This window comes from Nocardiopsis sp. LDBS1602 (genome assembly GCF_035818715.1).
Taxonomy (GTDB): Bacteria; Actinomycetota; Actinomycetes; order Streptosporangiales; family Streptosporangiaceae; genus Nocardiopsis; species Nocardiopsis alba.
Genome location: NZ_JAYLVW010000002.1, coordinates 235,281 through 349,631, shown reverse-complemented (window position 1 = coordinate 349,631; position 114,351 = coordinate 235,281). Strand labels below are relative to the sequence as shown.

At 69.7% G+C, this 114,351-nt stretch carries 106 protein-coding genes, 2 CRISPR repeat arrays and 1 riboswitch (2 of these 109 running past the window's edge); of the genes, 53 read left to right on the top strand and 53 right to left on the bottom strand.

The features are described from left to right. Both U9J66_RS09655 and coaA read right to left on the bottom strand, forming a co-directional pair. On the bottom strand, nt 1–1,566 hold the 5' portion of the coding sequence (locus U9J66_RS09655) for a HelD family protein (RefSeq protein WP_326337539.1). 573 nt of this gene lie to the left of the window's left edge; only the first 1,566 of its 2,139 coding nucleotides appear in the window; the start codon lies at nt 1,564–1,566; the stop codon falls past the left edge of the window. A gap of 192 nt (nt 1,567–1,758) precedes the next feature. Beyond that, on the bottom strand, nt 1,759–2,664 hold the full coding sequence (coaA, locus tag U9J66_RS09650; RefSeq protein ID WP_026124759.1) for a type I pantothenate kinase: 906 nt from the start codon (nt 2,662–2,664) through the stop codon (nt 1,759–1,761). A gap of 332 nt (nt 2,665–2,996) precedes the next feature. Between coaA and glmS the strand changes: the two genes are divergently transcribed. Beyond that, on the top strand, nt 2,997–4,850 hold the full coding sequence (glmS, locus tag U9J66_RS09645; RefSeq protein WP_081536471.1) for a glutamine--fructose-6-phosphate transaminase (isomerizing): 1,854 nt from the start codon (nt 2,997–2,999) through the stop codon (nt 4,848–4,850). 86 nt (nt 4,851–4,936) lie between these two features. Here the strand turns inward: glmS and U9J66_RS09640 are convergent, their stop codons facing one another. Both U9J66_RS09640 and U9J66_RS09635 read right to left on the bottom strand, forming a co-directional pair. Beyond that, a complete protein-coding gene (locus U9J66_RS09640; protein ID WP_014908948.1) occupies nt 4,937–5,296 on the bottom strand; it encodes an STAS domain-containing protein in 360 nt (119 codons plus the stop codon). Between the two features lie 150 nt (nt 5,297–5,446). Further along, a complete protein-coding gene (locus tag U9J66_RS09635; RefSeq protein WP_017533271.1) occupies nt 5,447–5,998 on the bottom strand; it encodes an ATP-binding protein in 552 nt (183 codons plus the stop codon). Nucleotides 5,999–6,283: 285 nt separating this feature from the next. Between U9J66_RS09635 and U9J66_RS09630 the strand changes: the two genes are divergently transcribed. Then, nucleotides 6,284–7,210 carry a helix-turn-helix domain-containing protein gene (locus U9J66_RS09630; protein WP_014908428.1) on the top strand — a complete coding sequence of 309 codons (927 nt, stop codon included), beginning with the start codon at nt 6,284–6,286 and terminating at the stop codon, nt 7,208–7,210. Nucleotides 7,211–7,644: 434 nt separating this feature from the next. Next, the gene (locus tag U9J66_RS09625) at nt 7,645–7,878 is read left to right on the top strand and encodes a DUF397 domain-containing protein (protein ID WP_014912955.1); all 234 of its coding nucleotides are present in this window, start codon (nt 7,645–7,647) and stop codon (nt 7,876–7,878) included. Between the two features lie 229 nt (nt 7,879–8,107). Here U9J66_RS09625 and U9J66_RS09620 read toward each other — a convergent pair whose 3' ends face one another. Further along, complete coding sequence (locus tag U9J66_RS09620) at nt 8,108–9,451, bottom strand: KamA family radical SAM protein (protein WP_017533270.1); 1,344 nt, start codon at nt 9,449–9,451, stop codon at nt 8,108–8,110. 434 nt (nt 9,452–9,885) lie between these two features. Between U9J66_RS09620 and plsX the strand changes: the two genes are divergently transcribed. Then, entirely contained in the window at nt 9,886–10,968 is a 1,083-nt protein-coding gene (gene plsX / locus U9J66_RS09615) for a phosphate acyltransferase PlsX (RefSeq protein WP_017533269.1), read from the top strand. Between the two features lie 22 nt (nt 10,969–10,990). On the opposite strand, the gene U9J66_RS09610 is transcribed toward plsX, so the two are convergent. Beyond that, complete coding sequence (locus U9J66_RS09610) at nt 10,991–11,422, bottom strand: protein-tyrosine phosphatase family protein (protein WP_326337538.1); 432 nt, start codon at nt 11,420–11,422, stop codon at nt 10,991–10,993. A 130-nt stretch (nt 11,423–11,552) separates the two neighbouring features. Between U9J66_RS09610 and argS the strand changes: the two genes are divergently transcribed. After that, nucleotides 11,553–13,298, top strand: coding sequence for an arginine--tRNA ligase (argS, locus tag U9J66_RS09605; protein WP_014910098.1), 1,746 nt, complete (start codon nt 11,553–11,555; stop codon nt 13,296–13,298). A gap of 191 nt (nt 13,299–13,489) precedes the next feature. Beyond that, entirely contained in the window at nt 13,490–14,095 is a 606-nt protein-coding gene (locus tag U9J66_RS09600; protein ID WP_017533267.1) for a YceI family protein, read from the top strand. Between the two features lie 78 nt (nt 14,096–14,173). Here the strand turns inward: U9J66_RS09600 and U9J66_RS09595 are convergent, their stop codons facing one another. Both U9J66_RS09595 and U9J66_RS09590 read right to left on the bottom strand, forming a co-directional pair. Then, nucleotides 14,174–15,091 carry a ribokinase gene (locus U9J66_RS09595; protein WP_326337537.1) on the bottom strand — a complete coding sequence of 306 codons (918 nt, stop codon included), beginning with the start codon at nt 15,089–15,091 and terminating at the stop codon, nt 14,174–14,176. An 11-nt stretch (nt 15,092–15,102) separates the two neighbouring features. Continuing rightward, nucleotides 15,103–15,927 (bottom strand): exodeoxyribonuclease III, encoded by an 825-nt coding sequence (locus tag U9J66_RS09590; protein WP_193789585.1) that lies wholly within the window; start codon nt 15,925–15,927, stop codon nt 15,103–15,105. 383 nt (nt 15,928–16,310) lie between these two features. Here U9J66_RS09590 and U9J66_RS09585 point away from each other — a divergent pair, with 383 nt between their 5' ends. Then, on the top strand, nt 16,311–17,549 hold the full coding sequence (locus tag U9J66_RS09585; protein WP_161110689.1) for a winged helix-turn-helix domain-containing protein: 1,239 nt from the start codon (nt 16,311–16,313) through the stop codon (nt 17,547–17,549). Continuing rightward, on the top strand, nt 17,546–17,683 hold the full coding sequence (locus tag U9J66_RS09580; protein ID WP_202423591.1) for a hypothetical protein: 138 nt from the start codon (nt 17,546–17,548) through the stop codon (nt 17,681–17,683). Before U9J66_RS09585 ends, U9J66_RS09580 begins: the two co-directional genes overlap by 4 nt. A gap of 55 nt (nt 17,684–17,738) precedes the next feature. Here the strand turns inward: U9J66_RS09580 and U9J66_RS09575 are convergent, their stop codons facing one another. After that, nucleotides 17,739–18,881 (bottom strand): acetyl-CoA C-acetyltransferase, encoded by a 1,143-nt coding sequence (locus tag U9J66_RS09575; protein ID WP_014909548.1) that lies wholly within the window; start codon nt 18,879–18,881, stop codon nt 17,739–17,741. Nucleotides 18,882–19,002: 121 nt separating this feature from the next. After that, nucleotides 19,003–21,036 (bottom strand): MDR family MFS transporter, encoded by a 2,034-nt coding sequence (locus tag U9J66_RS09570; RefSeq protein WP_326337536.1) that lies wholly within the window; start codon nt 21,034–21,036, stop codon nt 19,003–19,005. Between the two features lie 203 nt (nt 21,037–21,239). Here U9J66_RS09570 and U9J66_RS09565 point away from each other — a divergent pair, with 203 nt between their 5' ends. Beyond that, complete coding sequence (locus U9J66_RS09565; RefSeq protein ID WP_014911201.1) at nt 21,240–22,382, top strand: acyl-CoA dehydrogenase family protein; 1,143 nt, start codon at nt 21,240–21,242, stop codon at nt 22,380–22,382. A 26-nt stretch (nt 22,383–22,408) separates the two neighbouring features. Beyond that, nucleotides 22,409–22,576: a hypothetical protein gene (locus tag U9J66_RS09560; RefSeq protein ID WP_014910921.1), complete on the top strand. Its 168-nt coding sequence runs from the start codon at nt 22,409–22,411 to the stop codon at nt 22,574–22,576. Between the two features lie 822 nt (nt 22,577–23,398). Here U9J66_RS09560 and U9J66_RS09555 read toward each other — a convergent pair. The 5 genes from U9J66_RS09555 to U9J66_RS09535 all read right to left on the bottom strand — a co-directional run bounded on the left by U9J66_RS09555 (nt 23,399) and on the right by U9J66_RS09535 (nt 31,402). Then, nucleotides 23,399–25,702, bottom strand: a complete 2,304-nt coding sequence (locus U9J66_RS09555) for a SpoIIE family protein phosphatase (RefSeq protein WP_017533261.1) — start codon at nt 25,700–25,702, stop codon at nt 23,399–23,401. Between the two features lie 152 nt (nt 25,703–25,854). Then, on the bottom strand, nt 25,855–26,553 hold the full coding sequence (locus tag U9J66_RS09550; RefSeq protein WP_014909056.1) for a metal-dependent transcriptional regulator: 699 nt from the start codon (nt 26,551–26,553) through the stop codon (nt 25,855–25,857). A gap of 351 nt (nt 26,554–26,904) precedes the next feature. Beyond that, nucleotides 26,905–27,558 carry a pyridoxamine 5'-phosphate oxidase gene (gene pdxH, locus U9J66_RS09545; RefSeq protein WP_014908713.1) on the bottom strand — a complete coding sequence of 218 codons (654 nt, stop codon included), beginning with the start codon at nt 27,556–27,558 and terminating at the stop codon, nt 26,905–26,907. Nucleotides 27,559–27,639: 81 nt separating this feature from the next. After that, nucleotides 27,640–28,692, bottom strand: coding sequence for a hypothetical protein (locus U9J66_RS09540; protein ID WP_326337535.1), 1,053 nt, complete (start codon nt 28,690–28,692; stop codon nt 27,640–27,642). Then, the gene (locus U9J66_RS09535) at nt 28,592–31,402 is read right to left on the bottom strand and encodes a hypothetical protein (RefSeq protein ID WP_326337534.1); all 2,811 of its coding nucleotides are present in this window, start codon (nt 31,400–31,402) and stop codon (nt 28,592–28,594) included. Before U9J66_RS09535 ends, U9J66_RS09540 begins: the two co-directional genes overlap by 101 nt. Before the next feature lie 223 nt (nt 31,403–31,625). On the opposite strand from U9J66_RS09535, the gene serC reads away from it, so the two are divergent. Beyond that, nucleotides 31,626–32,747 (top strand): phosphoserine transaminase, encoded by a 1,122-nt coding sequence (serC, locus tag U9J66_RS09530; RefSeq protein WP_014913366.1) that lies wholly within the window; start codon nt 31,626–31,628, stop codon nt 32,745–32,747. Between the two features lie 98 nt (nt 32,748–32,845). Then, nucleotides 32,846–33,850 (top strand): glycerophosphodiester phosphodiesterase family protein, encoded by a 1,005-nt coding sequence (locus U9J66_RS09525; protein ID WP_014910194.1) that lies wholly within the window; start codon nt 32,846–32,848, stop codon nt 33,848–33,850. Nucleotides 33,851–33,905: 55 nt separating this feature from the next. Here the strand turns inward: U9J66_RS09525 and U9J66_RS09520 are convergent, their stop codons facing one another. Both U9J66_RS09520 and U9J66_RS09515 read right to left on the bottom strand, forming a co-directional pair. Then, nucleotides 33,906–34,355, bottom strand: coding sequence for a VOC family protein (locus U9J66_RS09520; protein WP_014911579.1), 450 nt, complete (start codon nt 34,353–34,355; stop codon nt 33,906–33,908). A gap of 79 nt (nt 34,356–34,434) precedes the next feature. After that, nucleotides 34,435–35,496: a hypothetical protein gene (locus U9J66_RS09515; protein ID WP_161110693.1), complete on the bottom strand. Its 1,062-nt coding sequence runs from the start codon at nt 35,494–35,496 to the stop codon at nt 34,435–34,437. A gap of 91 nt (nt 35,497–35,587) precedes the next feature. On the opposite strand from U9J66_RS09515, the gene U9J66_RS09510 reads away from it, so the two are divergent. After that, nucleotides 35,588–36,313, top strand: coding sequence for a 3-keto-5-aminohexanoate cleavage protein (locus tag U9J66_RS09510; RefSeq protein ID WP_014908185.1), 726 nt, complete (start codon nt 35,588–35,590; stop codon nt 36,311–36,313). Here U9J66_RS09510 and U9J66_RS09505 read toward each other — a convergent pair. Both U9J66_RS09505 and U9J66_RS09500 read right to left on the bottom strand, forming a co-directional pair. Next, on the bottom strand, nt 36,310–36,654 hold the full coding sequence (locus tag U9J66_RS09505; RefSeq protein ID WP_017533257.1) for a MerR family transcriptional regulator: 345 nt from the start codon (nt 36,652–36,654) through the stop codon (nt 36,310–36,312). The genes U9J66_RS09510 and U9J66_RS09505 overlap by 4 nt on opposite strands. Before the next feature lie 34 nt (nt 36,655–36,688). Then, nucleotides 36,689–37,906 (bottom strand): MFS transporter, encoded by a 1,218-nt coding sequence (locus tag U9J66_RS09500; RefSeq protein WP_326337532.1) that lies wholly within the window; start codon nt 37,904–37,906, stop codon nt 36,689–36,691. A gap of 685 nt (nt 37,907–38,591) precedes the next feature. Between U9J66_RS09500 and U9J66_RS09495 the strand changes: the two genes are divergently transcribed. Beyond that, complete coding sequence (locus U9J66_RS09495; protein WP_326337531.1) at nt 38,592–39,671, top strand: hypothetical protein; 1,080 nt, start codon at nt 38,592–38,594, stop codon at nt 39,669–39,671. Nucleotides 39,672–39,802: 131 nt separating this feature from the next. After that, complete coding sequence (locus tag U9J66_RS09490) at nt 39,803–40,588, top strand: SAM-dependent methyltransferase (RefSeq protein WP_326337530.1); 786 nt, start codon at nt 39,803–39,805, stop codon at nt 40,586–40,588. Between the two features lie 22 nt (nt 40,589–40,610). On the opposite strand, the gene thpR is transcribed toward U9J66_RS09490, so the two are convergent. Further along, nucleotides 40,611–41,159: an RNA 2',3'-cyclic phosphodiesterase gene (thpR, locus tag U9J66_RS09485; RefSeq protein WP_326337529.1), complete on the bottom strand. Its 549-nt coding sequence runs from the start codon at nt 41,157–41,159 to the stop codon at nt 40,611–40,613. A gap of 75 nt (nt 41,160–41,234) precedes the next feature. Between thpR and U9J66_RS09480 the strand changes: the two genes are divergently transcribed. Then, complete coding sequence (locus U9J66_RS09480; RefSeq protein WP_161110698.1) at nt 41,235–41,966, top strand: sulfite exporter TauE/SafE family protein; 732 nt, start codon at nt 41,235–41,237, stop codon at nt 41,964–41,966. Here the strand turns inward: U9J66_RS09480 and U9J66_RS09475 are convergent. Beyond that, nucleotides 41,956–43,374, bottom strand: a complete 1,419-nt coding sequence (locus tag U9J66_RS09475; protein WP_036567672.1) for an MFS transporter — start codon at nt 43,372–43,374, stop codon at nt 41,956–41,958. The two genes, U9J66_RS09480 and U9J66_RS09475, sit on opposite strands and share 11 nt — an antisense overlap. A gap of 195 nt (nt 43,375–43,569) precedes the next feature. Beyond that, entirely contained in the window at nt 43,570–45,027 is a 1,458-nt protein-coding gene (locus U9J66_RS09470) for an NCS2 family permease (RefSeq protein ID WP_326337528.1), read from the bottom strand. Between the two features lie 220 nt (nt 45,028–45,247). Here U9J66_RS09470 and U9J66_RS09465 point away from each other — a divergent pair, with 220 nt between their 5' ends. The 3 genes from U9J66_RS09465 to U9J66_RS09455 are packed head-to-tail and all read left to right on the top strand — an operon-like array spanning nt 45,248 to nt 48,034. Then, a complete protein-coding gene (locus U9J66_RS09465) occupies nt 45,248–45,523 on the top strand; it encodes a DUF2530 domain-containing protein (RefSeq protein ID WP_026124756.1) in 276 nt (91 codons plus the stop codon). Nucleotides 45,524–45,575: 52 nt separating this feature from the next. Next, complete coding sequence (locus U9J66_RS09460) at nt 45,576–47,072, top strand: DUF7059 domain-containing protein (RefSeq protein WP_014910585.1); 1,497 nt, start codon at nt 45,576–45,578, stop codon at nt 47,070–47,072. 53 nt (nt 47,073–47,125) lie between these two features. Next, nucleotides 47,126–48,034, top strand: a complete 909-nt coding sequence (locus tag U9J66_RS09455) for an MOSC domain-containing protein (protein ID WP_326337527.1) — start codon at nt 47,126–47,128, stop codon at nt 48,032–48,034. On the opposite strand, the gene U9J66_RS09450 is transcribed toward U9J66_RS09455, so the two are convergent. The 4 genes from U9J66_RS09450 to U9J66_RS09435 form a co-directional block, all read right to left on the bottom strand. After that, nucleotides 48,012–51,152: a sacsin N-terminal ATP-binding-like domain-containing protein gene (locus U9J66_RS09450; protein WP_326337526.1), complete on the bottom strand. Its 3,141-nt coding sequence runs from the start codon at nt 51,150–51,152 to the stop codon at nt 48,012–48,014. The genes U9J66_RS09455 and U9J66_RS09450 overlap by 23 nt on opposite strands. A gap of 213 nt (nt 51,153–51,365) precedes the next feature. Next, on the bottom strand, nt 51,366–52,121 hold the full coding sequence (locus U9J66_RS09445; protein ID WP_026124753.1) for a DUF3027 domain-containing protein: 756 nt from the start codon (nt 52,119–52,121) through the stop codon (nt 51,366–51,368). 383 nt (nt 52,122–52,504) lie between these two features. Then, entirely contained in the window at nt 52,505–52,888 is a 384-nt protein-coding gene (locus tag U9J66_RS09440) for a cold-shock protein (protein WP_026124752.1), read from the bottom strand. Nucleotides 52,889–53,365: 477 nt separating this feature from the next. Beyond that, entirely contained in the window at nt 53,366–54,124 is a 759-nt protein-coding gene (locus U9J66_RS09435; RefSeq protein WP_014912661.1) for a hypothetical protein, read from the bottom strand. A 167-nt stretch (nt 54,125–54,291) separates the two neighbouring features. Between U9J66_RS09435 and U9J66_RS09430 the strand changes: the two genes are divergently transcribed. From U9J66_RS09430 to U9J66_RS09410, 5 genes are all read left to right on the top strand, one after another. Then, a complete protein-coding gene (locus U9J66_RS09430; RefSeq protein ID WP_326337525.1) occupies nt 54,292–56,742 on the top strand; it encodes a helicase-associated domain-containing protein in 2,451 nt (816 codons plus the stop codon). 97 nt (nt 56,743–56,839) lie between these two features. Then, nucleotides 56,840–57,262, top strand: coding sequence for a hypothetical protein (locus U9J66_RS09425; protein ID WP_014913049.1), 423 nt, complete (start codon nt 56,840–56,842; stop codon nt 57,260–57,262). A 269-nt stretch (nt 57,263–57,531) separates the two neighbouring features. After that, nucleotides 57,532–57,855 carry a hypothetical protein gene (locus U9J66_RS09420; RefSeq protein WP_014911761.1) on the top strand — a complete coding sequence of 108 codons (324 nt, stop codon included), beginning with the start codon at nt 57,532–57,534 and terminating at the stop codon, nt 57,853–57,855. 68 nt (nt 57,856–57,923) lie between these two features. Further along, on the top strand, nt 57,924–58,253 hold the full coding sequence (locus U9J66_RS09415; RefSeq protein WP_017533247.1) for a hypothetical protein: 330 nt from the start codon (nt 57,924–57,926) through the stop codon (nt 58,251–58,253). An 81-nt stretch (nt 58,254–58,334) separates the two neighbouring features. Then, the gene (locus tag U9J66_RS09410; RefSeq protein ID WP_326337524.1) at nt 58,335–59,981 is read left to right on the top strand and encodes a DNA repair helicase XPB; all 1,647 of its coding nucleotides are present in this window, start codon (nt 58,335–58,337) and stop codon (nt 59,979–59,981) included. Between the two features lie 452 nt (nt 59,982–60,433). Here U9J66_RS09410 and U9J66_RS09405 read toward each other — a convergent pair whose 3' ends face one another. Beyond that, nucleotides 60,434–60,670 (bottom strand): hypothetical protein, encoded by a 237-nt coding sequence (locus U9J66_RS09405; RefSeq protein ID WP_042283871.1) that lies wholly within the window; start codon nt 60,668–60,670, stop codon nt 60,434–60,436. 237 nt (nt 60,671–60,907) lie between these two features. Here U9J66_RS09405 and U9J66_RS09400 point away from each other — a divergent pair, with 237 nt between their 5' ends. Together U9J66_RS09400 and U9J66_RS09395 are read left to right on the top strand one after the other, a co-directional pair. Continuing rightward, complete coding sequence (locus tag U9J66_RS09400; RefSeq protein ID WP_161110705.1) at nt 60,908–61,885, top strand: R2-like ligand-binding oxidase; 978 nt, start codon at nt 60,908–60,910, stop codon at nt 61,883–61,885. A 146-nt stretch (nt 61,886–62,031) separates the two neighbouring features. After that, complete coding sequence (locus U9J66_RS09395; protein ID WP_326337523.1) at nt 62,032–62,856, top strand: cupin domain-containing protein; 825 nt, start codon at nt 62,032–62,034, stop codon at nt 62,854–62,856. Between the two features lie 31 nt (nt 62,857–62,887). Here U9J66_RS09395 and U9J66_RS09390 read toward each other — a convergent pair whose 3' ends face one another. Further along, nucleotides 62,888–63,475: an LURP-one-related/scramblase family protein gene (locus U9J66_RS09390; RefSeq protein WP_014909456.1), complete on the bottom strand. Its 588-nt coding sequence runs from the start codon at nt 63,473–63,475 to the stop codon at nt 62,888–62,890. Nucleotides 63,476–63,486: 11 nt separating this feature from the next. Continuing rightward, on the bottom strand, nt 63,487–64,587 hold the full coding sequence (locus U9J66_RS09385; RefSeq protein WP_326337522.1) for a zeta toxin family protein: 1,101 nt from the start codon (nt 64,585–64,587) through the stop codon (nt 63,487–63,489). Nucleotides 64,588–64,726: 139 nt separating this feature from the next. Here U9J66_RS09385 and U9J66_RS09380 point away from each other — a divergent pair, with 139 nt between their 5' ends. The 3 genes from U9J66_RS09380 to U9J66_RS09370 all read left to right on the top strand — a co-directional run bounded on the left by U9J66_RS09380 (nt 64,727) and on the right by U9J66_RS09370 (nt 65,810). Continuing rightward, nucleotides 64,727–65,167: an NUDIX hydrolase gene (locus U9J66_RS09380; protein ID WP_014911689.1), complete on the top strand. Its 441-nt coding sequence runs from the start codon at nt 64,727–64,729 to the stop codon at nt 65,165–65,167. Nucleotides 65,168–65,277: 110 nt separating this feature from the next. Then, complete coding sequence (locus U9J66_RS09375; RefSeq protein ID WP_017533241.1) at nt 65,278–65,544, top strand: type II toxin-antitoxin system Phd/YefM family antitoxin; 267 nt, start codon at nt 65,278–65,280, stop codon at nt 65,542–65,544. Beyond that, the gene (locus tag U9J66_RS09370) at nt 65,541–65,810 is read left to right on the top strand and encodes a type II toxin-antitoxin system RelE family toxin (RefSeq protein WP_017533240.1); all 270 of its coding nucleotides are present in this window, start codon (nt 65,541–65,543) and stop codon (nt 65,808–65,810) included. The genes U9J66_RS09375 and U9J66_RS09370 overlap by 4 nt, the downstream gene beginning before the upstream one ends. 7 nt (nt 65,811–65,817) lie before the next feature. On the opposite strand, the gene U9J66_RS09365 is transcribed toward U9J66_RS09370, so the two are convergent. Continuing rightward, a complete protein-coding gene (locus U9J66_RS09365) occupies nt 65,818–66,702 on the bottom strand; it encodes a CPBP family intramembrane glutamic endopeptidase (protein WP_161110709.1) in 885 nt (294 codons plus the stop codon). A 140-nt stretch (nt 66,703–66,842) separates the two neighbouring features. On the opposite strand from U9J66_RS09365, the gene U9J66_RS09360 reads away from it, so the two are divergent. The 4 genes from U9J66_RS09360 (at nt 66,843) to U9J66_RS09345 (ending at nt 72,587) form a co-directional block, all read left to right on the top strand. Then, a complete protein-coding gene (locus U9J66_RS09360) occupies nt 66,843–68,579 on the top strand; it encodes an ABC transporter ATP-binding protein (protein ID WP_042283860.1) in 1,737 nt (578 codons plus the stop codon). Further along, nucleotides 68,576–70,414 carry an ABC transporter ATP-binding protein gene (locus U9J66_RS09355; protein ID WP_326337520.1) on the top strand — a complete coding sequence of 613 codons (1,839 nt, stop codon included), beginning with the start codon at nt 68,576–68,578 and terminating at the stop codon, nt 70,412–70,414. Before U9J66_RS09360 ends, U9J66_RS09355 begins: the two co-directional genes overlap by 4 nt. Before the next feature lie 59 nt (nt 70,415–70,473). Further along, nucleotides 70,474–71,235, top strand: coding sequence for an SAM-dependent methyltransferase (locus U9J66_RS09350; protein WP_326337519.1), 762 nt, complete (start codon nt 70,474–70,476; stop codon nt 71,233–71,235). Between the two features lie 971 nt (nt 71,236–72,206). Beyond that, nucleotides 72,207–72,587, top strand: a complete 381-nt coding sequence (locus U9J66_RS09345) for a hypothetical protein (protein ID WP_017533234.1) — start codon at nt 72,207–72,209, stop codon at nt 72,585–72,587. A gap of 106 nt (nt 72,588–72,693) precedes the next feature. Here U9J66_RS09345 and U9J66_RS09340 read toward each other — a convergent pair whose 3' ends face one another. Next, nucleotides 72,694–73,254, bottom strand: a complete 561-nt coding sequence (locus tag U9J66_RS09340) for a GlcG/HbpS family heme-binding protein (RefSeq protein WP_017533233.1) — start codon at nt 73,252–73,254, stop codon at nt 72,694–72,696. Between the two features lie 172 nt (nt 73,255–73,426). Here U9J66_RS09340 and U9J66_RS09335 point away from each other — a divergent pair, with 172 nt between their 5' ends. From U9J66_RS09335 to zwf, 4 genes are all read left to right on the top strand, one after another. Continuing rightward, complete coding sequence (locus U9J66_RS09335) at nt 73,427–74,611, top strand: sensor histidine kinase (protein WP_326337518.1); 1,185 nt, start codon at nt 73,427–73,429, stop codon at nt 74,609–74,611. After that, nucleotides 74,608–75,231, top strand: a complete 624-nt coding sequence (locus tag U9J66_RS09330) for a response regulator transcription factor (protein ID WP_326337517.1) — start codon at nt 74,608–74,610, stop codon at nt 75,229–75,231. The genes U9J66_RS09335 and U9J66_RS09330 overlap by 4 nt, the downstream gene beginning before the upstream one ends. A gap of 57 nt (nt 75,232–75,288) precedes the next feature. Continuing rightward, complete coding sequence (locus U9J66_RS09325; RefSeq protein ID WP_326337516.1) at nt 75,289–75,759, top strand: NUDIX hydrolase; 471 nt, start codon at nt 75,289–75,291, stop codon at nt 75,757–75,759. A gap of 117 nt (nt 75,760–75,876) precedes the next feature. Further along, nucleotides 75,877–77,286, top strand: a complete 1,410-nt coding sequence (zwf, locus tag U9J66_RS09320; RefSeq protein WP_326337515.1) for a glucose-6-phosphate dehydrogenase — start codon at nt 75,877–75,879, stop codon at nt 77,284–77,286. Between the two features lie 109 nt (nt 77,287–77,395). Here zwf and groL read toward each other — a convergent pair whose 3' ends face one another. From groL to thrC, 6 genes are all read right to left on the bottom strand, one after another. Then, nucleotides 77,396–79,027 (bottom strand): chaperonin GroEL, encoded by a 1,632-nt coding sequence (groL, locus tag U9J66_RS09315; RefSeq protein WP_014908880.1) that lies wholly within the window; start codon nt 79,025–79,027, stop codon nt 77,396–77,398. Nucleotides 79,028–79,439: 412 nt separating this feature from the next. After that, nucleotides 79,440–80,246 carry an ABC transporter permease gene (locus U9J66_RS09310; RefSeq protein ID WP_326337514.1) on the bottom strand — a complete coding sequence of 269 codons (807 nt, stop codon included), beginning with the start codon at nt 80,244–80,246 and terminating at the stop codon, nt 79,440–79,442. Next, nucleotides 80,243–81,214 carry an ATP-binding cassette domain-containing protein gene (locus U9J66_RS09305; RefSeq protein ID WP_326337513.1) on the bottom strand — a complete coding sequence of 324 codons (972 nt, stop codon included), beginning with the start codon at nt 81,212–81,214 and terminating at the stop codon, nt 80,243–80,245. Before U9J66_RS09305 ends, U9J66_RS09310 begins: the two co-directional genes overlap by 4 nt. Before the next feature lie 224 nt (nt 81,215–81,438). Then, entirely contained in the window at nt 81,439–82,020 is a 582-nt protein-coding gene (locus tag U9J66_RS09300) for a PadR family transcriptional regulator (protein WP_326337512.1), read from the bottom strand. Nucleotides 82,021–82,200: 180 nt separating this feature from the next. Then, on the bottom strand, nt 82,201–82,479 hold the full coding sequence (locus tag U9J66_RS09295; RefSeq protein WP_014908476.1) for a ubiquitin-like small modifier protein 1: 279 nt from the start codon (nt 82,477–82,479) through the stop codon (nt 82,201–82,203). Between the two features lie 57 nt (nt 82,480–82,536). Next, nucleotides 82,537–83,796: a threonine synthase gene (thrC, locus tag U9J66_RS09290; protein ID WP_326337511.1), complete on the bottom strand. Its 1,260-nt coding sequence runs from the start codon at nt 83,794–83,796 to the stop codon at nt 82,537–82,539. 13 nt (nt 83,797–83,809) lie between these two features. Further along, nucleotides 83,810–83,948, bottom strand: a riboswitch (SAM riboswitch). Nucleotides 83,949–84,248: 300 nt separating this feature from the next. Here thrC and U9J66_RS09285 point away from each other — a divergent pair. Further along, the gene (locus U9J66_RS09285; protein WP_014913438.1) at nt 84,249–85,685 is read left to right on the top strand and encodes an alpha,alpha-trehalose-phosphate synthase (UDP-forming); all 1,437 of its coding nucleotides are present in this window, start codon (nt 84,249–84,251) and stop codon (nt 85,683–85,685) included. A 75-nt stretch (nt 85,686–85,760) separates the two neighbouring features. Here the strand turns inward: U9J66_RS09285 and U9J66_RS09280 are convergent, their stop codons facing one another. Then, the gene (locus U9J66_RS09280; RefSeq protein ID WP_014910340.1) at nt 85,761–86,339 is read right to left on the bottom strand and encodes a GrpB family protein; all 579 of its coding nucleotides are present in this window, start codon (nt 86,337–86,339) and stop codon (nt 85,761–85,763) included. Between the two features lie 269 nt (nt 86,340–86,608). Continuing rightward, entirely contained in the window at nt 86,609–87,775 is a 1,167-nt protein-coding gene (locus tag U9J66_RS09275; protein WP_161110717.1) for a S8 family serine peptidase, read from the bottom strand. Nucleotides 87,776–88,006: 231 nt separating this feature from the next. Between U9J66_RS09275 and U9J66_RS09270 the strand changes: the two genes are divergently transcribed. Beyond that, entirely contained in the window at nt 88,007–88,291 is a 285-nt protein-coding gene (locus tag U9J66_RS09270; RefSeq protein ID WP_014908429.1) for a DUF3263 domain-containing protein, read from the top strand. Nucleotides 88,292–88,386: 95 nt separating this feature from the next. Beyond that, nucleotides 88,387–89,232, top strand: coding sequence for a trehalose-phosphatase (gene otsB, locus U9J66_RS09265; RefSeq protein WP_326337509.1), 846 nt, complete (start codon nt 88,387–88,389; stop codon nt 89,230–89,232). Here otsB and U9J66_RS09260 read toward each other — a convergent pair. Continuing rightward, nucleotides 89,201–90,235 (bottom strand): serine hydrolase domain-containing protein, encoded by a 1,035-nt coding sequence (locus tag U9J66_RS09260; RefSeq protein ID WP_326337508.1) that lies wholly within the window; start codon nt 90,233–90,235, stop codon nt 89,201–89,203. The two genes, otsB and U9J66_RS09260, sit on opposite strands and share 32 nt — an antisense overlap. Nucleotides 90,236–90,409: 174 nt before the next feature. On the opposite strand from U9J66_RS09260, the gene argJ reads away from it, so the two are divergent. After that, the gene (gene argJ / locus U9J66_RS09255) at nt 90,410–91,570 is read left to right on the top strand and encodes a bifunctional glutamate N-acetyltransferase/amino-acid acetyltransferase ArgJ (protein ID WP_161110720.1); all 1,161 of its coding nucleotides are present in this window, start codon (nt 90,410–90,412) and stop codon (nt 91,568–91,570) included. A gap of 176 nt (nt 91,571–91,746) precedes the next feature. Here the strand turns inward: argJ and U9J66_RS09250 are convergent, their stop codons facing one another. Continuing rightward, nucleotides 91,747–93,339 carry an MFS transporter gene (locus U9J66_RS09250; protein ID WP_017533222.1) on the bottom strand — a complete coding sequence of 531 codons (1,593 nt, stop codon included), beginning with the start codon at nt 93,337–93,339 and terminating at the stop codon, nt 91,747–91,749. A gap of 165 nt (nt 93,340–93,504) precedes the next feature. Between U9J66_RS09250 and U9J66_RS09245 the strand changes: the two genes are divergently transcribed. After that, nucleotides 93,505–94,152 (top strand): TetR/AcrR family transcriptional regulator, encoded by a 648-nt coding sequence (locus tag U9J66_RS09245; protein WP_161110721.1) that lies wholly within the window; start codon nt 93,505–93,507, stop codon nt 94,150–94,152. 159 nt (nt 94,153–94,311) lie between these two features. Here U9J66_RS09245 and ptsP read toward each other — a convergent pair whose 3' ends face one another. Then, entirely contained in the window at nt 94,312–96,024 is a 1,713-nt protein-coding gene (ptsP, locus tag U9J66_RS09240) for a phosphoenolpyruvate--protein phosphotransferase (protein ID WP_326337507.1), read from the bottom strand. A 459-nt stretch (nt 96,025–96,483) separates the two neighbouring features. Here ptsP and U9J66_RS09235 point away from each other — a divergent pair, with 459 nt between their 5' ends. After that, a complete protein-coding gene (locus U9J66_RS09235; RefSeq protein ID WP_014909910.1) occupies nt 96,484–96,753 on the top strand; it encodes an HPr family phosphocarrier protein in 270 nt (89 codons plus the stop codon). A gap of 45 nt (nt 96,754–96,798) precedes the next feature. Here U9J66_RS09235 and U9J66_RS09230 read toward each other — a convergent pair whose 3' ends face one another. From U9J66_RS09230 to U9J66_RS09220, 3 genes are all read right to left on the bottom strand, one after another. Next, nucleotides 96,799–98,427, bottom strand: a complete 1,629-nt coding sequence (locus U9J66_RS09230) for an AMP-binding protein (RefSeq protein WP_326337506.1) — start codon at nt 98,425–98,427, stop codon at nt 96,799–96,801. Between the two features lie 168 nt (nt 98,428–98,595). After that, nucleotides 98,596–99,219: a dihydrofolate reductase family protein gene (locus tag U9J66_RS09225; protein WP_326337505.1), complete on the bottom strand. Its 624-nt coding sequence runs from the start codon at nt 99,217–99,219 to the stop codon at nt 98,596–98,598. A gap of 26 nt (nt 99,220–99,245) precedes the next feature. Next, nucleotides 99,246–99,833 carry a dihydrofolate reductase family protein gene (locus U9J66_RS09220; protein WP_326337504.1) on the bottom strand — a complete coding sequence of 196 codons (588 nt, stop codon included), beginning with the start codon at nt 99,831–99,833 and terminating at the stop codon, nt 99,246–99,248. A 222-nt stretch (nt 99,834–100,055) separates the two neighbouring features. On the opposite strand from U9J66_RS09220, the gene U9J66_RS09215 reads away from it, so the two are divergent. Further along, nucleotides 100,056–100,373 (top strand): heavy-metal-binding family protein, encoded by a 318-nt coding sequence (locus tag U9J66_RS09215; RefSeq protein WP_326337503.1) that lies wholly within the window; start codon nt 100,056–100,058, stop codon nt 100,371–100,373. Between the two features lie 121 nt (nt 100,374–100,494). On the opposite strand, the gene U9J66_RS09210 is transcribed toward U9J66_RS09215, so the two are convergent. Continuing rightward, entirely contained in the window at nt 100,495–101,625 is a 1,131-nt protein-coding gene (locus tag U9J66_RS09210; protein WP_326337502.1) for a PucR family transcriptional regulator, read from the bottom strand. Between the two features lie 130 nt (nt 101,626–101,755). On the opposite strand from U9J66_RS09210, the gene U9J66_RS09205 reads away from it, so the two are divergent. Further along, the gene (locus U9J66_RS09205; protein ID WP_326337501.1) at nt 101,756–103,099 is read left to right on the top strand and encodes an MFS transporter; all 1,344 of its coding nucleotides are present in this window, start codon (nt 101,756–101,758) and stop codon (nt 103,097–103,099) included. Nucleotides 103,100–103,143: 44 nt separating this feature from the next. Then, a complete protein-coding gene (locus U9J66_RS09200) occupies nt 103,144–104,427 on the top strand; it encodes an ArgE/DapE family deacylase (protein ID WP_326337500.1) in 1,284 nt (427 codons plus the stop codon). Nucleotides 104,428–104,525: 98 nt separating this feature from the next. Here the strand turns inward: U9J66_RS09200 and U9J66_RS09195 are convergent, their stop codons facing one another. From U9J66_RS09195 to U9J66_RS09170, 6 genes are all read right to left on the bottom strand, one after another. After that, nucleotides 104,526–104,780: a glutaredoxin domain-containing protein gene (locus U9J66_RS09195; RefSeq protein WP_014909624.1), complete on the bottom strand. Its 255-nt coding sequence runs from the start codon at nt 104,778–104,780 to the stop codon at nt 104,526–104,528. A gap of 760 nt (nt 104,781–105,540) precedes the next feature. After that, nucleotides 105,541–105,708, bottom strand: a complete 168-nt coding sequence (locus U9J66_RS09190) for a BldC family transcriptional regulator (protein WP_014910824.1) — start codon at nt 105,706–105,708, stop codon at nt 105,541–105,543. A 112-nt stretch (nt 105,709–105,820) separates the two neighbouring features. Beyond that, nucleotides 105,821–106,324 (bottom strand): helix-turn-helix domain-containing protein, encoded by a 504-nt coding sequence (locus U9J66_RS09185; protein ID WP_326337499.1) that lies wholly within the window; start codon nt 106,322–106,324, stop codon nt 105,821–105,823. A 140-nt stretch (nt 106,325–106,464) separates the two neighbouring features. Further along, complete coding sequence (locus tag U9J66_RS09180) at nt 106,465–107,298, bottom strand: SAM-dependent methyltransferase (RefSeq protein WP_326337498.1); 834 nt, start codon at nt 107,296–107,298, stop codon at nt 106,465–106,467. Next, nucleotides 107,288–107,539, bottom strand: coding sequence for a hypothetical protein (locus tag U9J66_RS09175; protein WP_161110728.1), 252 nt, complete (start codon nt 107,537–107,539; stop codon nt 107,288–107,290). Before U9J66_RS09175 ends, U9J66_RS09180 begins: the two co-directional genes overlap by 11 nt. A gap of 83 nt (nt 107,540–107,622) precedes the next feature. Then, nucleotides 107,623–108,006 (bottom strand): hypothetical protein, encoded by a 384-nt coding sequence (locus U9J66_RS09170; RefSeq protein WP_326337497.1) that lies wholly within the window; start codon nt 108,004–108,006, stop codon nt 107,623–107,625. A 384-nt stretch (nt 108,007–108,390) separates the two neighbouring features. On the opposite strand from U9J66_RS09170, the gene U9J66_RS09165 reads away from it, so the two are divergent. The 4 genes from U9J66_RS09165 to U9J66_RS09150 all read left to right on the top strand — a co-directional run bounded on the left by U9J66_RS09165 (nt 108,391) and on the right by U9J66_RS09150 (nt 110,141). Further along, a complete protein-coding gene (locus tag U9J66_RS09165) occupies nt 108,391–109,314 on the top strand; it encodes a helix-turn-helix domain-containing protein (RefSeq protein WP_326337496.1) in 924 nt (307 codons plus the stop codon). A gap of 10 nt (nt 109,315–109,324) precedes the next feature. Continuing rightward, nucleotides 109,325–109,513, top strand: a complete 189-nt coding sequence (locus U9J66_RS09160) for a DUF397 domain-containing protein (protein ID WP_161110730.1) — start codon at nt 109,325–109,327, stop codon at nt 109,511–109,513. A gap of 243 nt (nt 109,514–109,756) precedes the next feature. Continuing rightward, nucleotides 109,757–109,966 carry a DUF397 domain-containing protein gene (locus U9J66_RS09155; RefSeq protein ID WP_161110731.1) on the top strand — a complete coding sequence of 70 codons (210 nt, stop codon included), beginning with the start codon at nt 109,757–109,759 and terminating at the stop codon, nt 109,964–109,966. Beyond that, a complete protein-coding gene (locus U9J66_RS09150; RefSeq protein ID WP_161110732.1) occupies nt 109,959–110,141 on the top strand; it encodes a DUF397 domain-containing protein in 183 nt (60 codons plus the stop codon). The genes U9J66_RS09155 and U9J66_RS09150 overlap by 8 nt, the downstream gene beginning before the upstream one ends. A 128-nt stretch (nt 110,142–110,269) precedes the next feature. Further along, nucleotides 110,270–110,542: a CRISPR direct-repeat array (repeat unit 29 nt; unit sequence GGGGTCATCCCCGCGTGCGCGGGGAGCAG). A gap of 139 nt (nt 110,543–110,681) precedes the next feature. On the opposite strand, the gene U9J66_RS09145 is transcribed toward U9J66_RS09150, so the two are convergent. Further along, nucleotides 110,682–111,461 carry a protein kinase gene (locus U9J66_RS09145; RefSeq protein WP_326337495.1) on the bottom strand — a complete coding sequence of 260 codons (780 nt, stop codon included), beginning with the start codon at nt 111,459–111,461 and terminating at the stop codon, nt 110,682–110,684. Nucleotides 111,462–111,515: 54 nt separating this feature from the next. Further along, nucleotides 111,516–112,339: a CRISPR direct-repeat array (repeat unit 29 nt; unit sequence GGGGTCATCCCCGCGTGCGCGGGGAGCAG). Nucleotides 112,340–112,803: 464 nt separating this feature from the next. On the opposite strand from U9J66_RS09145, the gene U9J66_RS09140 reads away from it, so the two are divergent. The 3 genes from U9J66_RS09140 to U9J66_RS09130 form a co-directional block, all read left to right on the top strand. After that, complete coding sequence (locus tag U9J66_RS09140; RefSeq protein WP_042283830.1) at nt 112,804–113,568, top strand: metal-dependent hydrolase; 765 nt, start codon at nt 112,804–112,806, stop codon at nt 113,566–113,568. A 267-nt stretch (nt 113,569–113,835) separates the two neighbouring features. Next, nucleotides 113,836–113,988 carry a hypothetical protein gene (locus U9J66_RS09135; protein ID WP_326337494.1) on the top strand — a complete coding sequence of 51 codons (153 nt, stop codon included), beginning with the start codon at nt 113,836–113,838 and terminating at the stop codon, nt 113,986–113,988. 23 nt (nt 113,989–114,011) lie between these two features. Further along, nucleotides 114,012–114,351: the start of an NADP-dependent oxidoreductase gene (locus tag U9J66_RS09130; protein WP_042283827.1), read on the top strand. It continues 587 nt past the right edge of the window; the window shows 340 of its 927 coding nt (coding positions 1–340); the start codon lies at nt 114,012–114,014; its stop codon lies beyond the right edge, outside the window.

The window sequence follows — 114,351 nt, the reverse complement described above, 5'->3', positions numbered from 1 at the left end:
GATGTCGCCCAGCACCGTGAACGAACCGGAACCACCGCGCCGGCCGACCGCCCGGCACCGCATCGGGCTCAGGTCCTGTGCCTCGTCCACGACCACGTGCCCCATACCGGAGGGCCGTTCGATCAGTGAGGCGGCCTCGTCCACCAGGGTCAGGTCCTCCTCCGACCATCGGGCGGACTTGGGCCCCCGGGGTTTGCCCGGCAGCAGTAGAGCGGCCTGTTCCTCGGGGGCGAGCAGCCCCTCGGCCGCCCGGGCCAGCCGTTCGGGGTCGGTGAGCAGACCGAAGACCATCCTGAGCGGGTCGACCTTGGGCCACAGGGCGGTGACCGCCGCACGCACCGCCGGATCCCGACGGACCCTGGTGTGGGTGCGGTCGTCGCAGACCTCCCCCTCGGCCTCCATCAGGGTGAGGAGTACGTGCGCCATGCGGTGCGAGAGCAGTTCGCGGCCGGAACCGTAGGAGATCCCTCGTTCGGCCAGTTCGGTGAGGAGCGGGCGCACGTCCTCGGGGTAGAGGCGCCATCGGCGCGCTCCCCTGCGGACCACGATCGTCTCCTCCGGTGAGCGCAGGTGGGACCACAGGTCGCGACGGAGGATCTCGGCCATCACCGCCGAACCCTTGATCCGCGCCGCGCTCGGGGTCTCCGTGCGTCCGACCCACCCCTTGGCGGGACGGGAGCGTTCGGGAAGATCCCGGGTGATGAGCTCCAGGACGGTGGTCTGGTGGACGTCCACCTCGCCCAGGGCGGGGAGCACGTCGCGGATGTAGGAGAGGAAGGAGCGGTTGGGTCCGATGATCGCCACCCCGGAACGGGACAGGCGCGCGCGTTCGGTGTAGAGCAGGTACGCGATGCGGTGCAGGCCCACGGCGGTCTTACCGGTGCCCGGAGCGCCCTGGACGCACAGTGTGGTCTCCAGCGGGGCGCGGACCAGGTCGTCCTGCTCGGGCTGGATGGTGGCGACGATGTCGCGCATGGGACCGGTGCGGGGGCGTTCGATCTCCGCGTCGAGGAGAGTTCCGCCGACGCCGACGCCGTCGCCCTGCCCTCCCCCGAGGAGGTCCTCGTCCTCGAAGGCGGTCAGGTGGCTCTCGGGCTCTCCGTCGGGGCCGGTCGTGGTGGTGAAGCCGTAGCGACGCCGGGAACGCGTGAGCATCCGGTCGGCGGGGGTGGCCCGGTAGTAGGCGATGCTGATCGGCGCCCGCCAGTCCAGGACCATGGGGCGGCCCTCGGGGTCGTGCACGTGGCGACGGCCGATGTGGATCCGGTCGTACTCCTCGTCCGGCCTCACGTCCTCCTCCAGGAAGACGGTGCCCTGGTCGAAGTCCAGGCGACCGAAGTACAGGGGCGCGTCGGGGATGTCGGACAGCGCGGCGAGGCGGCGTTCCCGACCGCGGCGCAGGGCGGCGTCGGTGACCTTGTCCTTGACGACGTCGCCGAAGAGCAGCTCGGTGGCGTCGACCTCCTCGCGCATACGGCGAAGGGCGGCTCGCGCGGCGGCCAGATGACGGCGTTCGGCGACGAGTTCGGGGTTTTCGGGCGCGATCGTGGGATCGGTGGCGGTCATGAAGGACCTCGGATGTCGGCGGGACAGGACGCGGCTTCGCGCGTACGCGCGGTCCCGCCCCGGTCGCCGTGAAGGCCCGGTTCGTTCCGATCCATGAGCGCGTACAAGACCCCGTGGGGTGACGAGGCCGAAGGAGGAAGCCTACCCGAACGGGCGGGGGTCGCCCGTTTCGTCGCCTTCGTCACCCTCTGGTCAGGTCTTGCGCAGACGGACCCGGCTGACCCGGTGGTCCTCCCCCTTGAACAGGACCAGTGTGGCCCGGCCCCGGGTGGGTCGGATGTTCTCCACGAGGTTGACCTCGTTGATGGTGCGCCAGGTGTCGGAGGCGAACCCCAGCGCCTCCTCCTCGCCGATCGTCGTGGCCATGTGGTGGAAGTAGGAGCGGGGGTCGGAGAAGGCGGTGCGGCGGAGTTCGAGGAAGCGGTCCAGGTACCAGTTGCGGACGTTCTCGACCTTGGCGTCGACGTAGATGGAGTAGTCGAAGAAGTCGGCGACGGCCAGGCGTCCGGCGGTCGCGGGCTGGAGGACGTTGATGCCCTCGACGATGAGGATGTCGGGGCGGTGCACGGTCTGACGCTCGTCGGGGACGATGTCGTAGTGCAGGTGGGAGTAGACGGGGATGTCCATCCGGTCGGCGCCGGCCTTCATCTCCGAGACGAAGCGGACCAGGGCCCGCCGGTCGTAGCTCTCGGGGAAGCCCTTGCGGCGCATGAGGCCGCGCGACTTCAGGACCGCGTTGGGGTACAGGAAGTTGTCGGTGCTGACCAGCTCGACGTCGGGGTGGTTGGGCCACTGGGCGAGCAGTGAGCGCAGGAGCCGGGCCGTGGTCGACTTGCCCACGGCGACACTGCCCGCGACCCCGATGATGAACGGGGAGGGCCGCCCGGTCTCCCCGAGGAAGGCGCGCACGGCGGCGTGTCGCTGTTGGGTGGCGCCCACGTAGAGGTTGAGCAGCCGTGACAGCGGCAGGTAGATGTCCCTCACCTCCTCCAGGGAGGTGGGGTCCTTGGTCCCGCGAAGCTCGTTGAGGTCGGCTTCGGTGAGGGATAGGGGCGTGGAGGCGCGGAGCGCGGCCCAGGCTGTGCGGTCCAACTCCACGTAGGGCGAGGAGAAGCCGTTCTTCGTCGCGTGAGACACGGTTGACCACCCTAGACGAGCCGCCCTCCCACTCCGGGCGGACGGTCCCCCATTTTCCCGACTGAAGCCGGAACGTGCCCGAAACCACATGTTCGTCCGCATGTCGGCGAAGGTTTTTTCGCCCGCGCCGAGCCGGGTAGAACCGGTTCCACTCGTGGTCTCGACCAGCGGCCCCACCTGCGTGGTCTACCCCCCATACACCAAATGGTCTATACCGTTACCTGGGAAAACAAGCAGTGGTATGACACGCTGGTTGGTCGATTCGCCCACCCTTTTCGCTTACGCTGTCGGCCATGTGCGGAATCGTTGGCTACGTCGGGCCGCAACCGGCGCTCGAGGTCGTCGTGGACGGCCTGGCAAGGTTGGAGTACCGCGGATATGACTCCGCGGGTGTGGCCGTCCTGGGCGACGGTGCCCTGAGCACCGAGAAGAGGGCGGGCAAGCTCGCCAACCTTCGGAAGGCCTTGGAAGAGAACCCCGTGACCGGCGAGGGCGCCGGCATCGGGCATACCCGTTGGGCCACCCACGGTGCCCCCAACGACGTGAACGCCCATCCTCACGTCGACAACGGCAACCGTGTGGCGATCGTCCACAACGGCATCATCGAGAACTTCGCCGCCCTCCGGCAGGAGCTGGAGGAGGAAGGCTGCAAGTTCCTCTCCGACACCGACACCGAGGTCGCCTCGCACCTGCTCTCCGTGGAGCTGGGACGCCGGGGCGACGGTGACCTGGCCGGCGCCATGCGCGATGTGTGCAAGCGTCTGGAGGGCGCCTTCACCCTGGTCGCCGTCTCCACCGACGACCCCGACCTGGTGGTCGCCGCCCGCCGCAACTCGCCGCTGGTCGTCGGCCGAGGCCAGGGTGAGAACTTCCTGGCCAGCGACGTCGCCGCGTTCATCGCCCACACCCGTGACGCCATCGAACTGGGCCAGGACCAGGTCGTGGAGCTGCGCGCCGACTCCGTGGTCGTCACCGACTACGACGGCACGCCCGTCGAGGTGAACGAGTACCACGTCGACTGGGACGCCTCCGCCGCCGAGAAGGGCGGCTACGACTACTTCATGCTCAAGGAGATCGTCGAGCAGCCGCGCGCGGTCGCCGACACCCTCCTGGGCCGCGTCTCGACCGACGGCCGGCTCACCCTCGACGAGATGCGTCTGACCCCGGAGGAGCTGCGCACGGTCGAGAAGATCGTCATCATCGCGTGCGGCACCTCCTACCACGCGGGCCTGATCGCCAAGTACGCGATCGAGCACTGGTGCCGGGTCCCGTGCGAGGTGGAGGTCGCCAGCGAGTTCCGCTACCGCGACCCGATCCTGGACCAGCAGACCCTGGTCATCGCGATCTCCCAGTCCGGCGAGAGCATGGACACCCTGATGGCGGTCCGCTACGCCCGGGAGCAGCGCGCCAAGGTCCTGTCCATCTGCAACGTCAACGGGTCGACCATCCCGCGCGAGTCCGACGGTGTGCTGTACACGCACGCCGGCCCGGAGGTCGGGGTGGCCGCCACCAAGACGTTCCTCACCCAGCTCGCCGCCTGCTACCTCGTCGGCCTCTACCTGGCCCAGGTCCGCGGGCTGAAGTTCGGCGACGAGATCAACGCCGTCATCGCCCAGCTCGCCACCATGCCCGAGCAGATCGAGAAGGTCCTGGACACGGTCGAGCCCGTCCGTGAGCTGGCCCGTTCCCTCGCCGACGCGAGCACGGTGCTCTTCCTCGGCCGCCACGTGGGCCACCCGGTCGCCATGGAGGGCGCGCTCAAGCTCAAGGAGCTGGCGTACATGCACGCCGAGGCGTTCGCGGCCGGCGAGCTCAAGCACGGTCCGATCGCGCTGATCGAGGACGACCTCCCGGTCGTCGTCGTGGTCCCCTCCCCGAAGGGGCGCGGGGTGCTGCACGACAAGATCGTGTCGAACATCCAGGAGGTGCGCGCCCGCGGCGCCCGCACCATCGTGATCGCGGAGGAGGGCGACGAGGCGGTGCGTCCGTACTCCGACGTGCTCATCGAGATCCCGGCGGTGCCGACCCTGCTCCAGCCGATCGTCGCGACGATCCCGATGCAGGTGTTCGCCTGTGAACTGGCCCTGGCCAAGGGCAACGACGTGGACCAGCCGCGCAACCTCGCCAAGAGCGTGACCGTGGAGTAGGGCTCACGTCCTCGAGGGGCGGGGCGTGTCGGGCGGTACTCCGCCGGGCGCGCCCCGTCGTCGTTCGGCCCCTCTCGGGGGGCCGTTCAGGACAGCGCGTGGGTGACGTGCGTGGCCCGGGCGGCCTCGGCGTCGGGGTGGGTCGGTAGGAGGTCGTTGAGGTCGAGGACGTCCAGGATCCGACGGAGCTGCCCGGGAGGTCCGGCCACGAGGAGGTGACGACCCAGGCCGGTGGCCAGACGCGTCGCCCCGACCAGGGCATTGACCCCGGAGGCGTCGATGAACCCGACCTCGGACAGGTCGACGACCGTACAGCTCTCCAGGACCGCCTCACGCAGACGGACGTAGGCGTCCTCGGCCGTGGCGATGTCGATCTCGCCCTCCAAGCGCACGACGGCGAGACCATCGCACGGGAAGCGCTCCCGGTCCGAGTCCAGTACGGCCACGCCTTACTCCCGCTGTTCGGGGTCTGTGGGGATCCTCTGTCGCTGTCGGGCAAATACCGACATGCACCGACAGCCTACTCGGGTCGAAGGCCCGAGCCGTGGATCCCCGCCCCCGAGCGCGCTCCGTTCCCTGGGGAGGGGTGTTCCCGGTCAGCGTGGTTCGGAACCGCAGATCGCCCAGACGACCTTGCCCTGTCCCGCGACGGTGCTCCAACCCCATTCTCGACTGAACGCGGCGACCAGGCCGAGCCCTCGTCCGGATTCGGCGAACCGGTCCGTCGGCGCCTGGGCGGGCCCTCGGGTCTCGGGGTCGGAGACCATGCAAACGACGGCGTCGATGGAGGGGAGCGGACGGAGCTGGAGGAGGACGCGTGTACGTGAGGGAATTCGACCGGTGACCGCGTGGCGGCAGGCGTTGCCGACGAGTTCGGAGACGATGAGGCCGAGGTCGTCGGCGGCCGCGGGCATCCCCCATTCGGCCAGGCAGGCGACCGCGAAGCGACGGGCCCGGCTCACCGAGGTCGGGACCGCGGCGTAGGCGTGACCGGCCATGCCGACCCCGAGGGTGCCCTCGTCGATCCGCAGGTTCCCGAGTGAGGGATCCCACCAACCTCCCGGGACCGCCTTGGAGGCCTCCGCCGGGGAGGGGGGGTCCCAGGATGCCCCGGCGGCCGGTTCCAGGGGCATCAGCTCTACGTTCATCACTGTCCTCACGGGTGATGTCGGTTCACGCGTCCACCGCCTCCGTGCCCCTGCGTGCCTTACAGACGTAAGACACAGATGCACGTGCAGCTCAACGTTCGGCAACCCTATAGGACGAACTCCCCCCATCGGTAGGGGGCGACTCGAAGAATTCACCTCCGTTACCGGAGATGCGAAGAAGGGGACCTTGGACCTTCGGTGAAACGGGTCCGAGTACCGTTCGAGAGGGAACTCCGTAGGTATACTGAGCCGCCGCTCACGCCAATACCGCTCTAGGGAGGCGAAGTGGTAGCCGATCCGATACAGAACCACCAGGTCACACAGGATTTTCTGGCCAATTCCAGTGGTGGCCCGACCGTTCTGCGCATTCTGCTGGGCACCCAGCTCAGGCGGTTGCGCCAGGAGAAGGGTATTTCCCGGCACGACGCCGGTTACGCGATCCGCGCCTCCCACGCCAAGATCAGTCGAATGGAGTTGGGCCAGGTCAGTTTCAAACATCGCGATGTCGATGACCTGCTGAAACTCTATGGAGTGGATGATCGCGAACAGCGAGAGGCACTTCTCGGGCTGATCTCCAGCGCCAATGCCCAGGGCTGGTGGCACCAGTACGGCGACGTACTGCCCCACTGGTTCGGGGTCTACGTCGGCCTGGAGGAGGCCGCCTCGATGATCCGCACCTACGAGGTGCAGTTCGTCCCCGGCCTGCTCCAGAGCGAGGACTACGCGCGCGCCGTCATACGGCTCTCCCGCACGGCCACCTCCGACGAGGACGTCGACAGTCGAGTGCACATGCGCATGCATCGCCAGCGCCGCCTGACGATCGAGAACGACGCCGAGAACACCGCCCCTCGGCTGTGGGCCGTGATCGACGAGGCGGTCCTGCACCGCCCCTACGGGAACGCCCGGGTGATGCGCGGCCAGATCGAGCACCTCATCGAGATGTCCCGCCGCCCCAACGTCACGATCCAGATCGCCACCTTCGCCATGGGCGGCCACCCGGCGGCCGGCGGCCCCTTCAGCATCCTGCGCTTCCCCACACCGCAGCTCCCCGACGTGGTCTATCTGGAGCAGTTGAACAGCGCGCTGTACTTCGACAAGTTCGACGACACCAGCGGCTACGCGCAGACCATGGACCACCTCGCCACCCAGGCCCCGCGCCCCTCCGACACCCAGGGCATCCTCGAGCGCTTCCTGGAGCTCCACCGGGACTGATCCTCCCGACACCGCGATCCCCACGGCCCCGGCTCCGACCGGGGCCTTTCGTCGCACAGAGGCCGACACCTTCTGTGATCGATCGATCACCCTGGGCCCTGGACATCGACTTTCACCGTGTCCACCTTTGGCCACGAGTGGAGAACGATCCGAGAACACCCGGCCATTCTCGCAACACGAAAACCCGCGATGACCTGGCCTTTCACCCTGTCTCCCCTTATGGGGTGCACATGAGTTTTTACTGATGCAATCACGGATGCACGTGCATGAGCTACGCTGTGGGCTCGGAAGGAGACAGAGGACCACCCTGGAAGAAGCGGACCGATTCTCGGACGAGACGTCCGGCCATGGTGGCCCGGCCCTGACGGGCACGGCGTGCTGGAGCCATCGTGGACACCCGCTCACCAGTCCCCCGAAGTTCCAGGAGGTTGAGGATGCACCCGATCTACAACGGCGTTCCCGCCGACCGGCTGCAGGTCACATGGACCAAGAGCAGTTGGAGCAACCCGGACGGGAACTGCGTCGAGATCGCCACCCTCCCCGACGGGGACATCGCGGTCCGCAACTCCCGCGACCCCGAGGGCCCCGCGCTCGTCTACACCTCCGCCGAGATAGAGGCCTTCGTACGAGGGGCCAAGACGGGCGACTTCGACGCCCTCCTGGGCTGACCTCGTACGAACCACAGACCACAACGGAAAAAACGTGTGTGCGCCGCCGGCCGCGCGGTCCACTCCCGTCCTGCGACGGCCACCTTCCGTCCACGGCGCTCACACGCAACGGGGCCCGGCACCAACCAGGTGCCGGGCCCCGTCTGTTCTCCATGGCCCGCGCCCAAGGGGCGGCGCGGGAACGGCCCCGGCCGCCGTAAGGGGCGGCGGACGGGACCTCGGACCCCGCCTACAGGCGAGTGGGGTCCACCAGGCCGTTGTCTCCGACCGGGGCGTTCTCCCACGGGAAGTGGGTGGCGCCCAGGGCCGGCTGAAGGTCGAACAGCCAGGCCGCCTTCTCGTCGTACTTGGCGAAGAAGGGCTTACCCACCAGCTCCGGGTCGCGCGCCTGGATGAAGTGGAGGACGAAGACCTTCTCTCCCGCGATCTCCGTCACGCCGTCCACGCACACCTTGCCCGGGGTCGCCGACATCGACGGGCCTCGGACGGTCCGGGCCAGGCCCGAGACCTTCTGGTAGGCACCGCGGAAGATGTCGTAGGCCTCGGCCAGCGGCACCGCGAAGTAGTCCTGCGGGCCGGTGTCGCGCTCCACGAACATGTAGTAGGGCACCATGCCGTGACGCAGGTGCGTGCGCCACATGCTCTCCCAGGTCGCCGAGTCGTCGTTGATCGTACGGATCAGCGGCGCCTGGGTGCGGATGACGGCGCCCGTGGCGCGGATCCGACGCACGGCCTCCTGCACGAGCTCCGGACGCATCTCGTTCGGGTGCGAGAAGTGGGCCATGAACGCGAGGTTCTTGCCCGACGCCACGACCTTCTCGAACAGACGGAGCGTGTCCTCCGCGTCCGGGTCGGTCGTGAAGCGCTGCGGCCAGTAGGCCAGCGCCTTGGTCCCGATACGGATGGCCTCGAGGTGCTCGATCTCCAGCAGCGGCTCGATGTAGCGGGAGATGACCCCCTCGCCCATGATCATCGGGTCGCCACCGGTGAACAGGACACTGGTGACCTCGGGGTGCGAACGCACGTACTCGACCATCTGGTCGATCTCGCCCGACGCGAACTTCAGGTCGGCGTCGCCGACGAACTGCGCCCAGCGGAAGCAGTAGGTGCAGTACGCGTGACACGTCTGCCCCTGCTTCGGGAAGAAGAGCACCGTCTCCTTGTACTTGTGCTGGATCCCCGGGATGGGCTCCTCGTTGCCCAGCGTGGGCACGTTGAGGTCCATCTGGCCCGCGGGGTGCGGGTTCAGCTTGGCGCGCACCTGGTTGGCGGCCTCGTTGAGCTCCTTGCGCCCGGCGCCGGAGGTCAGCAGGTCGGCGATCCTGGAGACGTCCTCGTGGGGCAGCATGTCCGCCTGCGGGAAGACCAGGCGGTAGATCGGGTCGTCCGGAGCGGCGTCCCAGTCGATGAGCTCGTCGATGACGTAGCTGTTGACGCGGAACGGCAGCACATGCGCCACCGCCTTGACCGCGAGCCGCTCATCGGCGGGGAGCCCGGCTCGCGCCGTGAACTCGTCGAGGTGTTTCGTCGTGTAGGCACGAAACCGACGTCCGGCGGACGGGCCCTGTGCCACGTCTGGCGTAACGCTCACGCCTCTCCTCTCCTGCGGTAGACAGGGACCCTCCGGAGAAGGAGGGCAGCCCTGATCCGGGGACGCCGGCATACGGGTACCGGGCCACCCGGGGATGGAAATTCGGTTATGTCCTGTGCACGGAGTAGTCCGAACACCGGAACCAGCGAGCGGATATACCCCGACTAGGGGATTTGTACCCATCTCACGCAAAGTCCAGCTCTGACCTGGACATACTGGAAGTATCCTCGCATGAGTGTACGAACGCGCCACACACGGACGTGACGAGGGCGACGCGATAACGTGGCGACACCCCACTCGAAGGCACCCTGGAAAGGGAGCGCGCGGCCCGTGCCCACGCCCCCTCCGAGCCGCGTGAACGGGTGTCCCGTCACCTTCCCCGGACCACCGATCCACCCTGTGAGAAAGCGACCGAGATGAGTGGCACATCCGACCCGGACCTCCCCGCTCCGCTCACGTCGTCGCCGATCATCGCGGTGGACGCCATGGGCGGCGACAACGCGCCCGACGAGATCGTGCGGGGGGCCGTGACCGCCGTCCGCGAACACGGCCTGAAGGTCCTGCTGGTGGGCAGACGCACCGAGATCGCCGCCCTGCTCGCCGAGGAGGGCGCCCTGCGCGACGTCCCGGTGGTGCACGCCGAGGACGAGCTCGCGATGCACGAGGGGGCCCTGGCGAGCTGGAGACGCCCTCGTTCCAGCGCCGCGGTCGCCTGTCGTCTCATCCGACGCGGCGACGCCGACGCCCTGGTCTCGGCCGGGTCCACCGGGGGCATCGTGGCCACCTCGACGGTGCGCCTGCGGACCCTTCCCGGCGTACTGCGCCCCGCCCTCGCGGTGACCCTTCCCACCCTCCCCACCCCCACGATCCTGGTGGACGCCGGCGCCAACGCCGACGCCAAACCGGAGATGCTCGTCCAGTTCGCCCACCTGGGCTGCGCCTACGCGCGGACCGCTTTCGGGATCGACGCCCCCCGTGTGGGCGTGCTGACCATCGGCTCGGAACCCGGCAAGGGCAACAAGCTGATCCGACGCACCGTCGAACTGCTCTCCGCCGCCGCCGAGGGGCCGGAGGGCATGGACTTCCGGGGCAACGTCGAGGGACACGACCTGCTCGCCGGACGCGTGGACGTGGTGGTGACCGACGGGCACACCGGCAACGTGGCGCTCAAGACCGTCGAGGGCACCGCCGAGTTCACCCTGAACGCCGTGAAGGAGGCGCTGACCTCCTCCCCCCTGGCAAAGGCGGGGACGGTCCTCCAGCGCGGCGCCCTGCGCAGGATGCGCGACCGCTTCGACAGCGAGACCTACGGCGGGGCCGCCCTGCTGGGCCTGAACGGCACGGTGGTGATCGCCCACGGGGACAGCCACCCCACCGGTATCGCCCAGGCCTGCCGGCTCGCCCACGACCTGGCGCGGGGCCGGGTCGACGAACAGGTCCGCCGGCGTGTGCAGCACCGCGCCCCGAACTGGCTCCACCGCCGCGGCCAGTCGGAGTGACCACCGACCGTTCCGGCCCGCCTCAGCCCTCGAAGGCCCTCACGTAGGCCTCCTGCTCGGGGGTCTCCACGGCCGCCGCCGAGTAGTGTTCGCGCACGTAGGCGACCGCCTCCTCCGCGGGCACTCCGTCGAGGACGGCCAGGTGGGCCAGCGCCGTACCGGTACGCCCCCTCCCGCCCAGGCAGGCCACCTCGACGCGCTCCGTGCCCGCCCGCTCCAGGGCCTCCCGGAACCGGGCCGCGGCATCACGATCGTCGAAGGGCAGTCCGAAGTCCTCCCAGCGCACCCACCGGGACACCCAGGGGACCGCCGGCGGCTCCTGGTCCAGTAGATACAGCGCGAATCCCGGACGCGGCCCCTCGGGGAGCGGGAGGGCCAACGCCCGACCTCGCACCAGCCGCCCCGAGGGCAACGTCATCACCCCGGGGGCGTCCGGATCCCAGTGCTCCTCCATGGACTCTCCCTTCCTCGGCCCTCCCCTGTTCCGGGGCGGGGGATCGCGACCTCCATCCCTCGTGGAGTCCGCATCGTGTCCTCCCTCATATCAGTAGGGACAGGTGTTGCCGGTCGGTAGGCTTAGAGGTATGGCCGACCCGCAGGAAGTACTCTCGCGACGGGTCCAGTCCGCCCTCGGCGCCGCCTTCGGCCCCGAGTTCGCCGACACCGACCCCGTCATCCGCCCGTCCCAGTTCGCCGACTATCAGGCGAACGCGGCACTCGCGCTCGCCAAGCGCCTGGGCCGTAAGCCCCGCGAGGTCTCCGCGGCGATCATGGAACATCTGGACGTGTCCGACGTCTGCCGTGACGTCGAGGTCAGCGGTCCGGGTTTCATCAACCTGACGCTCCGCGAGGACTGGATCGCCGAGCAGGCCGGTCGCCTCCTCACCGACGACCGTCTCGGCGTGCCCGAGCAGGAGCGCCTGAACATCCCGATCGACTACTCCGCGCCCAACGTGGCCAAGGAGATGCACGTCGGTCACCTGCGCACCACCGTGGTCGGCGACTCCCTCGCCCGCACCCTGGAGTTCCTGGGCCACAACGTCGTCCGGCAGAACCACATCGGTGACTGGGGCACCCCCTTCGGCATGCTCATCGAGCACCTGTTGGAGGTCGGCGAGGCCTCCGACGAGGCCGACCTGCTCACCACCGACCCCAACGCCTTCTACCAGGCGGCCCGCAACAAGTTCGACGCCTCGGGCGAGGGCCAGGACGACTTCGCCGCCCGTGCCCGGCGCCGGGTGGTCGCCCTCCAGGGCGGCGACGAGGAGACGCTGCGTCTGTGGCGCAAGCTCGTGGGTCTGTCCAAGGTCTACTTCAACCGGGTCTACACGAAGCTGGGCGTGACCCTCACCGACGAGGACCTCGCCGGTGAGAGCGGCTACAACGCCATGCTCGCCGACGTGTGCGACGAGTTGGAGAGCAAGGGCATCGCCGAGATCAGCGACGGCGCCCTGTGCGTGTTCCTCGACGGCTTCACCGGCCGTGAGGACAAGCCGGTGCCGCTGATCATCCGCAAGAGCGACGGCGGCTACGGCTACGCGACCACGGACCTGGCCACCGTCCGCTATCGGGTGGACGACCTCAAGGCCGACCGCATCCTGTACGTGGTGGGCGCCCCGCAGGCCATGCACTTCAAGATGGTCTGGGCCACGGCCCGCAAGGCCGGCTGGCTGCCCGAGAGCGTGGAGACCACGCACGTGCAGATCGGCAACGTGCTCGGGAGCGACGGCAAGATCCTGCGTACCCGCAGCGGCGCCCCGGTCCGGCTCATGCAGCTCTTGGAGGAGGCGGTCGAGCGGGCCGCCGCGGTGGTCGCCGAGAACCGTCCCGACCTGGACGCCGAGAGCCGGGCGGAGATCGCCCGCAAGGTCGGCATCGGCGCGGTGAAGTACGCGGACCTGTCGGTCTCGCACGACACCGAGTACGTGTTCGACTTCGACCGGATGCTGGCGCTGACCGGCAACACCGGCCCCTACCTTCAGTACGCCCAGGCCCGGATCCGCTCCATCTTCCGTAAGGGAGAGGTGGACCCGGCCCGGATCGAGGGTCCGATCACGGTCTCCGAGCGCGCCGAGCGCGACCTGGCCCTCAAGCTGCTGGGCTTCGGCGCCGTGGTGGAGCAGGTCGGCGACCTCCTCCAGCCGCACCGCCTGTCCACGTACCTGTTCGAGCTGGCGCAGACGCTCACCGCGTTCTACGAGCACTGCCCGGTGCTGACCGCCGAGACCGACGCCGAGCGGGAGTCGCGGCTGGCCCTGGTCGCCGTGGCCCTGCGGGTGCTGGTCCGGGGTCTGGACCTGCTCGGTGTGGAGGCCCCCGAGTACATGTGACCGAGGTCACCATTGGAAGGGTCGGGGCGTTCGCTCCGGCCCTTCCGGCCGTCCGGAGAGGCTCCGGAGGGTGTTCGAGGCGAGTCGAATGTCTCGCGAACGACCGGTCGGAACCAGATCGACCGGTGGGACATCGCACCTAAGGTATGTGGACGAAACACGCATACCAGACAAATAGGGAGCATTCGCCAATGGCATCCACCCCTGCGGCCTTCGGCCCCGGACCGGGTACGTGGTACCTGGACCCGTTGCACTCCAGCCTCATCTTCGTCGCCCACTACCTGCGCTTCGGCCGGGTCCAGGGGACCTTCGGACAGGCTCACGGACGGATCCACGTGGCCGACGACCCCACGCTGTCCTCCGTCGAGGTCGAGATCGAGACCGCCAGTCTCAACACCGGGGTGAACGCCCGCGACGCGCACCTGCGCTCCGCCGACTTCCTCGACGTGGAGAACCACCCGAGCCTGTACTTCACCTCCACCGGGGTGGAGCCGGACCGCCGCCGCAACTCCTTCCGCCTCCACGGGGACCTGGAACTGCACGGCGTGGTCCGCCCCGTCACCCTGAGCACCGAATGGGTCGGCGAGGCCCCCGACTACGGCGACCCCGAGGGCACCTACGGCCACTTCTTCTCGGCCACCACCCGGCTCTCCCTCTCCGACTTCGAGGTCGGAGACGGCGGACCGCTCCCCTGGGGCGGCCGGATGGTCGGCGACAACGTGGACATCGTGCTGGAGGTCCGGATCCAGGACCAGGACCCCGACGATTTTCTGCGACAGATCGGGCACATCTCCTGAGCCGTTCCGGGTGCCGTCCCCACCCGGAGCCGTAGGAATCCCCGCCCGAAACGAACGAGGCCCCGAAGGGCCCCGTCGTCATCCGCGCAGCAGCGCCTCGACCTCGTCCCGCGACGCCATCGAGGCACCGGCTCCGCGCCGGCCCACCGAGATCGCGGCCGCCGCCGCGGCGAACTCCATCGCCTCACGCGGGGAACGTCCCTCCGCGCGCGCGACCGCGAAGGAACCACAGAAGGTGTCGCCCGCGGCCGTGGTGTCCACCGCCGTCACCCGACGCGCCGGAACCGCCACCGGCTCCTCCCCGCGACGGCCGTAGAGGGAACCGTCCTCGCCCAACGTCAACAACACCTCGGGCACCCGCTCCAGCAGCGCGGCCAGCGCCGCGCGCGGTTCGTCGTACCCGGTGATCGCGGCGGCCTCGTGCTGGTTGGGCACCAGGACGTCCACGTGCGCCAGCAGCTCGTCCGGCAGCTCCCGCGCCGGAGCCGGCGTCAGGTAGACCGGCACACCCTTCTCACGGCCGAGCCGCGCGCCCGCCGTCACCGCCTCCATCGGCAGTTCGAGCTGGAGCAACAGGGCGTCGACCCCCTCCAACAGCGACCGGTGCTCCTCGGGGACCCCGGTGACCTCGCCGTTGGCCCCGGGGACCACGATGATGCGGTTGCCGCCGCGCCCGTCCACGACGATGTGCGCCACCCCCGACACCCCGGGCACGGTGCGCAGACCCGTGACGTCGATGTCCTTCTCCCTCAGATCGGCGCGCAGCTCCGCGCCGAAGAGGTCGTCGCCCACCGCGCCGAGGAAGGCCACCCGGGCGCCCGCCCGCGCGGCCGCCACCGCCTGGTTGGCGCCCTTGCCCCCGGGGACCTGACGGAAGTCGGTCCCGGTGACGGTCTCGCCGCCGCCCGGCACCTCGTCCACGTAGGCGACCAGGTCCATGTTGACGCTGCCGAGCACCGCCACCGCGGGCGTTCTCGACTCCGTGTTCGCGTTCACCGTCGTCCTCACTACTTCTTCTGCCGGTCGACCGGCCGGTCATCGGCCCCGTCGAGGGCCACGATGACGGGGGCGTGGTCGGAGGCCCCCTTGCCCTTGCGCTCCTCGCGGTCGATGGAGGCCCCGGTCACCCGGGCCCGCAGCGCGGGCGAGGCGAGCACGAAGTCGATCCGCATGCCCCTGCGCTTGGGGAAGGCCAGCCCCTTGTAGTCCCAATAGGTGTACACGCCCGGACCCGGCGTGTGCTCGCGCACGACCTCGTCGAACCCCGCGTCGATCAGGGCCTGGAAGGCCGACCGCTCCGGCTCGGTGATGTGGGTGAGGCCCTCGAAGGCGGCCATGTCCCACACGTCGTCGTCCTGAGGGGCGATGTTGAAGTCGCCGACGTAGGCGATCTGCGCCTCGGGGTCCTCCGCCAACCGGGCGACGCCCGCCTCGCGCAGAGCCTCCAACCAGCGCAGTTTGTAGGCGTAGTGGGGGTGGTCGACCTCACGCCCGTTGGGCACGTACAGGCTCCACACCTGGACGCCCGCGCAGGTGGCGGCGATGGCCCGGGCCTCGCGCTCCTCGGGGTCGCCGTAACCGGGCTGGCCGGGGAACCCGATCCGCACGTCGTCGAGCCCCACCCGCGAGGCGATCGCGACCCCGTTCCACTGCGAGAGCCCGTGGTGGGCGACCTCGTAGCCGCGGTCGGTGAAGACCGAGGCGGGGAACTGGTCGTCACGGGCCTTGGTCTCCTGGATGGCGACGACGTCGATGTCGCTCCGGTCCAGCCAGTCGCCGATCCGTTCGGCCCTGGCGCGGGCACTGTTCACATTCCATGTCGCGATACGCACAGCCAAAGGCTAGATCATCGCGCCGACGTCCCGCTCTGACCTGCGCTCGGACCTCCGCGACGGCGTCATCGAGCGTTGCTCGGTGGGCGGATACGGAAAGACCCCGGTGCGGCCGTCCTCCGCACCGGGGTCACGCGACTCCCGGCACATGATCGGTCCGTTTCCGTCGCGTTGCGTTGGACGGGCCCTCGCCCCCTCCGGTTCGCATCGTGCACAAGGTTTTTTCGAGGAAGTGGAGGAACCCGACGTCATAGCGACTTCCCAACCCCCCTTGGTGGGGATTCAGCCTTCCAGAGCCCCCTTTCGGACACCCTAAATGGAGAAAAGCTCTCTTCCATAGAGAGGTGCCGAGAAATGTCGTCGGCACGGACTAGGTTGGCGGCATGGCCGAACCCCATCCTCGTCGCGACGCCGAACTCTCCCTGCCCCAGGCCCGACGGATCGCCCTGGCCGCCCAGGGCTTCGCCGACCCGCGCCCCAGGGCGGAACCGACCCTCGCCCACCTGGCCCGGGTCCTGGGCCGGATCGGGATCCTCCAGATCGACAGCGTGAACGTTCTGGCCCGCAGCCAGTACCTGCCGATCTTCGCCAGACTCGGCGGCTACGACACCGCCCTGCTGGACCGGGCCGCCACCTCCACCGTCGGTTCCGGTCGGGCCCGCCTGGTCGAGTGCTGGGCCCACGAGGCGAGCCTGGTACCGCCCTCGACCCACCTGCTGATGCGTCACCGGATGGAACGCAACCGCGCCCAGGAACGGGTCGGGTGGTTGAACGGGATCCGCGAGGAGCGGCCGGAACTGCTCACCGCGGTGCGCGAGGAGGTCGCCCGGATCGGCCCGGCCACCGCCCGCGAGGTCGAGGCGGCCCTGGCGCACGACGCCCCGCGCCGCAAGGACCACTGGGGATGGAACTGGTCCGAGGTGAAGAAGTGCCTGGAGTACCTGTTCTGGATCGGCGATCTCACCTCCAATGGACGCAACATCCAGTTCGAACGCCGCTACGACCTGCCCGAACGCGCGCTCCCCACCGAGATCCACACCGCGCCCCTCCCCACCCCGGAGGAGTCCCATCGTGGGCTGGTCTCCATCGCGGCCCGCGCGCACGGCGTGGCCACCGAGCCCGACCTGCGCGACTACTTCCGACTCAAGGCGGTCGAGTCCCGCAAGGCCGTCGCCGACCTGGTGGACGCCGGAGAGCTGATCCCGGTCACCGTCCAGGGCTGGGAACGCCCCGCCTACCTGCATCGGGACGCCCGCGTGCCCCGCAAGGTGGAGGCCCGTGCGCTGCTGAGCCCGTTCGACTCACTGGTGTGGACCCGCGATCGGGCCGAGGAGTTGTTCGGCTTCCGCTACCGGCTGGAGATCTACGTGCCGGCCGCCAAGCGGGTGCACGGCTACTACGTCCTGCCGTTCCTGCTGGGCGACGATCTGGTGGCCCGGGTGGACCTCAAGGCCGACCGCGCCTCGGGCACCCTGCTCGCCCGCCGGGTCACCCTGGAGCCGGACGCCCCCGCCGACACCATGCCCGAGCTGGTGGAACAGTTGAAGGAGATGGCCGTCTGGCTCGGTCTGGAGAACGGCGTGGCCGGAGAGGGCCTTTCCTCTCCGGCATCGATGCGGTGAAGGTCTGGGGCCTCTGGCAGGGCGATGACGAGTTGCACTACGTCTTCAAGTGCTCCGAACCCTTCGGCTCCTGGTCGGAGGGTGAAGGAGGGCTGGAGGCCTTCTTCGAGAACATCAAGGTGGTCCTGCCCTGAACCGGCGGACGGGGCCGCGTCCCGGGATGGGAGGCGGCCCCGTCGAGGCGTGGGGTCAGACCCGTTCGATGATGGTGACGTTGGCCTGGCCACCGCCCTCGCACATGGTCTGGAGGCCGTAACGGCCGCCGGTGCGGTGCAGTTCGTTGACCAGCTTGGTCATGAGGATCGAACCGGTGGCGCCCAGCGGGTGACCCAGGGCGATGGCGCCGCCGTTGGGGTTCACCTTGGCCGGGTCGGCGCCCAGTTCGTCGATCCACGACATCGGGACCGGGGCGAAGGCCTCGTTGATCTCGGTGACGTCGATGTCGTCGATGCCCAGACCCGCCTTCTCCAAGGCGATCCTGGTCGCCGGGATCGGAGCGGTGAGCATGTAGACCGGGTCGTCTCCGACCAGCGAGAGCTGGACGATCCGGGCCAGCGGGGTCAGGCCGTGCCGCTCGACGGCCCGCTCGGAGGCGATGAGCAGGGCGCCGGCGCCGACGGAGATCTGGCTGGCCACGGCGGCGGTCAGCTCCCAGCCCTCGCGCAGCGGCTTGAGGCCGGCCATCTTCTCCATGGTGGTGTCGGCACGCACGCCCTCGTCCCGGGAGACCCCGGCGATCGGGGCGATCTGGGAGTCGAAGCGGCCCTCCTCCAAGGCGACGGCGGCGCGTCGGTGGCTCTCCAGGGCGAAGCGCTCCAGCTGTTCGCGCTTGTAGCCCCACTTCTCGCACATGAGCTGGGCGCCGCGGAACTGGGAGATCTCCTGGAAGCCGTAACGCTCGATCCACCCCTCGCCGTACAGCGGGAGGTCGTTGTCGATGGCGAACTGGACGTTGGCGCCCATGGGCACCATACCCATGTTCTCCACTCCACTCGCCACGACGAGGTCCTGGGTGCCGGACATGACGCCCTGGGCGGCGAAGTGGACGGCCTGCTGGGAGGAGCCGCACTGGCGGTCCAGGGTGACGCCGGGGACGGTCTCGGGCAGCCCGGCCGACAGCCAGGCGGTACGGGCCAGGTCGAGGGCCTGGGGGCCGGCCTGACTGACGACGCCCATGATGACGTCCTCGACGGCGGACGGGTCGACCCCGGTGCGCTCGACGAGTTCCTTGAGGACGTGGGCTCCCAGGTCGGCCGGGTGCACGGCTGCCAGCGCGCCCTTCCTGGTGCCGACGGGGGTACGTACTGCGCCGACGATGTATGCCTCGGCCACGGGGTCCTCCAAAGGGCGTGGATGTGACGTCCTGATAAACCGAACTGTATTCGGTTTCACCGGGCCGGCAAGACCCCGCCCCCCGCTTTCCATCCGATCCGACCGTGTGAGGCCGTCCGCGTCAGGAGGACTCCCCCGAACGCCCCAGGCCACCGATGTCGTTCTCGGCGCTCAGAGTGCCCCCGGTGACCCGTTCCAGGACCTCGAACACGTCGGGATGTTCGTCCGGCCCGAAGTCGGCGAGCAGGGAACGCAGAGCCGTGCGCTGCGCCTCGTACAGGCTTCGGACCGCGTCCTCCCCGCGCCAGTTCAACTCCCACGGCTCCTCCTCGGACACCAGGTATCCGGCCTCCAGCAGCTCTCGATGCGCGGCCTCCCACCGGGAATCGTGCAGTCCGGACATCCGGGCCAGCTCGGCCGCGGTCATCGGCCCCTTGACGCCCAGATGGCTGAGCGCCCAGCAGGCCTCGATGGACAGGTCCAGCCCCGCGGCCTCGCGCAGACGCCCGTACATCGTCTCGGCGCCCTCCGCCCCGCAGGCCCGGTAGATCTCGTTCTCGACCTGTTCGATCGCCGTGCGACTCGGGGTGGCGACCGGGGCGACGGTCTCGTCCAGGTCCGGGGTGCCGATCGTGGTGCGCAGCGGGATCTGCTTCAGGAAGATCGCCAGGACGAACCCGACCAGGGCCACCGGGACCGCGCAGAGGAAGACGGTGTCGATGGCGTCGGCGTAGGCCTCCAGGAAACCGGCCTGGGTCGCCGGGGAGAGGGAGTCCAGCGCCCTCGGGTCGCTCTCCAGACGAGCGGGGTCCACCCCCGGCGGAAGGTCGAGCGCGCCGGCCCGTGCCGCCAGATTCCCGGCGAGCTGTCCGGCGAAGACCGCGCCGAACACCGCCGTGCCGAACGAGCCGCCGATCGAGCGGAAGAAGGTCGCGGCGGAGGTGGAGACCCCCAGGTTGTCGTAGGAGGCGGCGTTCTGCACGACCACGACCACCACCTGCATCACCAGTCCCAGACCGGCGCCCAGGACGAAGAAGTACAGCCCCATCTCCACCAGGGAGGTCTCCGGGCCCATCCGGGACATCAGGAACAGGCCGAGCGAGGTGAGCGCCATGCCCGCGATCGGGTACGGCTTGTACACGCCTGTACGGGTGACCAGGCGTCCACTGGTGATCGAGGTGAGGAACATGCCCAGCACCATGGGCAGCAGGTGCAGCCCGGAGGCCGTGGGCGACAGACCGTGGACGATCTGGAGGAACAGCGGCAGGAACGCCATCGAACCCATCATGGCGAAGCCCACGCACAGGCTGATGCCCATGGAGACGACGATGGTGGGGTCGCGGAACAGGCCGAGCGGCATGACCGGGTCCGGGGCCCTTCGGGCCGTGAACCACCATCCGATCCCGAAGATCACTCCGGCCGCGGACAGGCCGATGATCTGCCACGACAGCCAGGAGTGGACACTGCCGCCCCAGGAGGCGACGAGGGTGAGGCACACGGCGGTCGCCGCGATCAGGACGATGCCCGCGTAGTCGATGTTCTGCCGTCCGACGGGGCTCCGGCTCGGCAGCACCCACAGCACCGTCAGGAAGGCCAGCAGCCCCAGCGGCAGGTTGATGTAGAAGACCCAGCGCCAGGACAGGTGGTCGACGAACAGGCCACCGAGCAACGGCCCGGCGACGCTGGAGACCCCGAAGACCGCGCCGAAGAGCCCCTGGTACTTGCCCCGTTCGCGCGGAGAGACCACGTCGCCGATGATCGCGGAGGCCAGCACCATCAACCCGCCGCCGCCGATGCCCTGGAAGCCGCGGGCCAGCACCAGTTGCAGCATGTCCTGGGCGGCCCCGCACAACGCCGACCCGGCGAGGAACACCGCGATACAGGTCAGGAACAGGCGTTTGCGGCCGAACTGGTCGCCGAGCTTGCCCCACAGCGGGGTGCAGGCGGTGACGGCGAGGAGATAGGCCGTGATCACCCAGGACAGGTGGTTGAGCCCGCCCAACTCGGACACGATGGTCGGCAGCGCGGTGGAGACGATGGTCTGGTCCAGCGCGGAGAGCAGGACGGTGAGCATCAGGGAGGTCATGATCAGCGCGATGCGACCGCCGCGCCGGCCGTCCCGTTCCCCTCGGTCGGCGGTGCCGGCGCGTGCCATCGAATCGTCTCCCCCGGTCCGGCGGGCCGCCCCGGACGGCGGCCCCGCTGCGGCCAGAGTAGGAACCCGTTCCTCCCCTTCTCAGGGGAACCGCCCACGCGGACGGGAACTTTGCCCCGGCTTGCCTCTCGCACTTCAAAACCGAATCTGATTCGGTTAACGTGTGGGAACAACGTGACCCCCGACACCCTCTGGAGCAGAGCATGAAACGGGAACTCTTCGACGCCGACCACGACCTCTTCCGAGAAACCGTCGCCGAGTTCCTCAAGAGGGAGGTCGTCCCGTTCCACGACCAGTGGGAGAAGGACGGCATCGTGCCCCGATCCGTATGGGTCAGGGCCGGTGAGGTCGGGCTGCTCGGGCACGGGGTCCCCGAGGAGTACGGGGGCACCGGCCTCGACGACTTCCGGTACAACCAGATCGTCAACGAGGAGATCTGTCGGGCCCACGCCAGCGGCCTCGGCATCACCTTGCAGAACGACGTCATGGCCCCGTACATGGTGGGCCTGACCACCGAGGAGCAGAAGCGCCGCTGGCTCCCCGGATTCGCCTCCGGAGAGCTGATCACCGCCATCGCGATGACCGAGCCCGGCACCGGCAGCGACCTCCAGGGGATCACCACCTCCGCCGTACGCGACGGGGACGACTTCGTCCTCAACGGCGGCAAGACCTTCATCACCAACGGCATCAACGCGGACCTGGTCATCGTGGTCGCCCAGACCGATCCGGAGGCGGGGGCCCAGGGTTTCTCCCTGATCGCCGTCGAACGCGACATGCCCGGCTTCACCCGGGGTCGCAACCTCGACAAGATCGGCATGAAGGCGCAGGACACCGCCGAGCTGTCCTTCGACGACGTACGGGTCCCCGTCTCGAACCTGATCGGGACCGAGGGGCAGGGGTTCATCCACCTGATGGAGAACCTCCCCCAGGAGCGGCTCTCCATCGCCACCTGCGCGGTGGCCTCCGCCGACTTCGTACTGCGGCACACGATCGAGTACTGCCGGGACCGCACCGCCTTCGGCCGCCCGATCGGACGCTTCCAGAACTCACGTTTCGTCCTGGCCGAGTCGGCCACCGAGGTGGATCTGGCCCGAACCTACGTGGACCGCGGGGTCGAGCTGCTCAACCGGGGTGAACTGACCGTCGAGGACGCCGCCAAGGCCAAGTGGTGGACCACCGAGATGTGCAACCGGGTCATCGACCGGTGCCTTCAGCTTCACGGCGGGTACGGGTACATGATGGAATACCCCGTGGCACGGGCCTGGCAGGACGCGCGAGTCCAGACGATCTACGGTGGCACCACCGAGATCATGAAGGAGATCGTCGGCCGAGGCCTGGGCCTGTAGAACCCCCGTCCGAAAGGGTCCCGGTCATGAGCGGAGCGTGGGACGGCCTCATCGTGATGGGGCTGTTGGCAGTACTGCTGATCATCGGCGTCCGCAGGCTTCGCAGGAAGGTCCACGTCCCCTGGTCGACCCCCGGGATCGTGGTGGTCTTCATGTTCGTCTGCCTGCTGCTGTGGGCCTGGTCCTGGCGCTGAGCCGCACCCCTCACCCGACATCGAACGATCCGTGGACCCGCCGCCCGAGGGTGGCGGGTCCACGGTGTTCGGACGACCGGCGAGGCACGAACGGACGATCCCGTAGGCGGGTGGGGACCGGCCGCCCGGGCCTCGGTCTCGATGGCGTCGACGTGTGCTCCGGCGAGACCCCCTCAGAAGACGACGGCCACGACCGTGTCCTCCCTCGGGGAGGGGCCACCGAGAGGGGGCCTCTCCCTTCGGGAGAAGGGGGCCACGCTTTCGACCGCACCCATGGGACCAGGTCCCGAATGGCGCGCGACCGCATCCCCGAGAGTCCGGGGATTCTCGCGACGAGAACGGTTCGAGGCCCCTTCGACGGTGGAACGGACCGACGGAGCGATGACCTTCGGGGAAATGGGAGAGCCCCCGAAACCCTTCGACCGACACCCGACAAACCCTGGGACATAGTCGATTCGGGAAGCCGAGAAGGTCCCGAGACCCCGGCGGGACCGGGAACCCGATCCCTCTCCAGAGAAGCGGCGACCACTTTCGAACGACCGAATGACAATGCCTCCAGGGCCTTTCCAGGGCACACGACAACCGTTTACCACTGAATAAAGTAACCAGACGACTACGGATAAACAAGGTCGCTCGGGTCATTTTTTGGTGGCCTGAAAAAGGTTTAGGACGTCAGGTGTCCCGACCAGCGGGAGCGAACGGTTTCGAGCGCCCTCCTCACCGAAAGCCGCCGGAAGGGCACCGTACGCGCTCGAGGGTGCCCCCGCCGAGAACGCGAAAGGGGGACCGGAGAGTCCTCCGGTCCCCCTCGCGACACGTCGGTCACCTCTCGGCGGCCCGCTCCGGTTCCTCTCGGGCGTCCCCGTCGGTGCCCTCGGAGCCGTCCGCGTGCATGGGCATCTCGAACCACACGGCCTTGCCGTCCGGGGTCGGACGCGAACCCCATCGGCTGGCGAGCTGCTCCACCAGGTACAGTCCTCGACCGCCCTCGTCATCGGCGGCCGCGCTACGGATCCGGGGCAGCCTCAGGTCGTGGTCGAAGACCTCCACCCAGATCGCGTTGGCCCCCCGGCGCAGTCGGAGCAGGAACTCCTTCTCGGCCGGATCCTCGCTGGACTCGTCCTCCTCGGCGACGGCCTCCAGAAGGTCGCTCCAGTCCTCGTCGAACTCGTCGGCCCCACCGCCGTTCGAGGACAGGGGACTCTCCGAGTCCAGCACCCCGGCTCCGGTGAACTCCCGGTGCACCGGGTGCGGGGTGGCGTGGATGACCACGTTGGTGACGATCTCCGAGACCAGCAGACAGGCCAGCTCGGCCTGGTCCCGGTCCACGCCCCATTCCTTGAAGGTGTCGGCCGCCAGATGACGGGCGGCGCCCACCGTGGAGGCCTCCGAGGGGAACCAGCCCTCGCGCAGCGCCAGCTCCTCCGAGTGCGTGCGCACGACCAGCAGCGCGGTGTCGTCCTCCAGTTCGCCCGGCACGCTGTACACGGCCGCCTCGGCGATCTGTTCGACGTCCTTGTCGGCGACCTCGGAGACCCGCTCCTTCAGCCGCACGAGAGCGCCCTCGGGGTCGGGTTCCCCGCCGACGGGCCTGCGGTCCACCAGACCATCGGTGTACATGACCAGGGTCGCGCCGATGGGCAGCCGCAGATCGGCCTGGTGGTAGACGATGTCCTCGCCCGAACCGCCCTTGGCCCGCACGCCCAGCATGCGGTCGGTGACCTCCAGATCCAGGGTCTCCACGGAGTCGGAGGTGACGAGCAGTGGCGGAGCGTGCCCGGCGTTGGCGTAGGACAGCTCCCGGGACCAGGCGTCGTAGACCATGTACAGGCAGCTGACGCTGGGGATCCAGACCCCGCCGTTACCGTCGGGGACGCCCAGTCGACGCACCCACTCGTCCAGCTCGCGCAGGATATCGGCGGGCTCCCGGTCGGCCTGGGCGAAGGCGCGCAGGGCGGCCCTCAGCTGCCCCATGACGGCCGCCGCGTGCGGGCCCCGTCCCTCCACGTCGCCGATGACCAGGCCCACGCGCCCGGCCGACAGCGGAATGGCGTCGTAGAAGTCGCCGCCCACCTGGGCCTGGAGACCGCGACCGTTGATCGGTCCGGCCGGCAGATAGCGGTGGGCGAGGGTCAAGCCGTCCAGGGTCGGGAAGTCGCTGGGGAGCAGGCTCTTCTGGAAGGCCAGAGCGGTGCCGCGCTCCTCCTCGTACAGGCGGGCGTTGTCGATGGCCAGGGCGACGCGGGAGGCGATGGCGCCGACCAGATCCCGATCGAAACCGCCGTAGCTGCTCTTCTGTCTCGGGGACAGTCCGGACAGGGCCAGGGTCAGCACGCCCAGGACCTCGCCGCGGGCGCGCAGGGGGGCGGCGATGGCGGAGGTGACCCCGACCTGACGGGACACCCGGTCGGAACGGTCGTTGGGAGAGCTCTCGTAGAGGTGTTCGCTGCTGACCACGGTCTCCAGTCGACGCAACGACTGAGTGACGAAGTGGCGTTCGGGGTAGCGGACCTCGTCGCCGACCTCGTACCAGGTACGGGGCGGGGGCTCCCACCCTTCGGCGTGCACCGACACCTGTCTGACCAGGCGTTCGTGATCGTAGAGGTCGATGAAGCAGTGGTCGGCGAACTGGGGCACCAGGATGCCCGCCACGCCCTTGACCGTGGAGTCCAGTTCGAGGGAGCCGGCCAACCGGCTCCCGATCCGCTCCAGCAGTCCGTACTGCTCCTCGACCCGGCCGCTGCGCAACGCCTCGCGGGCGATGAGGGCGATGCCGTCGACCTCGCCCGCCTCGTCGAGCATGGGCACCGCTTGGGCACGGACGTGGATCCAGGTCGCGTCGCCCTTGAGCACGGCGAACGTGCCCTCCCAGGGCTCTCCGCGCAGGACGCGGCGCGCCAGCTGGGAGGCGTGTTCGCGGTCGGACTCGTGGATGCCGATGTCGAGCAGGGACATGCCGACGTAGTCGCGCCCGTCGACGAATCCGAAGAGTTCGCGCGCGTAGGGATTCCAGTACCGCAGGAGACTGAACCGGTCGATGACGACGATGGCGATCTGCGCCTGGTCGACGACTTCGGCCGTGGCGAGCGCATCGCTCTCCCGGAAGGGCTCACCCCACCGTGTCATCTAGCCGCCACCTCGCCGTCATGAGCTGCATACATGCCCGCTCCGGGTACCCCGAACGACCGCACCTTGGGGCGAGCGTAGCAACACCGTCAACGTTCCCGCAGCGCAATGGGACAATCCCGATGAGCAACCGATCAACGTGTACGAACGTTTCACGGCTTGGCGACGAAGATGTGTCCGGCGACGCCCTCGGGCAGGTCGGTGTGCCCGTTCTCGCCGATGACGCGCACCCCGCCGTCCGCGGCACGAAGCACCACTTCCTGTCCCGGTTGTACCCCGGATTCGCGCAAAGTGAGCATGATGTCGGCGTCCGGCTGAAGCTGCTCACTGATGCGACGCACGGTGACGGTGATGTCGGTGTTGGAGACGACGTCCGCCATGGGGACGATGGAGTCGTCGGTGAACGGCTCGGGGGCGTAACCCTCGAGGCCCAGTTCGTCCAGGCCGGGGATGGGGTTGCCGTGCGGACACACCGAGGGGGCGTTGAGCAGCGTCACCAGGCGCTCCTCCACCGCCTCGGAGATGACGTGCTCCCAGCGGCAGGCCTCGATGTGGACGTCCTCCCAGGGGAGGCCGATCACGTCGACGAGCAGGCGCTCGGCGAGGCGGTGCTTGCGCATGACGTGGGTGGCCAGTCGGCGTCCCTCGGCGGTCATCACGAGGTGCCGGTCGTTCTCGACCCGGAGGAGACCGTCACGCTCCATGCGGGCGACCGTCTGGCTCACCGTGGGTCCGCTCTGGTGCAGGCGCTCGGCGATGCGGGCCCGAAGCGGGACGATGCCCTCCTCCTCGAGCTCGAAGACCGTACGGAGGTACATCTCCGTGGTGTCGATCAGCCCGTGTGCGGTCAAGACTCCCCTCCCAAGGCTCTGCGCCCGACGCACGGTCACGGCGGGTACGGCGGGTCTGGCACAACACGGGCCGGGACCGAGTGATTCCCAAGGGGCCGAGTGGGGACCGGGACGTCCGCAGGACCGCGCGAGCGACCACCGATGATTCCAGCATATCGTGACGTGCCGAGCATGGTTTTCGACGATGTCTCACGATGCGGACACGGTCGTTCCATGTGATCTCCGCCTCGCAAGGGCCTGAGGTCACAGGTGTGCAGAGTACCCCGTCCCCGGGCCGAGCGGTCCTTCGACCCCGCCGATCTCCGAACCCGTGTACGAAGCGACCGACATCACGCCCGACGGCCCCTCGGCCTAGGGGGCGAGGCGATCGATGCCCCAGGCACCGTTCTCGTGGAGCAGGTAACGGAAACGGTCGTGCATACGGTCCTGTCCGCCCTGCCAGAACTCCACCTCGTGGGGGACGAGGCGGTAGCCGCCCCAGTAGGCGGGTCTGGGGATCGGGTCGTCCAGACCCCACACCGTGTCGAAGCCGTGGAAGAGCCGATCGAGTTCCTCACGGTCGTCCACCGGCTGAGACTGACGTTCGCTCGCCCAGGCCCCCAGGCGGGAACCGCGAGGCCGCGAGGCGAAGTAGCGGTCGTTCTCCTCGTCGTCGAGACGCTCCACCGTGCCCGCGAACAGCACCTGACGGCGGATCGCGTGCCAGGGGAAGACCACCGACGCCCGCGGGTCGGCGTCCAGTGCCCGCCCTTTGCGCGAGGTGTAGTTGGTGAAGAAACGCAGCCCGGAACCGTCGTAGCCCTTCATCAGGACGGTGCGGGACCGGGGGAAGCCGGACGGCTCCACCGACGACAACACCATCGCGTTGGGTTCGGCCAGGCCCGACTCATAGGCCTCGCCGAACCACAGGTGGAACTGGGTCATCGGCAGTTCGGCCAGGTCGGATCGGCGCAAGGGTTCACCCATGTACGGTTTCCGCAGTTCGGCGGGGTTCTGGTCGTCCACAGAAGGCATGATCTCGTGCCGGGCCCTCTCGGTGCCAATCGCCCCCGCGGCCCGGCGCGCGCCCCTTACACCACACGGCGCTCAGTCGCCCCTCTGAAGCTCCACAGGCACGCACTGCTCACCCTCTTCGGGTTTGTCGGCGTTGCGCAGACCGCATCTTTGGATCACGTGCTGGCGCTGCCCACGTTCGGTGTCCTCGTTGTACCTCTCCGCGCCGGCCAGCACCAACTGCACCATCCGCCCGCCGAGCCAGTTCCCCCTGTTGCCCTCTTCACCCCCTTCATCTCCTTCATCCTCTTGGCCCGAACCGAACGCGATGTAGCCGGAGACCCCGGTGAACTCGGTGCCCCGGATCTCTCTGTAAAGTTCGTTCCGTTCCTTCTCGTACCCCTCGTCGGAGTTCAGGAAGGCGGAGCGATCCATCCCTACTCCTCTCAGGAGTTCTCGGGCCCATGACACGTTTCCTTCGGAACCCACCGACGACAGAGACCGCGTGACCACGTTCAGGGCGTCGTAGCCCACGACGGCGTGTGCGTAAGAGGGCGCCTTCTTGTTGCCCCCCTCCTCCTTGACGCTCGCCTTCGGATCCTCCTCGGTGGTCTCCTCTTCGCCCTCCTCCGGCTCCTTCTTCACGCCCTGGGACTCTGCGACCAGCCCCCGGACCTCGTCGTAGAACTCCTCGTCATCGGTCCCGGCGTTCTCATCACCGTTCTCGACGCTCTCATCATCGGCCCCGGAGCCCTCCTCAGCCTGGACGCCCCAGGAATCACTGGGCGCCAACGGCGTGTAGAACACCCGATGACGCTCGGAATTGCCCTCGATCAGCACTTCCTCATCGGAGATGAACTTGGAGACGTCGTCGCCCCCCAGGATGGTCATCTCCCCTCTATGACAGGCCTCCCACGCGGACTTCCGGAACTCCTCGTAGAACGCTTTGAAGTCCTGAGCACGCCCCGCGTAGTAGAGCAGTTCCGGTGGCTCCTTCGGGGCGCATACCTCCTTCACCACCTCACGAAGTGTGGGCCCGCCCCCCTCACGCTCCTCCTGGTAGAGCAGAACGCCCGCCTGCTCGGACTCGCCCAAGTCCTCGGAACCCCTCCACGGCTCTCCGTCGAAGCCCTCGAAGAAGTCCATGAACCTCTCGGCCAGGTGTGGGCCGTACTGCTCGTGTTCCTTCTCGCCCCCCCGGGGGAGGCGGGTTGTGGGCGATGGCCACCGCGGTCGCGTGGGCGGGCAGGCCCTCCTCCGAGTCGCCGTCCTTCCAGGAGGCCCCGTGCCGGGCCCAGTAGGCGGCCTGCTCGGCGATCCGGCTGTTGGAGGGCGCGATCGGGAAGTAGAACCCGCTGTGCCCCCAGGGCTCGGACAAGGCCACGTCGTCGTAGGTCGCGGTGGTCCCCACGATCGGGATGAAGGCCTCCGAGATCTTCTGTATGGCGGTGCCGTTGGGGACCAGGCTCTGCCCGAAACCGACCGCCGCGATGGGACGGTCCATACCCGACCGTTCGTTCCTCGCCCTTCTGACGATCTCCTCCGCCGTGGTCTCGGCGTGTGCCCAACCCTCACCCGCGTTGCCCAGGAGCAGCTTGATCATGGGCCTGTCCCCGGAGTCCTCGTTGTGCTCTCTCTGCGCCAGGGCCATCCCGAAAAGTTCCCCTTGGACCCCGGCGAGGGCGTAGTCTTCCTTGCCTTCCTTGCCTTCCTTGGTCGAAGCGCTCATGTCCGCCATGTGAGCGATCGTGACGTAGGGTTCTCCGCTCTTGTCGACCTCCTCGTTCTGCTCCCGGATGAGTTCGATGACACCGTCCAGCCGACCATGGAACCTGACTTCGCCATAGGTCACCCCGACGCATTCCTTGGCGCCCGGACCACCCGATGAACGGTCGACCCTGAAGATGCCCCGTGGTTTGGTCACCCCTTCACCGACGCAGAATCCCATCTTCGTCTGAAGGGGGTTCACGACCTCCTGAGAGAAGAGCACGAGCGCGACGACCACGGCACATCCTCCGAGCGCACGGGTCGCCCAGGCGGATCGGGTCGGGACCCAGGCGGGCGGGGTGTGCCATCTCCGCTCCCGGGCCTCCCGGGCCAGAGGCGCGACCTTCGTCGTCAGGACCCGGGAGACACCGAGCGTTCCGGCCAGATGGCGATCGCGAAGCCACGCGCGGACCTCTCGTGAGGTCTTGGCGGACCCGTCGTACTCGGGCAGGTGACCGTACCTGGCGCTCTCGATCGACTCCGAGACCAGCGCGGGGCGCTCACCGTCACGGATCTGGACCAGCAGTAGAGGGTCGGGAAGCGCACGCCGCAGACGCTCGTCCTCGATCAGGCGGACGAGGTAACGACCGACCGGGCCGAGCTCACGCTGGTCGTAGATCAGCACCGGACGCGCGTCCCGCGCACCGCCTCGCCACAGCGATGAGGCCCCGTAGAGGCGGTGGAGGTCGTCGAGCAGGGCGCTCACGGCGATCCGGTGGGCGGGGGGCGGAAGCGTCCCCTTCTCTCCCCTGCCGGCTCCGAGCCTGCCCGTGTCACGGTCGGGGTGGTGAAGTTCGTTGAAGAGGTGAACGCCCAGGACCCGGGAACGGCCGAGACGGCCCGTCCCGGTTCCGTCCGAGCTCTTGCGCGCCCCCTCGTCCAACGTGCTCCGGTAGTCGCCGAGCCACAGGTAGGAGCGCCAGGGGAGGAAGAAGAAGAACACGGTGAGCAGGTACACGGCGGCCAGGAGGAACCCGGACGCCAGGGAGACGAGGTCGTTGAACCGCTGGGCGACTTCGTTGAGCCGCTGGGCCGCCAGGCCGAGGAAGGCGAAGGGGGTGGCGGCCACGATGAGGGAGACCAGGAACGAGAGCGGGGTGAGGAGCTTCTCGTCGAGCAGGCCGAAGGTCGCCTTCTCGGACACCCGGGTCACCCACCGGGAGACGGCCGTGGCGCTCCACGCCGTCCTGCGCCAATGCACCAGGGCGCGCTTGTACAGGAGCCTCCAACGTCGCCCCCTCCCGTCATCGGTGGACGAGGAGGCCTCCTCCAGGGCCCGGTCCCGCTGTTCGATGGCGGCCTCCAGGCGCGCCTCGCGCAGCCTGCCGATCACCTCGATCTGTGAGCGACTGTCGTTCTCCAACCGACGGTCCGGGTCTCCCCTGCCACCGTCGTCCTCGTTCGAGCCGAGGCCGCAACGGTGCAGCCACAGGAGGGAATGCAGTCGGGGCAGGCGTGGAGAGGGCGGGAAACGACGGCGCCGGGGCGGGACGAGCTCCTTCCGGCCCTCCACACTCCGTGTCCAGGCGAAGCCGCCGTCCACCAGGCTCCCGATCAGCTCGTAGAGCTCGTCGGTGGTGACGTCGGCCTCGGGACCCTCCCTCTCTCCGAGAGGAAGGGCGGGGGCCGGACGAACGACCTCGTCCGGCGCGGGTCGAGACCACCGGGACAGCAGACGCGACCGCCGGAGGGAGGATCTCTTCGCGGGTCGAGACCGGGAGGGGTTCTCCGCGTGCTCCTGGTCCTCCTCGACCTCGATTGCGGCGGTCGGGTCCCCCAAGGGCAGGGTCCAGACCGGACCGACCGCACAGCTCTCCACGAGCATGCTCCGGACCCTCGCGCGGTCGGAGTCCCGGTCGAGGACCAGGTCGAGCACGGGAGGGGGCTCGGCGAGGTCGCCGCGTTGGAGGGCGCCACGCTCCGGAACGAGACGACGGGTCGCGCGGGAGGCCATCCTGCGCAGGGCCCGGTCGCGGCTCCGGGACGGACGCCTGCGCAGTTCGTCGAAGATCTGAAGGAAACGAGGCCTGTCCTTCGAGGCCCCCAGGGTCCTCACGGGACTCCGCTCATCGGACTTCCGGTCGGTCACGTCACACCCCCTCCTCCGCGATCGTGGCGCTCGTCACCTTCAGCGGAGGCCTTATTAGACAGCAGGGGTGCCCGATTCGCACCTAATGGACATGAATAACCATTGGCCTATATCGGCCAGAACCATCGATTGTGACGATCCCTTACATCGGTCACGTTTTCTCACGCCCCTGATCCCCGCCCTGACCGGCGGTATCACCCGTCCCACCACTACCCTGATCGGTGTGACCGAGATTCAGATTCCCGCGAACCTGCTGCCCGCCGACGGCCGTTTCGGGAGCGGCCCCTCCAAAGTCCGCGCCGCCCAACTCGATGCCCTCGCCTCCTCCGGAACCCACTACCTGGGCACCTCTCACCGGCAGAAGCCGGTGAAGTCCCTCGTGGGTCGAGTCCGCGCCGGCGTGCGCGACCTCTTCTCCCTCCCCGACGGCTACGAGGTGGTGCTCGGCAACGGCGGCACCACCGCCTTCTGGGACATCGCCGCCCACGGCCTGCTGCGGTCCAGGTCCCAGCACCTGGCCTTCGGCGAGTTCTCCTCCAAGTTCGCGAAGGTCGCCGGAGGCGCCCCCTGGCTGGAGGAGCCCACGGTCATCTCCACCGACCCCGGCAGCCACGGCGAGGCCGTCGCCGAGGCCGGTGTGGACGTGTACGCGCTCACCCACAACGAGACCTCCACCGGTGTGGCCGCGCCCATCAAGCGGGTCGCCGGCGCCGACGAGGACGCCCTCGTGCTCGTGGACGCCACCAGTGGCGCGGGCGGTCTGCCCGTCGACATCACCGAGACCGACGTCTACTACTTCGCCCCGCAGAAGAGCTTCGCCGCCGACGGCGGCCTGTGGATCGCGATCATGTCGCCCAAGGCGCTGGCCCGGGTCGAGGAGATCGCCGCGAGCGGTCGCTACATCCCCGAGTTCTTCTCGCTGACCACGGCGGTCGCCAACTCCGCCAAGGACCAGACCTACAACACCCCGGCCGTGGCCACCCTGCTGCTCCTGGCCGAGCAGCTGGAGTGGATGAACGACCAGGGCGGGCTGAAGTGGACCGTGGCGCGCACCCACGAGTCCTCCTCCATCCTCTACAACTGGGCCGACCGCACCCCGGTCACGTCGCCGTTCGTCACCGACCCGGCCAAGCGTTCCCAGGTGGTCGGCACCATCGACTTCTCCGACGAGGTCGACGCCGCCGAGATCGCGCGGGTCCTGCGCGCCAACGGCGTCGTGGACACCGAGCCCTACCGCAAGCTGGGCCGCAACCAGCTGCGCGTGGCCATGTTCCCGGCGGTCGAGCCCAGTGACGTCAACGCCCTCACCGAGTGCGTCGACCACGTCCTGACCAGGCTGTCCTGAACCGGTCCCACACCATTGGAGAATGGAGGCCGACCCGCCGCACGTGGGTCGGCCTCCTCATCTCACTTCCGCTCATCGCTTGTCTGGACGGTTCGACTGTGCGCAGGAACAAGAAGGAACCCCCCATCAAGATCATCTCCCACCGGGGCGCCTCGGGTCATCGGCCCGAGCACACCCTGGCCTCCTACGAACTGGGGGCGAGGCACGGTGGCGACTTCATCGAGATGGACCTGGTGGCCACCAAGGACGGTCACCTGATCTGCCGCCACGAGCAGGAGATCGGCGACACCACGGACGTGGCCGACCGTCCCGAGTTCGCCGACCGGCGCACCACCCGGACCATCGACGGCCACACGGTGGAGGGTTTCTTCGCCCAGGACTTCACCCTCGCGGAGATCAAGACCCTGCGCGCGATCGAGCGCATGGGGAAGATCCGCCCCGAGAACGCGGTCATGAACGGCGTCTACGAGATCCCGACGCTCCAAGAGGTCATCGAGCTGGCCTTCTCCCTCACCAAGGAGCTGGGGCGCCCGATCGGGATCTACCCCGAGACCAAGCACCCCGCCTACCACGTGTCCCAGGGCCTGGACCTGGAGCCGCCGCTGATCGCGGCGCTGCGCGAGGCGGAGCTGGTCGGCGAGGAGCCGAAGGTGCCGGTCTTCCTCCAGTCCTTCGAGGCCGAGAGCCTGCGCCGGCTCGCCGAGACCGGGGTCCCCCTCGTGTACCTGATGGGCACCGAGGAGCACTGGCTGCACTACACGACGCCGGACGGTCTGGCCGAGGTGGCGACCTTCGCGCACGCCATCGGCCCGCACAAGAGCCTGATCGTCCCCACCGACGAGGAGGGCGCTCTGGGCGAGCCCACCGACCTGGTGGAGAACGCCCACGCGGCCGGTCTGCTGGTGCACCCCTACACCTTCCGCAGCGAGAACCACTTCCTGCCCACCGACCTGCGCTCGGACGGCGACCCCAAGGACTACGGGGGTTTCGCCGCCGAGTACGAGATCTTCTTCGAGGTCGGCGTGGACGGGGTGTTCACCGACTTCTCCCGGCACGCCTTCCTGTGCCGCGAACACTTCCTGGACCCCCAGCCCGTCGACTAGCTCGACCGGGGAGGCGCCCGGGGCCGGAGCCGGCCCCGGGGGACCTCATCGGGCGTCACTGCACGTCGAACTCGTTGCCCTCGGGGTCCCGCATGGTCACGTGCGAGGCCCCGGGCTCCTCGACCTCGGCGACCACGGTGGCGCCCAACGCCTCCAACCGGGCCACCTCCTCCGCGCGCCGTTCCGGCCCCACGCGCAGGTCCAGGTGCACGCGGTTCTTCACCGTCTTGGGCTCCGGCACGCGCTGGAAGAGGACGCGTCGCCCCAGCCCGGCCCCGGTGAACCCGTGCACCGGGTCGTCCGGGTGCCGGATCACCGAGATCGCGACCCAGGCCTTGCGCCCGTCGAGGAGCGTGTAGTCGTCCTCCCCGGCCAGCCCTTGGGCCACCACGTGGTCGATGAGGGCGCTGTTGTCCTCGCGTTCGTAGCCGAGGGCCTCGGCCCAGAACCCCGCGAGCGCGATCGGGTCGGCGCAGTCCATGACGATCTGGTAGTCGAGTGCCATCGTTTCTCCTGCGATACGTGAGCGACGGATGCGCCGCTCCCTCGCCCCCGTCCTACCCGGAGGCACCGACGTTCCGGGCTCAGCCGCGTCGGGCCAGCACCACGATGCCGCCGATCAGCACGACGGCCACGGCCGCGCCGCCCAGGATGAGCGGAAGGGCCCCGATCGAGTTCCCGGCCCCGGCGCTCTCCGGCTCCTCGGCCTCGTCGCTCGCGGCGGCCTCCTCCTCGACGGCGACCATCTCGGGGAGCTTTCTCCCTTCCAAGGGCACCCGCCAGACCGGGGAGTTCATCCCTTCGGTACCCGCCATCAGCGCCGTCCCGTCCGGGGTGAAGGCCACCGACTCGCCCTGTTCCATCTCCGGCAGGTCGAAGGAGCCCAGGGAGGACCCCGGGACCCCGTCGGAGGCGTCGTAGATCGTCACGCCCCAGTAGGTGCGGATCGCGTAGCGGGTGCCGTCGGGGCTGAACGCGGCGTCGGTGGCGAACAGCGGGGCCGAGTCGATCCGGGACAGGACGTTCCCACCCTCGGGGTCCAGGTTCTCGGGTGCCGCGTACACACCGCCCGCGAACTCCTTGGACACCACGTAGAGCCGGCCGTCGCGCGGGTCGATCATCATCCCCTCGGCGTCGCGGCCGCCGTCCTCGTAGGTGAAGGTCAGCACCGACGGGTCCAGGGTCACGTCGGCCAGGACCTCGGGTTCGACGAAGTGGTATACGCGGACCTCGGTCCAGCCGCCCGCGAAGTTGTCGCCGATGTCGCCCACGAACACCTCGGGCTCCCCGCCCGGGCCTTGGGCCAGACTGATCGCCTCCCAGTCCCGCAACTCCACGTTCAGGGTGACGGTGGCGAGGGTCTCCCCCTCCTCGTTCACCGCGAACACCTCGGGCAGGAAGTCCCCGCTGTCGTTGTGGGTCCACCACACGCCCTCATGGCGAAGCGAGGGGGCGATCCCACTGGACTCGGCGATGCGCTCGTCCTGGAACTCGAAGGCGATCTCCGACCCCTCCGGGCCCTCGCCTCCACGCGGGTAGTCCAGGCCGCCGGTCCCGTCGTCGGGGGCCTCCGGGTCGGCCGAGGCGGGGGCTGCGGGCGCGAGGGCGAACAGGGCCGCCGCGGCGAGGGCGAGAGGTCTTCTCATGCCCGCCATCCTGCCAGGGGATCCGACGGGGGGCTTGTACCCGGGTGCGAACGGGCACATTCGCTTACAGAGCGCCGTAAGGAGAGACTCCATGAGGATCGTCGCCTGTCTCAACGGTGATCGCCGGCCGGGCGCCCACCCCTCGCTGCCCGTGTCCGTCGACCAGATCGTGGCCGACGCCCACGCCGTGGTGGAGGCGGGCGCGACCGCGATCCACGTCCATCCGCGCGATCCCGAAGGGGCCGAGTCACTGGAACCATCGGTGGTGTCCGCGCTGATGGAGCGGCTGCGCGCCGACGGTCCGGACGTCCCGGTGTCGTTGACCACGGCGTTGTCGGCCGAATCGGACCCTTGGAGACGCTACGACCTGGTGCAACGGTGGGCGTCCCCGGCCTTGCCCGACTCGGTTTCGGTGAACCTGCACGAGGCCGGTTCGGTGGATCTGGTCCATCTGTTGGGCGACCGCCGGGTGGCGGTCGAGGCCGGGGTGTGGACGGTGGAGGCGGCCCGCATTCTGATCGCCACGGGGCTCGAGGTGGCGTCGGTGCTGGTGGAGCCGACCCAGGTCGGGGTCGATGACGCCCGGCGCAACGCGGAGCGGATCGAGTCCCTGCTGGACCGGGCGAAGGTGACGGCGCCCAGGACCCTGCACGGTTCGGACGCCACCGCCTGGCCCATGTTGGAGACGGCCCTGGACATCGGCCACGACATCCGGATCGGGCTGGAGGACACGATGCGGCTGCCGGACGGCTCGGAGGCCTTCGACAACGCGGCCCTGGTGGCCCACGCCGTCGGATTGGCCGCCGAGTCCTCTTAGAGCTCCGCGATCCGTTCCTCCAGGCGCCGCTCCGTGGCGGTGAGGGTGTCGATCCGCTCCCGGACCGCTTGAAGGCGCTGTTCGTACAGGGCGACGGCCTCGGCGCAGGCGGGCTCACGGACCAGGTCCAGTTCCAGGCAGGCCTGGAGCTCTTGGACGTCCTCCGAGGTCAGTCCGGACTCCAGCAGGAGCCGGATGTTGCGCACCCGCTCCACCGCGTCGGCGCCGTACTCCCGGTAGCCGTTGGCGGACCGTTCCGAGGCGAGCAGGCCCCGCTGTTCGTAGTACCGCAACGACCGCGGGCTGGCCCCGGTGCGTTCGGCGAGCTCTCCGATCCGCATGCCGTCCCCCTCTCTCCTCGAACCGGACGCCAGTCTACGAAAGTGTGTCCTCCCGTACCGTTCCGACCTGACCGGACGTGGGGAAACGCCGGACGGAGAGCGCCATGGCGACGAAGGCGAGCAGGCCGATCGCGGTGGCGGTCGCGGCCACCCCGGCCCCTCCCTGGGAGGAGACGACCACGCCGCCGAGCGCTCCGGCCACGGCCGTGCCCACGTAGAGGCCGCCGGTGTTGAGGGCCAACGCCTCGGTCCCCTCCTCCCCGGCCAACCCCAGCAGCCGTGCGCTCATCGGCGCCGCGAAACCCCAGGCGGCGAACCCCCACAGCGCCAGCACGGCGGCCAAGGACCACACGGGGACCGCTCCCCCGCCGAGGTACCCGAGCGCGGCCAGGGTCAGGCTGGTCGCGATCATCCCGGCGAAGGAGACGAGCAGGACCCGGTCGGCGCCCCACCGGTCGGTGGCCCGACCGCAGACCATGGTCCCGACGGCCCCGGCCGCGCCGACGACGGCGATCAGGGGGGCCAGAGCGACCCCTCCGGCGCCGGTGAGGTCGCGGGTCAGGGGCGCGATGTAGGTGTAGACCATGAACCCGCCGCTCGCCCCCATGACGGTTCCGAGCACACAGGTCAGGATGGCCGGTCTCCCCAGGCTGCCCAGTTGGTGCCGGAGTCCGGCCTCCGGCGCCCCGTCGAGGGCGGGCAGACGTGAGGCGGCGATGGCGAGGACCGCGCCGGTGAACAGGGCCACGGCCAGGAAGGTCGCGCGCCAGCCGAAGAGGGAGCCCAGGAGGGAGCCGATCGGCACTCCGAGGAAGAGGGAGACGGTCAGCCCGGCGGCCACGGTGCCGACCGCGCGTCCGGTGTGCTCCGGCGCGACCAGTCGGGCCGCCATGGAGAAGGCCACCGGGGTGAGCACCGCCGCGATCAGGGCGGCGACCACCCGCATCACCAGCAGGGACGCGTAGCCGGGGACGAGCGCGGTCGCGAGGTTGACGCACGCGAACAGGGCGAGCCCGGTCAGGAGGAGGGCGCGGCGGGGCAGCCGGGCGGTGGCCACGGCCAGCACGGGGGCGGCCACGGCGTAGGTGATCGAGAAGACCGTCACCGCCTGTCCGGCGGCGGCGACCCCGATGTCGAGGTCGCGGGCGATGGCGGGTAGAAGGCCGGCGATGACGAGGTCGTCGGTCCCGACCGCGAAGGCGACCAGGGCCAGGTACCAGGGTGCTCCCGAACGGAGCGTGTGCGAGGACATGCCGGCACGCTAAAAGCCTGACACCTGTGTCAAGGTCAAGCCCGAGGGACGCCGGCCGGACCGGTTCAGCCGAAGAAGGAGCCCAGGACCACGATCAGCATGATCGTTCCGAGCACCACGGGCAGCAGCCAGCGCTGCTTGCGGTTGTTGGTGAGCATGCTCATGACGTGCCCCGCTCCGGTGCTCGTTGGGATTCGCCACCCCAGGTTAGCCCCAGGGTCCGGGCGCTCCGGCAGGGGTCCGACCCGTGCCTTCCTGTCCGAAGGGCCCCGAACCTCATGGCCGGGCGGATCCTCACGGTCTACGCGGGATCGCCGCTCGCCGGGCCGCGCCCGGACGTGAGCAACCACACCGCCCCCGAACGTCCGAAGGCCGCTGGCCCGGATGCCGCCCGTCAACGCGATCGTCCGCTCCGGTCATCGGGGAACGGACGCCGGGGGAACGCGGCTCTGTCGATGAAGCGTCGCCGGTGAGGGGCGCGTGTTCGGCGTGGAAAGGTCGCCCGCGAGGTCCCACGGAGGGCTCATATGTACCTCGATCGGCGCTTGGTCCCACCGAGCGGTTAAAGTCCCCTTCGTCGACGTTGAGAGAAGAGAAGAACGGAACCGGTTCGTCTATGAGATCGCTGAACAGAACGGTGCTCTGCGTCGCTTCGGTTCTCCTTCTTTCCTCCTGTGGGACCCCCATGGAGGCGGTGGTCCATGAAACCGACACCGAGTACTTCCGGCCTCCTCTGACCCTGGGGGATCTGGCCGCGGTCGAGGAATTCCTGGCGGAGAGCGGACGGGTCGTGGAGGAGGATCTCCTGGTCTCCTCGGACGGAGCGGTGGCTGTTCTCGCGGACGAGGTCGTCTCCGTGGCGATGGACCCCGTGGAGGAGGTCTGGAGTTACCCGGCCGAGGACATCACGGATGTGGGGGTGACCGCCGATGGGGCCTCCGTCGTCGTCGAGTACCGCGAAGCACTGGGGCCGATCGAATCCGTGTGGACGGTGGTGCTCGGCTCGAAGACCGGGAACGTGCTGGATTCCCATCGCGCGTGGGGTTCGGCTTCGGAGGGCATCGGTGAGCTGACCGAGGACTCCAGGGTCCGGGTCGAGCAGGACGCCGTCGTGGCCTCCTCCTCGTTGGCCGGAAGCGAGGCGCTATGGGAGCGGGACCTGAGCCGGGCGTGTGCCTCCGGAGGTCCCCGAGAGGTCGGGGTGGCCACTCTGGAAAGGAGAGTGCTGGCTTCGTACGCGTGCCCGGGCGAGGGGACGGTGCACGTCGAGGCGCTGAACACCGGGACCGGGGAGACGTTCTGGGAGCATTCCTGGAACGGCGACTCCGTTCCCGAGGTTCGGCCCTGGCTCTCCAAGGAGGTTCCCGGCGACGGTGTCGAGCCCGTGACGACGATGTTCGCCGACGGCGCCACCGGTCGGACATCGATTCTCGCCCTTCAGGCGAATGGCTACGCCCCCGAGGTGCTCGATCCGTGGAGGGCGATCCCGGATCTGGACGAGTTCATCGAAAAGCCGCTGATGGACATGGATCCGGCCCCGGAACGGATCATCTTCACCGACGATCCGAATAAAATGAGGCATTTCATGATCGTTCGTTCGATTCACGCGCTCGTCGAGGACGAGAGTGTCCCCTTCTCCGAGGACGACGTGGACGAGAGCCTCAAGATCGAGGGTGAGCTCGCCGAGAACCCGATGCAATGGGAGACCGCGATGGAGGCCCACGTCTTCCCCTTGAGGGATGAAATCGAGTCCGCCCTGTTCTGACCCACCGCGGAGAGCCCCGGCGCACGGGGACCTCTCTTACGCCATCAGGGTCGGAGGCCCTACGGGGCAAGGGTTCCGGTGTCGCCCGGGGTTACCCTGTCAGCCCTACCCCCTGCACGAAGGCCGGCACAGTGAACGAACCCGTGATCGACACCGCCACCGCGCACTCCGCCCGAGTGTGGAACCACTGGCTGGGCGGCAAGGACAACTATCCCGCCGACCGCGAGGTCGGCGACCACATCAGGGAGATCTTCCCGGGCATCGTCACCGCGGCCCGCGCCGACCGGGCCTTCCTCGTCCGGGTCGTCACCCATCTGGTGCGCGAGGCCGGGGTCCGCCAGTTCCTGGACATCGGCACCGGCCTTCCCACGGCGAACAACACCCACGAGGCCGCCCAGGCCCTGGCCCCCGAGTCCCGCGTCGTCTACGTCGACAACGACCCCCTCGTGCTCTCCCACGCCCGTGCCCTGCTCACGAGCGCTCCGGAGGGGACGACCCACTACGTCGACGCCGACATGCGCGAGCCGGAGAAGGTTCTGGCCGCCGCGCGGGAGCACCTGGACTTCACTCGGCCGATCGGTCTGACCATCATGGGCACCCTCGGCCACATCGCCGACGACGCCACGGCCCGTTCTCTGGTCCGGGCCTACGTGGACGCCCTCCCCTCCGGTAGCCACTTCGCCGCCAACGACTCCACGAACACCTCCGCGGAGGTCGTCGAGGCCGCCGAGCACTGGAACGCCAACAGCGCCGCTCCGATGCACCTGCGCTCTCCCGAGCGCATCGAGGAGTTCTTCGACGGCATGGAGCTGTTGGAGCCCGGCGTGGTCTCGGTGTCCCGCTGGCGCCCGGACACGACCGACGCCGGTGTGCCCGAGCACGTCGACCAGTACGGCGGGCTGGCCCGCAAGCCCTGACCTCGGGCTCCACTCATATCCGCTACCGTCCGGACGTCTCCCAGGAGCGGACGGCGCGGTAACGGCTCTCTCCCACACGGCGGCTCTCGACGAGGTCGATCCGGTCGGAGCGCCAACCGGCCCGGGGCGGCGGGCCCAGTGTGCGCAGGATCCGCTCGGTGACCAGGGGCGGGCGGGCGCGGGCCAGGGTCAGGTGGGGAACGAAGGGCCGTGACTCGACCCGGCCCCCGGCCGATCGGGCCGCCTCCCGTAGCCCGTCCACCAGCCCGATGAGGTGCTCCCCGGTCACCCCCGCCCAGACCACGGAGGCGCGCGGGGCGCTCAAGGGGAAGACCCCCCAGCCGTCGAGGGAGAGGTCGAGGGGTGGATACCCGTCGAGGACGTGGTCGAGGGCCTCGAGGAGGCCGGGCATGAGGGCGCCGTCCACCTCGCCGAGGAAGAGCAGGGTGAGGTGCCATTCCTCCCGTCTGGTCCACTTGGCCTCCGGCACCCGCCGTCGGACGTGCCGCACCGCGCGGTCCAGGGTCTCGACGACCTCCGGGGAGGGCCACAGCGCGACGAACGACCTCATGCTCTCCTCTTTCTCCACCGCTCGACCCCGAGTAGGGTCTTCGAGTCCCTCCCACCTTTCCAGTGAGCAGCCCTCATGTCCGTTCTCATCTGCGTTTTCGTCGTGCTGACCGTGGCCGCCATGGTCCGGATCGCCGCCGGCTTCGGTTTCGCCCTCGTCGCGGTCCCACCGTTGGCGCTCCTCTTGGACCCGGTGAGCGCGGTCGTGGTCGCGGCGACGCTGGCGGTGCCGTTGAACCTGTGGGTCATGGCGCGCGACCGCGCGTACGTCGACCGGAGAGGGGCGTCACTGCTGGTGGTGTGCACCCTGGCGGGTGTCCCGTTCGGGTTGTGGGCGCTCAACGTCCTGTCCGAGTCGACCCTGTTGACGCTGATCGCGGCGTCGGTGGTGGCGGGGACCCTGCTGGTGTGGCGCCGGGTGCGGGTCCCGGGCGGGATGGTCGCCGTGGCGGGCATGAGCGCGTTGTCGGGCGCCTCGTTCGCGGCGACGGCGATCGACGGACCGATCCTGGTGGCCGGTCTCCAGGGGTCGCGGTTGGCCGACCTGGCGCCCCGGGTCCAGCGGGCCACGCTCGCCGTGGCGTTCTCCGCGACGAGCGTGGCGACACTGGTGGGTTTCGTGTTCGGCGGTCAGTTGACTCCGGAGGTGGGCGGGCTCGTCCTCTCCGGCGCCCCCGCCCTGCTGATCGGCACGTTCATCGGAGAACGGCTGTTCCGGAAGTTGGACGCCGAGCTCTTCCGTCGCACGATCCTGGTGCTGCTGTTGGTGAGCTCGGTGTCCGTGGTGACCCGTGTGGTCACCGCCTGACCGTTCTCTCGTCCTCGTCCTCGTCCTCCGCGGTCGACGGCTTCTCCGGAGGACGTGGCGTCTCGGGGATCACCTCGTCCGTGGGGGCATCCAGGGTGCGCGCGGCCCCGTCCGTTCCGGTCGGTTCCGGGCCCGTCTCCCCCTTCTCGGGGACCTCGACGGTCGCGGCGTCGGACTTCCGGGACAGCAGGTCGCGCACCCTCACCTCCTTGACCCGCATGAGCAGGGCGGAGAGCACCCCGACCACCAGGACCGTCACCACACCGCCGACGATGAGGCTGACCCGGGGGCCGAAGGCGTCGGCGAGCAGGCCCACCACCGGAGCCCCGATCGGCGCCACGCCCATGAAGACCAGCAGGAACATGCTCATCGCCCGTCCCCGCATCCTCGGGTCGACGCTGAGTTGGAAGGTGGCGTTGAGCGTGGTCACGTAGGTCATGAAGAGCACGCCCATGGGCACCAGGACCACCACGAAGGACACGTAGCCCGGCATGAGGCCCGCGAACACCTGGGCCGCTCCGAACCCCATCGCGCCGATGAGGACCAGCCGCAGCCGGGGGTGCTCGCGTCGGGCGGCCAATAGCGCGCCGGCCAGAGCACCGACCGCGAGCGCGGCCGCCGCCACGCCGAAGGCCTCGGCTCCGTTCTCGAACACGTTGTTGACCACGAGCGCGATCTGGTTCTGGCTGTTGGCTCCGAAGAACTGCACCGAGGCGGCCAGGATCAGCAGCAGGACGAGGTCGTGTCTGCCCCCGATGTAGCGCAGGCCCTCGCGGATCTGCCCCTTGCCACGCGGTACGGGCTCGGTGGGGTTGAGCTCGGCCGTGCGGATCATGGTCAGGGCGACGATCGTGAAGGCGAACGAGGCGCCGTTGATCATGAAGACGGGGCCGCTGCCGATGGCGGCGATCAGCAGACCGGCGATGGCGGGGCCGGTGACCCTGCCGAGCTGGAAGCTGGCGCTGTTGAGGGCGATCGCGTTGGGCAGGAGCTCACGGTCGACCATCTCCGGCACGAAGGCCTGACGCCCCGGGTTGTCGAGCACGGTGATCATGCCCAGCCCGAAGGCGAAGAGGTAGACGTGCCAGACCTGGGCCGCGCCCAGGGTGGCCAGGACACCGAGGCCCACCGCGAGCACGCCCATGGCGGACTGGGTGAGGATCAGCAGTCTGCGCTTGTCGAAGCGGTCGACCATGGCCCCGCCCCAGAGCCCGAAGAACAGCATCGGCAGGAACTGGAGGGCGGTGGTCATGCCCAGCGCGATCCCACTGCCGCCGCTGAGCTGGAGGACCAGCCAGTCCTGGGCGATCCTCTGCATCCAGGTGCCGGGGTTGGAGACCAGTTGACCGAGGGCGTAGATCCGGTAGTTGCGGACACCGAGGGAACGGAACATCGCGATTCGTCGCATCATCCCCTCCCCGCGGGAACGTGTCCGTGGAGGGAGGCTGAAACCACCACCGCGACGGTGGTGTGAGGGGCGAGAAGAAGTAAACGGCGTTGACTCATCACTCGAGCCAACGCCGTCCACGGTCGTTCTCATTCCCCCGACACACGGGTTCGAGCCCGATGTGCCGGAGGGAACACCCTGGTGATTCGGGAGGAATCAGCCGATCAGCGCATAGATCGGCGCCTCCGCGAAGTGGATCAGGAAGACCACCGAGATCAGCCAGAGCAGCGGGTGCACCTGGCGGGCGCGACCGGTCACCATCATGACGAAGGCGTAGGCGATCAGACCGAAGCCGATGCCGTTGGCGATCGAGTAGGTGAACGGCATCATCGTGATCGCCATGAACGATCCGATGGCGATCGCCGGGTCCTTGAAGTCGATGTTGGTGACCTGGGTCAGCATCATGAAGCCCACCATCACCAGCACCGGGGTGGCGGCGTGGAACGGGATCAGGCTGACCAGCGGGGTGAAGAACGCCGCGATCACGAACATGAAGCCGGTGACGATCGGGGCCAGACCCGTACGGGCGCCCTCCGCGACACCCGCCGCGGACTCGGCGTACAGCGTGGCGACCGAGGCCGAACCCATACCGCCCAGGACGGTGCCCAGGGAGTCGGCGACCAGCACCTCGCGGGTGCCCTCGATGTTGCCGTCCTCGTCGGCCAGGTCGCCCTGACGCGCGACGCCGACCATGGTGCCCATGGTGTCGAAGAAGTCGGCCAGCAGCAGGGTGAAGATCAGCATCAGGACCGTGGCGACCCCGACGTCCGACCAACGCGCGACGATGTTGAAACCACCGTCGGTGAAGAGGAGGAACAGGGAGACGTCGGGCATGGCGACGACGTCGCCGAGGCTGCTCGGCAGGCTCGGGACGATCGCGCCCCAGCCGAGACGGTCGCCGCCGTCACCGAAGACCGCCTCGACGATGATGGCGAGGACCGTGGTGATCACGATGCCCAGGAGCAGGGCGCCCCGGACCTTGCGCACGTAGAGGGCGATGCTGATCAGCAGGCCGATGACGAAGATCAGGATGGGCCAGCCGTTGAGGCCGCCGTTACCGAGCTGGACCGGGGTGCCCTCGCCCGCCTGGACGAAACCGGCGTTGGCCAGACCGATCATGGCGAGGAAGAGGCCCACGCCGACGGCGATGGCCACCTTGAGCCCGGGCGGGATCGCCGCGAAGACCGCGGTGCGGAACCCGGTGAGCACGAGGATCAGCAGGACGATGCCCTCGATGATGATCAGCAGGAAGACGTCCGCCCAGGGCATGAGGGGCGCGATCCCGTAGGCGACGACCGCGTTGAGCCCCATGCCCGCCGCGATGGCGAAGGGGTAGCGGCTGACGATGCCCATGAGGACACAGGAGATCGCGGCGACCAGGGCGGTCATGGCGGCGACCTCGGGGATCCCGAGCAGGTCGCCGTTGACGTCCTCGGCCGTGCCGAGGATCAGCGGGTTGAGGACCACGACGTAGGCCATGGCGAAGAAGGTCGCCAAGCCACCGCGGATCTCGGTTCCGAGGGTGGAGCCCCGCTCCGTGATCTTGAAGTAGGCGTCCAGGGGCCCCGCAGGGGCTCTGCGGGTGTCCGAGGAGGAGGGAGTTGGTGCGTTCACGTCATCAGCCTGACCTGGTCATGTTACGGGACAACGAGGATTCGGGGCCAGATTAGTTGCATCTTCATACAACCCGGGACACACCTTTCGCACGAGATTCATAGGAATCGCCATATGGTCGGATGACCTGCTCATGGGATGTGACCAACGCATCTCCGCTCCGACCTCGCGGTACGGTCCACCTCACTCTCCCGAAGGCCGCACCGGATAGCCTGAGGCCGTGCGTACACCTCGCCGGCCCGACCCGGAAGTTCACGAAAGCGACTACCGAGTGCCGGCCGCCATCGGCACCATCGCGTGGGCGGTCGCCCTCGTCGTGCTGCTCGCCATGGGCGACGGGCTCCCCGCCTCGGAACGGTGGTGGATCGGCGTCTGTGTGACCGGAATCGCCCTCGGTGTCTTCGGTTTCCTCTACATCCCCCGTCTGTTCCGTAAGCGGGAGAACGCGGCGGAACGCGCCGCCGATCGGGCCGAACGTCGAAGCGGAACCTCCTGACTCACACCCTCGCCACCACCGGGGCACCGCCGGCCTGACCGATAATGGGCGGGTGTCTGAGACAGAATTCCCACGCGCTCTCGCCGACCGCCTCCGCGGCATCCTCATCGATGCCGACTACACGGTGTCCGGGGTCCGCGATCGCCTCGGCGACGCCGCGGCCAAGGCCCTGGCCCGCGAACAGCTGGTGCCCGCCCTGCGCGCCACCGGCGGGGAGGAACGTCTCGGGCTGCTCCTTCGCCTGTGGTGGCTGCGCAGCCCCATCCCGCTGCGCGCCGCCGCCGCCATCCTTCCCGTGGACGAACTCGTCCGGACCGGGCTGGTCACCGTCGACGAGGGCCCCGAGGGCCCGGTCGTGCGCGCCCTGGTCCACCTGGGCCCGTGGGAACTGGAGGACGACCGTCCCGGCTTCGTGGTCTCCGACCCCAAGGTGCGTCCGGGCAGCGGCGACGTCCCCGGTCACGACCACGTCGTCGGCGCGGGCGGGGCCTCGGCCAACCTCTCCCGGTTGATGGTCGACGGGCCCTTCGAACGCGCCCTGGACCTGGGCACCGGCTGTGGTGTCCAGGCCCTGCACCTGGCCTCCCGGGCCCAAGAGGTGGTCGCCACCGACCTCAACCCGCGCGCCGTGCGCCTGGCCGGGATCAGCCTGGCGCTGTCCGGCATCACCGACGCGCGTCTTCTCCAGGGGTCCCTGTTCGAGCCGGTGGAGGGCGAGCGCTTCGATCTGATCGTCTCCAACCCCCCGTTCGTCATCACCCCGGAGACCGCCAGATTCACCTACCGCGAGTCCGACCTTCCCGGCGACACCGTCTGCGCCGAGCTGGTCCGCCAGGCACCGGCCCACCTCACCGAGGGCGGCTGGGCCCAGTTCCTCGCCAACTGGACGCACACCGACGGCGACGACTGGGCCGACCGCGTCGGCGGATGGATCACCGGCACCGGCTGTTCGGGCTGGGTGGTCCAGCGTGACGTCCAGGACCCGGCCGAGTACGTGGAGCTGTGGCTGCGCGACTCCTGCGAGCACGGCACCCCCGAGTACACCCGCCGTTACGACGCCTGGTTGGACTACTTCGAGCGCGAGGGCATCAAGGGCATCGGTTTCGGCTGGATCAGCCTGCGCAACGACGTCGCCCAGGACGCCACCGTCCGGGTGGAGGAGCTGCGCCACGAGGTGGAGCAGCCGGTCGGCCGCTACCTTCCCGACGTCGTGGACGGGGCGATGACCGCCCACCGCCTCACCGACGCGGCGCTGCTGTCCGCCCACGTGGCGCTCGCCCCGGGCGTGATCGAGGAGCGTGTGGCCGTCCCCGGGGCCCCCGACCCGGAGAAGATCCTGCTCCGCCAGCGTGAGGGCGCCCGTCGTGTGGCGCGGGTCGGAACGGTGGAGGCCGCCCTGGCCAGCGTCTGCGACGGCACCATGCCGGTGGGGCCGCTGCTCGACGCCATCGCCGAACTCATGGGCGAGGACCCCGAGATGATCCGCGAGCGCACCCCCGAGGCTCTGCGCACCCTCATCTCCGAGGGCTTCTTCCGGGTCGCCCGCTGATCACGAGGGGCCTGGTGATACCCCTCCCGACCGGGTCCGGATAGCGTGAACGCATGACCGCCGCTCCTCTCGCACGTGTGCACGCGCTCACCGTCCATCCCGTGAAGGGGTGCGCGGGCCTGACCCTGACCACCGCCCGACTCACCCCCGCCGGTATCGCCCACGACCGCGAGTTCATGGTGGTGGACGACGCGGGGACCTTCCGCAGTCAGCGCAAGGACCCTCGGATGGCGCGGATCGTCCCCGGCCTCTCCTCCGACGGCTCCCGGCTCTCACTGTCCATCGACGGACGCACGCCCATGGACCTGGAGACCCTCGTCGAGGGACGCCGTCTGGACGTGACCGTGCACGGAAAGCCGTTCCAGGGCGTCGACCAGGGCGACGAGGCCGCCGCGTGGTTGACGGAGGTCCTGGAGGCGCCGAGCCGTCTGGTGCGGGTGCCCTCCGATCACCGGCGCGTGACCGGCGGCCTGATCGCGGGCACGGCCGGTTTCGCCGACGGCCACGCCGCGCTGATGACCTCGTTGTCCTCGCTGGACCTGCTCAACGAACGCGTCCTCGCCTCCGGCGGCTCTCCGGTGCCCATGGAGCGTTTCCGCCCCAACATCGTGGTGTCGGGCTGGGACGATCCGCACACCGAGGACCGGGTGCGCTCGGTCCGCGTGGGCGGGGCGGAGCTCGGCTACGCCAAGGTGTGCGTCCGCTGCGCGGTCACCACCGTGGACCAGACGACCGGAGTGCGCTCCGGCCCCGAGCCGCTGCGCGCCCTGGCCGGCTACCGTCGGGTGGACACGGGCGGTGTGGCCTTCGGGTCGAAGTTCGCCGTGACCGCCCCCGGGGCGGTGGCCGTGGGGGACCCGGTGGAGGTCACCGCCTGGGACGACCCCGAGGAAGGCCTGGGAGAGCGGCTCCTCGCCGCCCTCGGCCGAGGCCCCCTCCCTACTCCAGGTCGACCTCGGTGAGCAGCCGCGCGGCGGCCGAGGGGTCGCGCAGGACGGCCGCCAACAGGTGACGACGCGACCATCGTCCGGCCCGCAGGGCCAGCGCCCGGGCCAGCCCCTCGGCCCCGGAGGCGTGCACGGTGCCGTCTCCGACGTACCAGTCCACCTCGACCCCGTCCACGACGAGCCTCTCGTGGTGCAGGTAGGTGCGGTCGGCCCGTTCCGCGTCCGCGAGGAACGGCTCCATCTCGTCCGGCACCGCCCTGACCCGACCGGCGGAGGTCACCTTGCCCACGACGATCTCCGAGGCCAGGTCCAGGTCGAGTACGTCGGCGAGGCGTTCGGCGACCTCGGTGGCGGCCAGGACGACCGGCCGTTCCTCCAACAGGGGCAACAGGTCGGGCGAGTCCACCACCACGACGTCATCGGCGTCGGCCACCACGATCCGGCCCTCCCCGACCGCCCGCACCAGGGTGGGCGGTGAGACCAGGTCCGCGTCGACGTCGGCCAGCGCCGTCCACAGGCGGCGCAGGGACGCCCGGTCGACGTGCCGCTCCGGATCGGCCATGCGGGCCAGCAGGTCGTCGGGCCCGTCCGGGTCGGCGAGCAGTTCCTCCAGCGAGGTCCGCACCCCCAGAGCCCGGGCGAACTCCGGGTCCACCTCGGCGGGCACCTCGTCGTAGAGTCCGCGCAGCGCCGGATCGGCGTCGGCGGTGCGCAGCTCCACCGGCGCGTGCCCGCCCAACAGCGCCCTGCTCCGCAGCCACCAGGCGGTGTAGGAGGGCAGGTCCACGACCCGACCGTCGGGCATGAGCAGTCGGGCCGGTTCGGTGACGGCCTCGCGCAACGGCCCCGTGGCCAGCATCTCCAACGCCCGGGGCCAGGCGTCGTCGGCGATGTAGTCCAGGTCGGCGACGCACACCAGCTCGGGGACGACGGGGGGCAGGTCCGGATCGCCGAGCCGTTCGACGACCTCGTCCGCCCACTCCTCCAGCCCGTCGGGCCCGCCCTCGCCGGCGGTCCCGTCGAAGGCGGACGCCGGGTCCTCCCCCAGGGCCACCTCCTCGGCGCGGAGCACGGTGAGCTCCCAGACGGCCCCCACGGCGCGCAGGGCGTCGATCCCGTGGCGGTGGACGAGGTCCTCGTGCACGGTCCCGAAGGGCGCGTCCTCGGCCAGCAGGTCGGCGAGCGGGGCGCCGGGGACGAGGAGCTCGGCGGCGATCGAGTAGCCGTCCTCGTCGTCGCGCAGGGCCAGCTCGGAGAGCCAGGGAAGATCCTCGACCGTACTGCCGGAGGCGGCGACCAGGTCCAGGACCGCCTCGGCGATCGGCTCGGGGTCATCGGCGTCCAGCGAATCGCGTACCGCCGCCTCGGTGCGGGGGTCGGCCAGCACCGTGGCGGCTCCGGCCTCCACGGCGCCCAGACGCAGCAGGAGCGGATGCGCGGCCTCGGGGTGGACCACCCGCACGCCCAGCGTCGCCAGGGCGCCCGGGTCGATACGGGTGCCGTCGGCGTCGGTGGTCTCGGTCCAGTCGTCGGTCGGCGACAGGAGCGAGCGCGGACCTCGGACCAGGCGACCGTCGGCCAGCGGCACCGGCAGGGCCCCGAGTTCGTCGAGGTCGGCCCCACCGGTCCCGGCCGCGGCCAACGCCGAGTAGAGCGAGGACCACCAGGCCGGCGGGCGTTGGACGTCGGCCAGCAGGTCGGCCAGGTCGGCCAGGCCCAGGCGGCGCACCCTCAGAGAGGCCGGTGCCGGATGGCGGGGGCTCAGGTCCCCCGACAGCAGCGGCGGAACGAGTTCGGCGAGCCGATCGACGAGCTCCGGAGCGCCCGAGGAGCCACCGGTGTCGAGCAGGACCGCGTCGCGCGGGGCGATCGGATGCCCTGCGGCGGTGGCCAGGAACGGGGTGTCCTGGAGCGGTTCGGCGACCCTGGCGCGGAAGACGGCGTCGATGGCGCCGCCGCCCACCCGGGTGGCCGGGACCAGGTCCAGGGCGGCCCCTGGGGCGAAACGGCGCAGCAGGGCACAGTAGGCCTCGGCGGCCTCCATGAGCAGCAGGTCGGTGGCGGCACCGGGACGCACGGCCCGCCGGTCCGACCCCAGCGGGAAGGTGCCGATGAGGACCGCGGGCAGGTCGAGTTCGGTGTCGGTGGGTGTGGGCGCGTGCACGACGCTCTCGACGTCGGCGGGCAACGCGCCGATTCCGCCGTCCTCGTCGACGGGGACCGCCCAGGTCAGCGACCACGAGGTGCGTTCGCGTTCCTCGGTGGGCCGTTCCTCCAGGTGTCGGGGGTCGAACTCCCCGGAACGTTCGATGACGCGCCAGTGCGTGACCCGCGTGCCGCCCCCGTTCCGGTGGGTCGTGATCAGGTCGCCGCCGACGGCCTCGTCGCCGTCCTCACGGGTGAGGACGCGTTCGACGCCATCGACCACCACCCGCACCTCGGACAGCCCGCCCAGGGCCAGCATGAGCGCCTCCCCGGTGCGGTCCAGAAGCTCCCGAACGCGCTCACCCGAGCGTTCGTCGCGGAGCACCAGGGTGATGACCGTGTCGTATCCGCCCTCGGGGTGTTCGGGGCTGACGTCGGCCGGGAAGGGCAGCCGCAGCATGGGCACGTGGCCGGAGCGGCGGGCCACCTCGTCGGCGAGGTCGGCGTGGGTGCCGTCGGCGTCGACCAGGTCGGCGAGCACGGCCCTGGCGCGCTCGGCGCTGAAGTGCACGGCCGAGCCGGCGGAGTCCACGATGACGTTGTCGCTGAGCGCCACCACCGCGGAGAACCCGACCCCGAACCGCCCCGCGGAGCCGTGGTCGTCGCGTTTGGCGGAGGCCCGCAGAGTGGCGAGCGACTCCACCCCTTCGACGGTCAGGGGCTCACCCGTGTTGGCCACGGTGAGGCGATCCCCGTCCAGGGCCAACAGGAGGCGCCCGGGCACTCCGGCCCGACGGGCCGCGTCGGCGGCGTTCTGGGCCAGCTCGACGACCACACGGTCGCGGTAGCCGCCCAGGCCGAAGTCCTCCTCGGCGTTGGCGTCCTCCCGAAAGCGCGCGGGGGCGTCCGCCCACGCCGAGAGCACACGTCTGCGCAGTTCGGCGGTGTCGTAGGGGTCGTTCGCCACGGAGTTCACCGGCTCGGCCATGATCGTCTGCTCCTCGCGCGGGTGCGCGTTCCGGTCGGTCCGGCGCGCGGACGCGCACGGGCCCGGCAAGGTGAGTGTGGTGGACAGCTCGACCCTAGCCCACGCGCGGCCGGAGACGGCCTCGGGCCGGGACATGGCGTGTACGCGTCAGGGCCCCGTCGCGAAGGCGACGGGGCCCTGTTTCCGGGTCCTGGTGGATCGGCCCGTCGTGGCTCAGGAGTCGGAGGTGACCAACTCCAGCTCGGCGGTGTCGTCGAAGACGATGTGGTCGTACCCCATCTCGTCGACGACCGGCGCGACCGGCTCGTTGCGCGGGCCGGGTCGGCGTACTTCGGAGTGGGCTCCACAGCCGTGGTCGAGCGAGACGACCTTGCCGTCGTCCGGGGCGTACTCGTTGGTGCACACACCGAACATCTGGCGCAGCTCCCCGGCGAGCGGGGTCATGAAGCCACAGGTGCCGCACCGTGCGGGGGCGGCCGTGGCGATCGGACTGCGCGGGCCGGCGTCGCCGTTGTACCAGCGCTCCGCGGCCTGTTCACGGCCGGTCTCGGAGAGGACGTGGCGTCGGCCCAGACCGAGCTCCCACACCATCTGCTGGTCCATGCCCTCGGCGTCGAGTTCGCCCTCGGGCACCTGCGTGTAGCCGGGGACAAGTCGTTCGTCGTCCTCGTCGGTGGGGAGAAGGTCCCCGACACCGACGTCGCCCGGGCGCAGTCGCTCCTTCCAGGGCACCCACGCGGGCGCGGTCAGCGCGCCCTCGCCCGGCAGCAGGACCACCTCGTTGACCGTGACCTTCTTCGCGCGCGAGGCGCGCACCACGGTCACGGCGTAGGTCCACCCCGGGTAGGCGGGGTCCAGGCACTCGAAGTAGTGGGTGACCAGGCGTGTGTCCTCGACCTGGGCGGTGAGATGCTCACCCACCCATTCGGGTCGCCCGACCTCCGCCGCCACCGAGCGGGCCAGATCCACCGCGTCGATACATGCCTTGTCCGGTACAGGAGAACGTCGAGAAGGGCTCACGTTCCCCATTCTCACTGATCGGGGGCACCGATTTGACCACAACGAGGGTCAAGGTTCGTCCGATACACCGTCCGAGCCGGGTCCGACAGGCTCATGGACCTACCGGAAACACCCTGGCCACCGCGTTCTCCGCGTGTCGCACCGGGTCCGGAACGGTGTCGTGGGGGGGGCCGGGGCCGGCCCCCCCCCCCCCCCCCCCAGGGCGGCCCCGGCGGCGCGGCCCCCCCCCGCCCCCCCCCCCCCCCCCGGCCCCCCCGGGGGGGGGGGGGGGCCCCCGGGGGTCGGGGGGGGGGGGGGGGGGGCCCCCCCCCCCCCCCCCCCCCCCCACGGCCCTAGGCCTCCAGGTCGTCCGCGACCACGCGCAGGACCGCCGCCACACGGGACGCCTCGCGTTTGTCGGGGTGGCGGCCCCGTCGGTAGCCGTTGGAGACGTTCTCCAGGAGTTTGATGAGATCCTCGGTGATGACCACCATCTCATCGGGCTTCTTGCGTCGCGCCTTGGCCACGGAATGCTGCGCGTCGAGCAGTTTCACCTGAAGGGCCTGCGCGCCCTTACGGCCCTCGGCCACACCGAACTCGACCCGTTGGCCCGGGCGCAGCGATGTGGTTCCGGGCGGCAGAGAGGTGGAATGGACGAAGACCTCTCCGCCGTCGTCACGGGTGAGAAAGCCGAAACCCTTGTCGCCGTCGTACCACTTGACCTTACCGGTGGGCACGGTAGAGACCTCATGCTTTCACTGGCGGGTGACGCGTGGGGAGGTGGAAACGGTGTCGTCCACCCTTTCCCCCACCCCGGCGACCCCTGGTTTCCAAAGTCGGACACAAGGCTAGTACCCGGGCGCTTCCCAAAGCGAGAGGAAATGTGGCGGGGCCGATATGGCGGTACGTGAACGAGGCCCGGGGACGACTCACCCGGGCCTCGTCGACGTCGGCGTCGCCCCCGTCACCGCTGGTTGCGGAGTGTGGGACGGGACTCGGCGGAGTCGGGGGCGCCGTCGACAGGTCGGTGTCCTTGCTGGAGGCAGGTTCACCTGAAGTGACCACCGTGAAGCGAAAGCGGCGGTGTACCGAAATGACTACCCGAAGCCGCACGTACGGATGCACCGTAACGGGCCGACCGGAAAAGGTTATTCCCAGCGTTTGCCAAGCGATGACCCTCGGGCCTCCGACGCGGGGAAGGGGGACGGCCGGGTTCAGCGGCCGGCGCGATCGGCCGCGCGCGCGGATCGCGCGGCCTTGGGGAAGAGATAGAACACGCATACCAAGGAGGCGATACCCAGGGCCGGGACGCCCGTGGCGGGAAGGGCCTGCTGGATGTACTGGTCGATGAACCTGGCCTCGCCGTCCCACACGACCACGCCGACCGTGCAGGCCACCAGGGGCAGCCCCACCCCGACCCACTTGTCCTTGGCGTTCCACACGTGGCTGAGCAGGATGAGAGCGGCGCCGAGCACCCACAGGAAGGCGACGTCCCACCAGAGTCCGGTGAGCGTCAGCATGAGCAGGGCGATCGCCTCCGGAGCCCGGTGACGCACCAGGAGCAGACTGTTGCGCACCACCCCGGGCCTACGCGAGGTCCTACCGTCGAGGCGCTGGTCGGTCTGCCCGGGCCCCTCCAGGAGGGCGAGGATCCCCTGGCCGGGTCCGCCCCGCCAGGGCGGCGGCGGACGGTCCGCGTGCCTGGGCTTGGGCGGGATCATCTCGTCGTCCTCGAGGTCCATCTCCTGCCCGGTCAGCTCCTCCTGGACCAGGTGTTCCGGAGCTCCGAAACCTCGAAGGATCCGTCGCACGGTGTCGACATCGTCGTTGCCGGCCGCCTCTCGGCGCTCATCGATACGCGCGCGCAGGCTCGTCAGATAGGCCGTCCGCTCTTTCGCCGTGACACGACCGTGCAGCGCGAGTCCGACTTCCGAGAGATAGTCGAGTACCAATTGTTCCGAGCGCTGGGTCATGGCCCCATATTGGCCGACGACGAACCGCCTTTTAACCCCCACCCCTCTGTTTCGGATGTCCCATTCCCTTCCGATACGGCCGTCGAAGTGGGGGCGGACGACCTGGGAGAGGTCCGGCCGGGGAGCGGGTACACCGTCGATGGCCGGATCGCTTAGCGTGGGATCCGATGACGCACTACGCACGGCCCGAGCCCACCGGCGACCCCGCCGACGACGCGGCCACGGGACGGCCTCCCACGTTCACCGCCTGGCTCCGCTCGCGCTCCGACGACGAGCTCACGGCCCTCCTGCGCGCCCGGCCGGACCTGGCCCGACCGGTCCCGACCGATATGGGCGCCCTGGCCCACCGTGCGACCTCGCGCAACGCCGTGCTCCGCGCTCTGGAGCGTCTCGACCGGTTCACCCTCCAGGTCCTGGAGTCCGTGGTCGCCCTCGGCGACGACCGCATGTCCGAGCCGGTGGGCACGCTCCCCGTCGACCTCGCCCGCGCTCTCGGTATGACCCCGGCGCGGGGCACCGGGCGTGATCCGCTCGACGACGCCCTGCGCACCCTGGCCTCCCTGGCGCTGGTCTGGCCCGACCGGGGCCGGCTGCGCCCGGTCCAGATCCTGCGCGACCTGCTCCCCCACCCGGCGCGTCTGGGGCCGCCCGCCCGCGTGCCGTTGGCCGCCCTGCCGCATCGTACGGTCGAACGACTGGCCGCCGACCTGGTGCCGCACAGCACCGCCGACTCTCCCGTGGAGGCGGTCGCCACCGCCCTGTCCGACCCCGATCGGATCCGCGGCCTGATCGGCGAGGTCGACGCCTCGGCGCACCGGCTCCTGGACGGGCTCGCCTGGGGGCCGCCCAACGGCACCGTCTCGGACGCCCGCCGGGAGATCACCCTGGCCACGGCCTCCTCCCCGGTCGAGACGCTCATCGCCCGAGGCCTGCTCGTTCCGGTGGGGGACGACACGCTCACCCTCCCCCGCGAGGTCGGCCTGTACCTGCGTTCGGACGTGCTGTTCCGGGACGTGAGCACCGCGCCCCCGCCCTTCGAGGGACGTGCGCGGGACCCCGAGGCCGTGGAACGCGCCGCGGCCGGCCAGGCCTTCGTCGTCCTGCGCGCCATCGAGGAGCTGCTGGAACAGTGGTCCCGGGAACCCGCGGCGGTCCTGCGCAACGGCGGGCTGGGCGTGCGCGATCTACGTCGGGTTGCCCGCACGATGGAGACCGACGACGCCACCGCCGCCCTCTACCTGGAGACGGCCCGCGCCGCCGGGCTGCTCGGCACCGACGACCGGCTGTCCGGCGAATGGCTGCCCACCCGCGAGTTCGATCTGTGGCGGGAGAGCCCGGCCGAACGGCGGTGGCTGCGCCTGGCCCACGCCTGGGCGGGTTCGGACCGGGTGGCCTCCCTGGCCGGCTCTCGAGACTCCGGCGGTCGGGTGCGCAACGTCCTCGGCCCGGGGATGGTCCGTCCCGCCGCTCCCCAGGTACGCCGCGACGTGCTGATCGAACTCGGTGAGGCCGAGCCCGGCACCTCTCCCGACCCGGCCTCGCTGATCGCCCGTCTGGACTGGCGCCACCCCCGGCGTCGCTCTCCGGTGCACACCGAACTGGTGGAGACCGCCCTGACCGAGGCGGCCGCCCTGGGCCTGACCGGCGCGGGCGCCCTCGCCGAGCACACGCGCCCCCTGCTCGTCGACGACGAGGAGAGCGCCGCCGAGATCCTCGCCGCCGGGCTGCCCCGGCCCCTGGACCACGTCCTGGTCCAAGGGGACCTGACCGCCGTGGCCCCGGGCCCGTTGGTGAACGGTCTGGCCCGGGAGCTCGCGCTCACCGCCGACGTGGAGTCCACCGGAGGCGCCACGGTCTACCGCTTCACCGAGGACTCGATCCGCCGGGCCCTGGACGCCGGACGCGGGACCACCGACATCATCGGGATGCTCGAACGTCACTCGCGGACCCCGCTGCCCCAGGCGCTGCGCTACCTGGTCTCCGACGTGGGCCGCAAACACGGCCGGTTGAGGGCGGGCAGCGCCTCCAGCTACCTGCGCTGCGACGAACCCTCGCTGCTCGCCGAACTGCTCGGCGACCGGCGGGCCGCCGACCTCGAACTGGTGGCCCTGGCCCCCACCGTCGTGGTGAGCGGGCTCAATCGGGCGGCGTTGATGGAGCGGCTGGACCGGCTCGGCTACCACCCCGTGGCCGAGAGCGGTGACGGCGCCATGAGCCTGAGCCGACCCGAGGTACGCCGCGCCGAACCGGACACCGACGTCGAGTCCTCGGCCGCCCCGACCCCCGCGGGCATCCGCGCCGCCGTCCGGGCCCTGCGCGCGGGGGACGAGGCCGCGACGGTGGCGAGGGTCCCCGTGCTCCTGCCCGAGGACGGCACGGCCGGGGCCCGCGTCAACGCCCTGGTGGAGGTCCTGGAACGGGCCGCCGCCGACGAGCGCCGCGTGTGGATCGGCTACACCGACACCGACGGCCGTCAGGTCGGCCGGATCGTCGCGCCGGAGCGGATCGACGGCGGTTTCCTCATCGCCTACGACACCACCCGCGACGCGGTCCAACGGTTCGCGCTCCACCGCGTCACCGGTCTGGCCGAACTGGCCGCGGGGGACGACGACGCCTGAGCGCGCGCCCGGACCGCCCCGGGCCTCGCCCGCCCTGACGGGGCCACCCCCTAGAGTGGCGTCTGATCGGTTGGTCCGGACCCGGGAAGAGTCCCACATGAGCAACGCGTCACTGCCCCCTGGAGCCTCGTCCCCCCGCGACCGCGGGCACGAGGACCGTACGCCGAAGGGTCGGGATCGGGCCCCGGAGCGGGAACGGGACGAGGAGCGCGAAGCCTCCTCCCCCACCGCGAACGGGGGCGCCTCCAGTAGTTCCACCATGGCGCTGATCCTGCACTCCATCACCGCCCTGTGCTGCGCCAACTGGATCTTCGGCATCGCCGGAATCACGTTCGCGGTGCGGGCGGCGCACGCGCGGGACCGGGGCCGGCCGGATCAGGCCGAGGTCCTGACCCGCTACTCCTGGTACTGCCTGGGAGCGGCGGGGGTCATGTTCTTCGTGATGGTGATCCTGACCTTCGTGATGTTCACCCAGGCGGGTGACTGGATCCAGGGGATCGTCGACGTGACACAGTACTGACCCCGGATTGGCAGAACCGGGAGGGAGCCGACCGCGTCCGATACGGACGAGACGGGTATGCGACCAGAAACGGCGCGAACGACCCGAACGGGTCGGGCATCGATCGAAAGGAGGCTCGGTGGACCTTGAACGGTGAACCGCACGACCCTCGAGCCTTCTGGACCCGGGAGCCCGCCTCCCTCGCACGCCCGCCCGTCCCCGGGCCGAGCCGCTCCGCGGGCGCTCCTCCGCCCCCTACGGTCGGCCCTCCTCCGCCGTGGACCGCCCCGGTGCCGCCGCGTCGTGCCTCCTTCGACCCCTCCGGACCGCCGCCCCGTGTGGGCGGGGCCGTGGCCGCTCTGGTCGTCGCGCTGCTCACACTGGTGGTACCGATCCTCGGTTTCTCGATGGGGCTCTGGTTCTTCATCGTGCTCGCCAACGTCCCCGGGATCGTCATGGGGGTCATGGCACTGAAGCGCGTACCCGACACCGAGGCCGTCGAGCGCTACATCCGCTACACCTGGGGATGCACCTTCGCCTACACCGCCCTGTACGTGGTGTTCGCGATCCCGGTGCTCGTCCTCACCTTCTTCATCCTGCTCCTCGGCATCTGACCGACCCCCGTCCGACAGCACACCCCCGGGCCTCAGCGACGCCCGCCCAGTGAAAGCAAGAACCACATATGAGTTACGGTCCCCCACACGACCCCTACGGCGGCCAGGGCCCCGGCTATCCGCCGCCGCCCGGTCACTTCCACTCCCCCTACCCGGTGCCGCCGCCCAAGGGGGGCGCCATCGCGGCGCTGGTCGTCTCCGTCCTCCTGGTGATCTCCTGCTACGGGATCTTCGCCGCGGTCGGTCTGATCTTCTCGATCATGGCCGTCAGCGAGCAGTACGACCACGAGAAGGTCTCCCGGTTCACCCGCTACGCGTGGATCGCCAACGGCGTCGTCATCGGGCTCTTGGTGCTGTTCTTCGTGGGCATCATCGTGTTCGCCGTCCTGACGTCGTGACACCCCGACGGGCATGATCGGGCGGCCTCCGGTGTTGCATCTGGGGTCGCCCCTCGTCCACCGTCCTTCGGAAGGTCCCGCGTGTCCTGTTTGATCGTCCAATCCGACAAGACCCTGCTCCTGGAGATCGACCACGAGTCGGCCTCCGAGTGCCGCCGCGCCATCGCCCCGTTCGCCGAGCTGGAGCGCGCCCCCGAGCACGTGCACACCTATCGGATCACCCCGCTGGCGCTGTGGAACGCGCGCGCGGCGGGACACGACGCCGAACAGGTCGTGGACGCCCTCATCCGGTTCTCCCGCTTCCCGGTACCTCACTCCCTGCTCGTGGACATCGCCGAGACGATGGACCGGTACGGCCGGCTCACCCTGGTCGGCGACCCGGTCCACGGACTGGTCCTGGAGTCCTCGGACCGCGCTGTCCTGGAGGAGGTCGTCCGCGCCAAGAAGCTCAAGGGCATGTTGGGCGAACGGCTGAGCGAGGACTCCGTCGCCGTGCACCCCAGCGAGCGGGGCAACCTCAAACAGGCCCTGCTGAAGATCGGCTGGCCCGCCGAGGACCTGGCCGGATACGTCGACGGCGAGGCCCACGCCATCGAACTGGCCGACGGCGACTGGGAACTGCGCGGCTACCAGCGCGAGGCCGCCGAGAGTTTCCACGCCGGCGGCTCGGGCGTGGTGGTCCTGCCCTGCGGCGCGGGCAAGACGATCGTCGGCGCCGCCGCCATGGCGATGACCGGCGCCACCACCCTCATCCTGGTCACCAACACGGTGTCGGTCCACCAGTGGAAGACGGAGCTGCTGCGTCGCACCTCCCTCACCGAGGACGAGATCGGCGAGTACTCGGGCACCCGCAAGGAGATCCGGCCGGTCACCATCGCCACCTACCAGGTCATGGCCGCCCGCCGTAAGGGCGTCTACACGCACCTGGAGCTGTTCGACGCCAAGGACTGGGGGCTGGTGGTCTACGACGAGGTCCACCTGCTGCCCGCGCCGATCTTCCGGATGACCGCCGACCTTCAGGCCCGACGCCGTCTAGGGCTCACCGCGACCCTGGTCCGCGAGGACGGCCGCGAAGGCGACGTGTTCTCGCTCATCGGCCCCAAACGCTACGACGCGCCGTGGAAGGACATGGAGAACCAGGGCTGGATCGCCCCCGCGGACTGCGTGGAGGTCCGGGTCGACCTGACCGAGTCCGAACGGCTCGCCTACGCGACCGCCGAACCCGAGGACCGCTACCGGTTCTGCGCCTCCTCCGAGACCAAGACCTCGGTGGTGCGCGAGATCGTGGAACGCCACTCCGAGGAACAGGTGCTGGTCATCGGCTCCTACATCGACCAGCTCGACGAGCTCGGCGAACGTCTGGGCGCCCCCGTCATCAAGGGCGAGACCCGCAACAAGGAGCGTGAACGTCTCTTCGACGCCTTCCGCTCCGGAGAGCTGCGCACCCTGGTGGTGTCCAAGGTCGCCAACTTCTCGATCGACCTCCCCGAGGCCGGCGTCGCCGTGCAGGTGTCGGGCTCCTTCGGCTCACGCCAAGAGGAGGCCCAGCGCCTGGGCCGGGTACTGCGCCCGAAGGCCGACGGCCGCACCGCCCGCTTCTACGCGGTGGTCGCCCGCGACACCCTCGACCAGGACTACGCGGCCCACCGGCAGCGCTTCCTCGCCGAACAGGGCTACGCGTACCGGATCACCGACGCCTCCGACCTCCTGGCCGGCGACGAGAGCTGAGGAGATGTTCGGGCGGCCCCGTGGTGAGGTAGAAGACCGCGTGGCCGTCGCCACGGGGGGTTGAGGTAGGAGATCGAGCTGCGGGTCACACCCCTGGGGGTGAAGGTGGGAGTCCGCACCCTCCGGTACCCCAGGGGGTCGCTGCACACGGTCTCCTACCTCGCCACGGGGGGTTGCCCGTTCGGGCGCCGGGAGTGTTCTGCAAGACGAGTCGAGCCGCCCGCGAGGAACGAGCCAGGCGTGGACGAGGATGAAGAACGCTCCCTCTTAGGGCGCCCGAACACGCGCCGAAGCGCCGGCGGAGGCGCAAAGCAAACACTTTCGGGCCCTAGCCACAGCAGGGTGTAACGGCCGCACACCCTCCCACACCAACCCCAGGGGGTTGAGGTAGGAGATCGTGTGACCGTCACCCCAGGGGGTCGGGGTAGGGGTTCGGGTGCCCGAACCCCTGGTCACAGGGAGGGCAGGACCCCGATGACGTAGGTGCCGGCGGCGATCCCCCAGGCGACGAGGGAGTAGCCCAGGGTCCGGGCGCGCAGTTCGCGATCGCCTCGGACCGAGGCGGCGGTGAAGGCCGCCACCAGGAGCGCCAGACCGAGGAGCGCGGGGATCGCCGAGGCCAGCGCGAAGAGCTGGGACTGGGCGGCGCACGCGGCGTATCCGGGACTGCCGGGATCACCACAGAACACGTCGTCCCCCGATCAGATCGTTCATGTGGTCGTTCACCCCCGACCGTACCGTTTCGGCGAGGCCGGATCGCCGCCGTCCCCGACCGGATCGCGGGTTGCGGGTCGTCGAGGCCGCGCGGGGGCCGGCGGTGAGGCCCGTATCACCTCAAGGCCTTTACACGAGGGGCCTTCGTGTCCAATCATGAGGGCGGCGCGCCTCGAAGTCCTCCCCCCTCCACCCCTCGCACGGAGGTGCACATGGCTCCGACACCGACCCCCTCGTCCGTCCGCCGCTCCGGTTTCCGCTCTCTCGGTCAGGGCGGTCTGAACTGGGACTCCCTGCCGCTACGACTCTTCGCCAAGGGCAACGCGAGGTTCTGGGACCCCGCCGACATCGACCTCTCCCGTGACGCCGAGGACTGGGAGCGACTCGACGAAGAGGCGCGCACCCGTCTTCTGCGTCTGTGCGCCCTCTTCGCCGCGGGCGAGGAGGCCGTCACCGAGGACATCCAGCCCTTCCTGCGCGCCATGGCCGCCGAGGGGCGACTGGGCGACGAGATGTACCTGACACAGTTCGCCTTCGAGGAGGCCCGGCACGTCCAGGCCTTCCGACTGTGGCTCGACGCGATCGGGGTCCGGGACGACCTGCACGGATACGTCGACACCAACCCGGGCTACCGGGCCCTGTTCTACGAGGAACTGCCCGCCTCGATGGAGGCCCTGCTCGACGATCCGAGCCCCCACAACCAGGTGCGCGCCTCGGTCACCTACAACCACGTCATCGAGGGTTCGCTGGCTTTGACGGGCTACTACGCGTGGAACCACGTGTGCACCGTGCGCGACATCCTCCCCGGGATGCGGCGGATCATCCGGCTGATCGGCGACGACGAGCGGCGGCACATGGCCTGGGGCACCTTCACCTGTCGGCGTCACGTGGCCGCGGACGACGCCTGCTGGGGCGTGGTGCACGAACGGCTGGAGGAGCTGCTCCCCCACGTGCTGAGCACCGTCGAACACGGCGACACCCCGTCGCGGGATCCGCAGGTCCGGCGTTACGAGCTCCCTCCCGGTCGGCTCATCGAGTACGCCGCCGATCGTGCGACCCGCAGACTGGGCGCCATCGAGGCGGCCCGGGGCGTGCCGTTGGAGCGGATCGATCTGGACGCCTCACCCCTGGAGTTGGAGGAGCGCTTCGGCGACGAGGATCAGGCCGCCATGGCCTCTCCGACCCCCTGAGCGGAACCCCGAAGCCCCGTTATTCCGGGTTCACCCTGGCCGGATCAGGTCCCGACCGTCCGGTGTCCGACCGTGGGTCGGCGGGCAGGCCATCCCCTACCCCGCCGAAGAAACGTACGAATCGCACACCTGACGGGAGACCCACCATGTTCTTCGATCCCACCGTCGTGGCCCGCTACACCGCCGAGGACGTACGGCAGACGCACACCTTCCACGACGGGGAGGCGTTCGTCGGCTACGTCGCCGACCGGCGGGAGGGTTCCCCCATGGGGCTGGCCTTCGTGCACTTCGAGGCGGGCGTGAACTTCGACTTCTCCTGGCCCTACGACGAACTGTCCGTGGTCACCGAGGGCCGGCTGACCGTCCGGACCGCCGAAGGGGTGATCTCCGCGGGCCCGGGTCAGATCCTGAATCAGCCGCGCGGCGTGCCCGGCACGTTCGAGATCGAGGAGCGGCTCCGGATGGTCTGCGTCCACCACCCCACCTTCCAGGAGGCCGTCGGGGTGTCGGTGGAGGAGTTCGGGGCGCTGTCCGAGCGGGACGAGGAGCCCGACATGTCCGCTTCGCCGCGTGGTCCCGAGCACTCAGGCGGCTTCTTCGACCCCACGGTCATGCAGGTGTTCGATTCGGACGACCTCACCGACTGGGTCACCGTGGACGAGGGTTCACGCGCCTACGTGGGATACGTCGCGGATCGGGAGCAGGGCTCGCCCATGGGCATCGCCTTCTCCCGGTTCGGGCGGGGCGGCGTCTTCGACCTCGTCTTCCCCTATGACGAGGCCGCCGTGATCACCAAGGGGCGGGTCACGGTCGAGAGCGCCGGCTCCTCCTTCACGGTGCACCCGGGAGAGCTGCTGTACATGCCCGCGAACACCTCGGCCGTGTTCAGGTTGGAGGAGGACACCGAGGCCGTCGGCGTGCACCACCCGACCTTCGAGGAGGCGTTCGGGCACCCGCCGCACCGGTCGTGACCCGGGGGCACGGGGCACGCGCCCTCGTGTGTCACTTGCCTTCGCGCAGGACCAGGTCGATGGCGATGGAGGAGGCGATCACGAGGGTGCGGAGCGGCTCGGGCAGCGAGGGGTAACGGTGGTGCAGCGCGTAGCTGTCGGCCGCGGTGAAGATCTCCCCGAGGTCGGGAAGCTTACGGTCGACCCGGGCGACCTCGTGTTCGGCGTGGTCCTTGATCCGGAAGTCGTATCCGATGAAGTCGCCCTCGATGCTGCCGACGGGCCTCTTCCAGGGGTCCATGAGGGTGAACCTGGATCCGAAGAACTTGAAGTCCTGTTCGATGGAGCCCACCGGACGCCCGTCCGGCAGGTTCACGCTGGTGGAGGCGGTCATCCAGGACCAGTGCTTCTGGATGACCAGCCGCGTGTGCCCGTGCATGTCGTCGACGTGTACGAGGCGCGCGAACCCGCCGGTGTTCTTGGCCATGAAACGGAGCACCTGCATGCCTCCGTCCGCGCCCTGCTCCTTGACCCTCGCGATCGGACGCCCGTGGGGGTCGAAGACCTCGTAGTCGGAGACGTCGGTGAAGTAGCGCTTGGGCTGTCTCACCAGGAGAGGGTTGGCGTTGAAGATGTCCATGAGGAGGGATTTTAGGGCGTGTCCTCCGAGCGCCAGAGCTCGCGTCGACCCCTTTCCGCCTCCAGGGCGATCCGCCCGAACGGCTCGGTCCGCCACGTGCCGTTCTCACGGTGGTTGGAGTAGAGGGCGTCGCCCTCGCGGGAGAGCACGTGGAGCGAGTCGACCAGGTGGTGGGTCTCCAGGAACTCGATGGTGTTGGGGACCCCCAGGTAGAAACGGTCGTGGTGGAGTTCCGGCAGCCATCGGCCGAACCCCTGGTCGCGGGTGGCGCGGGCGTGCCGGTCCAGGATCGCGAAGCGGCTGTTGGAGGCGTGGGTGGCGACGAAGGCGACCTCGACCCGGTAGCCGGCCTCCTTGAACCCGGAGACCCAGGCGGAGGCCCAGTCCGCGCGACCCAGCGGGTGGCTGCACACCACGTCGAAGCGGCCCGTGCGCACGTGCTCCATCGCCCGTCCGTGGAGGGCGCCCACCTGGTGGGAGACGGAGGTGGAGGCGGTCCTGTCGTCGGCGCTCATGGCCCACTCGTAGTCGGGTGACAGGCGCAGCAGGTCGTCTCCGTCGTAGCTCACCGTCCCCTCCGGCAGGGCGGGCAGGATCGAGCGTTGGAGCGTGCTCTTGCCCGATCCGGGCTGGCCGCCGAAGAGCAGCAGGCGGGGATGTTCGCGTGGGATCCCGGTGAGCCGGTCGCGCAGGGCGACGCCGAAGAGGGTGTCCAGGTCGTCCTCCGACAGCGCGCGTCGCAGGTCCGCGGGTGTGGCCCCGGCGGGGGCGCGCACGGGCTCGGCCCGCAGCGCGGCGATGAGGTCGGGCAGTTCCGCGGCCGCCCGTGCGAGTTCCTCGGTGGTGAGGAAGGGCAGTCGGGCCTCCTCCTCGAGGAGGGACGTGGCGCGTTCGAGGAGGTCGGGGGAGCTCTCCCGGCGAGAGAGACAGGCGCCGATGGCGGCGCTGTAGAGGTTGTGGACGCGTTCGATCAGTTCGCGTCGCGCGGGGCTCAGGGGCGGAACACGTCCGCCCGCGCTCTCCCCGAGAAGGGGGGTCGACCCGTTCGCCGTGGTCTCGTCGGAGAGGTCGGGGCCGAGGCCCGGACCGGTACCGGTGCTGGAGGAGGTCATGTGCGTCCGCTCTCGCTGTGGCCTGCCTGTCCGCGCGGTCCTACGGGTACGAGCGACCGCCGGCATCCACGGATCGTAGTGCCTGGGATCACCTCGAAGCGGCGCTTCGACCGTTTCTCCACCGTCCTAAAGTGGCCACATGTCTTCCACTCCGACCTCCACCTCCGACGTCTCCGGATCTCCCTCGGTCATCGACGCCCTCTCCTGGGTCCACATCGAGAACGGCCGCCTGTTGTGCGTGCGTTCGCGGAACCGCGACCGGCTGTACCTGCCCGGCGGTAAGCGTGAGCCGGGCGAGAGCGACGAGGCCGCCGTGGCCCGGGAGACCCGGGAGGAGGTCAGCGTGTCCCTGCGTCCGGGAACGTTCGAGCGGATCGCGGAGATCGACCAGGTCGCCCACGATCAGCCCGAGGGCACCCGGGTGCGGCTGATCTGCTTCACCGCCGAGTACGACGGCGAGATCGCCGCGGACAACGAGGTCGGCGAGCTGGCCTGGGTCGGGTACGCCGACCGCGCCCTGTGCGCCCCCGCCGTCCGTGACCTGGTCGACCTTCTCCACGAGCGAGGCCTGCTCACCTGATCCGATACCGAGGGGCCGTGGAAGATCCCTCCACGGCCTCTCGGCGTTCCACCCTCGGTTCTCCATACTTCTTCAGGCGTACCGAAGGTTCCATGTGTACCATTGGGACCATGAGCGAGATGCAGGTGGAGTCCATTCGTCAGGTGCGTGATCACATCGCCGACGTCGTCGATCGTGCCGACAGGGAGGACTCACCGACCGTGATCACCAGACGCGGGAGAGAGGTCGCCGCCGTCGTCCCCATCGACCTCCTGCGCAGATATCAGCAACTGGAAGAGCAGGAGATCATGCGCATGGTGCGTGAGCGCATGAACAACCCCGAACCCGGGATCCCGATGGAAGAGGTCATGGCGGAGATCTTGGACGGCCCCGAGTGAGCTACCGAACCGTCTTTCGACCGGAAGCCCGCTCGGAACTCCGCAAGCTTCCACGCAATGTCGCCATGACGGTGTTCCGCAAGCTCACGGAACTGGAGCGGGACCCTCTGGGGTTCGGCACCACGGCGCTGGTGGGAGCCCCCGAGATCCGCCGTCTACGAGTGGGCGATCATCGGGTCGTCTACACCGTGGAGAACGAGAAGCTCATCATCTGGGTGGTGCACGTCGGACACCGCTCCAGCGTGTACGACCGCCCCCTCCCGTGATCTCGACTCACCGACCGGCCGAGGAGTCTCTAGGCGCCTGGTCCGGGATCCTCTCGGACCAGGTGCCGGTGTCGCGCAGGAGCATCATGGTGGTGAGCAGCCCGAGCACGAGCGGGAGCATGAAGACGGTCCCCATGACCGTGTCCAGGTCGCTCACCTCGAACAGCCCCCAGTTGAGCAGGCCCTGGGCCCCGACCTGGAAGGCCAGGTGGAAGCCCACACAGGCCCAGAGGTTCCCGGTGACCAGCCTGATACAGCCGAGCACCAACGCCACCCCGATGAACAGCGGCAGCCGTTCGACGAGCACGCCCCAGCCCTGGGAGAACACCCACAGACCGGACCCCCACAGGCCGAAGAGCACCGCCTGGCCCAGGACGGCCGCCCAGCCCGACATCACGGTGTTGAGGTTGCGGAAGAGGTGACCGCGGAAGATCAGCTCCTCGGGAAGCGCCTCATAGAGCAGTACCAGGACGACCACCATCATCAGGGAGAACACGACCTCCGCCGTGGGTGCGCTCGGGGTGATCGTCACCCCCAGGGCGAGACAGACCCCCAGGCCCAGCGAGGCGGGGAGCAGCCACGAGGCCAGGCCCACGAGGAAGGGGCGCCAGGCCTCGCGCGGCCCGGTCAGGCGCAGGCCCTCCCAAGGGCGACGGTCCAGGAACCTGCGGGCCGCCCAGATCATCGGCACCGCCAGGGAGAAGGCCACCAGGGCGTTCATCCAGTGGGCGAGGTTGCCGGAGTCACCGGCCTCGATGGGCGACAGGTCGTTGAGGGCCGCCAGCGAGTACCAGATCAGCGCGGCCGCCATCGTGACGGCGGTGATCCTCAGGAGCAGCGGGGGTCGTGCGGGGCCGTCGGTCCGGTTCGCGCGGGGGATGTTCGGGTCCATGCCTCCAGCGTCTCCGCCCGTGTCCGTCCGGCACATCGGGGAACACCCCGAAAGCTCCCCTGACGCCCTTCCTCACCCTCCCTACGGGAGGCGAGAAAATAGGTGGATCCTCTCGGATCCGCTGGTTAGAGTCCCTGAACGTGCGCGTTCTTCCCCAGCCTCCGGGCGTCCCCGACCACCGTTCGGCCGACCGATACCTGCTCTGGCTCGCCCGTTCCGAGTGGCGGTCGATCACCTGGGCGGGTGTGACCTGCGCCGTCTACAACCTGGGCGGCGTCATGGTCGCCACCCTGCTCGGCATGGCCCTGGACTCCGCTCTGACCGCCGGCGACCCGCGTTCGCTGTGGACGTGGTTCGCGGGGATCACCCTGTGCGCGCTCGTCACCGCGGCCGTCGTTCCGCTCTACGAGCGCGCCTCCTGCTTCAACTGGTACACCTCGGCCTACCGGACGGTGCAGGTGGTCACCGCGCGCGCCGCGCGGCTGGGCCCCACCCTGACCCGGCGACTGCCCTCCGGCGAGGTGGTGGCGGTGGGCACCGACGACATCGACCGGATCGGCGACCTGTACGAGCGGTCCGGTCTGGCGATCAGCGCCGTCACGACGATGGCGGCGATCAGCGCCCTCATGTTGTCCTCGCACGTCACCTTCGGTCTGATCGTGCTCGTGGCGGTGCCGGTGATCGTCCTGGGCATCGGTCCGCTGCTGCGTCCCTTCGCCCGGCGCAAGACGCGGCACCGTGACCGGCAGGCCGAGCTGGCCACCCAGGCCACCGACCTGGTCTCCGGCCTGCGCGTGCTGCGCGGGGTCGGCGGCGAGCGGACCGTGGGCGGACGCTATCGGGAGGAGTCCCGCCGGGTCAGGGACGCCGGGGTCCGGGTCGGCTGGTGGGAGGCCTCCCTCCAGGCGGTCCGCGAGCTGTATCCGGGTCTGCTGCTGGTGGGGATCGTCTGGTACGGCGCCCGCCTGGCCCTGACCGGTGAGCTGACCATCGGACAGTTGGTCGCCTTCTACGGCTACACCGGTTCCCTGGCCGTCGCCCTGCGGCACCTGATGGAGTTCCTGTCGATGCTGGTCTCCGCGCGGGTGTCGGCGGCCAGGGCCACCCGGGTGCTGGCCCTGGAGCACGACCTTCCAGAGCCCGAGACCCCGGTCGCGGGCCCCGAGGGCCCCTACGACCTACGCGATCCGGACAGCGGCGTGGTGATCGGTCATGGCCGGGTCACCGCGGTGGTCTGCGCCGATCCGGACGACGCGACGCTGGTCACCGAACGGTTGGGGCGCTACCACGACGGCGAGGGCCCCGGCGCGGAGATGGTGGAGCACACCGGCGGCCGGACCGTGCGGCTGCGCGACCTTCCGCTGCGCGAGACCCGACGTCGTGTCCTGGTCGCCGCCAACGACGCCCATCTCTTCTCCGGTCCTCTGCGCGAGGAGCTCGCCCCCGACGGCGGGCTTCCCGAGGAACGTCTGACCGAGGTGGTCCGGGCGGCCGCCGCCGAGGACGTGCTGCGCCGTTCCCCCGCCGGGTTCGACGCCGTGCTGACCGAGCGTGGGCGCGAGTACTCGGGCGGGCAGCAGCAGCGTCTACGACTGGCGCGGGCCCTGGCCCAGGACCCCGAGGTACTGATCCTGGTCGAGCCGGCGTCCGCCGTCGACGCGCACTCCGAGGCGGCGATCGCCGAACGGCTGCCCGCCGAGCGCGCGGGTCGGGCCACCGCCCTGGTCACCACCAGCCCGCTGTTGCTGGACCACGCCGACCACGTCCAGTTCGTCGAGGACGGCCGGGTGAGCGCCGAGGGGACCCACCGGGAGCTGCTCGCCCTCGCGCCCCGCTACTCCGATACCGTCCTGCGCACCGCCGGGGAGATGGCATGATCCCGACCACCGACCGCCCGCTCGTCAGCGGCCCCGACGATCCGGTGTTCGGTCCCGCCTCCGATCAGGAGGCGTCCGGGCTCCCGGTCGCTCCGGCCCCCGTGGTCTGGGCCCGGCTGCGCAGGGCCGTCCACGAGCACGGTCGGACCCTGCTGGCGGTCGTGCTCCTGTACGGCTGCGCGACGGCCTCCGCGGTCGCCGCCCCGTGGGTGCTCGGAAGGATCATCGACGAGGTGCGGGCCGGCGCGGACGCCGGGCGGATCGACCTGATGGCGTTGATCGTCATCGGGGCGCTCGTGCTCAACGCCGGGTTCGTCCTGGTGTCGGTGGCCCTGTCCATCCGTTTCGGTGAGGGCCTGCTGGCCGAGCTCCGTGAGGAGTTCGTGGAGTCCACACTGCGTCTGCCCCTGGGCACGGTGGAGCGCGCGGGCACGGGCGACCTGGTCTCGCGTACCGGCCGTGACATCGGCACGCTCGGGTTCATGGTGCGCCACGCGGTCCCGGTCATGGCGGTGAGCACGGCGACCGTGGTGGTCGTGCTCGTGGCGCTGGCCCTGGTGCACCCGGCCCTGCCGTTGGCCTGGCTGCCGACGGTCCTGATCGTCGCCGTGACCACGCGCTGGTACGGGCGTCGGGCGCCGGCCGGTTACCTCCGCGAGATGGAGACCTACTCCGACCTGACCCAGGGGGTGGCCGACACCGTCGAGGGGGCGCACACCCTGGAGGCACTCGGTCGACAGGAGCGGCAGGACGCCCATAACGACCGGCGCGTGCACCGTTCCTACCTGATCGAGCGGTACACCCTGTGGCTGCGCTGCGTGTGGTTCCCGCCGTTGGAGTTCGCCTATCAGCTGGCGGCGGCCTTGACCTTCCTCCTGGCGGGCTACCTGTACATCAACGAGGTGATCTCCCTCGGCCAGATCGCCACCGCCGTCTTCCTGGCCGTGCAGATGACCCGGCCGGTGGACCAGCTGGTCGACCAGATCGACATCCTGATGCTGGGGTTCACCAGCCTTCGCCGCCTGCTCGGGGTGCGGATGGTCGAGGAGGAGACGCCCGTACCGGTCCCGGCCGAGAAGGACGCCCCCGGCACGGCCCGTCTCCGCGAGGTCCGGTTCGGCTACACCCCCGACACCGAGGTACTGCACGGGGTGGACCTCGATCTGCGCCCCGGTGAACGGCTCGCGATGGTCGGTCCCAGCGGCGCCGGCAAGTCCACCCTCGGCAAGCTGTTGGCGGGGGTGCACGCGCCGACCTCCGGAAGCGTCCGGGTCGGCGGGGTCGATCTATCCGGTCTCTCCCCCGAGGAGCGGAGGGAGCGGGCGATCCTGCTGAGTCAGGAGAGCCACGTGTTCCGGGGGACGATCGCGGAGAACCTGGCGTTGTCGCTGGACCGTTCCGACGTGGACCGGGACCGGATGTGGCGGGCGCTGGCAGCCGTGGACGCCGACGCCTGGGTGCGTTCCCTGCCCGACGGGTTGGACACCGAGGTGGGTTCGGGGCGCGACCCACTGGACCCGGCCCACGTACAGCAGTTGGCGCTGGCCCGGGTGGTGCTGGCCGACCCGCAGGTCCTGGTCCTGGACGAGGCGACCTCGTCGATCGACCCGCGTTCGGCCCGCCGGTTGGAGAGTTCCCTGGCCGGGGTGCTGGAGGGCCGTACCGTGGTGGCGATCGCGCACCGGTTGTACACCGCCCACGACGCCGACCGGATCGCCGTGGTCGAGGGCGGCGGCGTCGCCGAGCTGGGCACCCACGACGAACTGCTCGCCCTGGGCGGTTCGTACGCGGACCTGTGGCACGCCTGGCACGGTGAGGCCCGGCCGACCGGCTGAGGGGCGGCCGTCCCGGAAAAACGGTGGACAGGGTCGCCGTGCGCGGCGATCCTGTCCGGATGTCCTCCCACGCGCTTCCCCCGTACCACCGTGACCTCTCCTTCCACGGTCCGCTCTCCGACGAACGCGCCGCCCGACTGGTGCGCTCTCTGGGTCTCCTCGACGACCGGCACGTCGTCGACCTCGGGTGCGGCTGGGCCGAGCTCCTCCTACGCGCTCTCGCCACCTCGCCCTCCGCCACCGGCTTCGGGATCGATCTGCACGAGGAGGACATCCGTCAGGGGCGGGCCGCCGCGAGGGAACGGGGTCTGGACGAACGGGTCGAACTGGTGGTGGGCGACGTCGCGACCTGGAAGGGCGGGCCCGCCGACGTGGTGTTCAACATCGGGGCCTCGCACGTGTGGGGAGGGGAGCCGATCACGCACACCGAGAACGCGCTCACCGCCCTGGCCGACCTGGTCCGCCCCGGCGGCAGGGCCCTGTTCGGGGAATGCTTCTGGCGCCGGACCCCCACCGAAGAGGAGTACGCGGCGATGGAGGGGACCCGTGGGACCCGTGGCCAGTACCGGCCACTCCCCGATCTGGTCGATCTCGCCCTGGAGCACGGTTTCCGGTTGGGCTCCCTGTCCGAGGCCGGCGTGGACGAGTGGGACGTGATGGAGAACGGCATCGCCCTGGCCCGCGAGGAATGGCTCCTGAACAGCCCGGACGCCCCCGACTTCGAGGAGGTCCGTGAGCGGGCCGACCGGATGCGACGCTTCCGGACGCACGGCGCCCGGGACACCCTCGGCTTCGCCTACCTCACCCTGATCCGGGTCTGAACGCCTTGGGAACCGACGATGAGCCCCGGATCCTCGCGAACCTCCGAGGCCCATCGTCGCTCTCATAGAACATGGGAGACGGTGCACCCGATCACGGAAGCGCTTCGTGGGCACTCGACGCTCACGGTGAACAGGAGACCCGGCGGTCCGTCGGGCGGTCCCGTCACGCCATCGCGGGCGAGGTGAGGTCTCGGACCGGCCATCGACGAAGGACGGGATCAGAAAAACCGCAGGCGCTCGCGCTCTCCGCTCTCGGCGTTCTCGACGTAGACACGGTCACCCTCGGCCATGGCCGACTCCAGGTAGGCGTACACCTGGAGAGCCCTGTTGATCACGTCGGTCTGTGTATCCCCGGTGGCCGCGACCGCCTCTTCCAGGGCCTTGGCCGAACGAGCGGTGAGATTGACGGTGACCCGCGTCGAAGGTCCACCTCCTCGTCGTCCGGTCGAACGACCGGGCTTTTGAGAGATCTCCGTGACTTCGGTTCCTGTGCTCCTGGGTGGCATGACACATCCTCTTTCTCCGACTCGACCAGGGTTCGTTCAACGGAATGCCGCGGAGATCCACGCGCGCGGAGAAGCCGGGAGACGCCGCCCGAGGGTTCTCACGGGCGACGGAGGGGGGCCGTTCGGTGTCGCGGTGAGGGTGCCGAGACCACGGGTCGCGTCGGTGTACGTGATCGGTCCTTGATCACGGGAGAACCGGTTCCTCCGAGTTCCGTCACCGCCGAGCGCCAAGGTCCCCCCTGTCTCTTCACATCGTTCATCCGTCAGGAAGGAGTGTATCAATCTGACTACGCATGCTGTCAATGCATCTTTCATGATGCCAATGACTGCCTAAAAACTGCGTACATGATAATCTCATGACGTGGTCACTCGACGCCACGGCGTCACCGGGTGCGGTACGACACGGGCTCCACCGGGTCGGACGGCACCGCCCCCCTGACAACTCGACCGTTGGAGGTCTGGCACATGGGAAATACCCGGGGAAGGGTCCCGCGGAAGCGGGTCACTCGGGTCGCAACCTACGCCGCGGAGATCCGTCTCGAGAACGAGTCTCCCAACGAGCGGGCCGACGTGGTCTTCGACAAGACCCCCGTCGCCTACAAAGTCGAGGGCGGCATCGGCGTGGACGGCGCCTGGGGCAGCCTCGAGGGCAGCGCCCGGGCGGGCTCCGTGGTCGAGAGGGCCTCCGCGGCCCTCCTCTCCTTGGGCGGGGCCACCCTCCCCGCCCTCGCCTTCGGCGGCCTGGCCCACGTGGTCGGAGCCCCCGTGTTCGGCACCCTCGCGGTCGCCGGAATCGTGTGGACCATCGCCCTCGTGGTGGTCCTTCGCATCACGCGCGCGCGGTGATGGCGACCGGGGCCCTCTCCGGCGGCTTCGCCCGCCCCGCCCAGGTCCGAACGCACCCGCGCCGGCCCCCTCATGGGGACCGGCGCGTACGGGTTTCGGGGGACGCTCAGCCCTCGTAGTCCTCCAAGGCCTCCAGGGCGGCCTGGGCGATCTCCTCGTCGATGTCTCCGGAGGGCGCGCCGCCCACGCCGATACCCGCGATCGGAGCGTCGTCGGAGGTCACCGGCACACCACCGGCCAGGAAGAGGGTGCCGGGGATGTCGGCGATGGTGGGGCCGTCACCCGAGGCGTTCTCCGCCAGTTCGCTGGTCGGACTTCCCATGGAGACCGCGGTGAAGGCCTTCTGCTCGGCGGAGTCCTGCGTCTGCGGACCGGCGTTGTCGGTCTTGAGCACCAACCGGACCGAACCCGAACGGTCCATGATGGCGATCGAGACCTGTTGGCCCTGCTCCTGGGCCTCGGCCAGACCGGCCTCGCCCGCCGCGAGCAGGGCGTCGGCGCTGAGGACCTCGTGGTCGGCCACCGCCTGGGGGGCCACCGCCGCCGCTGCCGGGGCGGGCCCGCCGGGGGCGTCCTCGGGCAGGAAGGTCGTGGCGGCGACGCCGCCGACGACGGCCAGACCCAGACCCGCTCCGGCCATGGTGGCGATGAGGTGGTTGCGCTTCATGTCCGATCACTTTCCCTTCGTGGACATCTCGTCTTCGACATCCACCACCTTCGTCGAGAATCGGCCGGTCGCCATCGGGTGAGCGAGTGAACCTCGCGCACCGTTCGGGCCACCTTCCTCGTCATCCGATCGGATGACACCGATACTGATGTAGGTGGGCACCATGGGAACGGTGGGACGAAAAGCTTCGGACGGCGGGGTCGGCAGCCCGCTCCTCAACGCGGTCATGCACATCGGCTTCTTCACGCTGCTCATCGCCTCGGCGATCCGGTTGCTGATCAGGCACGAACTGGACGACCGGACGGTGGCCGCCCTGGAGTTGGCCCTCGTCGTGGGCCTTCTGTACGCCGTGGGCCTGCTGTTGTGGCGCCGCGCGCACCGGGCGGTCCTCTACGGCTGGCTGACCGGTGTGCTCGTGTGCTGGATCGCCCTCGTCTGGATCGCGCCCTCGTTCGGCTTCGCCGCCATCCCCCTGCTGTTCCTGGCGCTGCGGCTGCTGCCCGCCCCGGCGGCGATGGTGGTCGCCGCGGTGCTGGCCGTGGCCACCACCGCCGGATGGGTCGCCCTGACCGACGTCGACGACCCCACGGTCTTCGTCGTCCCCGTGACGTTGGCGGCGATGGTGGTCGGTACCGTCACGGTCATCAAGCGCGAGAGCGAACAGCGCAGACGCATCATCGCCGACCTGCTCCGGACCCGCGACGCCCTGGCCGAGTCGCACCGCCGTACCGGTGTCCTGGAGGAGCGTGAGCGCCTGGCGCGCGAGATCCACGACACCGTGGCGCAGGGGCTCTCCAGCACCGGCATGCTGCTGCGCGCCGCCGATCTGTCGTGGGAGAGCGACCCGGACCGTTCCCGGTCCCTGGTCCGTCAGGCCACCGAGGGGGTGGACCACAACCTGGCGGAGGCCCGCGCCTTCGTCCAGGGCGAGGGACCGGCCTCCCTGGAGCACGCGACGCTGCGCGAGGCGCTCACCGACCTGTGCCGTTCCCTGTCCGAGGAGACCGGGGTCGAGGCCGGTCTGACCTGCGACGGCGACCTGGACGGGCTTCCGGACACGGTGAACGCCGCCCTGCTGCGCATCGCCCAGGGGGTGCTCGCCAACGTCCGCGAACACTCCGGGGCCTCGCGGGTGGCGGTCTCCCTGGCCGGGATCGGCGACCGGGTGACCCTGGACGTGCGCGACGACGGGGTCGGCTTCGATCCTTCGACGTCGCGCTCCACCTCCGGGCGCGGTTACGGGCTGCCCGCCGTCCGGGCGCGGGTCGAGGAACTGAGCGGATCTCTGAGCGTGGAGAGCGCCCCCGGAGCGGGTACCGGGGTGTCGGTCTCCCTTCCCGTCGAGGAGGGCGAGTGAAGCTGTTCCTGGTGGACGACCACCCCATCGTGCGCGCCGGTCTGATCGCCCTGTTCGAGGGCGAGGAGGACATCGAGGTCGTCGGCGAGGCCGCCGACGGCACCGACGCGCTGCGGTTGATCGGTCTGCGCGAACCGGACGTGGTCCTGATGGATCTGCGGCTGGCCGGGGGCACCGACGGGGTCGAGGTCACCGAACGCGTTCTGAGGCTGCCGCGCCCGCCCCGGGTGCTGGTGTTGACCACCTACGAGACCGATGGCGACATCATGCGCGCCCTGGACGCGGGGGCCTCCGGCTACCTGTTGAAGGACAGCCCTCCCGACCGGCTCTTCGAGGCGGTCCGGACCGCGGCTCGCGGAGAGACGGTGCTGTCCCCGCACGTGGCGGCCCGGCTGGTCCGGCGGGTACGCGACCCTCTGCCCGGGGTGACCCCGCGCGAGACCGAGATCCTCCGCCTCCTGGCGCGGGGCGCGGGCAACCGGGAGATCGCCGAGGGCCTGTTCATCACCGAGGCGACGGTCAAGACGCACCTGCAACGGATCTACGCCAAGCTCGGCGTGGAGACCCGAACGGCCGCTGTGCGGGTGGCCGTCGACCGGTCCCTGATCAGGCTGGACTGAACGACGGCCGGCGCCCCGCGCGGGCCGGCGACCGCTCCCGCCTGTACCGTCGGCCCCATGATGGAGACGACGGTGGACCCGCGGAGGCTGGTGGAACAGGCGCGCGCGGAGGGGATCACGCGCTTCTCGGTGGGAATGATCCTGCACAGGGCCGAGGGGCGGGAGTTCCTGCTGCTGCGCCGTCGTCCCGACGACACCTCCTTCCCCGGCGGGGAGGACCTCCCCTCCGGCGGCGTGGAACCGGGTGAGGGCCTGTTCGAGGGACTGGCCCGGGAGCTCCACGAGGAGATCGGCAGGCAGGCCGACGCCCCCGTGCGGCCGGATCCGTTCGTCTCCTGGTTCGACTACGTGTCCCGGAGCGGGAACCGCAAGCGCTGGTTCGCCTTCTCCGCCCCCTACGACGGCGCCCCGATCCGACTGTCCGAAGAGCACACCGGCTTCCGCTGGGCCCCGATGCGGGAGTACGACCGGAGCGACCTGTCCCCCCAGGTGGCGGGCGCGGTCCGGGACCGGCTCGGCTCGCTCTAGGTTCGGGCCTCGGCGGGAATTCTTGGCCCGCCCTTGGGCACCCGCCCCCTTCTCCCCGGGTATGCGGCCCTTGGCGGCCCCGACCGAGCGGGGACGCCGCGAAGTGGGGGGAGCACGATGACGACCGGACCCGACGCCGACGCCCTGGTGATCTTCGGGGTCACCGGAGACCTGACGCGGAAGTACCTCATGCCCGCCCTCTACCACCTGGTGGAGCGGGGCGAGGCCCCCGCCCGGATCGTGGGCGTGGCCCGGAGCGGCTGGGACACCGACACCCTCCGGCGTCGGGCCCGTGAGGCGATCGTCGAACACGACACCGCCCTCGACGGCCGGATCGACGACGCCGTCTTCGACGACCTGGCCGGCCGGCTGACCCTGGTCTCGGGCGACCTCGACGAGCACGAGACCTACACCCGACTGGGCGAGGCCCTGCGGGGCTCCTCGTTCACCGCGCACTACCTGGCGGTGCCGCCCGCCCTGTTCGTCGAGGTGGCGCGGGCCCTGGCCGACACCGGGCTCGCCCACGACGCCCGCCTGGTGGTGGAGAAACCCCTGGGAGACGACCTCGCCTCGGCCCGCCGGCTACGGCACGGGCTCCTCGCCTGCTTTCCCGAGGAGCGTCTCTACCTGGTCGACCACTTCCTGGGCGAGGAGTCGGTGCGCAACCTGCCCCTGACCCGCTTCGGCAACGGCCTGCTCGAACCGCTCTGGTCCCGCGCCCACATCGACAACGTGCAGATCACCATGGCCGAGGACTTCGGCGTGGCGGACCGGGGCTCCTTCTACGACGCGGCCGGGGCGATCCGGGACGTCTTCCAGAACCACCTGTTGCAGCTCTTCGCCCTCCTGACCATGGAACCGCCGCTGTCCACCGACCCGGCCGCGATCGAGGACGAGAAACTGCGGGTGCTGCGCGCCACCCGCACCCTGACCCCCGAGGACGTGGTGCGGGGTCGTTACGACGGCTACCTCGACGTGGAGGGGGTCGATCCGCGTTCCACCACGGAGACCTTCTTCGCGCTGCGCATGTGGGTGGACGCCCCGCGGTGGGCGGGGGTGCCGTTCTATGTGCGTTCGGGCAAGCACCTGCCGCTCACCTCCTGGGAGGTGGTGGTCGAGTTCGCGCGGCCCCCGATCGACCTGTACCCGGGCCCCGCCGACCTGGTGCGCTTCCAGCTGGAGCCCTGGTCGGGGGCGACCATCGAGACGTCCCTGAACGCCCCCGGCGCCGAGGGCGATTCCCCGGTACCGATCGCGATCGGAGCCGACATCGGCCGACGGCTCGGCCGCGGCCACGAGGCCTACGAGAACGTGCTGCGAGGGGCCGTGGTGGGCGACCCGGGAAGGTTCGTACGCTTCGACGTGGTGGAGGAGTCGTGGCGGATCGTCGACCCGATCGTGGACCTGACGTCCGTACCCGAGACCTACGCACGCGGCACCTACGGCCCCGTCTCCTCCTTGGAGCTTCCGGGGTCCTCGGGCTGGCATCCGCCCGCCGACGCGATCCGCCCGCACGGGATCGACTGAGCCGCGAGGGAGCACCCCCGGAAAAGGCGAAACCGGGCGGACCCCCGAAGGGGACCGCCCGGTCGTCGCGGGCGAGGTCGCGTATCCGGACCTCGGAGGTTCGGACCTCTTAGAAGTCCATACCGCCCATGCCACCGGTCGGGTCGCCGGCGGGAGCCGCGGCCTTCTCCGGCTTCTCGGCGATGACGGCCTCGGTGGTCAGGAACAGACCGGCGATCGAGGACGCGTTCTGCAGAGCGGAACGGGTGACCTTGGTCGGGTCGATGACGCCGTCCTTGAACAGGTCGGTGTACTCACCGGTGGCGGCGTTCAGGCCGAACCCGGGCTCCAGGTTCTTGACCTTGTCCGCCACGACGCCGCCCTCGAGGCCGGCGTTGACCGCGATCTGCTTGAGCGGCTCGGCGATGGCGCGACGCACGATGTCGGCGCCGATGGCCTCGTCGCCGTCCAGGTCGAGCTTCTCGAAGGCCGGGACGCTGGCCTGGAGCAGAGCGACACCACCACCGGGCAGGATGCCCTCTTCGACGGCGGCCTTCGCGTTGCGAACGGCGTCCTCGATGCGGTGCTTGCGCTCCTTGAGCTCCACCTCGGTGGCGGCGCCGGCCTTGATGACGGCCACGCCGCCGGCCAGACGGGCGAGGCGCTCCTGGAGCTTCTCGCGGTCGTAGTCGGAGTCGGTGCGCTCGATCTCGTTGCGGATCTCGTTCACGCGACCGGCGATGGCGGTGGCGTCACCGGCACCGTCGACGATGGTGGTCTCGTCCTTGGTGACGACGATCTTGCGGGCGCGGCCCAGCAGCTCCAGCTCGGTGTTCTCGAGCTTGAGGCCGACCTCCTCGGTGATGACCTGGCCGCCGGTCAGCACGGCGATGTCGCCGAGCTGGGCCTTGCGACGGTCACCGAAGCCCGGGGCCTTGACGGCGACGGACTTGAAGGTGCCGCGGATCTTGTTGACCACGAGGGTCTGGAGGGCGCCGTCGGCGACGTCCTCGGCGATGACCATCAGCGGACGGCCGGACTGCAGGACCTTCTCGACAACGGGCAGGAACTCGTTGTTGTTGGAGATCTTGGAGTTGACGATGAGGATGTAGGGGTCCTCGAGGACCGTCTCCATGCGCTCGAGGTCGGTGGCGAAGTAGGGCGAGATGTAGCCCTTGTCGAAGCGCATACCCTCGGCGAGCTCCAGCTCGAGCCCGAAGGTCTGACCCTCCTCGACGGTGATGACGCCTTCCTTGCCGACCTTGTCCATCGCCTCGGCGATGGTCTCACCGATCTGGGTGTCACCGGCGGAGATGGAGGCGGTGGAGGCGATCTGCTCCTTGGTCTCGACGTCCTTGGAGAGGTTGCCGAGCTCCTCGTTGATGCGGGCGACGGCGGCCTCGATGCCCCGCTTGAGGCCGACCGGGTTGGCGCCGGCGGCGACGTTGCGCAGACCCTCGCGGACGAGGGCCTGGGCCAGGACGGTGGCGGTGGTCGTACCGTCACCGGCGACGTCGTCCGTCTTCTTGGCGACCTCCTTGACCAGCTCGGCCCCGATCTTCTCCCACGGGTCCTCGAGCTCGATCTCCTTGGCGATGGAGACACCGTCGTTGGTGATCGTGGGGGCGCCCCACTTCTTCTCCAGAACGACGTTGCGGCCCTTGGGACCGAGGGTGACCTTCACGGCGTCCGCGAGCTGGTTCATGCCACGCTCGAGGCCGCGACGGGCCTCCTCGTCGAACGCGATCAGTTTGGCTGCCATTGAGTTCTTGTCCTCCCGTGACCGGGCTGATACGCGACGGGGACGAGGCCTGCGCCCGCGACGGACGACCGCGTTCCCCCGACACCCTTCCGTCGGAGGCCCGTGATCTCGCAGCCTCGATCCGGTTAGCACTCGACAAAGGTGAGTGCTAACCAGTCACCTTTTTAGCACTCGCCCATGGAGAGTGCAAACGATGTGGTCACGATTTCCACAGCCGGAGGAACACCCGTCACCTGGAGGAACATGCCTCGTTCCGGGCGTTTTGAGCGGTGGGCGAACAGGGAGGATCGGCCGCTCCGTGACCCTCCTACCCATGAGCGACCCCGGCCGCACCCTCCGGCACCCCCCCGATTCGCCCGGGTCTCGATCCGGGTGGAGCTCCACCCGGATCGAGGCCCGCCCGCCCCAGGTCTCAGCCGTGGAGACGACGCGTCGAACGGGCTCCGAAGGCCAACGCCGCCACGGTCAGCCCGACCGCCATGACCCAGCCGAGCAGTACCGTTCCGTCCCACGTTCCGCCGCCGAACGACACCCGTGCCGCGTCCACCACGTGCGCCACCGGGTTGAGCCGCGACAGCGTGTACAGCCAGCCCGGCGCCGACTCCATCGGCAGCAGCACCCCGGAGAGCAACAGGAGCGGCATCATCACGGTCTGGACGATGGGCGCGAACACGTAGGTCCGTCCGACGGCCATCGCGACCACGTAGGACAGCGTGGCGAGCCCGGTCGCCAGCACCCCCAGCAGCGCGAACCCCGCCAGGGCCCCCGGCAAGGTGGTCCGGAAACCGAACGGCAGCACCAGGAACAGGATCAGCAGCATCTGCGTCGACACGATCACGAGGTCGCGCAGGACCCGACCGAGCAGCAGGGCCACCCGACCGGCCGGGGTGACCAGCATCCGTTCGTGCGCGCCCGAGGCCATCTCGGGCAGGAGCCCGAACCCGGCGAAACCGGAGGTGAACAGGGTCAGCATCACGAAGAGGCCGGGCACGAACCACTGCCACGGGTTCTCCCCCTCCGCACCCGACAGCCCGGTGAGCAGCGGCGCGAACAGCACCAGGTACAGCAGCGGCTGGAGCATACCGAAGGCGATGACGAACGGCCGGTGCCACACCGGGCGCATCTGTCGGGCGAACACGGTGCCTGTGTCGCGGAGCAGTCCCGCGAGCCCTCCGTGTCGGGCGGAGCGGACGGTCTCGGGGGTCATGGCGGTGGTCATCGGCCCTCCTCACGCAGGCTGCGGCCGGTCAGGGTCAGGAACACGTCGTCCAGGGTGGGACGCTGCACCTGGACGGTGCTCAGATCGAGGTCGGCGGCGTCGAGAGCGCGCAGCAGGTCCGGCAGGACGGCGTCGCCGCGCTCCGTCCGGAAGCGCACCTCGTGGTCGGCCCCGGTTCCCCGATGGACCTCGACCCCGCCGTCCGACGCGATCCCGTCGGCCACCCGAGCGGCACTCCGGGACTGCTCCTCGTCGCCGAAGACGAGGGTCACCAGGTCGCCGGAGACGCGGCCCTTGAGCTCCTCGGGCGAACCGTCGGCGATCACCCGCCCGTGATCGATGACCAGGACCCGCTCGGCCGCGGAGTCGGCCTCGTCCAGGTAGTGGGTGGTGAGCACGACGGTCGTCCCGAACTCCTCCCGCAGCCGCGTGACGTGCTCCCACAGGTCGGCCCGGCTGTGCGGGTCCAGTCCCGCGGAGGGCTCGTCAAGGAAGAGCAGACCGGGGCGGTGCACCAGGCCCATGGCGACGTCGAGCCTGCGCCGCTGGCCCCCGGAAAGGGTGTCGACCTCGCGCCGGCCGACGGCAGCGAGGTCGAACGTCTCCAGCAGGTCGCCGGCCCGACGCCGGGCGGTGCGGCGGTCGAGCCCGTAGAGAAGGCCCTGGGAGTACAGCTCGTCGTGGACACGCTGGTCGTCCGCGGCGCCATGCCCCTGTCCGACGAACCCGATCCGGCGACGGACCTCGGAGGGCTCGGCGCGTACGTCACGTCCGGCGACGGTGGCCGTGCCGAAGGTGGGTTCGAGGAGGGTGGTGAGCATGCGCAGGGTGGTGGACTTACCCGCCCCGTTGGGGCCGAGGAGCGCGACGGTCTCTCCTGCGGCCACGTCGATATCGACACCGCGGACGGCTTCGACGGTCTCCTTGCCGACCCGGAAGCGCCGGGTCAGTTCACGTGTGCGGATCATGGATCCCTCCGTATTAAAACTTGAATACGAGGATCAGACTGCACCACGAGGCGTGGTTATTCAAGTTTTAATAGCAACGGTGGGACCGAAAAGCGCGAACTCGAAGGATCCGGACCCCGGGAGGGACGAGGGCCCGGGCCCGTGAGAGTCACGAGCACGCCGGCCGGGAGAACGGGGCGTCGGAACACCGAGAAGGCGGGGACCCGGGAAGGTCTCGGGCCCGGTCAGGCCGGCGGAAGGCCGAAGGCGCTCGGGCTGTCGTCGGCCATGACGTACTCCCCCGCCTCCAGCGAGGAGATCAACCGCCGGGTCCAGGCGGCACCCGAGTCGAGCGAGTACTCCCAGAGCCGGTAGAGCTCGCGCACGTGGGCGGGCTTCCCCCACTTCGTCTCGGAAGGATCCATCGACTCGCGCACCCCCGCGACGTTCCCCTCCAGCCACTCCAACCGTTCCCGGAGCAGGCCGATCACGTCGGCGCGCGGCAGGCTGGTCATCAGGGTGATCCCGGCGCACAGCATCGCGTGATCGTCGGTGCTGCTCAGCGCCCTGCGAAGGAGCCGGTCGTACTCCGCCTCCCCCTCCTCGGTGATCTCATAGGAGGTGCGATCCGTGACCTCCCCCTCCGCCACGAACTCACGGAGTCTTCCCTGTTCGGAGAGCTTGCGCAGCGCGTGGTAGAGCGAACCCCACTTGACGTTGGCCCACTCCTCGGCGCCCCAGTCCATCAGTTCGCGACCCACCCGGTAGCCGTGCGCCTGCCCGTGGATCCGCACCACACCGAGCACCAACAACCGCGTCGCCGACATCGCCACCCTCGTCCCTGAAGAATCCCGCACCCAGGTTACGAGGGCGCGCGCACGCGCGGGGCGGGCCGCCTCGCGGCCGGCGGTCGTGTTCATGGACCCGAGGGCGCGCGCACGCGAGGGGCGGACGTCTCGGCGAGACGTCCGCCCCTCATGCTCGCGCGAGGTCGTGGAACCCCGGGCTCAGCAGCCTCCGGCCACGGCCGGGATGATCGACACCTGCTGACCGTCCTTGACCTCGGTCTGCAGGCCCTTCTCGAAACGGACGTCCTCGTCGCCGACGTAGACGTTGACGAAGCGGCGCACCTTGCCGTTGTCGTCGAGGATGCGGGCGCGGATGCCCGGGTGGTTGGCCTCCAGGTCGTCGAGGATCTCGGCGAGGGTGGAGCCCTCGGCGCTGACCTCGGAGGCGTCACCGGTGTAGGTGCGCAGGATGGTGGGGACGCGAACGCTGGCGCTCATGTGGTGGTTCTCCTGGTCTGTGAGTGCGGTGGCGAAAGGCGGGCGGGGAGGTGACCGTCAGGCCAGCCCGGCCTCGGTGAACGCCTTCAGCGAGGGCTTGATGGTGGCGGTGACGCCCGCGTCGACCGCGTTGAGGGTCTTGAGCCCGTCGCCGGTGTTGACGATGACGGTCTCCGCCTCGGTGTCGAGCTTCCCCTCACGGACCAGCTTGCGCAGGACGCCGGTGGTCACGCCGCCCGCGGTCTCGGCGAAGATGCCCTCGGTACGGGCGAGGAGCTTGATGGCGTCGACGATCTCGTCGTCGCCCACGTGCTCGATGGAGCCGCCGGTGCGCTGGGCGATGTCGAGGACGTAGGGCCCGTCCGCCGGGTTGCCGATGGCCAGCGACTTGGCGATCGTGTCCGGCTTGACCGGCTGGATGACGTCGTGGCCGCTCTCCCAGGCCTTGGCCACCGGGGAGCAGCCGGTGGCCTGGGCGCCGAAGACCTTGTAGGGGCGGTCCTCGACCAGGCCGACCTTGATCAGCTCTTGGAAGCCCTTGTCGATCTTGGTGAGCTGGGAGCCGGACGCGATCGGGATGACGATCTGGTCGGGCAGCCGCCAGCCGAGCTGTTCGGCGATCTCGTAGGCCAGCGTCTTGGAGCCCTCCGCGTAGTAGGGCCGCAGGTTGACGTTGGTGAAGCCCCAGCTCTCGCCGGCCGGGTCGCCGATGAGCTCGGAGCAGAAGCGGTTGACGTCGTCGTAGTTGCCGTCGATCGCGACGACCTTGCCGCCGTAGACCGCGGCCATGACGACCTTGCCCTCCTCGAGCCCCGCGGGGATGAACACGCAGGACTCGAAGCCGGCCCGGGCGGCGGCGGCGCCGACCGCTCCGGCGAGGTTGCCGGTGGAGGAGCAGGACAGGGTGGTGAACCCGAAGGTGCGGGCGGCCTCGACGGCGATCGCGACCACGCGGTCCTTGAAGGAGTGCGTGGGGTTGCCGGAGTCGTCCTTGACGTGCAGGGAGGAGAGGCCGAGTTCGGCGGCCAGACGGTCGGCGCGGACCAGGGGGGTCAGACCGGGGTTCATGTTCGGGAGCTCGGCCACGTTGTCGGGGACCGGCAGGAGGGAGCGGTAGCGCCAGATGTTCTTGGGGCCGCTCTCGATCTCCTCACGGGAGACGTTCCCGAAGTCGTAGGCGACCTCGAGGGGGCCGAAACAGAAGCTACAGGCGAAGATCGGCGAGAGCTCGTAGCGTTCGCCGCACTCCCGACAGGAGAGGGCGGTCCCCGGACCGAAGGCGCGGACGGCGGTGGGTTCAGTGGCGGCAATCGCCATGGCGAGGCGTCTCCCCTCATCTTTCCTGGTGGCCACCTTGACCCCAGGCCGGAGTTGGCACCTGCCTCGACCGGGACACGAACGCGTGTCCACATGACGAGATGGTTGCCGGGGCTTCGCAGGGCCGGTCCCTCCACCCCTCTGGATGAGCAATATGAAATTGTGGCTCTCTCCTCGGAGAACGCACCGCCACTGTAACGGACGTATCGCCCGGTTTTCCATCGAGGGTGACCCGTATTACACTCGCGTCTCATATTTCGATACAACTTGAGACGGCCTTGTCGGAGCGGGTTCCCGGCGTTCCCCGTGGTGCGACCGCGTCCCGAGGGACCTTGGCCGTGTTTGGATCCGGGGCCCGCAGGCGAGACCTACGGATGCGCCCCTCGTCCGGGCGCCCTTCCACGTGGACCCACCGTCCCACCATCCGCACGCGCTCCTGAGAGGACCAAGACGTGGACAAGGCACAGATCCTCATCGCCTCGAACCGAGGGCCGGTCTCCTTCTCCACCACGGCCGACGGCTCCCTGGAACACCGACGGGGAGGCGGCGGCCTGGTCTCGGGGATGATCTCGGTGGCCACCGGGATCGATTCCCTCTGGGTCTGCGCCGCCCTCTCGGACTCCGACCGGCGCGCCGCCGGTGAGGCCCCGGGGGCGCGGCTGGACCGTACTCACGACCTGGGCGGGATGAGCGTCCACATGTTGGACATCCCGGCGGACGTGCTCACCGGCGCCTACACCGACGTGTCCAACTCGACCCTGTGGTTCGTGCAGCACATGATGTACGACACCCCCAACAAGCCGTCCTTCGGTTCACGTTTCCGAGAACAGTGGGGGCACTACCGCGCCTACAACGAGGCCTTCGCCGACGCGCTGGTGGCCGGGGCCGCCGTCAACGCCCGCGTGGCCGTCCAGGACCTCCACCTGGCCCTGGTCCCCCACATCCTGCGCAACCGCCGCCCCGACCTGCGCATCGCGCACTTCTCGCACACCCCCTGGGCCCCGCCGGAGTACTTCCGGATGCTGCCCTCACAGGTGGCGCGGGAACTACTGGAGGGCATGCTCGGCGCCGACCACCTCGGCTTCCTCAGCCCCCGCTGGGCCGACGCCTTCCTGCGCTGCTGCGCCGAGATCCTGCGCGCCGACGTCGATCTCGAACGACGCACCGTGGAGCACGGCGGCCGGGTGATCGAGGTGGGCGTGCACGCCCTGGGCGCCGACGAGGACCTGCTGCGCGAGAGCGCGGCCGAGCCGGCCGTCGCCGAACGCCGGCGCACCCTGCTCGACCTGGTCGGGGACACCCGGCTCATCGTGCGTGTGGACCGGACCGAGCTGTCCAAGAACATCGTGCGCGGGCTGGAGGCCTACCGGGAGCTGCTGACGGCGCGCCCGGAGTGGCGGGGCCGGGTCACCCATCTGGCGTTCGCCTACCCCAGCCGGGGCGACGTGCCCGAGTACCGCGCCTACACCGAGTCGGTACTGCGGACCGCCAAGGAGATCAACGAGGAGTTCTCGACCGCCGAGTGGACCCCGGTGATCCTGGAGGTCGACGACGACTACCCCCGGTCCCTCGCCTCGTTCCAGCTCGCGGACGTGCTGCTGGTCAACCCCATCAGGGACGGCATGAACCTGGTCGCCAAGGAGGGCCCGGTGCTGTCCGAACGCGACTGCGCCCTGGTGCTCTCCCGTGAGGCGGGGGCCGCCGACGAGCTGGGCGACGCCGCCCTGCTGGTCGACCCCTACGACACGCTGGACACCGCCGAGGCGCTGCACACCGCGTTGACGATGCCCGAGGAGGAGCGGCGCAAGCGCCGGGAGCGTCTGGCCGAGGCGGCGGTGGCCCTGCCGCCGCGCCGCTGGTTCGAGGACCAGCTCCGTTCCCTGGGCTGAGTCGACCGTCTCCACCGGAACGGGCCCTGGACCTTCGGGGCCCGTTCCGTGTCCGTCACCCGTCCGAACCGGGCCTCATTCGGCGTCGGGCACCCGGGCCATGAGTTCGGCGACGATCCCGTTCCTGGCGTCGATGTAGTCCTGGAGCCGCTCCCAGGTGCGTTCGCCCAATTCCCGCTTGAACGCCGCGTAGCGCTCGCGGGCCTCCTCGTCGGCGATGAGAAGGTCGCGGAACGCGCGCATACGTCGCGGTTCGGCGCAGTTCTCGGAGAAGACGAACAGGTTCACGTTGACCCGGGAACCCTTCAGAAGCCGGTATTCGACGCGGTCCGTGCTGCGGACGGACATGCTGTAGCCGGCCCGTTCCAACTCCGGCAGGTAGGTCGAGCCGTCGTCGGGGTCGTCCACCACCATCAGGACGTCGATGCACGGGCGCGCGTCCAGCCCGGGCACGGCGGTGGAGCCGACGTGTTCGATGGTGAGGGCGCGTTCGCCGAGGGCGCCGCGGATCCGGTCGGCCTCCTGCCGGAACAGGTAGGGCCATTTGGGGTCGTGGGGGACGATGGCGATCCGCCCGTTCACCGGGCCCTGTGGGGTCGGTCCGGGCCGGGGCTCGCCGCGTGAGGGAAGCGAGGGGGACTTCAGGGAGGACATTCCACACAGCCTTGTCCCTGGTGATGCGCGAGTCAAGACCTCTCACGTGGCTTACATATGCACGCGCATTTCCTCGATGACGGACTGTTGACCTGGGCTGACCGTCGGCTATGACGCTTTTCTCCGTTTTTATGACGGCACGCGGAACCAACTTTCGCACCGTTCGGAAGAAACGCGCCGACCCGTTTTTCTCCCCCACTCTCCCACCCCTCACATGACGAACGGGGCGCCCCGAGAGGCACCCCGTTCGTCGTCGGTCATAGCGCCGACTACTTGCTCTTGCGGCGACGGCCGCCCTTCCTACGTCGCGACGGCCGCTCCTCCTCACGGGCCTGGGCGGCGCGCTCCAGCGCCAATTCCTCCTCCTCGGCCTCGCGCTCGGCCTTGACCCCGTACGGGTCCGCCGAGCTGCGACGCACCCACAGCACCAGGCCCAGCACGATGACCGCCAGGACCAGGCCGATCAGGGCGAACCACATCCAGAGCGGGATGTGCACGCCCTGGTCCTCCTGCACCAGGTTCTCGTCGATGAGCGGGATGTCCTGCGCCTCGCCCGAGGCGCGGGCCATCGCCGACTCCACGTGCAGCGTGGGCAGGCCGCCGCTCCCCTCCTGGGAGCCCTCGACCATGGCGTCGCGAAGCTGCGCCGGGTCCAGCTGCGGGTACTCGGCGGTGAGAAGGGCCGCCGCTCCGGCGGTGATGGCCGCCGCGTAGGGCGCGCCGTCCACCTGGGTCTGTCCCATGTCCGGGCCCGCGGTCTCCAGCTCGACGCCGGGGGCGGTCAGGTCGATGAGGGAGGCGTCGGGCGACTCCGGTACGAGTCCCCCGTTCTGGTCCACCCCCGCCACGGCCAGGACGTTGGGGTCCTCCTCGCCACCGGCCGGGCCGACCACCAGGGTGTCGCGATCCGCGGCGAAGGCCGTGGCCTCCAGCAGCGCCTCGCTCCCGTCGCCGGCCCTGGGCAACAGGATCACCTGGACCCCGCTCTCCACCGCGTGCCGGACCGCCTTGGACAGGTCCCCCTCGGTGGGGATCGCCAGGACGGAGGCCTCCGGCGCCACTCCCAGCACACCGCCGTCGGCGTCCATGCCGTGGCCGTGCGCCACCACCAGGGCGGCCGCGGCCGTACCCTGCTGATTCGCGGTCCCGTTCTCACCGAGTTCGGTGTCGATCTCGACGTTGTCGCGCAGGTCGGGGTGTTCCTCGTCCACGGAGGCACCGGGCATGGCCACCGTGACACCGCGGCCCTCGGTCCGCTCCCAGACCTCCTGAGCGCCGATGGACGTCAGAGCCCACTGCTCGGGTCTGAAGTCGGGAATGTCCGCGGCCGCGGGAGCCGCCGTTCCCCCCAGCACGGCCAGGGACGCGCAGGCCCCCGCCACGACGCCCAGCAGATGGCGTTTGTATGTCCTGCTACGGCTGTTGCCCCCGAGCACGTCAGGCTCCCTCGAACGTTGCGGTCGGCGTTCCGCCGGGCCCTCCCCCGGACCCTCGCAATTCTGTCATGCGCACACGATTCCGGCTTGGACAAGTACCGTGCAGGGTAGGGAAGGCAACTGTATCTCTGCTGCCAGTCCTAGGGTTTGCGCTCCTCATACGGCATGTCGAGTCGCTAGCATGAGTCGCGCCGATCCGGACCAACCGAAGACCCGTCCAGGGGGTGTCCTATGCCGAATATCGGTCCGGCCGAAGACGGCCGGTCGGCCCTCGCCGAACGCGAACAGCGCATCCTCGCCTTCGAACGCCAGTGGTGGAAGTTCGAGGGCTCCAAGGAGCAGGCGATCCGTGACGAGTTCGGGTTCTCCGCGACCCGCTACTACCAACTGCTCAACGGTCTGGTCGACCGTCCCGAGGCCGCGGCCTTCGACCCGATGACCGTCAAGCGGCTGCGCCGCCTGCGCGCCGACCGACAGCGGCAGCGCAACGCCCGCCGCCTGGGAATCCATCTCTGAACCACGATGGCGTGCCCCGCGCACACGGCCCCGACGGTGATCCCGCTCGGGGCCGCCACGGCGTTCCCCACCGACGACGATGACGAGGTCCTCGCATGTCCCCGGCCGAGCCCGGACCCCTGCTCTCCCCCACGACCGACGCCGGACGCGCCGCCCTGACGGCGCTGCTGGACGACCCCTCTACGGCGCTGACCGGCTTCGACTTCGACGGCACCCTGGCGCCCATCGTCGCCGACCCCCGGGACTCGGCGCCCCAGGCCGGGATCGTCGAGGCACTGACCGACCTGGCCGACCTGGTCGGAACGGTCGCCGTGATCACCGGACGCCCCGCCGAGACCGCCGTGCTGTTGGGCGGGCTGGACCGGGTGCCCGGCATCGTCGTCCTCGGCCACTACGGAGCCGAACGGTGGGTGGACGGGCGGGTGATCGCCGCCGACCCGCCGCCCGGGGTGGCGTTGGTCCGTTCCGAGCTGCCCGCCCTGGTGGAGGCCTCCGGAGCCCCCGCCGGGACCTGGATCGAGGACAAGGGGCGTTCGCTGGCCGTGCACACACGGCGTGCCGAGGACCCCGACCGGGCCTTGGCGCTGCTCGCCGAGCCCTTGAAGGAACTGGCCGAGCGTGCCGAGCTCAAGTTGGAGCCGGGGCGGATGGTGATCGAGCTCCGTCCACAGGGTGTGGACAAGGGTGCCGCCCTCACCTCACTGGTCGAGGAGAGGGCGGCGCGTTCCGTCCTCTACGCCGGCGACGACCTGGGCGACCTGCCCGCCTTCGCCGCCGTCACGGCCCTGCGCGAGCGCGACGTGCCCGGTCTGACCGTCTGTTCCTCCTCCGACGAGGTCACCGAGGTGGCCGACGCGGCCGACCTGATCGTCCCCGGACCCGCCGGTCTGGCCGAACTCCTCGCCGAACTCACGAAGAGGATTCGCGGGCCTGTGGAATGAGCGCCGCACGGGCCGCCGTACGCAGATCCACCAGTCCGGTGCGGTCGCGCCCGTAGTGCACGGCGTTGGTGAGCACGCCCACGTACCGTCCGCTCTCGGGGTGCATGAACAGGCTCGTCCCGGTGAAACCGTTGTGGTAGACCACCCCCTCCGGGGTGATGAGCCAGCCCAGACCCCGTGAGAGGCCGTTGCCCGCGTCCACCTGCGGGGTCCAGCTCTCCCGGATGAACGAGCCCGGGATCTCCCCCTCCTCACCGTCCTCACTCAAACGCAGGATCTCCCGGGCGAAGGCGCCCAGATCGATGGCGGTGCTGAACACACCGGCGTGCCCGGCCACCCCGCCCATCAACGCCGCCGCCTCGTCGTGCACCACGCCCCAGGTGGGGGCGGTGCCGACCAGACGGCGTTCGGTGGGTGCCACATGGGGCGAACGGGGCAGCGGACCATAGGTGGTCGAACGCATACCCAACCGGCTCCATAGATCGGCGGTCAGCCGGTCCAGGCCCCGCCCGTACAGACGCTCCAACAACAGGCCCAAAAGGATGAAGCCCCGGTCCACGTACAGGTAGCCGGGCTCCTCCAGTGGATCCTCCAGGATGGCCTCGGCCAGGTCCTGATCGGTCCCCACGTACCGCTCCAACCAGGTGACCTGGTTGAGCCGGCTCGTATGGGTGAGGATCTGACGGGTCGTCACCCAGGCCCCGGGAAGCTCCTCCCCCGGAAAGTATTCGGACATCGGAGCGTTGAGGTCCAAAACCCCCTCGGCGACCGCTCTACCGACCAACGGCCAGGTCGCCATCACCTTCGTCAGGCTCGCGACGTCGTAGGACACGTCCGGAGCGGTGTCGTGTTCGCCGTCGATCCGACCGACCGCGACGAACTCCCACATTCCTCCGGTACCGATGACCGCCGCCCCTCCCGGAAGCCAGTCGGCGTCGACCATCACCTTCAGGACCCCTCGGATCCGCGCTCCCGTTTCCGTGAGCCAGTCACCATCACGCACCACACGCCTCCCCCCGAGCGGTCTGCTCCACTCTCGGCGGATACCCCGTCGACCCGGGCTTGTCACACCCTCGTCGTCTCCGAACAGTACGAAACCCCCGCAGGTAGAGGCCGTAATCAGGGCACTTGGGCGTGGCGAAGTAGGCTGTCGACCACGAGTTCCCCGAGGAGGACCATGAGCAGCCAGACCCCCGTTCCCGCCGGATTCGTCGGCGTGGCCGGAAACATGGGCATCAAGGACCCCAAGGACGACTTCTTCGCCGTGGTCTCCCAGACCCCGGCGGTGGTGTCCGCGGTGTTCACCCGATCCCGCTTCGCCGGACCCAGCGTGCGCCTCAGCCGCGACGCCGCCGCCGACGGTCGGGCCCGAGGGGTCACCGTGGTCGCCCGCAACGCCAACGTCGCCACCGGGCGGATCGGAACCCGTGACGCCCGCGAGGTCCAGGAGCGCGTGGCCCGGGCCGCCGGGATCGACCCCGACGACCTCCTGATCGCCTCCACCGGTGTCATCGGCCGCCCCTACCCCATGGAGCGGATGCGCGAGTACCTGGACGGGCTGCCCGCCGAGTTCCCGCCGGCCGACCTGGACCGGTCCGCCTCGGCGATGATGACCACCGACACCCACCCCAAGATCGTGTCCGTGAAGGTGGGCGGGGCGACCCTGACCGGCATGGCCAAGGGCGTCGGCATGATCGAGCCGGACATGGCGACCATGCTGGCCTGGTTCTTCACCGACGCCGAACTGGAGCAGCCGGTCCTGGACGAGGTGTTCCGCCGGGTCGTGGACCGCACCTTCAACGCGCTGAGCATCGACAGCGACACCTCCACCAGCGACTCCGCCGCGATCTTCGCCAACGGCCTCGCCGGTCCGGTGGACGTCGCCGCCTTCGAGGAGGCCCTGTACGGGGCGGCCCTGAAGCTGGTCCGAATGATCGCCTCCGACGGCGAGGGCGCTGGCAAGCTCATCGAGGTGCGGATCACCGGTGCCCGCGACGACGCCCAGGCCAAGCGGATCGGCAAGGCCGTGGTGAACTCCCCACTGGTCAAGACCGCCGTGCACGGCGCCGACCCCAACTGGGGCCGGGTCGCGATGGCCGTGGGCAAGTGCTCGGACGAGACCGACGTCCTCCCGGAGAACGTGCGGATCGTCTTCGGCGACGTGGAGACCTTCCCGGCCGAGTCCACCGAGGAGACCCTGGAGCGCGCCTCCCGCCACATGAAGGGCGACGAGGTGTTCATCGGGGTGGACCTGGGCATCGCCGACGGCGACTTCACCGTCTACGGCTGCGACCTGACCGAGGGCTACATCCGCATCAACGCCGACTACACGACCTGAGGCGCCCCCTCCGGCCCGATACCGCGAGGGCCCCGGTCCGATCGACCGGGGCCCTCGTCATGTCCGGCGGGACATCGACCCGCCGTCTTCGATGAACATCCATGCCCGCCCGTGCCGGCCGTATCGACCCGGGCGGGGTCCTGGCGTGAGGCCGGGTTCGGCCGCACGGAACCGGATCACACGTGGACGACGGGACCGTCGGTCATCCGCCCCGAACGCATGAACAGCGCCAGGATCGCGCCCAGCAGCAGTAGCGCCGAGGCGATGATGAACGCCAGGTGGAGCCCGTCCAGGAAGGCCAGGTTGCTGGCCTCGGTGACCGCCGCCGTGACGGTGGCGTCGGCCCCCTCCGGCACGACCGCCCCGCCCTGCGCGACCGTGCTCTGCATACCGGCGAGCTCACCCGAGGAGGGCTCCTCCAGCCCGGCGGAACCGTAGTGCGAGGGCAGGGTGGAGACGATGGTCGCGGACATGACCACGCCCAGGACCGCCGTGCCCAGCGAACCGCCGAGCTGCATCGCCGCCTGCTGCACGGCCGAGGCGACCCCGGCGAACCGCACCGGGGCGTTGCCGATGATGGCGGCGGTGGCGCCGGTCATCACCAGGCTCAGCCCCACGCCCAGCAGTACGAAGGCCACCGACATGTAGGGCACGCCGGTCTCCCCGTCCAGGCGGGAGAGCATGAACATGCCGATCGACGCGGACAGCAGACCCACCGTTGTGGGGGGTCTGGCACCGACCCGGTCCAGGATCCGACCGGCGATCGGGGAGGTGATGGCCATCATCGCGGTCATGGAGATGAGCTGGAGTCCGGTCTGGGCGGGACTCATCCCCCGCACGCCCTGGAGGTAGAAGGTGATGAAGAACAGGGAGCCCATCAGGCCGACCGCCATCAGCACCGTCAGCACCACGCCGATCGACACCGACGGGTTGGTGAACAGGCCGAGCGGGATCAGCGGCTGCTCCGGCCTGCGCTCCCACAACACGAAGGCGAGCCCGAACACCAGGGTGGCCCCCAGGGAGGCCAGCGTGATCGGGTGTCCCCAACCGATGCTCGGCGCCTCCACCAGGGCCCAGACCAGGGCGAAGATGGTGATGCTGATGAGCACGATGCCGGGCACGTCCATGCGGCTGCCGGGGTCGGTCGGCGCGTTGGCCGAGAGCAGCCACATCCCCAGGGCCAGGGCGAGCGCGCCCACCGGGGCGTTGATGTAGAAGACGGCCTCCCAGCCGAACGCGCTCACGAGCACGCCGCCCAGGATCGGTCCACCCGCCGTGGCGGCGCCGATCAGGCTGCCGAAGACGCCGAAGGCCCGGCCGAGTCGGCTGGGCGGGAAGCTCGCCCGCATCAGTCCCATCGCGGAGGGCAGCAGCAGCGCGCCGAAGACACCCTGCACGATCCGGAAGGCGATGAGCATGACCACGCCGGACGACAGCGCGATGGCCACCGAGGAGAGGACGAACCCGACCACGCCCACGAGGTAGGTGTTGCGGTGGCCGAAGCGGTCGCCGAGCTTGCCCGCGGTGATCAGGAAGACCGCGAGGCCCAGCAGGTAGCCGTGGGTGACCCATTGGAGTTCGGCGAGGGAGGCCCCGAGCGAGGCGCCGATCGCCGGGTTGGCGACCGCCACGATGGTGCCGTCCAGCGCCACCATCATCACGCCGAAGGCGATGGCGACCAGGGTCGCCCAGGGGCTCTTGGTGAAGCCGCCCTTGATCCGGTCCGGTGGCGCGGTCGGCGCCGACGGCGGCGATGCCTGTGTCGTCATGTTCTCCCCCGAGGAATCCCGTTATCGTCTCGGCGAGATTATGTCAGCGACTGACACTTGACAACCGCTGTCATAAGTCAGTGACTGACGTCATATCGCTCCCCATGTATCCTCGATGGGGAAGGCGAGATCCGGTCGAGGCCGGTAACGAGGGGAGGCGCGTCCGTGAACACGACGAGCCCCGAGCCGGTCGGGCTGCGCGAACGCAAGAAGGCCCGCCTCCGCCAAGAGCTGATCAACACCGCCGTCCGCCTCTTCCACGAGCGGGGTTTCGAGGGCACGACCACCGAGGAGATCGCCGCCGCCGTCGGCGTCTCCCAGCGCACCTTCTTCCGCTACTTCGCCTCCAAGGAGGCCGTGGTCCTGGCCGCCGCCGAGGGCGTGGACCAGATCCTGTTCGAGGCCCTGCGCGCCCGGCCCGCCGACGAGCCGCCCTTCCTCGCCCTGCGCAACGCGATGCGCGACCACTGGGCCCATCTGGAGCGCGAGGGCCTGCACCTCATCGGCGCCACCGAGGACCTCAGCGCCCGCAGCCCCGAGATCCTCGACACCAACCTGCGTTACTGCCGACAGCGGCAGGAGCAGCTCGCCGAGGTCGTGGGCGAACGCGCGGGCGTCGACCCCGCCACCGACCCTCGCCCCTCCCTCGTGGCGGCGGTGTTCTTCGCCGCCCTCAACAACGGCTACCAGAACTGGTGCTCCGAGGGCTGCCAGAACACCGAGCGGCTTCTACGCTCCTTCCTCGAACAGCTCGATCTGCTTCCCCAGGCGATCGGCGACGACTGGGGCACCCCTCAGGCCCGGAGCGCCTGACCAGGCCCGACCCCGGCCGCAGGAGATCCACCGCGCGGCCCCGCGAGCTACGACATCTCCATCGAGGCACGCCCTCTCACCAGCCCGGGGCGAACCCCGGGCACGGTCATCTCAGGACACGGCCCTGGCCGTCACCGTGCCCTTTCGCTCTCCGCTCCCTCAGAGTCCGGCCACCTCCGGACGCACCACCTCGCGCACCGCCTCCCGAGCCCGTTCCGGGCTCTCGGCGGCCAGGGCGAGCTCGGCCAACCGGCGGCATTCGGCGAAGGTGTGCCGGGACAACGCGTACCGCACCACCGGCAGCGCGGGCGGGGCCATCGACAGCCCGGTCACCCCGACCCCCACCAGCACCAGGGCGAGCAGCGGGTCGGAGGCCGCCTCGCCGCACACCCCGACCGGTCTGCCCAACCTCTCCCCCGCGTCACCGACCTTGGCCACCAGCTCCAACAGCGCCGGCTGCCAGGGGTCGAGAAGCTCGGGGAGCGTGTCGAGGGTCCGGTCGACGGCCATGGTGTACTGCGCGAGGTCGTTGGTGCCGATCGACACGAAGTCGACCCGGCTCAGCAGCCGTTCGGCCGCCAGCGCCGCCCCGGGCACCTCCACCATCACCCCGACCTCGCCGACCCCGGCGGCGCGGGCCAGCTCGACGAACTCGCCCGCCTCGGCCGGGGTGGAGACCATCGGGGCCATCACCCGGATCCGGACCGTCTCCTCGTCCTTGTCCACCTCGCGTACGGCGGAGGCGATGGCGGTCAGCTGGTCGACGAGCAGGTGGGGGTGGACGCGCGAGGTCCGAAAGCCCCGCACCCCCAGAGCCGGGTTGGCCTCCTCGCCGGTGGCGACGAACCCCAGCGGCTTGTCCGAGCCGGCGTCCAGCGTCCGCACGGTCACCGTCCGACCGGCGAAGGCCCGGAACAGACGCGTGTAGACCGCGGTCTGCTCGGCGACGCTCGGGGGCTCGTCGCGGTCGAGGAAGAGGAACTCGGTCCGGAACAGCCCGATGCCCTCACCGTCGTGTTCGGCGCTCCGGCCCGGGTCGGCCTCCCCGGCGTTGAGCAACAGCGCCACCGGGACGCCGTCGAGGGTGCGACCCGGTCCGGTGGCCTCGGCGGCCAGAGCACGACGGCGTTCGGCCCGCCCCTGAAGGCTCTCGACCCTGTCCTTGGAGGGGTCGATCTCGACCGTTCCGGCGTCGCCGTCCACCGCCACCAGGGCGCCCTCGGCCAGGTCCTCGGCGCCCGGGCAGCCCACCACGGCGGGCAGCCCCAGAGCGCGGGCCAGGATCACCGTGTGACTGGTGGGACCGCCGAGCCGGGTGACGATGGCCTTCACCTGCTCGGGGTCCAGGCGCACCGTGTCGGCGGGGGCCAGATCGTGGGCGACCAGGACGTAGGGGTGGCCCGGCTCCGGCAGCCCCGGCATGGCCCGCCCCAGCAGCACCGCCACCGCCCGGTCACGGATGTCGGCCAGGTCGGCGGCGCGCTCGGCCAGATAGCCGCCGGCGGCCAGAAGCAGCTCCCGGTAGCGTTCGCAGGCCTCGTGCACGGCCCAGGCCGCCGCCCTGCCCTCGCGGATCAGTGCCCCGGCCTGCCTGCGCAGCTCGGGATCGCGGGCCATCAGCGCTTGGGCGTTGAGCACCGCCGCGGCCTCGCCGTCGAGGCGGGCGGCCCGTTCCTCCAGGTCGACACCGACCCGATCCAGGGCGGCGAAGGCGGTCGACTCCTCGTGGTCGGGGTCGCCGACCTCCGGTTCGACCTCGGGCAGGGAGGGTGGCGCCGCCATCCGGGCGACCGGGGCCACCGCGGTTCCGGGCCCGGCGGCGATCCCCTTGAGCGACCGGTCGGGTGCGGGGGAGGTGTCCGTCTGCTCCATGCGTCTCTCCTGCGGCAGGTGGGTTCCGTGCGCCGGCGGTGGGGATGGGTTCCGCCGGAGCACCGGGGGGCTTGTGTTCCCGTGTTCTCCACCCAACCCCGGATCCGCCTCCGGCACCAGAGCGAATTCCGGATCTGTGGACAACCGGCCGCGAAAGACGCGCGGCGGCCACACGTACCTCCCCCGAGACCGAACGGTTCACCGCCCACTCCCGGGAAGGCCTCCCCCGTAGGGCTTCGACGAACCCCGAACACCCACCGTCCACGTATGGCCACGGGACGTCCCTCGGAGTAGCGTGGCCCGGGGCCGTCCCACACGGGCCCCTCCCGGGCCGCCGTGTCCGGCCCGACGTCATGACCACCGACGGCGCCGTCCCCGCGACCGCGCCGACCCCTGTGGCGGATCGAACGGATCCGGCCGATCCTCGACCCGAAGCGACGAGACCCCTCAAGGAAGACCATGCCCGAACGCACCGTTGTCATCGGTTCCCTCCTAGGACTGCACGCCCGCCCGGCGGCCCTGTTCGTCCAGGCCGTCAACGAGACCGGTCTGCCCGTGATGATCTCCCACGAGGGCCACGAGGCGGTGGACGCGCGCAGCGTGCTCGCCGTGATGTCCCTGGGCGTCTCGCACGGCCAGACCGTGACGCTGACCTGCGATGACGAGAACGCGGACGGCGCGCTGGACGGGCTCGTGGAGATGCTCGGCAAGGAACTCGACCCCCGCTGACCGGGGCGGTCGGCCCCCGCCGAGGCGCGGGGGCCGACCCTGTCCTCAGTCCAGGAGGCGGAGGGACTCCTCCCGCATCTGCACCTTGCGGACCTTGCCCGTGACCGTCATCGGGAACTCGTCCACCACGTGCACGTAACGCGGGATCTTGAAGTGGGCGATACGGCCCTGACAGAAGGCCCGGAGCGTCTCGGGCGTGAGCGGCTCGGCGCCCTCGCGCATCCGCACCCAGGCCATGAGCTCCTCGCCGTACTTCTGGTCCGGAACCCCGATGACCTGCGCGTCGAGCAGGTCGGGGTGGGTGTAGAGCACCTCTTCGATCTCGCGCGGGTAGATGTTCTCCCCGCCCCGGATCACCATGTCCTTGATCCGGCCGGTGATGCCCACGTAGCCGTCCTCGTCCATGACGGCGAGGTCCCCGGTGTGCATCCACCGGCCCCGGTCGATCACCTCGGCGGTCTTGTCCGGCTCGTTCCAGTAGCCGAGCATCACCGAGTAGCCGCGGGTGCACAGCTCACCCGGGGTGCCTCTGGGCACGGTGACCCCCGTGGCGGGGTCGATGACCTTGACCTCCAGGTGGGGGCCGACCCGACCCACGGTGGACACACGGCGTTCCAGGGAGTCGTCCCGCCGGGTCTGGGTGCTCACCGGGGAGGTCTCGGTCATGCCGTAACAGATGGACACCTCGGCCATGCCCATCCGGTCGATGACCTGGCGCATCACCTCCACCGGGCAGGGCGAGCCCGCCATGATCCCGGTCCGCAGGGTGGAGAGGTCGTAGTCGTCGAAGTCGGGCAGGGCCAGTTCGGCGATGAACATGACCGGCACCCCGTACAGCGAGGTGCACTTCTCCGCCTGGACGGCGCCGAGCGCGGTGGCGGGTTCGAATCCGGGGCCGGGGATGACCATGCAGGCGCCGTGGCTGGTGGCGGCGAGGTTGCCCATCACCATGCCGAAGCAGTGGTAGAAGGGCACCGGCAGCGCGATCCGGTCGATCTCGGTGTAGCCCAGCAGCTCGCCCACCGAGAAGCCGTTGTTGAGGATGTTGTGGTGGGACAGGGTCGCGCCCTTGGGGAATCCGGTCGTCCCCGACGTGTACTGGATGTTGATCGGATCGTCCGGGGACAGGGTCGCCTCCACCTCGGCCACCGGTCCGCGGCCGTTCCGCTCCCCCGCCGCGAGCAGCGCGTCCCATGCGGGGCTTTCGAGGAGGACCACGTCGCGCAGGTCGGGACAGTCGCCGCGCACCTCCTCGATCATGCCCGCGTAGTCGGAGGTCTTGAAGGCGGGCGCCGAGACCAGGGCCGAGACGCCCGCCTGACCCAGAACGTAGCGGAGTTCGTGGGTGCGGTAGGCCGGGTTGATGTTGACCAGCACCGCGCCGATCCGCGCGGTCGCGTACTGGACGAGCACCCACTCGGCGCGGTTGGGCGACCAGATGCCCACCCGGTCGCCCTTGGTCACCCCGAGGTCGAGGAGGCCCGAGGCCACCCGGTCCACCTCCGCGTCGAACTCCCGATAGGTGTACCGGAGCCCCAGGCCGCGGTCGATGAGCGCGTCACGGTCGGGGTGGGCGGCGGCGGTGCGCGCCAGATTCCCGCCGATCGTGTCGCCGAGCAGAGGGGTGGTCGAGGTACCGGAGGCGTAACTGGGACGGGGGTCGGTGTTGCTCAAGTCCGGGCTCCTTGCTGTGCGGAGGCAGCGGTTCCGTGGCCGGTCGGGCGGCTTTCACCACCTTTCCCACCATGTAACCCGGATCACAGTTACCACGTCCCACGGCTCTGAGGGAAGCGTTCCGCCCCTTCCCGACCGGCTCCGGCACCCCGGACGAACGGCTCCTCCTCAGGAACCCCCGCCGCCCTCATAGCTGCCGTAGGAGGCCGCCCCGACCACCTCGTACTCCTGGACCGCGATCCCGCCCGGCGTGGTCCGGTTGCTCCGCAGGCGCAACCCGGACGGAACGCCGTGTTCCGGGAACAACCGCCGGCCGTCGCCCACGACCACCGGCGCGACCATCAACCGCAGCTCGTCCACCAGGCCCGCCGCCAACAGCGACGCCCCCAGACGAGCGCTGCCGTGGATCTGCAACTCCCGGCCGGGGAGCCGCTTGAGCTCGGCCACCTGGGCGAACACGTCGCCGGACAGGATCGTGGTCGGCTCCCACGTCGCCTCGGTGAGACTGTGCGAGGCCACGTACTTGGGCAGACCGTTGAGCTTCGTAGCGGCCGGGTCCTCCGCAGGGTCCATCGTCGGCCAGTCGCGGGCGAAGTTCTCGTAGGTGCGGCGACCGAACAGGAACGCGTCCGCCCCCTCCAACCAGCCCATGACGACGTTCAGGAACTCCTCGTCCATGTGCGGGACCAGCCAGCCTCCCCGCGCGAAACCGTCGCTGGTGTCCTCGTCCGGAGAACCGGGCCCCTGGGCCACTCCGTCCAATGACAGGAACTCCTGAAGAATCAGCCTCACGATGTCCTCCTTCGCGGTCGAAAGGGTCAGTGGTGCAGGGCGGGGCGGTAGACGAGCTCCTGGATCCGCCCGTCGAAGGTGTGGTGTTCGAGCAGTTCGAGGTCGAAGTCCTCGGCCCCCTTGAAGATCGGGGCGGTCCCGGACCGGCCGGTCAACACCGGGAAGATCGTCACCTGGACCCGGTCGACCAGGCCCGCGGCCATCAGGGCGCGGTTCATCGACAGACTGCCGTGCGAGCGCAACGGAACGTCGGACTCCTCCTTGAGCCGGGCGATCACGTCGACGGCGTCACCGCGCGCGACGTGGGCGTCCCCCGGCCAGTCGAGGGGTTCCTCGACGGTGTCGGAGACGACGGTCGTCGGCAGGTGCCGCATCCGCGCGACCCACGGGTCGTACACACCGGTCTCCGCGGGGTCCATCTTCATGAGTTCGACGAACTCCCGGTAGGTGCCCGCCCCGAAGATCATCCGCTGGTCCGGCGTGTACTGGTCCAGCCGGTGTCGGAGGAACTCGGGGCCCTGCTTGCCCCAGTAGCCTCCCCAGTCACCGCCCTCGCCGTAGGAGCCGAAGCCGTCGAGGCTGGAGAAGACGTCGAAGGTGTAGGTGGTGGTCATGGTGCCTGCCCCTTGAGATGAGGTCGGATGGTCTCGACGATGTAGACCCGGCACCATCGTCGAACTCATCGCCGCCCGAGCCCCGTCGACAGGCCGATGAGAACGGTCATCCGACCACTCCTTTGAGGAGTCGCGCCCTTCGCTTCACGAGCCCCGGATCACCGGTGTACGGGGGGACCTGGCATGCTGAATCCCCCCTCCCCGCGAAGAAGAAGGCCTCCCATGTCCGAAGAGCACGCGCCGGAAACGGTCGAGGACGAGACCGACAAGTACCTGTCCACTCTCAAGACGCCCGTGGTCACCACCGAGCACTACTGCGACCTCGAAGTCGATGACATGTGGCCGGTCATGGCCACCATCGTCGACGACGCGGAAGGGACCATCATCAAGCTCAGCCAGGACGCGCGCGAGCAGGGCGCGGACGCGGTCGTGGGCATGCGGATCGTCGGCGGCGTCGGAGTCTCCGGTTCCTCTTACGTCTATGGCACCGCGGTGACCTTCGTCGACGACGCGGAGGACTCCGACGACGAGCTCGACTGAGCGACCCGCGTCGGAGCGACACCGCCCGCACGAGCTTCCGCCCGCCCCGGTGAGGCTCGGATCCGGCACCCCGTGGCCGGGTTCCTCGTCGGGGTGGTGCCCCCTCCTCTCGAACGCACCCCTAGCGGAAGGCGCTCAGCGCCAGGTGGGCCGCGGCGGCGTCCACCGGCTTGGCGACGTCGAGCCCGGTGGCCTCCGCGAACCTGCGGAGACGGTTGATCACCGTGTTGCGGTGGCAGAACATCGCCCGCGCCACCTCGGTGATGGAACCGATCTCGTAATAGGTCTCGACCGTCTCGATCTGTAGGTCGATCTCGCGCTGGGAGTACCTCCCGAGCGAGGACCGGACGTCCCGGGCGAAGGCCTCGGCGACCACCCCCAGGCGTGCGCCCGCCAGCCGGGTCCAATGATCCTCGAACCGCGCCGCCGCGCCGTCCCGCGCCCACTTCGCCAACTCGCAGGCCAGACGCCACATCTCGGCGATCTCCCCGATGCCGTGGGCGCTCGGAGAGATCCCGACCGGCCTGGCCACCAGCGCCTCCCGGGCGGCGTCCGTGACCTCGGCGGCGGGAACGATCGCGAACTCGACCCCGTCCAGGCGGAGGAGGAACGCGCCGGGCAGGGCCTCGCCGACCCACCCCCTGAAGTCGCGCGCGTGGTTCTCGTTGGCCACCAGGACGATGTGGACACCGTCGGGATCCAACCCGAGGGCCTCGGCCGCCTGAGCGTGCAGACGCGCGTCCGTACCGAACCCGCTCAGCAGATGGCGGAGCAGGAACGCGTGTTCCAACTCCAGCTCCGCGCGCATCCGCGCGATCTCGTCCGTGTACCCGGTCTGCACGTGCGTCGTGTGTAGCTCCACCGCCTCCCAGATCGAGATGACCTCCGCAGAGAAGCCGGAGAAGTCCTCTTCGGGAACATGCGCGCGCATCGCCTCCCAGAGGAAACGGAAGTCCATCCGCACGGCCCGCAGCAGTGACTCCAGGGGGATCCCTCGGCGGGCGCGCGACCGCCCGACCTCGACGGAGTGGGCGCGCAGCTCCTCGTGGCGTTCCCGACCCCGCAGGAGTTCCAGGAGGAGTTCGAGCGTGGCCCGGGCGGTGCCGTACAGCTCGGCGTCGTCGATGACGGTCTCCGCGTACCCGGTCAGCTCGCGCACCCTGCGGACGTAGGCCCAGGCGATGGCCTCCAGCTCCTCCAGGCACGCCTCCGCCGCGCGGGGGATGACATCCGACTGCCCTGCTTTGTGCATGTGCACATTTTAGACGGCGTTCTCGTGGTGTTCTTCGCTTGTGAAGGTTGGGTTTTTCCAAGACGATGATCGGCATCACACCTGGTCGTCGATGGTCCGCCCGACCGGTGCACATCTCCCGGAGGATCACATGTCACAGCCCCAGCCGACCACTCCGAGCGCGCGAGGCCCCAACGTCGACGCGGCCGACGCGAAACGCATCGCCTTCGCCGCCTTCGTCGGCACCGCCCTGGAGTGGTACGACTACTTCCTGTTCGGCATGGCCGCCGCACTGGTCTTCAACCGTCTGTTCTTCACCGACCTCGACCCGAGCGCGGGTCTCATGGCGGCGCTGGCGACCTTCGGCGTCGGTTTCGCCGCCAGGCCGATCGGAGCGCTGATCTTCGGCTACATCGGCGACCGCTACGGACGGCGACCCGCGCTGCTGGCGACCATCGTCATGATCGGCTGCGCGACCGGACTCATCGGCGTGCTCCCCGACTACCTCGCGATCGGTATCGCCGCGCCCATCCTGCTCGCGGTCCTGCGACTCCTCCAGGGGCTGGCCGTGGGCGGCGAATGGGGCGGCGCCATCACCATCGCCATCGAACACGCCCCCGAACGGCAGCGCGCACGGTACGCCGCCCTGGTCCAGATCGGCTCCCCGGTCGGCACCCTCATCTCCTCCGCCGCCTTCGCCGCCGTGCTGGTGCTGCCCGCGGCCGAGTTCGACGCCTGGGGATGGCGACTCCCGTTCCTCGCCGCGTTCCCGCTGCTCGGGATCGCCCTCTACATCCGCTTCAAGGTGGAGGAGTCCCCCGTCTTCCAGGAGCTCCTGGAGATGGAGGACCGCGCCAAGGTGCCCGCCCTGGCCCTGTTCCGCGAAGCCGGAGGACGCCTGCTCGTGGCGGTCGCCGCGGCTCTGCTGGGGGTCGGCGGCTTCTACATGATGACGACCTTCGTGGTCTCCTACGCCTCCACCGTCCTGGAGGTCGACCGACAGGCGGTCGTGAACGCGACGCTCGTCGCCGCCGTCTTCCAGATCTTCACGACCCTGATCGCCGGACGCGTGGCCGAACGCTTCGGCCCCGGCCGGATGACGGTGATCGGCGCCGTGACCACGGGTCTGGCCGCCTTCCCCCTCTTCCGGCTCATCGACACGGGCGAGCCCTGGGCGATCACCATCGCGGTGACCATCGGCATCTGCCTCATCACCCTGGCCTACGCCGTCACCGGCACGCTGCTGGCAGACCTGTTCCCCGCCCGGCTGCGCTACAGCGGCGTCTCCCTCGGCTACAACCTCGCCGGAACCCTCAGCGGTTTCCTCCCGCTCATCGCCACCGCGCTTCTGGTCGTGGACGACGGGGCGTCCTGGCCCGCGGTGCTGGTCCTCATCGGCATCTGCGCCATCACCGCGCTCGGCGGTGTGGCCGGCGAGCGGATCAGGGCCGTGGACGTCCGAGCCGCCGAGAACTCGCCGAAGACCAAGGCATGAAGCGCCCGCCCACTCCCACCACGACCTCAGTACAGGAGATCCACTTGAACCTCGAACCCGAAGTCATCGCGCGTATCGAAGCGGCGGTCGACGAGGCCTTCGACGCCCAGCTGGCCTTCACCCAGGAACTCGTACGTCACCCCTCCCTGCGCACTCGGGAGTCCTCGGCACAGGACCTGATGTACGAGGCCATGGAACGGCGAGGCCTGGCCATGGACCGCTGGGAGCTCGACCCCGAGGAGATCTCCGCCCACCCTGGGGCCGGAAAGATCAAGGTCTCCTACGAGGGCGTCGAGAACGTGGTGGGCACGTACGCGCCCGCCCAAGGTGGAGGACGTTCGCTGATCCTCAACGGCCACATCGACGTGGTCCCCGAAGGCCCCGTCGAGGAATGGTCCCGGTCGCCCTGGGACGCCCCCGTCATCGACGGTTGGCTGTACGGGCGGGGCAGCGGCGACATGAAGGCGGGGCTGGCCGCCAACCTGTTCGCCTACGACGCCGTGCTCAAGGCCGGGTTCATGCCCACCGGACGCATCCACTTCCAGTCCGTGGCGGAGGAGGAGTGCACCGGCAACGGATCACTCGCGACGATCCAGCGCGGTTACCGCGCCGACGCCGTCCTGATCCCCGAGCCGGAGGAGGACATGCTGGTCCGCGCCAACGTCGGCGTCATCTGGTTCACCGTGCGCGTCGCCGGGCACCCCACGCACCCGAGGGAGATGACGTCGGGGTTCAACGCGATCGACGCGGCACACCACGTGATGGGGAGACTGCGCGAGCTCGAACGGCGCTGGAACGACGAGAAGGACCGGCACCCCTACTTCGAGGACCTCGACCACCCCATCAACTTCAACCTCGGTGGGATCACCGGTGGCGATTGGCCGTCCAGCGTTCCCGCCTGGTGCGAGCTCCAGGTCCGGGCGGCGCTCTATCCCGGGGTGAGCGCCGACGACGCCTGGGAGCAGATCGAGGAGGTTCTGCGGAACACCACCACCGATGACGCGGGGAACCCCATCCAGGCCGTGGGCGAACGGACCGGCTTCTACTCCGAGGGTTACGTCCTGCCGGAGGGGACGGAGGCGGAGGACGTTCTGCGCGGAGCACACCGGACCGTCTTCGAGGAGGAGCTGAGGACCTTCACCACCCCCGGCTACCTGGACGGACGTGTCTACACCCTGTACCAGGGGGTTCCCGCGCTGGTCTACGGGCCGGTCTCCGAGGCCATCCACGGATATGACGAGCGCGTCGACATCGAGTCCGTGCGGCGGATCACCAAGTCCATCGCCCTGTTCATCTCCGCGTGGTGCGGGTTGGAACCGGCCTCCTGACACGGCTTCGAGAGGTCCGTTCCACGACCCCTCAGCGAGGCCCGGATAGAAGAAACGGCGCCGCATCCTTGCTTGCAGGGTGCGGCGCCGTCCTCATGTCAGAGCAGCGACAGCTCGCGGAGCTTCGCCTCGACCTCCGCGTTGGCCGGTTCGACCTGGTGGGAGCCGTCCGGGTAGACGACCACCGGGATGTTGGTCCGCCCCGAGATCTCCCGGGCCTGTTCCGTGGCCGCCGTGTCGTGCTCGACGTCGATGTACTCGAAGGGCACCTGAAGCTCGGTCAGTTGCTTCTTCGTACGTCGGCAGTCCCGGCACCAGTCGGCTCCGTAGACGCGGATCGCCGCCTCGTTCATCCGTCCTCCCTCGGGGTGGTCTCCCCGCCAGTCTGCCCGACCGCCCCAAATGTGCTTCCAAGGGGCATACGGGGAGTGGAGTGGTTGCCCCTCGTAGGGGCGATGAGGACCTGATCGACAGCGCCAACTCGACGTACGTCTTCGAGTTGCTACCCCTCGCAGGGGCGATGAAGGCACCACTTTGACGTGGACTCCAACCAGGCCATGCTCAGGTTGCTGCCCCTCGTAGGGGCGATGAAGGCATCCGGTAGTACATCCGCGCCCGGCGCCGCGCTGAAATCAGAGCTCTTCGGCTTCTCATCGAGCCTCCCGAAACCAACGCCGGACCAGGCCCCTTCAGCCCAACCATCCTCGACCTGTCAACGGCACAGGTCGTAGAGCAGACCTTCTCCCTGGAGTTTAGAGCTCCACACCGACAAGAACCTCCCGGCACCTTGGCAGCCCCCACCCAAAAGTCCGCTTCACAAAAACGAGCGAAAAGCACCCCCATCACCTCTCCGTGTGACCCATGGGACGCGAGGTCGAAGCGCTCGGGGCATCCTGATCGGGTACTCGATGGTCAGGGCCGCACCCCGAAGGATGCGGCCCCACGGAGGGTCCCTATCGAAGCCGTCGGGTCTCCAGTCCCGCGGCTCCGACATCCAGCCGGCCCTCACGTTCTTGTGTTGCTCCCGGTCTCGGTCATCACGGACCGTCCACCGCCGATCTATTCGGGAGCGGTCATGTCATCCCGTTTTCATTGAAATGTCTTTTCATGTGGTCATCGTCCGGGTTCGGTGAGCAGGCGTTGGACGTCGGACTTGAAGTAGCGGCGGTGGCCGCCCAGGGTGCGGACCCAGCGCAGTCTGCCTTCTTGGGCCCACAGACGGACGGTCTTGGGATCCACCCGGAAGGCCTGGGCGACCTCTTGGGGGGTGAGCAGGTCCATGGGGTCGACATCCGGCTGCGTCATGTTCTTCTCTCAGGGGGTCGTCGGGGGTTAGGTTGTTCGAGGCGCCCATGTCGGAACACGAGCGCGTGGTCTTCGAGCCAGGGGACGATCAGCGTTCCCGTATACGTGTGCGTGCGGCGTGGAGCGCGGCCAGCACCTGGACCAGGCGTCCTTCGGCGTCGTCCAACAGCGCGGTCCTGCGGGACGGGCTGTTGCCCGCCCACTGCGCACGGGTGAGGTAGCGGGCGGCGTCCTCGGCGGCGCTGGCCCCGGCCAGCAGGGTGGGACCGTAGGCCGGGCGGGCGGCCTGGTCCCACGCGGCGCGGGTGCCCTCGACCTGCCGACGCCGGGTCTGGAGGGGGAGTTGGGCCTGGTCCCAGAGCAGGTAGGCCTGCTCCCGTCCCTCCTGGTCGGCCTCGTAGGCGTCCAACAGCCTGGTCAGGAGCTCGTGCGAGGGGCGGATGCGTCCGGTCTCGATCCGCGAGACCGTCGACTGATCCACCCCCGACAACCGGTAGCCGCTCAACCCGGCCGCCTTCCGCAACCGCTTCAGATGCACACCCAGCGCCTTCTTGGACTCGGTGCACAGGGAGTCCGCGTCATGTTCGTTCACTCGAAGACTCCAGATCGGAGAGGGGAAGCGGGTGATCGAGCCAGGCGGGCGGGCCCCGGAAGGGCGCTCGTGGGAGCGCCCCTCCGAGGCACCGGCCGAGTGTTCCGCACCTTGCGGCACAGGGCTTTTCCACAGCCGCATCAGCAGGGCCGAATGGTTCCGGTAAGAGTGGTCAGAGCGGCGATGGGCGGCTCTCCCCTGCCCGGGTCATTCGGCGGCGAGGCCCGCCACCGCCACCCCGACGCTTCGAAGACATTCCTCAGCCCGTCCGACTCGCGTGCCACCAACCGGGTATCCGCGCCCTGCTCTCGGGCTTGGCCGGTGTAGACCTCAGCGGCCCCGTTCATCCCGGACAGGTGCGTGATCCCCCAGCCGCTTCCCGGTGCCAGTCGGGAGGCCAGCGCCTCCAGCAGACCCGTGACCTCTTCGTCTTCGAGGTGATCCAGGGTCAGGGTGGAGAGCACCCCCACCGGCACCGACAGATCCAGATGCTCGCCCAGAGCGTTGACCAAGGTTTCTGGGAACCTCAGATCCAGGTCGAGCACGTGCACGTTGCCTCCCCGAACCCGGGCCGGATGCTCCCACCACGCCCTGGCGGCGGCCAGGGCGGCCAGATCGTGGTCGACATAGACCGTCCTCGCCCGCGACCCCCACAACACCCGGCCCCGTTCGTGCGGAGCCCGGCGCAACGTCGGCAACCCACAGCCCAGATCGATCACCTGGGAGAAGGAGTGGCAGACCGCGTCGACCACGCCTTCGCGGGCCTTGCGGTGCAGCAACATCTGCCCCGCCAAGGCGGGTGAGGCCTCGGCCATGCGCACGGCGACATGGCGGTCCTGGCTCCAGGAGTCCTTGCCGTAGTCCAGGTAGTCGAAGGTGCGGGCCGCGTTGGTCAACGCCCATTCCTCACGGTCGAGCAGGGTTCCGCTACGGGCCTCGCCCCAGACCGGAGGCTTCTGCGTTTCAGGGAACATCACGCCTCCTCTTGGTGCGCTCCGCGGGAGGCCCGGGCGGCATCCCGTAGTGAGCGCGCAGCCGCGATTCCAACTGTTCGGGGGTGGGTTCGATCTGGCTGCGCCAGGGGGCGCGAGGGTGGTGGTGGGTGGCCAGCCAGAAGCGTCCGGTCCAGGCGATCTTGTGCGTACGCCCCCAGCGGGAGGTGAGTTCGGCCAACACCTGTGCGGGAGGGGCCCAGGTGTCTCCGTACTCATCCATGTGAACGCCCTCGTGCGTTCGGGCGCGGACGCAGCGGCGGGTGCGGCCGGCCGAGGTGAGGTGGGCTTCTAAGCAAGACCTGTTCACGAAGCGGCTCCCTCGGTTTCGGTGAGCCGGTCGAGCAGGGCGATCGCCGCCGCGAGGTCACCGGAGGAGAGCGCCACCGACAACGCGGCCCGCGCCTGACACATCCGCGCCCGGAGCAGAGCGGGGTGGTGCTCGCCCAGATGCGCGGCGGGGGCGACGGCCGGTGCGGAGGAGAGGAAGGAAGCGGAGGAGCCGGCGGACCCGGAACGAGAACGCGAACACAGGGGCACCGAAGGGCTGGGCGAACCGGGTGAGCGGGACGGACGGGACGATCCGAGCGGGCTGAATGACCCGGTACCCCTGCCGGTCATGGCGGGAGCGGGGAGCCTGAGCGCGTCGCGGAGCGCGGATAGGAACGCCTCGGTCTGGATATCCATCATGGTCACGCCACCTCCGGCAGGTTCCGCAACCCGGTCAACACCCGCTCCAACAACGGGACCTCCGATGCGCTGAGGGCTTCGAGAGGCCGACGCGGCCGAGGCACGAACACCGGAGTCAGAGAGGGAGCACGTGAGGGAACGGGAGTCGAGGCGAGCAGGTCGAGGACATAGCTCCTCACCCGCCGCGCCGCACGGCGATGTCGTCGGACAGGGAGCTTCAGGGAACGGGGCGCCATAGCGCACACCTCTTCTCAGGGAGCCGGATGGGAGGTCCGGCGGGATTCATCAGGTAGTCCCATGCTCACGCGTTCAGCCAAAAAACGCAAGACCAACTTTTAGATTAGTGAGAGAATCCCATGTAGATCCCTTACTTCAAGGTTGGTGATGAGCAAAATGTCCGGAAACCCAGAAGCGCCTCTAGGATCAGAGCGCATCCAGACGCCCTCCACTGAGGAGACACCGTTCGTGGCCTCATCACCGCCGCTCAGCAAAATGCGTCTCTCACGCATGCTGCGGGAGAGCAGAGAAGCGGCGAGGATGACCGCTGACCAAGTGAACGAGCGAGCTCTAGAGATCAGTGGCACGAAGATCTCTGCTTCGACGATCACGAGGATCGAACGTGATGAGTGGGTACGGCCGAAGCTAGAGGTCGTGGAGCTGCTACTCGACGTCTACGGCATCGACAACCTCGCGGAACGCGAGGAGTACGTACGTCTTGCGAAGGAAGCCCGGCGCAAGAGTTGGTGGCGCAACTACGACGACGTCATCGAGAGCACTCTCATCGGACTGGAACCAGGAGCCTCACGGATCCGCGATGTGGCTTTGACCGTCATCCCTGGCCTTCTTCAGACACAGGCGTACACCCGAGCGGTCATCGCCGGTGCTGGCATCGTGGACGCTGAGGAGATCGAACGACGTGTTGAAGCCAGGATGTTGCGACAGCAAATCCTCGGCCCGACAGCAGAAGGACCGAAGTACTGGTGCATCCTCGATGAGTCCGCGCTCCGCAAGATCCCCTCGGAGATAAGAGAGCAGCAGGTCCGCCACCTGATCGACATCCAGAGGCCGGACTTGCGCGTCCAGGTTCTCCCGGACTCCGCTGGTCTACATGCCGCAGTCGCGGGTGGCTTCACCATCCTCGACTTCGCGGAAGATTCCGGCCTCGTGTACACCGAAAGCGCTGCCAGCCAGCGGGTACACGAAGATATAGAGGATGTAGAGGCGTTCGACCTGGTGTACTCATATGTGAGTGCGTCAGCTCTCGGCATCCAGGAGTCTGTCCAGACCTTGGAAAGCTTCATCAGCTAAGGACACGACCATGCAATCCCACCCGACCTTGAACTTCCGTAAGTCCAGCTACAGCGGCGGCCGCACCGACAACTGCGTCGAGGTCGCCAACGTCCCTGGGAGCTCGGCAGTACGCGACACCCAGAATCGCGAGTCCGGGCACCTTATGTTCTCCAGCTCGGAGTGGACGGCGCTGCTCAGGACTGTGTCCCACTCGTAGCGACCACGACGAAGGCCCCCGGTCACCCGGGGGCCTTCGCGTTGCATTACCTGATGCAATCCCACAGCTACTGTACCCTGCCAGGTTCCTGGCGGGGAAGGACCAAGGTCTTCTCATGATTTCGCCCACTGTTAGCTGAACTAGCGCATCAAGAAAGTCCGGTTACGAGCGTTCTCTACCACGGCTGAAGCCACAGAGTTACCCTGAGGCTCCCCCCAGCACCCGACTCAGGAGCGATGGACGATGCCACTCCCCCAGGCCGAAGCTCTCCCCTTCCGCAAATCCAGCTACAGCTCTGCCAAGGGGCAGAACTGCGTCGAGGTCGCCGATACCCCAGGCACCTCCGCCGTCCGAGACTCACAGAACCCTGACTCAGGACACCTCACCTTCAGCAGCAGCGAATGGACAGCCCTCCTCGCCACCACCCGCCGCACGGAGGCCCACCATGCCTGAGACCACCCACCCCCTGAACTTCCGCAAGTCCAGCTACAGCAACCCGAACAACTGCGTCGAGGTCGCCGACACCCCCGGAGCCTCCGCCATCCGAGACACCAAACGAAGGACGGACGGCCACCTGCCCTTCCCCACCGACGAATGGGCAGCCTTCCTCACCACCCTCACCCGATAACCCCCAAAACCAACCAGGCCCCGGAAGCACCAGCTCCCGGGGCCTCCCCACACCCAGAACGACCACTCCACCCATCCCCGCATCCGCGGGGAGCAGCAGCTCCCGAACATCGACATCCAGGTACTTCCGGGGTCATCCCCGCGTGCGCGGGGAGCAGTACCTGAACACCTCCGTTGTGGTGCCGGTGATGGGGTCATCCCCGCGTGCGCGGGGAGCAGCTCAACGAGTGGGAGCAGCAGGGCCGGTTCGAGGGGTCATCCCCGCGTGCGCGGGGAGCAGTCGGCGTCGGCCAGGCCCCGCTGCACCTGGCGGGGGTCATCCCCGCGTGCGCGGGGAGCAGCAGGGGCGGCTGGTCCATCGGTGTCTCCATGCGGGTCCATCCCCGCGTGCGCGGGGAGCAGACTCTTTGACCTGGCAACTTACCAGCGGGAAGCAGTCGTTTTTCCAACTTCCCGAGAAACAGACAAAACCGACACCTCTTGACCACCCACCCGAACACCACTCCCCCACCACCCCGGACACCCTCGCAGGGAACAGTCTCTACAACTTCAGATGCGCGTGCCAGGCCTTCGCCGCGTCCAGCATCGCCTCCAACCACCGCTCGTCAGGACGAAGCCGGGTGTAATGGCGATGCATACGCACCTGCGCGAGCGCGAACGTCACCAACGCCCCCCGGTCCAATCGCCCCCACAACGCGGAGGTGGCCAATAGCTTCTCCACCTCGGCCGGCTCCTGTTCGGCGGAGACCAGCTGCACCGCCAACGTCGAGGGCATCACCACCGCAGCCGCCCGGGTCGGCCAGGCCCAGTCCACGACCCACACCCGGTCGTCGGTGTCCACCACGATATTGCGCGGGTGCAGGTCCGCATGGGTCAGATGGTTCCCACGCAGGACGGACAACTCGTCCTCGGCCAGGGCCCGGTCCCACCGGTCCTCCACCCACGGCTCCGCGACCCGCGGAAGGGGAAGCGCGGCGATGCGATCCATCGCCTCCACCACCCGGGGCAGATCCGGTGACCCCGCGCTGTAATCGGTCGGCCGAGCGTCGATGACCTCGAACCCCAGAGCGAACCACCCCTGGCCCCGGGCCTGCCACAGCAGCTCAGGAGCCAGACCCCCCAGGTGGGGGTTGATCAGCCCTTCACGTTCGACCTCCTCCAGCCGACCGCCCGACCGGTCCAGGGTGGCCTTGACGAACACGCGGCCGCACTCACCGGTGACCACCGCCGTGGCGCTGGCGCTGTACCCCCGCGCGACCGGTTCCACCTGGACGATGGGCCCGGTGCGCGGGGTGATGAGTTCTCTCAGCCTCTGATCCACGCTCGGTCTTCCTAACTACGGGGAGGCACTCGGACCACATCGGCACCCACGTGACGGGCCCATCCCCACGTACGCGAGGAGCAGCGCGCGGACGACATCAGCGCCGCCCCGGAGGCGGGGCCATCCCCGCGTGCGCGGGGAGCAGTGGTGGCCACTCGGCCCCGATGGCACCCCGACGGGTCCATCCCCGCGTGCGCGGGGAGCAGACCGTTCATCACCGCAGCGCTACCCACCTGTGTGGGGTCATCCCCGCGTGCGCGGGGAGCAGGTCCCCTCGGGTCTCCCACAGCAGGGTGATGAGGGGTCATCCCCGCGTGCGCGGGGAGCAGAGGCGGGCGCCGTCGCGCAGCCAGCGGGCGATGGGGTCATCCCCGCGTGCGCGGGGAGCAGGGGCGGAGGCCGTGGTTTCGGTGGCGGCGCGGGGGGTCATCCCCGCGTGCGCGGGGAGCAGTTCGCGCGCGGGTGGCCCATCTGTTCGGCGTAGGGGTCATCCCCGCGTGCGCGGGGAGCAGTCCAGCGTGATCTCCCTGACCCGCTCCTGGAGGGGGTCATCCCCGCGTGCGCGGGGAGCAGGCGGAGCGAGGCTCGCGCCTGGAGGGTGCCGAGGGGTCATCCCCGCGTGCGCGGGGAGCAGAACCGTGGCCAGCGCCAGACGGTACACCCAAAGGGGTCATCCCCGCGTGCGCGGGGAGCAGAACCGTGGCCAGCGCCAGACGGTACACCCAAAGGGGTCATCCCCGCGTGCGCGGGGAGCAGTACACGACCAAGGTCCGCGACATCAGCAAGAAGGGGTCATCCCCGCGTGCGCGGGGAGCAGGCGGTGGCGGGGTCGGGTCCCAGACGGGTGGTGGGGTCATCCCCGCGTGCGCGGGGAGCAGTCTTCCTGACCTGCGACGCTATCCCAGCCGACCCGCCATTTCTGCACGTTGTCGAGAAACAGACAAAACCGACACTCCTCGACCACCCACCCGAACACCAATCCCCACCAGCCTAGACACCCCACAAAAAGCAGGGGCGAGGTTCCGGGGCCGACCTCAACGAGATGGGATCGGCCCACATACGCGAAGAGCAGACCCCTCTGCCCACCTCGATCGGCTGATGTACGAGGTCATCCCCGCGTGCTCGGAGGACCACTCGGCCATGAGCTCCACGGCACCCTGACCTCAGACCACCCCCACGTGTGAGAGCTCAGATCCCCGTTCGACCTCAGAGGCGCTATAAGGACCTTTTCCCTCTACAAGAAGACAAAAGTGTCCATATTCTGTTGCCGCCCCACATCTACCCTCGGACTCTCCCGAACAGGTGCGGAACACCCCTTACGGCACGAAAGCGACCCCCTCTCATGATGGGCACCTCCCACGCCGCGACCGGCCTACTGACCGGAGCCGCCCTGGGCGCAGTCCTCGGCAACCACCCCGCCGACCTCGTCCTCTGCGCGGCCGTCGGAGCCGGCGCCGCTCTCCTACCGGACCTGGACGAACCCAACTCCAGCGTCGGCCGCTCCCTGGCCCCGATCACCGAAGGCATCTCGCACCTCACCCGAGGCCTGTCCCGTCTGGTCTACCGATGGACCGCGACCTCGCGGGACTCGGCCGGCCACGATGAGGGCGGCCACCGCCACCTCACCCACACTCTGCCCGCCGCGGCCGGCTTCGGCGCTCTGGCATGGCTGCTGGCCTCGTCCGGACTCTGGGGAGCACCCGTCCTGGTGTGGCTGATGACCGCGCTCGGGATCGGAGTGATCTGGCGAGAGGTGACCGGCCAGAGCCGAGCCCGCGCCACCCCGGCCATCCTGTCCCTGGCCCTGCTGGCGGCCACCCTGACCTACCTGGTCGCGACGACCCCCCACCTGGTGGGCGCCGACCCGCGGCTGTTCGGGATCACCGTCGGCGTGGGCGCTCTGGTGCACATCCTCGGCGACTGGTTGACCCCGGCCGGGGTCCCCCTGGCCTGGCCTCTGAAGTACCGGGGGAAACGATGGTGGATGTTCCACTCCCCGCTGCCGTTCGCCACCGGCCGGCAGTCGGCCCCCGAATGGGTGATCAGGGTGTTGTGCCTGTTGGGAACCCCGGCCATCTGGCTCTGGGCCTACACCCCCGCGGGATGACGACGCCCTTCGGAAGGGGCCGACGCTGAGGATGTGGTCGGTGATCAACGACTGACCCCGGCGCCGGCCCGCGTGCGTCCGCTGGATGACGTCGCGTGCGCCCCTCGGCCCATCCCCGCGTGCGCGGGGAGCAAGTACGGGTCGCCATCTCGACGTAGCTCGCCAAGGGTCCATCCCCGCGTGCGCGGGGGCGACCGGCCGGTGTCACTCCGGAAACGAGCGACCTGATCATCGGCCATTTCATTGAAGTCCGCCTTGAAGCGGGGGATGGTAGCGAACGTGGCCACCGGAGCCGAACGCGCCGTCGACGGCGGTTGGACCGCCGGGCCCGCCATGACCGAGCCGGGGCAGAACTCCGATCGAGCGGTCCGACCGCACCCCGAGGGGCCCACGCCACGTGCGGACTTCCTCGGACCATGACGACACACAAGAGCAGAGAAGGGATGGTCCACATGACTCTCGCGGCCTTCTACACCGAATACGGCGATAGCGACGTCCTCCAGGTGTCCGAACTCCCGGTCCCCGAGCCCGGAGCGGGAGAGGTACAGGTCCGGGTCTCCTACGCGAGCGTCAACCCGGTCGACATCAAGATCCGTACCGGGACGCTCGGCGACGGCGGCCCGCTCCAGGGCACCACGATCACCGGAATGGACGTCGCCGGAACGGTCGAACGGATCGGTGCCGGTGTCACCGGCTTCTCCCCCGGTGACCGGGTGGCCGGCCTCTCCCCGAGCGGCGCGGCCGCCGAGCTGGTGAACACCTACGCGGCCACACTGGTACACG

Bases quoted from the DNA above. Each gene is read 5' to 3' on its own strand.
- U9J66_RS09385 (WP_326337522.1), bottom strand. From the start codon at position 64,587: ATGACCTCCTCCAGCACCGGTACCGGTCCGGGCCTCGGCCCCGACCTC.
- argS (WP_014910098.1), top strand. From the start codon at position 11,553: ATGGCCGACCCGCAGGAAGTACTCTCGCGACGGGTCCAGTCCGCCCTC.
- U9J66_RS09400 (WP_161110705.1), top strand. From the start codon at position 60,908: ATGGCTCCGACACCGACCCCCTCGTCCGTCCGCCGCTCCGGTTTCCGC.
- U9J66_RS09450 (WP_326337526.1), bottom strand. From the start codon at position 51,152: ATGGCCGAGCCGGTGAACTCCGTGGCGAACGACCCCTACGACACCGCC.
- U9J66_RS09455 (WP_326337527.1), top strand. From the start codon at position 47,126: ATGACCGCCGCTCCTCTCGCACGTGTGCACGCGCTCACCGTCCATCCC.
- zwf (WP_326337515.1), top strand. From the start codon at position 75,877: ATGACGACCGGACCCGACGCCGACGCCCTGGTGATCTTCGGGGTCACC.
- U9J66_RS09220 (WP_326337504.1), bottom strand. From the start codon at position 99,833: ATGACCACCACCTACACCTTCGACGTCTTCTCCAGCCTCGACGGCTTC.
- otsB (WP_326337509.1), top strand. From the start codon at position 88,387: ATGTCCCCGGCCGAGCCCGGACCCCTGCTCTCCCCCACGACCGACGCC.
- U9J66_RS09350 (WP_326337519.1), top strand. From the start codon at position 70,474: ATGTCCTCCCACGCGCTTCCCCCGTACCACCGTGACCTCTCCTTCCAC.
- U9J66_RS09305 (WP_326337513.1), bottom strand. From the start codon at position 81,214: ATGATCCGCACACGTGAACTGACCCGGCGCTTCCGGGTCGGCAAGGAG.
- U9J66_RS09635 (WP_017533271.1), bottom strand. From the start codon at position 5,998: ATGAACGTAGAGCTGATGCCCCTGGAACCGGCCGCCGGGGCATCCTGG.
- U9J66_RS09600 (WP_017533267.1), top strand. From the start codon at position 13,490: ATGGCATCCACCCCTGCGGCCTTCGGCCCCGGACCGGGTACGTGGTAC.
- U9J66_RS09610 (WP_326337538.1), bottom strand. From the start codon at position 11,422: ATGGAGGAGCACTGGGATCCGGACGCCCCCGGGGTGATGACGTTGCCC.
- U9J66_RS09560 (WP_014910921.1), top strand. From the start codon at position 22,409: ATGAGCGGAGCGTGGGACGGCCTCATCGTGATGGGGCTGTTGGCAGTA.
- U9J66_RS09325 (WP_326337516.1), top strand. From the start codon at position 75,289: ATGATGGAGACGACGGTGGACCCGCGGAGGCTGGTGGAACAGGCGCGC.
- U9J66_RS09555 (WP_017533261.1), bottom strand. From the start codon at position 25,702: ATGACACGGTGGGGTGAGCCCTTCCGGGAGAGCGATGCGCTCGCCACG.
- U9J66_RS09375 (WP_017533241.1), top strand. From the start codon at position 65,278: ATGAGCGAGATGCAGGTGGAGTCCATTCGTCAGGTGCGTGATCACATC.
- U9J66_RS09430 (WP_326337525.1), top strand. From the start codon at position 54,292: ATGACGCACTACGCACGGCCCGAGCCCACCGGCGACCCCGCCGACGAC.
- U9J66_RS09235 (WP_014909910.1), top strand. From the start codon at position 96,484: ATGCCCGAACGCACCGTTGTCATCGGTTCCCTCCTAGGACTGCACGCC.
- U9J66_RS09585 (WP_161110689.1), top strand. From the start codon at position 16,311: ATGGCCGAACCCCATCCTCGTCGCGACGCCGAACTCTCCCTGCCCCAG.
- U9J66_RS09295 (WP_014908476.1), bottom strand. From the start codon at position 82,479: ATGAGCGCCAGCGTTCGCGTCCCCACCATCCTGCGCACCTACACCGGT.
- thrC (WP_326337511.1), bottom strand. From the start codon at position 83,796: ATGGCGATTGCCGCCACTGAACCCACCGCCGTCCGCGCCTTCGGTCCG.
- U9J66_RS09345 (WP_017533234.1), top strand. From the start codon at position 72,207: ATGGGAAATACCCGGGGAAGGGTCCCGCGGAAGCGGGTCACTCGGGTC.
- U9J66_RS09170 (WP_326337497.1), bottom strand. From the start codon at position 108,006: ATGATGGATATCCAGACCGAGGCGTTCCTATCCGCGCTCCGCGACGCG.
- U9J66_RS09210 (WP_326337502.1), bottom strand. From the start codon at position 101,625: ATGCACAAAGCAGGGCAGTCGGATGTCATCCCCCGCGCGGCGGAGGCG.
- U9J66_RS09505 (WP_017533257.1), bottom strand. From the start codon at position 36,654: ATGCGGATCGGAGAGCTCGCCGAACGCACCGGGGCCAGCCCGCGGTCG.
- U9J66_RS09500 (WP_326337532.1), bottom strand. From the start codon at position 37,906: ATGTCCTCGCACACGCTCCGTTCGGGAGCACCCTGGTACCTGGCCCTG.
- U9J66_RS09425 (WP_014913049.1), top strand. From the start codon at position 56,840: ATGAGCAACGCGTCACTGCCCCCTGGAGCCTCGTCCCCCCGCGACCGC.
- U9J66_RS09380 (WP_014911689.1), top strand. From the start codon at position 64,727: ATGTCTTCCACTCCGACCTCCACCTCCGACGTCTCCGGATCTCCCTCG.
- U9J66_RS09515 (WP_161110693.1), bottom strand. From the start codon at position 35,496: ATGAGAAGACCTCTCGCCCTCGCCGCGGCGGCCCTGTTCGCCCTCGCG.
- U9J66_RS09475 (WP_036567672.1), bottom strand. From the start codon at position 43,374: ATGCGACGAATCGCGATGTTCCGTTCCCTCGGTGTCCGCAACTACCGG.
- U9J66_RS09415 (WP_017533247.1), top strand. From the start codon at position 57,924: ATGAGTTACGGTCCCCCACACGACCCCTACGGCGGCCAGGGCCCCGGC.
- U9J66_RS09135 (WP_326337494.1), top strand. From the start codon at position 113,836: ATGGTAGCGAACGTGGCCACCGGAGCCGAACGCGCCGTCGACGGCGGT.
- U9J66_RS09340 (WP_017533233.1), bottom strand. From the start codon at position 73,254: ATGAAGCGCAACCACCTCATCGCCACCATGGCCGGAGCGGGTCTGGGT.
- U9J66_RS09180 (WP_326337498.1), bottom strand. From the start codon at position 107,298: ATGTTCCCTGAAACGCAGAAGCCTCCGGTCTGGGGCGAGGCCCGTAGC.
- U9J66_RS09155 (WP_161110731.1), top strand. From the start codon at position 109,757: ATGCCACTCCCCCAGGCCGAAGCTCTCCCCTTCCGCAAATCCAGCTAC.
- U9J66_RS09395 (WP_326337523.1), top strand. From the start codon at position 62,032: ATGTTCTTCGATCCCACCGTCGTGGCCCGCTACACCGCCGAGGACGTA.
- U9J66_RS09310 (WP_326337514.1), bottom strand. From the start codon at position 80,246: ATGACCACCGCCATGACCCCCGAGACCGTCCGCTCCGCCCGACACGGA.
- U9J66_RS09365 (WP_161110709.1), bottom strand. From the start codon at position 66,702: ATGGACCCGAACATCCCCCGCGCGAACCGGACCGACGGCCCCGCACGA.
- U9J66_RS09190 (WP_014910824.1), bottom strand. From the start codon at position 105,708: ATGGACCTGCTCACCCCCCAAGAGGTCGCCCAGGCCTTCCGGGTGGAT.
- U9J66_RS09355 (WP_326337520.1), top strand. From the start codon at position 68,576: ATGATCCCGACCACCGACCGCCCGCTCGTCAGCGGCCCCGACGATCCG.
- plsX (WP_017533269.1), top strand. From the start codon at position 9,886: ATGAGTGGCACATCCGACCCGGACCTCCCCGCTCCGCTCACGTCGTCG.
- U9J66_RS09390 (WP_014909456.1), bottom strand. From the start codon at position 63,475: ATGGACATCTTCAACGCCAACCCTCTCCTGGTGAGACAGCCCAAGCGC.
- U9J66_RS09150 (WP_161110732.1), top strand. From the start codon at position 109,959: ATGCCTGAGACCACCCACCCCCTGAACTTCCGCAAGTCCAGCTACAGC.
- U9J66_RS09215 (WP_326337503.1), top strand. From the start codon at position 100,056: ATGTCCGAAGAGCACGCGCCGGAAACGGTCGAGGACGAGACCGACAAG.
- groL (WP_014908880.1), bottom strand. From the start codon at position 79,027: ATGGCAGCCAAACTGATCGCGTTCGACGAGGAGGCCCGTCGCGGCCTC.
- U9J66_RS09510 (WP_014908185.1), top strand. From the start codon at position 35,588: ATGAGGATCGTCGCCTGTCTCAACGGTGATCGCCGGCCGGGCGCCCAC.
- U9J66_RS09435 (WP_014912661.1), bottom strand. From the start codon at position 54,124: ATGACCCAGCGCTCGGAACAATTGGTACTCGACTATCTCTCGGAAGTC.
- ptsP (WP_326337507.1), bottom strand. From the start codon at position 96,024: ATGGAGCAGACGGACACCTCCCCCGCACCCGACCGGTCGCTCAAGGGG.
- U9J66_RS09495 (WP_326337531.1), top strand. From the start codon at position 38,592: ATGGAGGCGGTGGTCCATGAAACCGACACCGAGTACTTCCGGCCTCCT.
- U9J66_RS09565 (WP_014911201.1), top strand. From the start codon at position 21,240: ATGAAACGGGAACTCTTCGACGCCGACCACGACCTCTTCCGAGAAACC.
- U9J66_RS09175 (WP_161110728.1), bottom strand. From the start codon at position 107,539: ATGGATGAGTACGGAGACACCTGGGCCCCTCCCGCACAGGTGTTGGCC.
- glmS (WP_081536471.1), top strand. From the start codon at position 2,997: ATGTGCGGAATCGTTGGCTACGTCGGGCCGCAACCGGCGCTCGAGGTC.
- U9J66_RS09140 (WP_042283830.1), top strand. From the start codon at position 112,804: ATGATGGGCACCTCCCACGCCGCGACCGGCCTACTGACCGGAGCCGCC.
- U9J66_RS09280 (WP_014910340.1), bottom strand. From the start codon at position 86,339: ATGTCCTCCCTGAAGTCCCCCTCGCTTCCCTCACGCGGCGAGCCCCGG.
- U9J66_RS09250 (WP_017533222.1), bottom strand. From the start codon at position 93,339: ATGACGACACAGGCATCGCCGCCGTCGGCGCCGACCGCGCCACCGGAC.
- U9J66_RS09300 (WP_326337512.1), bottom strand. From the start codon at position 82,020: ATGTCGGCGACGCGGTTGTTGGTGCTCGGTGTGGTGCGGATCCACGGG.
- U9J66_RS09480 (WP_161110698.1), top strand. From the start codon at position 41,235: ATGTCCGTTCTCATCTGCGTTTTCGTCGTGCTGACCGTGGCCGCCATG.
- U9J66_RS09195 (WP_014909624.1), bottom strand. From the start codon at position 104,780: ATGAACGAGGCGGCGATCCGCGTCTACGGAGCCGACTGGTGCCGGGAC.
- U9J66_RS09165 (WP_326337496.1), top strand. From the start codon at position 108,391: ATGAGCAAAATGTCCGGAAACCCAGAAGCGCCTCTAGGATCAGAGCGC.
- U9J66_RS09520 (WP_014911579.1), bottom strand. From the start codon at position 34,355: ATGGCACTCGACTACCAGATCGTCATGGACTGCGCCGACCCGATCGCG.
- U9J66_RS09570 (WP_326337536.1), bottom strand. From the start codon at position 21,036: ATGGCACGCGCCGGCACCGCCGACCGAGGGGAACGGGACGGCCGGCGC.
- U9J66_RS09625 (WP_014912955.1), top strand. From the start codon at position 7,645: ATGCACCCGATCTACAACGGCGTTCCCGCCGACCGGCTGCAGGTCACA.
- U9J66_RS09270 (WP_014908429.1), top strand. From the start codon at position 88,007: ATGCCGAATATCGGTCCGGCCGAAGACGGCCGGTCGGCCCTCGCCGAA.
- U9J66_RS09540 (WP_326337535.1), bottom strand. From the start codon at position 28,692: ATGGACTTCTTCGAGGGCTTCGACGGAGAGCCGTGGAGGGGTTCCGAG.
- U9J66_RS09205 (WP_326337501.1), top strand. From the start codon at position 101,756: ATGTCACAGCCCCAGCCGACCACTCCGAGCGCGCGAGGCCCCAACGTC.
- U9J66_RS09160 (WP_161110730.1), top strand. From the start codon at position 109,325: ATGCAATCCCACCCGACCTTGAACTTCCGTAAGTCCAGCTACAGCGGC.
- argJ (WP_161110720.1), top strand. From the start codon at position 90,410: ATGAGCAGCCAGACCCCCGTTCCCGCCGGATTCGTCGGCGTGGCCGGA.
- thpR (WP_326337529.1), bottom strand. From the start codon at position 41,159: ATGAGGTCGTTCGTCGCGCTGTGGCCCTCCCCGGAGGTCGTCGAGACC.